Source organism: Streptomyces sp. NPDC054866 (genome assembly GCF_053610745.1).
Genome location: NZ_JBSGZA010000002.1, coordinates 948,567 through 1,063,909, shown reverse-complemented (window position 1 = coordinate 1,063,909; position 115,343 = coordinate 948,567). Strand labels below are relative to the sequence as shown.

Annotated in this window: 93 protein-coding genes, 4 tRNA genes and 1 pseudogene (1 of these 98 only partly in view); 71 read left to right on the top strand and 27 right to left on the bottom strand. The window is 70.2% G+C overall.

All coding sequences use genetic code 11. The features are described from left to right. On the top strand, window positions 1-60 hold the final stretch of the coding sequence (locus ACWGI2_RS13505; protein ID WP_453695355.1) for a hypothetical protein. Its footprint begins 678 nt before the window's first position; 60 of the gene's 738 nt are visible here — the last part of the coding sequence; its start codon lies beyond the left edge, outside the window; the stop codon is at window positions 58-60. Window positions 61-143: 83 nt separating this feature from the next. Here the strand turns inward: ACWGI2_RS13505 and ACWGI2_RS13500 are convergent, their stop codons facing one another. After that, on the bottom strand, window positions 144-3,434 hold the full coding sequence (locus ACWGI2_RS13500; protein WP_453695354.1) for a S8 family serine peptidase: 3,291 nt from the start codon (window positions 3,432-3,434) through the stop codon (window positions 144-146). 255 nt (window positions 3,435-3,689) lie between these two features. Between ACWGI2_RS13500 and ACWGI2_RS13495 the strand changes: the two genes are divergently transcribed. Together ACWGI2_RS13495 and ACWGI2_RS13490 are read left to right on the top strand one after the other, a co-directional pair. Beyond that, complete coding sequence (locus ACWGI2_RS13495) at window positions 3,690-4,931, top strand: ATP-grasp domain-containing protein (protein WP_453695353.1); 1,242 nt, start codon at window positions 3,690-3,692, stop codon at window positions 4,929-4,931. A gap of 40 nt (window positions 4,932-4,971) precedes the next feature. Next, window positions 4,972-6,996 (top strand): hypothetical protein, encoded by a 2,025-nt coding sequence (locus tag ACWGI2_RS13490; protein WP_453395570.1) that lies wholly within the window; start codon window positions 4,972-4,974, stop codon window positions 6,994-6,996. Here the strand turns inward: ACWGI2_RS13490 and ACWGI2_RS13485 are convergent. Then, window positions 6,993-7,565 (bottom strand): CGNR zinc finger domain-containing protein, encoded by a 573-nt coding sequence (locus tag ACWGI2_RS13485; protein ID WP_453695352.1) that lies wholly within the window; start codon window positions 7,563-7,565, stop codon window positions 6,993-6,995. The two genes, ACWGI2_RS13490 and ACWGI2_RS13485, sit on opposite strands and share 4 nt — an antisense overlap. Window positions 7,566-7,691: 126 nt before the next feature. On the opposite strand from ACWGI2_RS13485, the gene ACWGI2_RS13480 reads away from it, so the two are divergent. The 5 genes from ACWGI2_RS13480 to ACWGI2_RS13460 all read left to right on the top strand — a co-directional run bounded on the left by ACWGI2_RS13480 (window position 7,692) and on the right by ACWGI2_RS13460 (window position 12,882). Continuing rightward, window positions 7,692-8,150 (top strand): VOC family protein, encoded by a 459-nt coding sequence (locus tag ACWGI2_RS13480; protein WP_453695350.1) that lies wholly within the window; start codon window positions 7,692-7,694, stop codon window positions 8,148-8,150. 104 nt (window positions 8,151-8,254) lie between these two features. Beyond that, on the top strand, window positions 8,255-9,148 hold the full coding sequence (locus tag ACWGI2_RS13475; protein WP_453695348.1) for a pyridoxamine 5'-phosphate oxidase family protein: 894 nt from the start codon (window positions 8,255-8,257) through the stop codon (window positions 9,146-9,148). Window positions 9,149-9,157: 9 nt separating this feature from the next. Continuing rightward, window positions 9,158-9,613: an NUDIX hydrolase gene (locus tag ACWGI2_RS13470; protein WP_453395566.1), complete on the top strand. Its 456-nt coding sequence runs from the start codon at window positions 9,158-9,160 to the stop codon at window positions 9,611-9,613. Between the two features lie 248 nt (window positions 9,614-9,861). After that, a complete protein-coding gene (locus tag ACWGI2_RS13465) occupies window positions 9,862-11,643 on the top strand; it encodes a TIGR03767 family metallophosphoesterase (RefSeq protein ID WP_453695346.1) in 1,782 nt (593 codons plus the stop codon). 90 nt (window positions 11,644-11,733) lie between these two features. Continuing rightward, window positions 11,734-12,882: a serine hydrolase domain-containing protein gene (locus ACWGI2_RS13460; protein WP_453695344.1), complete on the top strand. Its 1,149-nt coding sequence runs from the start codon at window positions 11,734-11,736 to the stop codon at window positions 12,880-12,882. Window positions 12,883-12,926: 44 nt separating this feature from the next. Here ACWGI2_RS13460 and ACWGI2_RS13455 read toward each other — a convergent pair whose 3' ends face one another. Beyond that, complete coding sequence (locus ACWGI2_RS13455) at window positions 12,927-13,982, bottom strand: hypothetical protein (RefSeq protein ID WP_453695343.1); 1,056 nt, start codon at window positions 13,980-13,982, stop codon at window positions 12,927-12,929. Window positions 13,983-14,137: 155 nt separating this feature from the next. Further along, window positions 14,138-16,714 carry an aminopeptidase N gene (gene pepN, locus ACWGI2_RS13450; RefSeq protein WP_453695342.1) on the bottom strand — a complete coding sequence of 859 codons (2,577 nt, stop codon included), beginning with the start codon at window positions 16,712-16,714 and terminating at the stop codon, window positions 14,138-14,140. Between the two features lie 163 nt (window positions 16,715-16,877). Between pepN and ACWGI2_RS13445 the strand changes: the two genes are divergently transcribed. After that, a complete protein-coding gene (locus tag ACWGI2_RS13445) occupies window positions 16,878-17,525 on the top strand; it encodes a mycothiol-dependent nitroreductase Rv2466c family protein (protein WP_453695340.1) in 648 nt (215 codons plus the stop codon). 6 nt (window positions 17,526-17,531) lie between these two features. Here the strand turns inward: ACWGI2_RS13445 and ACWGI2_RS13440 are convergent, their stop codons facing one another. The 4 genes from ACWGI2_RS13440 to ACWGI2_RS13425 all read right to left on the bottom strand — a co-directional run bounded on the left by ACWGI2_RS13440 (window position 17,532) and on the right by ACWGI2_RS13425 (window position 21,742). Continuing rightward, window positions 17,532-17,720 carry a hypothetical protein gene (locus ACWGI2_RS13440; RefSeq protein ID WP_453695339.1) on the bottom strand — a complete coding sequence of 63 codons (189 nt, stop codon included), beginning with the start codon at window positions 17,718-17,720 and terminating at the stop codon, window positions 17,532-17,534. Between the two features lie 156 nt (window positions 17,721-17,876). Continuing rightward, window positions 17,877-18,527 carry a superoxide dismutase gene (locus tag ACWGI2_RS13435; RefSeq protein ID WP_160505044.1) on the bottom strand — a complete coding sequence of 217 codons (651 nt, stop codon included), beginning with the start codon at window positions 18,525-18,527 and terminating at the stop codon, window positions 17,877-17,879. Window positions 18,528-18,713: 186 nt separating this feature from the next. Next, window positions 18,714-20,150 carry an amino acid permease gene (locus ACWGI2_RS13430; RefSeq protein WP_453395559.1) on the bottom strand — a complete coding sequence of 479 codons (1,437 nt, stop codon included), beginning with the start codon at window positions 20,148-20,150 and terminating at the stop codon, window positions 18,714-18,716. Between the two features lie 206 nt (window positions 20,151-20,356). After that, a complete protein-coding gene (locus tag ACWGI2_RS13425; RefSeq protein WP_453695337.1) occupies window positions 20,357-21,742 on the bottom strand; it encodes an amino acid permease in 1,386 nt (461 codons plus the stop codon). A gap of 268 nt (window positions 21,743-22,010) precedes the next feature. Here ACWGI2_RS13425 and ACWGI2_RS13420 point away from each other — a divergent pair, with 268 nt between their 5' ends. Continuing rightward, on the top strand, window positions 22,011-22,589 hold the full coding sequence (locus ACWGI2_RS13420) for a biotin transporter BioY (protein WP_453395557.1): 579 nt from the start codon (window positions 22,011-22,013) through the stop codon (window positions 22,587-22,589). Between the two features lies 1 nt (window position 22,590). Here the strand turns inward: ACWGI2_RS13420 and ACWGI2_RS13415 are convergent, their stop codons facing one another. After that, window positions 22,591-23,946 carry an FAD-binding oxidoreductase gene (locus ACWGI2_RS13415; protein WP_453695335.1) on the bottom strand — a complete coding sequence of 452 codons (1,356 nt, stop codon included), beginning with the start codon at window positions 23,944-23,946 and terminating at the stop codon, window positions 22,591-22,593. Between the two features lie 121 nt (window positions 23,947-24,067). On the opposite strand from ACWGI2_RS13415, the gene ACWGI2_RS13410 reads away from it, so the two are divergent. Further along, window positions 24,068-25,114, top strand: a complete 1,047-nt coding sequence (locus ACWGI2_RS13410; RefSeq protein WP_453695333.1) for a serine/threonine-protein kinase — start codon at window positions 24,068-24,070, stop codon at window positions 25,112-25,114. On the opposite strand, the gene ACWGI2_RS13405 is transcribed toward ACWGI2_RS13410, so the two are convergent. Beyond that, the gene (locus ACWGI2_RS13405) at window positions 25,111-26,583 is read right to left on the bottom strand and encodes an amino acid permease (protein ID WP_453395554.1); all 1,473 of its coding nucleotides are present in this window, start codon (window positions 26,581-26,583) and stop codon (window positions 25,111-25,113) included. The two genes, ACWGI2_RS13410 and ACWGI2_RS13405, sit on opposite strands and share 4 nt — an antisense overlap. 174 nt (window positions 26,584-26,757) lie before the next feature. On the opposite strand from ACWGI2_RS13405, the gene ACWGI2_RS13400 reads away from it, so the two are divergent. After that, on the top strand, window positions 26,758-27,243 hold the full coding sequence (locus ACWGI2_RS13400; RefSeq protein WP_453395553.1) for a ribose-5-phosphate isomerase: 486 nt from the start codon (window positions 26,758-26,760) through the stop codon (window positions 27,241-27,243). A 157-nt stretch (window positions 27,244-27,400) separates the two neighbouring features. Continuing rightward, the gene (locus ACWGI2_RS13395) at window positions 27,401-28,249 is read left to right on the top strand and encodes an Fpg/Nei family DNA glycosylase (RefSeq protein WP_453695331.1); all 849 of its coding nucleotides are present in this window, start codon (window positions 27,401-27,403) and stop codon (window positions 28,247-28,249) included. Here the strand turns inward: ACWGI2_RS13395 and ACWGI2_RS13390 are convergent. Next, on the bottom strand, window positions 28,246-29,475 hold the full coding sequence (locus ACWGI2_RS13390) for a GNAT family N-acetyltransferase (RefSeq protein WP_453695329.1): 1,230 nt from the start codon (window positions 29,473-29,475) through the stop codon (window positions 28,246-28,248). The two genes, ACWGI2_RS13395 and ACWGI2_RS13390, sit on opposite strands and share 4 nt — an antisense overlap. 129 nt (window positions 29,476-29,604) lie before the next feature. On the opposite strand from ACWGI2_RS13390, the gene ACWGI2_RS13385 reads away from it, so the two are divergent. Next, window positions 29,605-30,765, top strand: a complete 1,161-nt coding sequence (locus tag ACWGI2_RS13385; protein WP_453395550.1) for a PP2C family protein-serine/threonine phosphatase — start codon at window positions 29,605-29,607, stop codon at window positions 30,763-30,765. Here the strand turns inward: ACWGI2_RS13385 and ACWGI2_RS13380 are convergent. Further along, a complete protein-coding gene (locus ACWGI2_RS13380; RefSeq protein WP_453395549.1) occupies window positions 30,751-31,932 on the bottom strand; it encodes a cation:proton antiporter in 1,182 nt (393 codons plus the stop codon). The genes ACWGI2_RS13385 and ACWGI2_RS13380 overlap by 15 nt on opposite strands. A 314-nt stretch (window positions 31,933-32,246) precedes the next feature. On the opposite strand from ACWGI2_RS13380, the gene ACWGI2_RS13375 reads away from it, so the two are divergent. The 3 genes from ACWGI2_RS13375 (at window position 32,247) to ACWGI2_RS13365 (ending at window position 36,091) form a co-directional block, all read left to right on the top strand. Beyond that, window positions 32,247-33,032: an ABC transporter ATP-binding protein gene (locus ACWGI2_RS13375; protein WP_237330627.1), complete on the top strand. Its 786-nt coding sequence runs from the start codon at window positions 32,247-32,249 to the stop codon at window positions 33,030-33,032. Next, window positions 33,032-35,506, top strand: a complete 2,475-nt coding sequence (locus ACWGI2_RS13370; RefSeq protein WP_453695328.1) for an FtsX-like permease family protein — start codon at window positions 33,032-33,034, stop codon at window positions 35,504-35,506. Before ACWGI2_RS13375 ends, ACWGI2_RS13370 begins: the two co-directional genes overlap by 1 nt. A gap of 117 nt (window positions 35,507-35,623) precedes the next feature. Next, a complete protein-coding gene (locus tag ACWGI2_RS13365; RefSeq protein WP_453695327.1) occupies window positions 35,624-36,091 on the top strand; it encodes an HD domain-containing protein in 468 nt (155 codons plus the stop codon). Here ACWGI2_RS13365 and ACWGI2_RS13360 read toward each other — a convergent pair. Beyond that, complete coding sequence (locus tag ACWGI2_RS13360) at window positions 36,088-37,350, bottom strand: acyltransferase family protein (protein ID WP_453395546.1); 1,263 nt, start codon at window positions 37,348-37,350, stop codon at window positions 36,088-36,090. The genes ACWGI2_RS13365 and ACWGI2_RS13360 overlap by 4 nt on opposite strands. Window positions 37,351-37,979: 629 nt before the next feature. On the opposite strand from ACWGI2_RS13360, the gene ACWGI2_RS13355 reads away from it, so the two are divergent. The 4 genes and pseudogenes from ACWGI2_RS13355 to ACWGI2_RS13340 all read left to right on the top strand — a co-directional run bounded on the left by ACWGI2_RS13355 (window position 37,980) and on the right by ACWGI2_RS13340 (window position 40,015). Further along, window positions 37,980-38,174: a hypothetical protein gene (locus ACWGI2_RS13355; protein WP_160505028.1), complete on the top strand. Its 195-nt coding sequence runs from the start codon at window positions 37,980-37,982 to the stop codon at window positions 38,172-38,174. Then, window positions 38,137-38,867, top strand: a pseudogene (locus ACWGI2_RS13350) (serine/threonine-protein kinase); the annotation flags it as partial. The gene ACWGI2_RS13355 and the pseudogene ACWGI2_RS13350, both read left to right, overlap by 38 nt. 292 nt (window positions 38,868-39,159) lie before the next feature. Further along, entirely contained in the window at window positions 39,160-39,420 is a 261-nt protein-coding gene (locus tag ACWGI2_RS13345) for a hypothetical protein (protein WP_453395934.1), read from the top strand. Continuing rightward, window positions 39,398-40,015: an outer membrane protein assembly factor BamB family protein gene (locus ACWGI2_RS13340; RefSeq protein ID WP_453695325.1), complete on the top strand. Its 618-nt coding sequence runs from the start codon at window positions 39,398-39,400 to the stop codon at window positions 40,013-40,015. The genes ACWGI2_RS13345 and ACWGI2_RS13340 overlap by 23 nt, the downstream gene beginning before the upstream one ends. Window positions 40,016-40,095: 80 nt before the next feature. Here the strand turns inward: ACWGI2_RS13340 and ACWGI2_RS13335 are convergent. Further along, window positions 40,096-40,166 (bottom strand) — tRNA-Gly (locus ACWGI2_RS13335). A gap of 150 nt (window positions 40,167-40,316) precedes the next feature. Here ACWGI2_RS13335 and ACWGI2_RS13330 point away from each other — a divergent pair. The 5 genes from ACWGI2_RS13330 (at window position 40,317) to clpX (ending at window position 45,120) form a co-directional block, all read left to right on the top strand. After that, window positions 40,317-40,393, top strand: a tRNA-Pro gene (locus tag ACWGI2_RS13330). A 138-nt stretch (window positions 40,394-40,531) separates the two neighbouring features. After that, a complete protein-coding gene (gene tig / locus ACWGI2_RS13325) occupies window positions 40,532-41,908 on the top strand; it encodes a trigger factor (protein ID WP_453695324.1) in 1,377 nt (458 codons plus the stop codon). 421 nt (window positions 41,909-42,329) lie between these two features. Then, window positions 42,330-42,935: an ATP-dependent Clp protease proteolytic subunit gene (locus ACWGI2_RS13320; RefSeq protein WP_202122057.1), complete on the top strand. Its 606-nt coding sequence runs from the start codon at window positions 42,330-42,332 to the stop codon at window positions 42,933-42,935. 62 nt (window positions 42,936-42,997) lie between these two features. Continuing rightward, entirely contained in the window at window positions 42,998-43,678 is a 681-nt protein-coding gene (locus ACWGI2_RS13315) for an ATP-dependent Clp protease proteolytic subunit (protein WP_453395544.1), read from the top strand. A gap of 155 nt (window positions 43,679-43,833) precedes the next feature. Beyond that, window positions 43,834-45,120 (top strand): ATP-dependent Clp protease ATP-binding subunit ClpX, encoded by a 1,287-nt coding sequence (clpX, locus tag ACWGI2_RS13310; protein ID WP_160505024.1) that lies wholly within the window; start codon window positions 43,834-43,836, stop codon window positions 45,118-45,120. Window positions 45,121-45,200: 80 nt separating this feature from the next. Here the strand turns inward: clpX and ACWGI2_RS13305 are convergent, their stop codons facing one another. The 3 genes from ACWGI2_RS13305 to ACWGI2_RS13295 all read right to left on the bottom strand — a co-directional run bounded on the left by ACWGI2_RS13305 (window position 45,201) and on the right by ACWGI2_RS13295 (window position 48,110). Beyond that, complete coding sequence (locus ACWGI2_RS13305; RefSeq protein WP_453695322.1) at window positions 45,201-46,052, bottom strand: hypothetical protein; 852 nt, start codon at window positions 46,050-46,052, stop codon at window positions 45,201-45,203. A 21-nt stretch (window positions 46,053-46,073) separates the two neighbouring features. After that, entirely contained in the window at window positions 46,074-47,045 is a 972-nt protein-coding gene (locus ACWGI2_RS13300) for a hypothetical protein (protein ID WP_453395542.1), read from the bottom strand. A 120-nt stretch (window positions 47,046-47,165) separates the two neighbouring features. Then, the gene (locus ACWGI2_RS13295; protein WP_453395541.1) at window positions 47,166-48,110 is read right to left on the bottom strand and encodes a hypothetical protein; all 945 of its coding nucleotides are present in this window, start codon (window positions 48,108-48,110) and stop codon (window positions 47,166-47,168) included. A gap of 137 nt (window positions 48,111-48,247) precedes the next feature. Between ACWGI2_RS13295 and ACWGI2_RS13290 the strand changes: the two genes are divergently transcribed. Continuing rightward, complete coding sequence (locus tag ACWGI2_RS13290; protein WP_453395540.1) at window positions 48,248-50,872, top strand: valine--tRNA ligase; 2,625 nt, start codon at window positions 48,248-48,250, stop codon at window positions 50,870-50,872. A gap of 30 nt (window positions 50,873-50,902) precedes the next feature. Here ACWGI2_RS13290 and ACWGI2_RS13285 read toward each other — a convergent pair whose 3' ends face one another. Beyond that, window positions 50,903-51,568, bottom strand: a complete 666-nt coding sequence (locus tag ACWGI2_RS13285; RefSeq protein ID WP_453395539.1) for a hypothetical protein — start codon at window positions 51,566-51,568, stop codon at window positions 50,903-50,905. A 120-nt stretch (window positions 51,569-51,688) separates the two neighbouring features. Between ACWGI2_RS13285 and ACWGI2_RS13280 the strand changes: the two genes are divergently transcribed. Beyond that, window positions 51,689-52,849: a sensor histidine kinase gene (locus ACWGI2_RS13280; protein ID WP_453695320.1), complete on the top strand. Its 1,161-nt coding sequence runs from the start codon at window positions 51,689-51,691 to the stop codon at window positions 52,847-52,849. Between the two features lie 278 nt (window positions 52,850-53,127). Here the strand turns inward: ACWGI2_RS13280 and ACWGI2_RS13275 are convergent, their stop codons facing one another. Further along, the gene (locus tag ACWGI2_RS13275) at window positions 53,128-54,135 is read right to left on the bottom strand and encodes a rod shape-determining protein (RefSeq protein ID WP_453395537.1); all 1,008 of its coding nucleotides are present in this window, start codon (window positions 54,133-54,135) and stop codon (window positions 53,128-53,130) included. Between the two features lie 132 nt (window positions 54,136-54,267). Here ACWGI2_RS13275 and folC point away from each other — a divergent pair, with 132 nt between their 5' ends. The 18 genes from folC (at window position 54,268) to obgE (ending at window position 77,639) form a co-directional block, all read left to right on the top strand. Beyond that, window positions 54,268-55,803 (top strand): bifunctional tetrahydrofolate synthase/dihydrofolate synthase, encoded by a 1,536-nt coding sequence (gene folC / locus ACWGI2_RS13270; protein WP_453395536.1) that lies wholly within the window; start codon window positions 54,268-54,270, stop codon window positions 55,801-55,803. A gap of 5 nt (window positions 55,804-55,808) precedes the next feature. Then, a complete protein-coding gene (locus ACWGI2_RS13265) occupies window positions 55,809-56,165 on the top strand; it encodes a DUF4233 domain-containing protein (RefSeq protein ID WP_453395535.1) in 357 nt (118 codons plus the stop codon). Between the two features lie 99 nt (window positions 56,166-56,264). After that, the gene (ndk, locus tag ACWGI2_RS13260) at window positions 56,265-56,678 is read left to right on the top strand and encodes a nucleoside-diphosphate kinase (RefSeq protein ID WP_160505015.1); all 414 of its coding nucleotides are present in this window, start codon (window positions 56,265-56,267) and stop codon (window positions 56,676-56,678) included. 340 nt (window positions 56,679-57,018) lie between these two features. Continuing rightward, window positions 57,019-58,038, top strand: a complete 1,020-nt coding sequence (locus ACWGI2_RS13255; RefSeq protein ID WP_160505014.1) for a rod shape-determining protein — start codon at window positions 57,019-57,021, stop codon at window positions 58,036-58,038. Window positions 58,039-58,268: 230 nt separating this feature from the next. Beyond that, the gene (gene mreC, locus ACWGI2_RS13250; RefSeq protein WP_453395534.1) at window positions 58,269-59,225 is read left to right on the top strand and encodes a rod shape-determining protein MreC; all 957 of its coding nucleotides are present in this window, start codon (window positions 58,269-58,271) and stop codon (window positions 59,223-59,225) included. Window positions 59,226-59,239: 14 nt separating this feature from the next. Next, the gene (gene mreD / locus ACWGI2_RS13245) at window positions 59,240-59,911 is read left to right on the top strand and encodes a rod shape-determining protein MreD (RefSeq protein ID WP_160505012.1); all 672 of its coding nucleotides are present in this window, start codon (window positions 59,240-59,242) and stop codon (window positions 59,909-59,911) included. Beyond that, window positions 59,908-62,082 (top strand): penicillin-binding protein 2, encoded by a 2,175-nt coding sequence (gene mrdA, locus ACWGI2_RS13240; RefSeq protein ID WP_453395533.1) that lies wholly within the window; start codon window positions 59,908-59,910, stop codon window positions 62,080-62,082. Before mreD ends, mrdA begins: the two co-directional genes overlap by 4 nt. Continuing rightward, window positions 62,082-63,284, top strand: a complete 1,203-nt coding sequence (gene rodA / locus ACWGI2_RS13235; RefSeq protein WP_453395532.1) for a rod shape-determining protein RodA — start codon at window positions 62,082-62,084, stop codon at window positions 63,282-63,284. The genes mrdA and rodA overlap by 1 nt, the downstream gene beginning before the upstream one ends. Window positions 63,285-63,344: 60 nt before the next feature. Further along, window positions 63,345-64,955: a CYTH and CHAD domain-containing protein gene (locus tag ACWGI2_RS13230; RefSeq protein WP_453395531.1), complete on the top strand. Its 1,611-nt coding sequence runs from the start codon at window positions 63,345-63,347 to the stop codon at window positions 64,953-64,955. 64 nt (window positions 64,956-65,019) lie between these two features. Then, the gene (locus ACWGI2_RS13225; RefSeq protein WP_453695319.1) at window positions 65,020-66,942 is read left to right on the top strand and encodes a TIGR03960 family B12-binding radical SAM protein; all 1,923 of its coding nucleotides are present in this window, start codon (window positions 65,020-65,022) and stop codon (window positions 66,940-66,942) included. Between the two features lie 18 nt (window positions 66,943-66,960). Then, window positions 66,961-67,512 carry a GNAT family N-acetyltransferase gene (locus tag ACWGI2_RS13220; protein ID WP_453395529.1) on the top strand — a complete coding sequence of 184 codons (552 nt, stop codon included), beginning with the start codon at window positions 66,961-66,963 and terminating at the stop codon, window positions 67,510-67,512. Between the two features lie 37 nt (window positions 67,513-67,549). Then, entirely contained in the window at window positions 67,550-68,818 is a 1,269-nt protein-coding gene (locus tag ACWGI2_RS13215; protein WP_453695317.1) for a hypothetical protein, read from the top strand. A 46-nt stretch (window positions 68,819-68,864) separates the two neighbouring features. Next, window positions 68,865-69,668 (top strand): TIGR03936 family radical SAM-associated protein, encoded by an 804-nt coding sequence (locus tag ACWGI2_RS13210; protein WP_453395527.1) that lies wholly within the window; start codon window positions 68,865-68,867, stop codon window positions 69,666-69,668. Window positions 69,669-69,904: 236 nt separating this feature from the next. Then, on the top strand, window positions 69,905-73,774 hold the full coding sequence (locus tag ACWGI2_RS13205; protein WP_453695315.1) for an Rne/Rng family ribonuclease: 3,870 nt from the start codon (window positions 69,905-69,907) through the stop codon (window positions 73,772-73,774). Between the two features lie 181 nt (window positions 73,775-73,955). Further along, window positions 73,956-75,305, top strand: a complete 1,350-nt coding sequence (locus ACWGI2_RS13200) for a phospholipase D-like domain-containing protein (protein ID WP_453695313.1) — start codon at window positions 73,956-73,958, stop codon at window positions 75,303-75,305. A 170-nt stretch (window positions 75,306-75,475) separates the two neighbouring features. After that, entirely contained in the window at window positions 75,476-75,796 is a 321-nt protein-coding gene (gene rplU / locus ACWGI2_RS13195; protein WP_055566950.1) for a 50S ribosomal protein L21, read from the top strand. Between the two features lie 14 nt (window positions 75,797-75,810). Next, entirely contained in the window at window positions 75,811-76,065 is a 255-nt protein-coding gene (gene rpmA, locus ACWGI2_RS13190; RefSeq protein ID WP_030564037.1) for a 50S ribosomal protein L27, read from the top strand. Window positions 76,066-76,199: 134 nt separating this feature from the next. Next, window positions 76,200-77,639 carry a GTPase ObgE gene (obgE, locus tag ACWGI2_RS13185; RefSeq protein ID WP_453695312.1) on the top strand — a complete coding sequence of 480 codons (1,440 nt, stop codon included), beginning with the start codon at window positions 76,200-76,202 and terminating at the stop codon, window positions 77,637-77,639. A 144-nt stretch (window positions 77,640-77,783) separates the two neighbouring features. On the opposite strand, the gene ACWGI2_RS13180 is transcribed toward obgE, so the two are convergent. Beyond that, window positions 77,784-79,880: a hypothetical protein gene (locus ACWGI2_RS13180; RefSeq protein ID WP_453695311.1), complete on the bottom strand. Its 2,097-nt coding sequence runs from the start codon at window positions 79,878-79,880 to the stop codon at window positions 77,784-77,786. A gap of 284 nt (window positions 79,881-80,164) precedes the next feature. Here ACWGI2_RS13180 and proB point away from each other — a divergent pair, with 284 nt between their 5' ends. The 5 genes from proB to ACWGI2_RS13155 all read left to right on the top strand — a co-directional run bounded on the left by proB (window position 80,165) and on the right by ACWGI2_RS13155 (window position 85,201). Beyond that, entirely contained in the window at window positions 80,165-81,292 is a 1,128-nt protein-coding gene (proB, locus tag ACWGI2_RS13175) for a glutamate 5-kinase (protein WP_453695309.1), read from the top strand. A 224-nt stretch (window positions 81,293-81,516) separates the two neighbouring features. Continuing rightward, a complete protein-coding gene (locus tag ACWGI2_RS13170) occupies window positions 81,517-81,999 on the top strand; it encodes a hypothetical protein (RefSeq protein WP_160505000.1) in 483 nt (160 codons plus the stop codon). Between the two features lie 91 nt (window positions 82,000-82,090). Further along, on the top strand, window positions 82,091-83,392 hold the full coding sequence (locus ACWGI2_RS13165; RefSeq protein WP_160504999.1) for a glutamate-5-semialdehyde dehydrogenase: 1,302 nt from the start codon (window positions 82,091-82,093) through the stop codon (window positions 83,390-83,392). Between the two features lie 76 nt (window positions 83,393-83,468). Beyond that, window positions 83,469-84,044 (top strand): SCO2584 family spore wall biosynthesis protein, encoded by a 576-nt coding sequence (locus tag ACWGI2_RS13160; RefSeq protein ID WP_453695307.1) that lies wholly within the window; start codon window positions 83,469-83,471, stop codon window positions 84,042-84,044. Between the two features lie 89 nt (window positions 84,045-84,133). After that, complete coding sequence (locus ACWGI2_RS13155) at window positions 84,134-85,201, top strand: SCO2583 family membrane protein (RefSeq protein ID WP_453695305.1); 1,068 nt, start codon at window positions 84,134-84,136, stop codon at window positions 85,199-85,201. A gap of 3 nt (window positions 85,202-85,204) precedes the next feature. Here ACWGI2_RS13155 and ACWGI2_RS13150 read toward each other — a convergent pair whose 3' ends face one another. Then, complete coding sequence (locus ACWGI2_RS13150) at window positions 85,205-86,284, bottom strand: M48 family metallopeptidase (protein ID WP_453395518.1); 1,080 nt, start codon at window positions 86,282-86,284, stop codon at window positions 85,205-85,207. A gap of 99 nt (window positions 86,285-86,383) precedes the next feature. On the opposite strand from ACWGI2_RS13150, the gene ACWGI2_RS13145 reads away from it, so the two are divergent. The 7 genes from ACWGI2_RS13145 to ACWGI2_RS13115 all read left to right on the top strand — a co-directional run bounded on the left by ACWGI2_RS13145 (window position 86,384) and on the right by ACWGI2_RS13115 (window position 90,809). Then, window positions 86,384-86,644: a hypothetical protein gene (locus ACWGI2_RS13145; protein WP_453695777.1), complete on the top strand. Its 261-nt coding sequence runs from the start codon at window positions 86,384-86,386 to the stop codon at window positions 86,642-86,644. Between the two features lie 84 nt (window positions 86,645-86,728). Beyond that, the gene (locus ACWGI2_RS13140) at window positions 86,729-86,890 is read left to right on the top strand and encodes a hypothetical protein (protein ID WP_202121161.1); all 162 of its coding nucleotides are present in this window, start codon (window positions 86,729-86,731) and stop codon (window positions 86,888-86,890) included. Between the two features lie 76 nt (window positions 86,891-86,966). Then, the gene (gene nadD, locus ACWGI2_RS13135) at window positions 86,967-87,605 is read left to right on the top strand and encodes a nicotinate-nucleotide adenylyltransferase (protein WP_160504995.1); all 639 of its coding nucleotides are present in this window, start codon (window positions 86,967-86,969) and stop codon (window positions 87,603-87,605) included. Window positions 87,606-87,621: 16 nt separating this feature from the next. Beyond that, entirely contained in the window at window positions 87,622-89,361 is a 1,740-nt protein-coding gene (locus ACWGI2_RS13130) for an LCP family protein (protein ID WP_453695304.1), read from the top strand. A 162-nt stretch (window positions 89,362-89,523) separates the two neighbouring features. Next, window positions 89,524-89,970: a ribosome silencing factor gene (rsfS, locus tag ACWGI2_RS13125; RefSeq protein WP_453695302.1), complete on the top strand. Its 447-nt coding sequence runs from the start codon at window positions 89,524-89,526 to the stop codon at window positions 89,968-89,970. Beyond that, window positions 89,967-90,608, top strand: a complete 642-nt coding sequence (locus ACWGI2_RS13120; RefSeq protein WP_453395516.1) for a histidine phosphatase family protein — start codon at window positions 89,967-89,969, stop codon at window positions 90,606-90,608. Before rsfS ends, ACWGI2_RS13120 begins: the two co-directional genes overlap by 4 nt. Before the next feature lie 128 nt (window positions 90,609-90,736). Then, window positions 90,737-90,809: transfer RNA gene (locus ACWGI2_RS13115), tRNA-Ala, on the top strand. Here ACWGI2_RS13115 and ACWGI2_RS13110 read toward each other — a convergent pair. Next, window positions 90,801-91,712, bottom strand: a complete 912-nt coding sequence (locus ACWGI2_RS13110; RefSeq protein WP_453695301.1) for a helix-turn-helix transcriptional regulator — start codon at window positions 91,710-91,712, stop codon at window positions 90,801-90,803. The genes ACWGI2_RS13115 and ACWGI2_RS13110 overlap by 9 nt on opposite strands. Before the next feature lie 112 nt (window positions 91,713-91,824). Here ACWGI2_RS13110 and ACWGI2_RS13105 point away from each other — a divergent pair, with 112 nt between their 5' ends. The 3 genes from ACWGI2_RS13105 to ACWGI2_RS13095 all read left to right on the top strand — a co-directional run bounded on the left by ACWGI2_RS13105 (window position 91,825) and on the right by ACWGI2_RS13095 (window position 93,815). Further along, window positions 91,825-93,300, top strand: coding sequence for an MFS transporter (locus ACWGI2_RS13105; RefSeq protein ID WP_453695299.1), 1,476 nt, complete (start codon window positions 91,825-91,827; stop codon window positions 93,298-93,300). A gap of 86 nt (window positions 93,301-93,386) precedes the next feature. Beyond that, entirely contained in the window at window positions 93,387-93,578 is a 192-nt protein-coding gene (locus ACWGI2_RS13100; RefSeq protein WP_453395513.1) for a hypothetical protein, read from the top strand. 3 nt (window positions 93,579-93,581) lie between these two features. Then, entirely contained in the window at window positions 93,582-93,815 is a 234-nt protein-coding gene (locus ACWGI2_RS13095; protein WP_016643127.1) for a hypothetical protein, read from the top strand. Here the strand turns inward: ACWGI2_RS13095 and ACWGI2_RS13090 are convergent. After that, a complete protein-coding gene (locus tag ACWGI2_RS13090) occupies window positions 93,794-95,059 on the bottom strand; it encodes a glycosyltransferase 87 family protein (RefSeq protein WP_453695298.1) in 1,266 nt (421 codons plus the stop codon). The two genes, ACWGI2_RS13095 and ACWGI2_RS13090, sit on opposite strands and share 22 nt — an antisense overlap. 111 nt (window positions 95,060-95,170) lie before the next feature. Between ACWGI2_RS13090 and ACWGI2_RS13085 the strand changes: the two genes are divergently transcribed. Continuing rightward, window positions 95,171-95,243 (top strand) — tRNA-Ala (locus ACWGI2_RS13085). A gap of 58 nt (window positions 95,244-95,301) precedes the next feature. On the opposite strand, the gene ACWGI2_RS13080 is transcribed toward ACWGI2_RS13085, so the two are convergent. Continuing rightward, window positions 95,302-96,897, bottom strand: coding sequence for an NADH-ubiquinone oxidoreductase-F iron-sulfur binding region domain-containing protein (locus tag ACWGI2_RS13080; protein ID WP_453695297.1), 1,596 nt, complete (start codon window positions 96,895-96,897; stop codon window positions 95,302-95,304). Continuing rightward, entirely contained in the window at window positions 96,894-98,060 is a 1,167-nt protein-coding gene (locus ACWGI2_RS13075; protein WP_453395510.1) for a hypothetical protein, read from the bottom strand. Before ACWGI2_RS13075 ends, ACWGI2_RS13080 begins: the two co-directional genes overlap by 4 nt. Before the next feature lie 414 nt (window positions 98,061-98,474). On the opposite strand from ACWGI2_RS13075, the gene leuS reads away from it, so the two are divergent. The 6 genes from leuS to ACWGI2_RS13045 all read left to right on the top strand — a co-directional run bounded on the left by leuS (window position 98,475) and on the right by ACWGI2_RS13045 (window position 109,014). Then, the gene (gene leuS / locus ACWGI2_RS13070; protein ID WP_453695296.1) at window positions 98,475-101,387 is read left to right on the top strand and encodes a leucine--tRNA ligase; all 2,913 of its coding nucleotides are present in this window, start codon (window positions 98,475-98,477) and stop codon (window positions 101,385-101,387) included. A 152-nt stretch (window positions 101,388-101,539) separates the two neighbouring features. Continuing rightward, window positions 101,540-102,307 carry a hypothetical protein gene (locus ACWGI2_RS13065; protein WP_453695295.1) on the top strand — a complete coding sequence of 256 codons (768 nt, stop codon included), beginning with the start codon at window positions 101,540-101,542 and terminating at the stop codon, window positions 102,305-102,307. Between the two features lie 123 nt (window positions 102,308-102,430). Continuing rightward, window positions 102,431-103,276 carry a DegV family protein gene (locus tag ACWGI2_RS13060; protein ID WP_453695294.1) on the top strand — a complete coding sequence of 282 codons (846 nt, stop codon included), beginning with the start codon at window positions 102,431-102,433 and terminating at the stop codon, window positions 103,274-103,276. 1,066 nt (window positions 103,277-104,342) lie between these two features. After that, the gene (locus ACWGI2_RS13055; protein ID WP_453695746.1) at window positions 104,343-105,182 is read left to right on the top strand and encodes a helix-hairpin-helix domain-containing protein; all 840 of its coding nucleotides are present in this window, start codon (window positions 104,343-104,345) and stop codon (window positions 105,180-105,182) included. Next, a complete protein-coding gene (locus ACWGI2_RS13050) occupies window positions 105,179-107,923 on the top strand; it encodes a ComEC/Rec2 family competence protein (RefSeq protein WP_453695292.1) in 2,745 nt (914 codons plus the stop codon). The genes ACWGI2_RS13055 and ACWGI2_RS13050 overlap by 4 nt, the downstream gene beginning before the upstream one ends. A gap of 89 nt (window positions 107,924-108,012) precedes the next feature. After that, window positions 108,013-109,014, top strand: a complete 1,002-nt coding sequence (locus ACWGI2_RS13045; protein ID WP_453395906.1) for a YceI family protein — start codon at window positions 108,013-108,015, stop codon at window positions 109,012-109,014. A gap of 27 nt (window positions 109,015-109,041) precedes the next feature. Here the strand turns inward: ACWGI2_RS13045 and ACWGI2_RS13040 are convergent, their stop codons facing one another. Further along, window positions 109,042-109,287 (bottom strand): hypothetical protein, encoded by a 246-nt coding sequence (locus ACWGI2_RS13040; RefSeq protein WP_361828166.1) that lies wholly within the window; start codon window positions 109,285-109,287, stop codon window positions 109,042-109,044. An 86-nt stretch (window positions 109,288-109,373) separates the two neighbouring features. Between ACWGI2_RS13040 and holA the strand changes: the two genes are divergently transcribed. Then, a complete protein-coding gene (gene holA / locus ACWGI2_RS13035) occupies window positions 109,374-110,357 on the top strand; it encodes a DNA polymerase III subunit delta (protein ID WP_453395504.1) in 984 nt (327 codons plus the stop codon). A gap of 332 nt (window positions 110,358-110,689) precedes the next feature. On the opposite strand, the gene rpsT is transcribed toward holA, so the two are convergent. Further along, window positions 110,690-110,956: a 30S ribosomal protein S20 gene (gene rpsT / locus ACWGI2_RS13030; protein ID WP_363273384.1), complete on the bottom strand. Its 267-nt coding sequence runs from the start codon at window positions 110,954-110,956 to the stop codon at window positions 110,690-110,692. A 249-nt stretch (window positions 110,957-111,205) separates the two neighbouring features. On the opposite strand from rpsT, the gene lepA reads away from it, so the two are divergent. Continuing rightward, the gene (gene lepA / locus ACWGI2_RS13025; RefSeq protein ID WP_453695290.1) at window positions 111,206-113,083 is read left to right on the top strand and encodes a translation elongation factor 4; all 1,878 of its coding nucleotides are present in this window, start codon (window positions 111,206-111,208) and stop codon (window positions 113,081-113,083) included. A gap of 249 nt (window positions 113,084-113,332) precedes the next feature. Continuing rightward, window positions 113,333-115,222, top strand: coding sequence for an AMP-dependent synthetase/ligase (locus tag ACWGI2_RS13020; protein ID WP_453695289.1), 1,890 nt, complete (start codon window positions 113,333-113,335; stop codon window positions 115,220-115,222). The last annotated feature ends 121 nt before the right edge of the window (window positions 115,223-115,343 follow it).

Sequence of the window (115,343 nt, the reverse complement as noted above, 5' to 3'; positions counted from 1 at the left end):
GCCAAGGACCGGGAGTGGATCGAGCGCGCGCTGCCGCGGGCGGAGGGGATGCGGTGCTGAGCGGCGCGGACACGCGCCGGGAGTAACGCACCGGCCGGGCTGGAGAACCAGCCCGGCCGGAGTCTTGCTCACAGGAGAGGCCCCTACGAGGCGACCTTCTCGATGATCACGCTGCCGGTACCGGCAACCGTGCCGCGCCCGTTCAGGAGCGACACCTCACCGAACAGCTGACGCCCCTCGGCCGCAGGCGCGTCCGCGGCGATCTCCGCCGAGACCTGGGCGGAAGCCCCGTTCGCCAGCTTCACCGGCGCCGACTCGTCCACCTTCACCGAGCCGAGCGCACCCGAGAAGAAGACATCCCGGTAGTCGTACGCGGTGATGCCGGACGGGATCGCGTAGCCCACGACGTCGATCTCGTACGTGCCCGCCGCCGGCTTGGTGAGGCTGACCGACTCCTCCGAGTCGCCGTCGGCCGAGGAGCCAACGACCACCCCGCCCTTCGAGACCGACAGGTCGAGGTCGGCCGCGGCGTCCGCCGTCGAGCCGATGGCCACGTCGAGCCGCTGCGCGCCCTCGGGCACGACCACGGTCGTCGTCTGCGTCTCACCCTGCTTGATCGACGGCTTCGCCGCCTTCGCGGAGCCGAGCGGGCCGCCCTTCAACTTGCCGTCCACCGCGGCGAAGTTGTTCGTCACCTTCCAGGAGACGGGCGCCGGGGTGCCGATCTTCGTCTCCGGGACCGTCTGCACGGCGGGGTCGAAGGCGACACCCAGCGCGGAGACGTCCAGCTTGTAGGGGTTGTCCAGGAGCGGCGACGTCCGGCGCGACTCGACCTCGATCTCCCACACGCCCGGCTGCGGTTCGGCGTACGAACGCAGGTCGGGGCGGCAGGTGTTGGCCGGGTTCTCGTAGTTCGCGTAGCAGACGAGCGAGGACGTCGAGTCGACCGGGACACCGTACGGGTGCACCGCGATGAACCGCGTCTGGCTCTTGTCCTTCAGGCCGCCGAGCGCCACCTCCAGGGACTTGGCGCCCTTCGGGACCGTCACGAAGTACGACTTGGTGCTGTTGCGCTGCACCGAACCGGACCCCGAGAACGTGAACGCGGGCTTGGCGAGCGGCGTCGAGACGACGACCGTCGACATGATCTGCTGGTCGATGCCCTCGGAGCGCTCGTCGTCGACCGTCAGGATCGCGCTGTGCACGCCCGCCGACTTGGCCTTCGCCTGCACCTTGACCGTGACCGGCTTGTTCAGGGGCAGCGTCACCGCGCCCTTGCCGAGCAGCTCGAAGGTGCGCTCGTGGTTGTTGACCAGGTCCAGCTCGTGGCGGATGCCGCGGTCCGGGCCCGATGTGCGGGTGATCGTGACGTCGTACGTCCGCTTCTGGCCGGTCTTCAGGCCGCCCTCACGGTCGTAGATGCCGGTGCCGGGCTTCTTCAGCTCCTGCTCCAGGGCGGTGTCGACCGGGGCCTTCACCGTGTACGTGTGCGCCTTCGCGTCGTCCTCGATGGCGTTCCACGCGTCGACCACGTTGATCAGGCCGGTGCCCTGCGCGTACGCCTGCTCGCCGGGGATACGGTCCGCCGTCGAGGTGAGCGCCGTGCGCAGCTTCGCCGGGGTCAGGTCGACGTCCTCGCGCTTCGCGGCGGAGAGCAGCAGCGCCGAGGCGCCCGCGGCCTGCGGGGACGCCATCGACGTACCCTGCAACATCGAGTAACCGGCGGGCAGTTGGTAGCCCGCCTCGGCGACCGGGGAGCCCGGCAGCCAGGTCTGCGTGGTGTTGATGGCCGCGCCGGGCGCGGAGATGACCGGCGCGAAGCCGCCGTCCTCGCGCGGGCCGCGCGAGGAGAAGTTCATCATCGCGTACTTCTTCTCCACGGCGGAGCCGTAGTTGGCGGCCCAGGTCTCCTTGGAGATGGACGCGCCGACCGAGATGACCTTGTCGGCGAGGCTCGGGTCGCCGATGGTGTTCGCGCCGGGGCCGGAGTTGCCCGCGGAGATCACCAGCTGGACGCCGTAGGTGTCGATGAGGCGGGTGTAGAGCTCGGCGCGCGCGTTGTTGCCGTCGTTGAGCGCAGGGAGACCGCCGATCGACATGTTCACGATGTCGACGCCGCGCTTCGTCACGAGGTCGATCATGCCCTCGGTGAGCGCGACGTTCGTGCAGCCGCCGGTCCAGGTGCAGGCGCGGGACGAGACCAGCTTGGCGCCGGGGGCGGCGCCGTTCATCTCGCCGCCGAACAGGCCGTTGGCCGCGGTGATGCCCGCGACGTGCGTGCCGTGCTCGGACTCGATGACGCCGATGTTGACGAAGTCGGCCTTCTTGCCGACCCAGTCGCCGCCGTACGGGTCGGTGGGCACGTCCTTGCGGATCTCGACGACGAAGGGGACGCGCTCGACGACGTCGGTCGCCGGGTCGTCCTTGCCGAAGTAGGCGACCTGGTGGCCGTCCTTGTACGGCTTCATCGTCTCGTCGTCGGTGAAGTCGTTGTTGTCGTTCAGGTCGACACGGACGGTGCCGGCGGCCGGGTCGTAGAGCACGCCCCAGCTGTCGGTGGTGTCGCCGTCGCGGTTGATGTCGCCCTTGGCGTCGCCGCCGGTGGTGGCCGACTCGCGGAAGCGGTTGACCTGGAAGGAGCCCGCCGGGGCCTTCCACGTCTCGCTGTCCCAGGTGAAGACGGGGCCCGTGACGGGGTTGGTCATCCGCCGCCAGGTGGCGTCCGCGTCCACGATCGGGTCGGTCGCGGTCACCCAGTCGGTGATCTTCCGCTCGCCCGTGGTGGTCTTCTGGAGCGCGGGGTGGCCCAGGTCGACACCGGAGTCGAGGATGCCGATGGTGGTGCCGCGGCCGTCCGCCTTCGGGTGCTTCTTCACGAAGTCGACGGCGCCCGTCTCGAAGGACGGGTTGTACGGGTTCTTCGCCGGGGTGTTCTTGCCGGGCCCGGCGAAGGTCCCCTCGGCCGCCGTCTTCGCGCCCTTGGCGCGGTCGGCTGCGGGCGTCGGGTCGTCGAGCTCGATCTCGTGCCGCAGGTCGATGCCGTGCACGGATGACAGCTTCCCGGCGGCCTCGATGGCGGCCTCGGCCTTGCCGGTGGGCACGGTGGCGCGTACGTAGCCGAGCTTGTCGTACGTACGGCCGACCGAACCGCCCTTGACGGCGTCGAGCTGGTCAGCGACCTGCTCGGTGGCGCCCGGTGCGGTGGCGACCATCATCGTGACGGTCTTCTCGCCGTCCGCCTTCGCGTCGGCGAGGAGGTCGGCGTCGGCCGAACCCAGCTTCTTCTCGGCGGACTTGGGGGTGGTCTGGCCCCCGGGGTCGCCGTCGGCCGCGAGGGCCATGGGTATGGGCCCGGCGGCGGAGAGCGCGGCGGTCAGACCGACGGCTATCGCGAGACGGGTCGTGCGTCTAGCACTGGATCTGTGCATCAGCATCCCTGTACGTAAAGGTCGAGAAGGTCCGGAATCCGGAACCGGATGACCGCTCAGCTTTACGTAAGGGACCGCTGTTTGGGGAGAGTTGTCGGATTACGATCGCGACGTGACGCAATCCCGCCATGCGCCATCGGCGACATAGCGGGTGATTTTCCTCGCCGGGACGGATGGTGGCTGGTGTTTGCGTGCCGGATGGGCGGGCACGGTTGCCAGCCACACCCTCGATGAGCGCACGCGCCGAAGGAGAAACCGTCTATGACAAAGGGCGAACCGGCCATCAGGAACCCCGACAAAGGCTATGTGGCTCTTCTTGGCTGGAGTCTCAACGCGGTGGAAGCCCTGGACCGGTTCGACCGGAGATACGTGGTTGTGGCGCCGGAGTGGGCCGAGGAATACTGCGTCGAGCACGACATCCCCTTCGTGCCGTGGAATTTCGAGCGGCTCAACGACCGCTCCGTGGAGATCGCCGAGACGCTGCAGAAGGAGGGCGTCGACGTAGCGATCCCGCTCTACGAGGAAACGGTCGAATGGGCGGGCGCGATCAACTCCGTCCTCCTCGACAACCCGCGTCTGTACGGTCAGGCCATGCTGCTGCGGGACAAGGCGCTGATGAAGCGCCGCGCGCAACTCGGCGGCATCCGGGTCGGAATCTTCGAGGAGGCCCACGACCGGGACGATGTGACCCGCTTCCTCAAGCGCGTCAACCAGACCCTGCTCAAGCTGGACGGCGACCCGAACGATCCGATCCACCTCAAGGCGTTCGACAAGGCGGGATGCCTCGGGCACCGCGTCATCCGCACCCCCGACGAGGTCGACACGATTCCGGACGAGGAGTTCCCGGTCCTCATGGAATCCCACCTCGACGGCTGGGAGTTCGCGGTCGAGGCGTGGGTGCACAACGGAAAGATCAAGTTCTGCAACATCTCCGAGTACGTCACGCTGGGATATTCGGTGTTCGTGCCGGCGACGCCGGAACTCGAGCGGTACCGACCGCAGATCACGGCGCAGATCGAGAAGCTCATCAAGACGTTCGACATCGAGTTCGGCTTCGTGCACCCGGAGTACTTCGTCACCAGTGACGGCGAGATGTACTTCGGCGAGGTCGCCTACCGGCCGCCGGGCTTCAAGGTGTTCGAACTGCTTGAGCGGGCGTACGGTTTCAATGCCTACCAGGGGCTGGTCCTGGCCTTCGACCCGAAGACGACCGAGGAGGAGATCGACGCCTTCTTCCCGCGCGAGGTCGTCGACGCGTCCGGGGTCGCGGGGTGCTTCGGCGTCTACCCGCGCCGCCGCGTGGTCAGCGAACTCGAAATCCCGGAGGAGACCGAGGACGACGACTACTACGAGTCGCACGACCTCTCCACACCGCTCGAGGAGACCGTCACCAAGAGGACCGCGTTCGGCACCCACTGGGGTCTGCTGTACTTCTTCGGTGAAGACCCGTACCGGATGCGTGACCTGCTGAAGAGGCAGGAAGAGCTCGACTTCTACGTCTGACGACACCGTGGACGCAGGAGGCCAACCCGAGGGAACCCCTTTGAAACCGACCGTCGACGTCAACGGCGGGGCCACGACGCTGGACAAGCGCGTGGCCTCGCTCGACGACGCCATCCAGGCCATGGCCGAAACCCGCGAGTTCGGCAAGCACACGAAGCTGCGGCGGGTCCTGGAAGCCTTGCGGCGGGTGCTCACGCAGCCGGGCGGCGCCGCGGCGGTCCAGGCAAGGGCGCAGGCCCTTGAGGAAGCCGGACTCTTCCTGGAGACGGACTGGGCGTCACCGGAGATCCTCGTCCCGGCGCTGGTCGGCGGGAGCCTGCGCAGCCCGGACGCGGACACCGTCGTCATGGAGGCGACCAGCGAGCTGCGCATGCTCGCGGTCGCCCGCGGCGACTTCGCGCACCCGACGGTGACCGCCGAGGACGCCCGCCAGTTCCTGTCCCAGGTCCTTGCGAAGAACCTGGAGCTGCTGTTCAGCGCGCCCGGCGAGGCGGAGCGGGCCCAGCAGGGCAGGACCGCACAGCTCGTCCGGGACCTGTTCCGCCGGCTCGGCGACGAGATCGGCTACGACAGCGTCCTGGATGATCTGGTCGACGAGATCTGGCGGATCCTGCGCCAGCGTCCGATCCAGGTGGAGCCGGTGCAGTCCCTGATCACCCGGATCGCGGTCTACCGCAACGACCCGGACGTCGCTCTGGGCGTGTCCTCGGGGCAGGGCATCGACCGGCTCATCACCAGCCTGTTCGGGACCACCGAGGCGTGCCGGGACGACCCCGGCGTCGACGTCTTCCGCTCCCGCCTCGAAGCGATGGACGCCGGCGCCCTCCAGTACGAGGCGACGGGGTTCGCGCGGGCGATGCACGACACCGGCCTGGTGTCGCCGTACCACGCGGAACTGCTCCGGTTCCTCCTGAGCGAGAGTGACTACCTCGTCGGCGAGGCGCTCGGCCTCTCCGACACCGGCCGCAACTGCCTGATGCGCTACAGCCAGTTGGTGCACCGGCTGATCGAGGTGGCGATCCACCCGCAGACCGCGCAGAGCATCTACGGTCTCGCGCTGCTGCTCGACCGCGGCATCCTCTACGAGCCGCCGGTGGTGCCCGCGCTCTGGCGCCAGCTGGCCCTCGTGCTCTCGCCGGTCGCGCGGGAGCGGCTGACGACGGTCTTCGGCGAGGAGCCGGAGCCGCGGGCGCGGCTGGTCGCCGGGGTGCTCTCGATGCTGGGCCAGCCGCTCGGTGTCGGGCAGGGCGACAACCCCACCTGCCAGTCGGCCCGCGCGCTGTCGATGTGGTCCTACAACGACCCCGACTACCTGCTGCAGATGGTGGTCTGGGCGGCCCGCGACGACGAGGTGCTCATGCACTTCGAGGGGCAGCCGATCTCGTCGAAGGACAGCGCGGGCGGAGTCGCCGGCACGCTGCCGATGGACCTGGACCCCGTGTCACTGCTCGTGGTGCCCCACCTGGACCGGATCTACGCCGAGATGGGGCGGCGCTGCGCCGGGCGGCCGGGGGACCCGCACCGGTGGATCAACCCCGAGTTCCACGGCTGGTGGACGGCCCGCGGGTTCCACATCAACGTCGACGTCGCGACCGGGAACCTGGTCGACCTCGACGCGTTCCTGCGGCAGTTCCACGCCGACTACCACCCGTCCTACAACGGCGAGCAGCCGCTGATCCATCCGCAGCCGGCCGGCGTCGCCGTCACCGACAGCGCGGCCCGCTACGTCGGCTGGCACGCGATCACGATCCTGCGGGTCGCGCCGGACCCCCAGGACGTCATGCGGGTGTACTTCTACAACCCGAACAACGACAGCGGCCAGGACTGGGGCGACGGCGTCGTCGTCTCCACCGCGGGCAACGGCGAGCGGTTCGGCGAGGCCTCACTGCCGTTCGACCAGTTCGCCTCGCGGCTCTACATCTTCCACGCCGACCCGCTCGAACACGGCGAACCGGAGCGGGTGCCCGCCGAGGACATCGCCGGGATCATCGGCTATATCGAGCGCAGTTGGGGCAACGACCGGCTGCCCGGGGGAACGCTGCAAGCGCTCGAACAGCGGGCCTAGGCCTCGCGGGCCCGTGCGTAGTGGCGCGAGGCCTTCGCGCGGTTCCCGCAGGCGGCCATGGAGCACCACCGCCGGGTGCCGTTGCGTGACGTGTCGAAGAAGTGCAGGACGCACGCCTCGTGGGCGCAGGACCTGATCCGGTCCGGCGCGGTGGCGAGCAGCGTCAGGTAGTCGCGCGCCGCGAGCCAGGCCGCGCCCCACGTCACGTCCTTGAACTCCGGCTCCTCGCCCGGCCCTTGAGGGGACAGGGTCGCCCGGATCCGCCCGTGCTCCAGGACCTTGTTGACGCGGGCGATCCCGGCGGCGGCATTGGGGGCGTCCATGTCGCCTCCGGCCACGACGGAGGCGATCGCGTCGCGCGCCCGCAGCACGTGCTCCAGCGTCGTCGCGTCCGCGCCGAACCGGTGGTCGAGCCCGTTGGCGCCGAGCCAGACGGCAAGACCCCCGACGTCGGTGAGCAGATCCTGGCGCACGCCGTCCGCCATCCACCGGGTGTTGAGCAGGTCGAGGGAGAGCGGCTCCCCGACGAGCGGGCGGGGGTCGGTGCGGTCGCGGGGTGCGGCGGCCATGGGGGCTCCCTTCGAGGCTAACCAGTAAAGGGTACGTGACTGGTTGACGCGCTCAAGTCTAACCGCTAACGTCATTTTTAACGGTTAGCCCGCGTGAGGCGGGCCGCCGTCGACAAGGGGAGAGTCATGACCGCGACCAGCACACTCCGCACCGGACACATCGGCCTGAACGTCACGGACATCGAGCGCTCGCTCGCCTTCTACCGCGACGTCATCGGCTACGACGTGATCGGCGAAGGCAAGGAAGAGGGCCGCAGATTCGCCTTCCTCGGACAGGACGGCACCCTCGCGCTCACCCTCTGGCAGCAGGCGGACGCGGCGTACGCACCCGGGAACGCGGGCCTCCACCACCTCGCGATCGAGGTCGACACCATCGACCAGGTCCGCACGTACGAGAGCGCCCTGCGCGCGTACGGGACGGAGTTCGCCTACGAGGGTGTCGTCCCGCACGGCGAGGGCGCCGCGTCCGGCGGGATCTTCTTCCACGACCCCGATGGCACGCGCCTGGAGATCTACGCGGCTTCTGGCGTGGACGCCTCGGACGTGGCTCCGGTGCCGGATGCTCCGACGTGCGGCTTCTTCTAGTCTCCGGCCCCGCGGCCCGATGCCGTCCGCGGGTCGTTCGTGGCCGGTCGCGCAGTTCCCCGCGCCCCTTCGGGGCGCTCCCCGCATGGCCCGGCAGGAGTGACATGACCCCGCAAGTCCCGTACCACCACGGCTCACGTGCCGTCCAGGATCTCGTCGGCGTGCGGGAGTTGGCCGACCACGTGGGGCGGTCCATAGGCCCGGGGATCCGCCCCGTCGCCGCCGCCTTCCTCGAACTGCAGCCCATGCTGGTGATCGGCGGGGCGGATCCGGCGGGCGCCGTCTGGGCCTCGCTGCTCACCGGTGAACCCGGGTTCGTGCGGGCCACGGGGCCGCGTCAGATATCGATCGCGGGCAGCCTGGGCGAGGGCGACCCCCTCGCGCCCGCCCTCGCCCAAGGTGCCGCCCCCGTGGGAACCATCGCCCTCGACCCCCGCACCCGCCGCCGCATGCGCCTGAACGGCCGGGCCCGTCCGACGCCCCGCGGGCTTGCGATCGAAGCCGACCAGGTCTTCTCGAACTGCCCCAAGTACATCCAGCGGCGCGAGCTGCTGCCCGGCGGGCGCTCCGGCGGCCCCTCCGCCCCCACGCGCGGGGCGGAACTCACCGCCGAGCAGAGCGCGCTCATCGCCGCCGCCGACACCTTCTTCCTCGCCACCGTCCACGCGCACGGCGCCGACGCCAGCCACCGGGGCGGCAACCCCGGCTTCGTACGCGTCGCGTCCCCCACCGAACTCACCTGGCGGGACTACCCCGGCAACTCCATGTTCCTGACCCTCGGCAACCTCGCCACCGACCCCCGCGCCGGCCTCCTCTTCCTCGACTGGACGACCGGCACCACCCTCCAGCTCACCGGAACGGCACGCACCACCCACGCCGACGACGGCTCCCGCACGCTCCGCTTCACCCTCGCCGAGGCGCTCCAGACGCACTCCGCGAGCCCCTGGCGGTGGTCCGCGCCCGACTACTCTCCTGCCAATCCCACCCAAGGGGACTAGCGTCACTCTGTGAACAAAGAGCTCCGGGTGGCGGCCTACGCCGTATGCGTGCAGGACGGGCAGCTGCTGCTCGCTCGCTGGGTGGCGGGCGACGGCAGCAAGCGCTGGACGCTGCCCGGCGGCGGGATGGACCACGGGGAGGACCCGTACGACACGGTGATCCGCGAGGCCGACGAGGAGACCGGGTACCTCATCGAGCCCGTCGTCCTGCTCGGCATCGACTCTCTGCGCCGCCGGTATCCGCGCAAGCTCGGCGCCGTCGCCGACTTCCACGGCCTGCGGATCGTCTACGAGGCGCGGATCACCGGCGGCGAACTGCGTCACGAGCGGGACGGTTCCACCGATCTCGCGGCGTGGCACGCGCTGGACGACGTCCCCGGACTCGACCGGGTCGGACTCGTCGACATCGGGCTCGACCTGTGGCGGACCCGCCCGGAGGACGGGCACCTCGCGGCGCCCTCCTGAGGGCCCGCAGCGCCTCCCCTTCCCTGAAAGATGAACGTGGAGTGACCGCTTCCTCTCGGCCCGGAGAGGGATGCGTGACCGCGGAGGGTGCCTGATGATCCACGTACGGTGATCGGCGTTGCCCGTTGCGGTCTCGTTAACGTGCAGGTCATCCCGGATGCCAACGATCCAGTACGAGCGGGAATTTCGCCTGGTGCGGAGCTGCCCGCGACCACTGCCGACGCGTTCGCAATCGGGGAGACCGCGCCATGTCGCGCATACGCATCGTCGCCACCGCCGCCCAGTCCGCCACTCACTCCGCCGTGTCCGCCGTGGACCGCCGGGCCTTCCTCGCGGCCACCGGAGCCGTCTCCCTCTCCGCGGGCATCGGCTATGCCATGCGGCCGGGCACGAGCCATGCCGCGCCCAGCAGACCCGCCCCCGTCGCGCTCTCCCGGCAGGCGCCCGCCGCGCCTCTGATGCCCTACCGGGGCGGCACCACGCTGGCTGCCGTCGCGGCGCCGCGCGGCGCCTCCGGCTACCGGCGGCTCGGCGACGGCCCCGCCTGGGAGCGGGTGGTCCGCGGTGATCTCGCCGCCGCCAAGAACGGCCGCGAGGGGCGGCGCACCCCGCTCGCCGCGTTCGTCCAGTTCACCGACCTGCACCTGGTCGACGTGCAGCATCCGCTGCGGTACGAGTACCTGCGCGCCCAGACCGCAAGCGCCTGGCGCCCGCAGGAGGCCCTCTCGGTGGCCGGCGCGGTCGCGCTCGTCGAGCGGGTCAACGCGCTGCGCGGCGCGCCCGCCACCGGCTCGCCCCTGCACTGCGTGGTGACGACGGGCGACAACACGGACAACAACTCCCGCTCCGAACTCGACTGGTTCCTCAAGACCATGAGCGGCGGGCGCATCAACCCCAACACCGGTGACCCGCGCCGCTACGAAGGCGTACAGGACAGCGGCCTGAAGCTGTACTGGCACCCGGACGACGACCTCCGCGACTCCGACAAGGCCCTCGGCTTCCCGCAGGTCGACGGCTTCCTGGAGGCGGCGCTCCGCGAGGTCAACAGCCCCGGCCTCGGGCTGCCCTGGTACTCGACCGTCGGCAACCACGACGCGCTGCCCGGCGGCTGCTGGGGGCCCGGCGACTCGTACTTCGCCGAATTCGCCGTCGGCGGGCGGAAGTTGATGTCCCTCGACGAGTCGCGTGGCGCCGCGCTGTGGAAGGCCGTCAAGAAGGGGCGCGACCCCAAGGGCGCGCACTTCAAGGAGCTCCTGAAGAGCGAGGCGCGGCGGATGCGCTCGGTCACTCCGGACGAGAGCCGCGCGCCCTTCACCCCCGCCGAGTACGTCCAGGCCCATCTCGACCCGGCGTACAAGGGCCACGGCCCCGCCGGCCACGGCTACACGCAGGAGAACCTCGACGCGGGGACTCAGTACTACTCCTTCCGCATCAGTGACGACGTACTCGGCATCAGCCTGGACTCGACCGACCCCGGCGGTCACTACGAAGGCTCGCTCGGCACGGCCCAGACGGACTGGCTGGAGCGGGAGTTGAAGGCCAACGAGCAGAAGGACGGCGGCGGTTCGTACGTCATCGTCTTCAGTCACCACACCAGCCGCACCATGCGCAATCTGCGCCAGGACCCGGACCGCCCGCGCGAGGGCAGGCACGGGGGCGACGAGATCGTCGCCCTGCTCGGCCGCCACCGTTCCGTCCTGGCCTGGGTCAACGGCCACAGCCACAAGAACAGGATCACCGCTCACCAGACCCCGCGCGGTGCGTTCTGGGAGGTCTCCACGGCCTCGCACATCGACTTCCCGCAGCTGGCCCGCGTGGTGGAGGTGAGCGACAACCACGACGGCACGATCTCCCTCTTCACCACCCTCATCGAATCGTCGGCCCCGCACCGCACGGATTACGCCGATCTCTCCCAGACCGGCCTCGCCGCGCTCTACCGCGAACTGTCCTTCAACGCCCCCGGTGCCAAGCCCGCGCTTGGCGGCGAGCCGGGCGACCGGAACACGGAGCTCATCCTCAAGAAGGGCTGAATCCCGCTCAACCCGCGCGGGGCGGTCAACCTCCGCAGCAGGCCCACGAGTCCCTCCCGCCGACAGCACGTGATGAGCGGAGGGGGAGACATGTCAGTGCGTAGAAGAGGCCTGATGGGCGTGGCCGCGGGGGTGGCCATCACGGTGACGGCGGGGGCGTTCGCGGCTCCCGCGACGGCCGCGCCGCCCGGTGACCGGCACGAGGCGACGCGGAAGGCGATGGAGGCCGCCCTCAACGAGAACGCTCCCGGCGTGACCGCACAGGCCAGGGACGAGCACGGGCCCTGGAACGCCGCCGCCGGCATCGGCGACCTCGAACGGCAGAGCCCGCGCGGCGCCCACGACCGGTACCGCGTCGGCAGCGTCACCAAGACCTTCGTCGCCACGGTGGTGCTCCAACTGGTGGCGGAGAAGAAGCTGAGCCTCGACGACAAGGTCGGGCGGTGGCTGCCGGGCGTCGTCGAGGGCCATGGCCACGACGGGGACAGGATCACGGTCCGCCAGCTCCTGAACCACACGAGCGGCGTCTTCAACGTGACGGCCGACGCGGGCTTCCGGGACAAGGTGTTCACGGAGAGGTTCCTCGCACACCGCTACGACACCTGGACGCCCGGGCAGCAGGTCGCCATCGCCATGCGTCACAAGCCGGACTTCGCACCCGGAACGGCCTGGAAGTACTCCAACACCAACTACGTCCTCGCCGGAATGATCATCGAGAAGGTGACGGGCGAGTCGTACGGGGACGAGATCCGGCGGCGCGTCATCAAACCGCTCGGTCTGCGCGCCACCAGTGTCCCCGGCACGAACCCGAAGATGCCGCAGCCGAGTTCGCGCGCCTATACGAAGCTGTCGGCCGGCCCCGACGCCAAGAACCACGACGTGACGGAGCTGAACCCGACCGTGGCGGGCGCGTCCGGCGGCATGATCTCCAGCTCGGCGGACCTGAACCGCTTCTACACCGCCCTGCTGCGCGGCAAGCTCCTGCCCAAGAAGCAGCTCGCCGAGATGAAGACCACCGTCCCGGAGGGCGAGGACGACCCCGGCGCGCGGTACGGGCTCGGCCTGGGGAGCCGCAAGATGTCCTGCGGGAAGGTCGTCTGGGGCCACGGCGGCGGCATCCACGGCTCGGCGACCCTGGCGATGACGACCGCCGACGGCAGCCACGCGCTGGCGCTCAACTTCAACGGTCCTGGCGGGGACGGGCCCTCAGTCATCGACGCGGAGTTCTGCGCGAAGTGACGTGAAAGGGGCGGGGCCCGTCGTGCGCGCCCCGCCCCAGGGTCTTACCTGGGGAGCACGACCACATACGCCGCCGGATCACGGTCGCCCGACGCCATCAACGCGGTCCGTACGACCGTCGCCTGCTGTTCGAGCGACTCGCGCAGCTTCCTGGGCGTCAGGTGGACGACGGTGATGCCGAGCCGCTCCAAGTGCTCCCGCTTGCGGGCGTATTCGGACCACAGCGCGTCGTCGTCCTGCCGGAACCCCTGCCGGGGCGCCCGCGTGTCCAGCTCGACCGCTACGGCCATATCGGGCCAGTAGGCGTCGACGCCCCCCAGGTGCGGGCCGCCGGGCAATCGCAGATCGACGTTCCACAGCGGATCGGGCAGGCCGTGCTCGGTGACCATCCGGTACAGCCGGTCCTCGGCGATGGCCCGCCCTTCGGCGAGCAGCGAGTCCACGGCGTCCACGACGTGCGGGCGGGTGAGCAGCTTCGCCTGGTTCAACTCCCGCACGATGGCCGCCGGTTCGCAGTGCCCGCCGCGCACCGCCTCGGTGAGCAGCCTGCGCACGGCGGACGCCTCGGTGAGCCCCGCCACGGCGTCGGCGAGCGCGCGCGGCACCGGGGCCACCGGAACTCCGGTGATCTGTACGGCGGTCGGCAGGGCCTGGGACCGCACGAGGCGGGCGAAGCCGGTGGAGCGCAGCCGCCGGGTGCGCGGGACCAGGACGTCGATGCGGTCCAGGGAGAGCAGCGGGGGAGCCGACGAGAAGCGGTGCAGGGCGAGCGCCGCGAGTCCCGTGATCAGGGCGTCGGCGTACGGGGCGTGGGGTGCGCCCGCGCCGGGCTGTGCGGGCACGGTCTTCGCGGCCTTGGCCGGCGGTCGCCCCGCGAACAACAGGGCGCCGTGCAGGCGCTCTTCGCTGGTCGGCGGCCCCGGGTGCAGCAGACAGACTCCGGGGAGCAGCTGCTGCCAGGGGCCTTCCGGGCGGCAGTGGGCGGCGACGTCGGCGGGGGAGATGCCGTGGGCGCGGAGCTGGGCGGTGCTCATGACGCGGCGCTGGACGTCGGCGAGGTGGCGGAGGGGGCGGGGGGAGAGCGGGGTGTTGTGGTTCATGACCGGGCCATTCCCGCTGTCGCTCCGCCCCCTAACCGCTGTTACAGGCCCGTCGACATAACCGGACAACCCTGCACTAAAGTGCAGACGTTCGACTGCCGAAAAGGTCCGTTTGCTCGCGGTACGTTCCGGCGGCCGCTCTCCCCCCCCTCGACCTAAGAAGCGGCAGCCGAGTCGCAGCCCTGCGCCCGCAGCGACCGGGCGAGGTCGTCCCGGGCCTCAAGGACGAGTCGGCGCAGGGCAGGCGCGGCCGACTCGTGCGAGGCGAGCCACAGGTCCGCCGCGTCCAAGGTCCCCTGATCGTCCTGGAGGAGGGGGAAGAGACCCTTCACCACGTCCATCCCGATCTGGATGGACCGCTCGGCCCACACCCGCTCGATGGCGGCGAAGTACAGGGGAGCGTACGGAGCGATCAGCTCCCGCTGCGACGACTGGGCGAAGCCCGAAATCGTCGCCGCCACCAGCGCGTTGGACAGGGAGTCGGACTCCACCACGGAGGCCCACGCCTGCGCCTTGACCGCCTCGGAGGGCCGCGCGGCCAGGCAGCGCACCTGATGCCGCTTGCCCGAAGCCGTGTCGTCCCGGGCCAGCTCGGCGGCGAGCACCCGCTCGTCGGCGACGCCGTGCGCGGCCAGCGGGCCCAGCAAGGACCAGCGCAGCTCCTGGTCGACGTCAAGGCCGTCGATCTTCGCCGTCCCTTCGAGCAGCCCCTGGAGCAGCTGGAGATCGGCTGCCGACGAGGCCACCGCGGCGAAGAACCTCGCCCACGTCAGCTGATGCTGGCTGCCGGGCTCCGCGATCCGCAGCTCCCGCAGCGCGCCCTCGGCGAGCGCGCGCCCGCCCTCCTCGCGCCATTCGGGGGCCGCGTAGAAGGTGAGGGCCGAGTCCGCCCAGGTGTGCAGCATCTGCAGCACACCGATGTCGCTCTCGCGCCCCGCGAACCGCAGCACGAGACCGATGAAGTCCCGCGCGGGCATGAGCGCGTCCCGTGTGAGGTTCCACAGCGCGGACCAGCACAGCGCGCGGGCCAGGGGATCGGTGAGGTCGCCGAGGTGGGCCCGCAGTGTGTCGAGGGAGGTCTCGTCGAAGCGGATCTTGCAGTACGTCAGGTCGTCGTCGTTGACCAGGACGAGATCGGGAGCCTCCTCGCCGGCCAGCTCGGACACGATGGTGCGCGGCCCTTCGACGTCCAGCTCCGCGCGCGCGTACCGCGTCAGCTCGCCCTCGGGCGTGCGGCGGTACAGGCCCACCGCCACGCGGTGCGGCCGCAGTTCGGGGTGTGACTCGGCGGCCTCCTGGACCACGGAGAGCTCGGTGATCCGGCCCTCCGCGTTCAGCAGGACCTGCGGCGTCAGGGAGTTGACGCCCGCCGTCTGGAGCCACGCCCGCGACCAGGACGCCATGTCGCGCCCGGAGGTCTCCTCCAGGACCGACAGGAGGTCACCGAGCCGGGTGTTCCCGTACGCGTGCCGCTTGAAGTAGCGCCGGGCGCCTTCGAGGAACGCGTCACGTCCGGCGTAGGCGACGAGCTGCTTCAGTACCGATGCGCCCTTCGCGTACGTGATCCCGTCGAAGTTGAGCTTGGCGTCCTCCAGGTCGCGGATGTCGGCCGTGACCGGGTGCGTGGAGGGCAGCTGGTCGGCGCGGTAGGCCCACGCCTTGCGGTTGTTGGCGAAGGTGATCCAGCCGTTGGTGAAGCGCGTCGCCTCGACCATCGAGAAGGAGCCCATGAAGTCGGCGAAGGACTCCTTGAGCCACAGGTCGTCCCACCAGCGCATGGTGACGAGGTCGCCGAACCACATGTGCGCCATCTCGTGCAGGATGACGTTGGCCCGGCGCTCGTACGACGCCTGGGTCACCTTGCCGCGGAAGATGAACTCCTCGCGGAACGTCACACAGCCGGGGTTCTCCATCGCGCCCAGGTTGTACTCGGGCACGAAGGCCTGGTCGTACTTCCCGAAGGGGTAGGGGTAGTCGAAGTTGTCGTGGAAGAAGTCGAGCCCCTGCTTGGTGACCAGGAAGACGTCGTCCGCGTCGAAGTGCTTCGCGAGGCCCTTCCTGCACATCGCGCCGAGCGGGATGTCCAGCGTCGTGCCGTCCTCGAAGGTGCGGCTGTAGGAGTCCGTCACATAGTGGTACGGACCCGCGACGATCGCCGTGATGTACGTCGAGATCGGCTTCGTCTCGGCGAACTTCCATACGCCGTCGACCAGTTCACCGGCGCCGTTCGACCAGGCGGTCCACCCCTCGGGGGCCTGCACCTCGAAACGGAAGGGTGCCTTCAGGTCGGGCTGCTCGAAGTTGGCGAAGACACGCCGTGAGTCCGCGGGCTCGTACTGCGTATAGAGATAGACCTCGCCGTCCTCCGGGTCGACGAAGCGGTGCATGCCCTCGCCGGTGCGGCTGTAGGCGCACTGGGCGTCCACCACCAGTTCGTTCTCCGCGGCCAGGTCCTCCAGCGTGATCCTGGTGCCGTCGAAGACCTCGGAGGGGTCCAGGTCCTTGCCGTTGAGGGAGAGCGCGGTGACGCTAGGGGCGATCAGGTCGGCGAAGCTCGTGGCACCCGGCTCGGCGGAGCGGAAGCGGAGGGTGGTGACGGAGCGGAACGTGCGCGGCTCCTGGTCGCTCTCGCCGATCGCGGAGCGCAGGTCGAGAAAGACCTCGTACCCGTCGACGGACAACAGCGCGGCCCTTTCCTGGGCCTCGTCGCGGGAAAGATTCTCACCGGGCACGGGCGGTACTCCCTTGTACTCGCAGGTGTAAGTCGTGGATCGCACGACCTGTACGAATGTCTACGATCCTCGCATGTGCCCCCAGCGCGCGGTATCCGGGAATGCCCGGGTAGATCACTGACGTTCCCCTGGCCAAGCGCGCACATATTCCCTAGGGAGAGACATGTCCGAGAACGGCAAGTCCGGCAAGACCCCTGTTGACTTCTGGTTCGACCCGCTGTGCCCGTGGGCCTGGATGACCTCGCGCTGGATGCTCGAGGTGGAGAAGGTCCGCGACGTCGAGGTCCGCTGGCATGTCATGAGCCTCGCCGTGCTGAACGAGGACAGGCTCGACGAGCTGCCCGAGGAGTACCGCGACATGATGGAGAACAAGGCCTGGGGGCCGGTCCGCGTGGTCATCGCCGCCCAGCAGAAGCACGGCGACGAGACCATCGGCAAGCTCTACACCGCCCTGGGCGCCCGCTTCCACAACCTCGGCGAGGGCCCGACCCGTGAGGCGGTCGTCTCCGCGCTCAAGGACGTCGGCCTGCCCGAGGACCTCGCGGACCACGCGGACTCGGACGAGTACGACACCCAGCTGCGCGCCTCCCACCAGGAGGGCATCGACAAGGTCGGCCAGGACGTGGGCACGCCCGTCATCGCGGTCCCGGGCGCGGACGGCGAGCAGGTCGCCTTCTTCGGCCCCGTCGTGACGCCCGCCCCCAAGGGCGAGGCGGCGGCGAAGCTGTGGGACGGCACGCTCCTCGTGGCGTCCACGCCGGGCTTCTACGAGATCAAGCGGACGCGTACGCAGGGGCCGATCTTCGACTGAGTTCCGCTATTTGAGCTTGCGGGGCAGATAGAAGGGCGACTTGTCGAAACCTGTACGCAGGGTTCCGCAGCCCGGTGCGTCGCAGGCCCAGTAGTTGCCGGTGTGCTTCAGGCCGGAGTCGTCCTTGAGCTGCTGCTGCTCGCCCTTGCTCAGCGGGTGGTGCGGCTCGTCCCGCTTGCAGGTGCTGCAGTACATGGTCCGTAGTGTCGGCATGTCGACACGGTCCTCCGGAATCCCGCATACCGAAAGGCCCCCGTGAGTCATGTCCTCACGGGGGCCTTTCGTCCATCCGCCTGCTTCAGTGAAGGTTGAGAAGACGATCACGAGGCAGGACGTTCTCAGGGGGCGGGCTCAGGGGGCCAGCAGCAGGCTGTTCACGCGCTGCTTCGCGGCGTCGTAACGCTTGGCCACGTCCTGCCAGTTGACGACGGCCCACATGGCGTCGATGAAGTCGACCTTCTGGTTCTTGTACTGCAGGTAGAAGGCGTGCTCCCAGGCGTCGAAGACCAGGATCGGCGTCGAGCCCTGGCCGACGTTGCCCTGGTGGTCGTAGACCTGCTCGACGATGAGGCGGTTGCTGAGCGGCTCGTAGGCGAGCACGCCCCAGCCCGAACCCTGCGTGGTCGCCGCGGCCTTGGTCAGCTGGGCCTTGAACTTGGCGAAGGAGCCGAAGGACTCGGTGATCGCGTCCGCGAGGTCGCCCACACCGTCCGCGGCCAGCGGCTCGCCGCCGCCACCGTCCTTCGGGCTGTTCATGTTGTGCCAGTAGATGCTGTGCAGGATGTGGCCGGAGAGGTGGAAGGCCAGGTTCTTCTCCAGGCCGTTGATGGCGCCCCAGGTCTCCTTGTCGCGCGCCTCCTCCAGCTGCTCAAGGGTGTCGTTCGCGCCCTTCACGTACGCCGCGTGGTGCTTGTCGTGGTGCAGCTCGACGATCTGGGGGTTGATGACCGGCTCGAGCGCCGCGTAGTCGTACGGAAGTTCTGGAAGCGTGTAAATGGCCATGATCCGAGCCCTCCGACTGCTGCTCTGCTGTGGTGCAACGCTTATTGCAACCTATATGCAAGTGCAGGCTAGCAGCAGGAGTGCCTCGGAGTTGATCAGCCCTTCGTCCTAGGTCCGGAGGCCGGGGGGGGGAACGCGAGAGGGCCCCGAGTCCGTCGACTCGGGGCCCTCTCGGGGAAGGTGTCGTTACTCGGCGGCGACAGTCGCCCGCTTCTCCGCCATCTTCTGCCGTACGAATCCGATGATCGCGAGCACCAGCGTCAGCGTGCCCGTCGCCAGGAGCTGCTTGCGCGTGTCCGGCTGTTCCGTCATCAGGTAGAAGATGTACGCCATCGCGGCCAGGGCGATCCACGTCAGGAACGGGTAGGCCCACATCTTCACGACCAGCTTCTCCGGCTCCTCGCGCTCTGTCCTGCGGCGCAGGATCAGCTGCGAGACGGCGATGAAGATCCAGACGACCAGGATCATCGCGCCGATCATGTTCAGGAGCCAGGGGAAGACGTCGTCCGGGCGCCAGTAGCTGAGCAGGACGCAGACGAAGCCGAAGACCGAGGAGGCGAGGACCGCGAGGCGCGGGACGCCGCTGTCGACGCGGCCGAGCACCTTGGGGCCCTGGCCGCGCGCGATCAGGGAGTACGACATGCGCGAAGCGCCGTAGATGTTGGCGTTCATCGCGGAGAGCAGGGCGATCAGGACGATGACGTTCATGATCTGGCCGGCGCCGGGGATGCCCAGGTGGTCGAGGGTGGCGACGTACGGGCCCTTCGCCACGACTTCCTTGTTGTCCCAGGGGAGCAGCGTGACGACGACGAGCATCGAGCCGACGTAGAAGAGGGCGATGCGCCACATCGCCGTGCGCACGGCCTTGGCGACGCTCTGGACCGGGTTCTTGGACTCCGCGGCCGCGATCGTGACGGTCTCCAGACCGCCGTACGCGAAGACGGACGCGAGGAGGCCGATGATCAGGCCGTCCGTGCCGTTCGGCATGAAGCCGCCCTCACCGGTGAGGTTGGCCGTGCCGGGGGCGGAGACGTCCGAGCCGGGCAGGAGCCCGAGGATCGCCAGGACGCCGATGCCCAGGAAGAGCGTGATCGCGCCGACCTTGAGGGCGGCGAACCAGAACTCGAACTCGCCGAAGTTCTTCACTGCCGTCAGGTTGGCCCCGCAGAACACCAGCATGAACAGCGCGACCCAGGCCCACTCGGGGCTGTCGGGGAACCAGCCCACCATGATCTTCGCGGCGCCGATGCCTTCGAGGCCGACGGCGACGCAGAGCAGGAACCAGAAGCCCCAGCCCGCGGTGAAGCCCGCCCACGGGCCGATCGCACGCTCGGCGTGGACCGAGAAGGAGCCGGACGCCGGGTTCGCCGCCGACATCTCACCGAGCATGCGCATCACGAGCATGACGAGCGCGCCGGATATCGCGTAGGCGAGGACGATCGAAGGTCCGGCCGCGGCGATGCCCGCTCCGGAGCCCACGAAGAGGCCCGCTCCGATGACGCCACCGAGGGCGATCATGGAGAGATGCCGCTGCTTGAGGCCGTGGACGAGCGGTGAATCGACCTTGGGGGCCTCGGGGGCCTCGTCGGTTGATGCGTCCTGGGGGGTGGACGTCCGAGACATGGGCGTGCCCTGTTCAGTAGCTGAGACGGGGGAGCGGAGACGGGAGCTGAGCGGGGTGAGAGAGCGGCCCACAGTCTGAAGTCCGGCACCGCTGACAGGGAACACCTGACCGCTATACGGACACGACGCTCACACGTTGTGAAGAAGCGGGCACGATTTGTTCACACCCGTTTCATGCGCGCCTCACGCCCCTCCCGACGCGCCACTCACGCAGCCCTGATGCGCCACTCCCGCAGCCCCGCGACCACGAGCACCAGGCCCGTCGCGCCCGCCGACCACAGCAGCTGAGGCCGCGCCCCGTCGTCGGTCAGCATCAGACCGAGCACGGCCGCCATCGCCGCGAGCGCCGCCCACGTCAGATACGGGAACGCCCACATCCGCAGCACGAGCCGCTCCGGGGCCTCACGCTCGATGCGCCGCCGCAGCCGCAGCTGGGAGACCGCGATCAGCGCCCACACGAAGAGCAGCACCGCGCCGACGGAGTTGAGCATGTAGAGGAAGACCGAGTCCGGCCACTTCAGATTCAGTACGACGGACACGAAGCCGAAGGCCACCGACGCGAGGACCGCGCGGCGCGGGACCCCGCCGCCCGACACCTTCAGCAGGGCCTTGGGTGCCTCGCCGCGCTCGGCCAGCGAGAAGACCATCCGGGACGAGCCGTAGAGGTTGGCGTTCAGCGCCGAGAGCAGCGCGACGAACACCACGATGTTCATGATCGTGCCCGCGGACGGCACCCCGATCGAGTCGAGGACCGTCACATACGGACTGACGCCTGCCTTCTCCGCCGTCCACGGCAGCACCGTCACGATGACCAGCATCGAACCGACGTAGAAGAAGAGGATGCGGTAGACGGCGCTGCGCACGGCGCGGGCGACCGAGCGCACCGGGTCGTCGGACTCGGCCGCGGCGATCGTCACGACCTCCAGGCCGCCGAAGGCGAAGACGACGGCGAGCACGCCGGACGTCACGCCCTCCCAGCCGTTGGGCAGGAAACCGCCGTGCCCGGTGAGGTTGGTGAACCCGACCGGGTCGGTGTCCGGCAGCACCCCGAAGATCGCGAGCAGCCCGAGCACCAGGAACGCGACGATCGCGAAGACCTTCAGGGCGGCGAACCAGAACTCGAACTCGCCGAAGTTCTTCACGGCGGCGAGGTTGGCCGCCGTGAACACCAGCATGAAGATGAGCACCCAGGCCCACTGCGGTACCGCAGGCGCCCAGCCGCCCGCGATCTGCGCGGCGCCGGTCGCCTCCACGGCGAGCACGACGACCAGCAGGAACCAGTAGAGCCACCCGACGCTGAACCCCGCCCAGCGGCCGAGGGCGCGCTCGGCGTGCACGGAGAAGGACCCGGATGCGGGCATCGCGGCCGACATCTCGCCGAGCATCCGCATGACGCACATCGCCAGCGCACCGGCGATGAGGTACGAGACGACGATCCCGGGCCCTGCGACGGCGATCCCGGCCCCGGAGCCGACGAAGAGCCCGGCCCCGATGACACCACCGAGCCCGAGCATGGTGAGATGCCGCTGCTTGAGGCCCCCGCCGAGCGGCTCGGGTTCTGTTGCCGTTGTGGCCAGGGGTGCGTCGTGCATGGTGCTCAGGCTGCTCTCGGGCTCACAGAAGGACTTGGCGGGAACCTACAGTCTCTCCGGGCGACAGCCCCCCGCGCAAAGCGGGCCCAAGTCGCCACCCGCCGAGGTGACGAGCGTCACGCCCCTCGCAGGGGTACCCCCCGCGCTTTGTGCGGAACCCACCACCGGGCCACCCGGCACCTTGTCGCCCACCGCCGGTGAAAGGCGCCCCCGCCTGAGATAGCGTCCTGGGGTCCCATCTGCCCGTCCCAGAACCCGCGGAGTCCCGATGAGCATCGCCGCCGTCTCTTCCCGTCCCGGCCAGGTCCTCGCGGACCTGCTGCCCGCGTCCCGCGCGAAGGACGCGGCCTTCGTCCTCGGCGGCGCCGCCCTCACCGGCATCGCGGCCCAGATCGCCGTGCCCGTCCCGGGCTCCCCCGTACCGGTGACCGGGCAGACCTTCGCCGCCCTCCTCGTCGGCACCGCCCTCGGCGCCCGCCGCGGCTTCCTCTCCCTCGCGGTGTACGCGCTCGTCGGCATGGCGGGCATGCCGTGGTTCGCGGAGGCGGGCTCCGGCGTCGCCGCGCCGTCCCTCGGCTACGTCCTCGGCATGCTGCTCGCCGCCACCGTGGCCGGCGCCCTCGCCCGCCGCGGCGGCGACCGTTCCGTCCTGCGTACCGCGGGCACGATGGTGCTCGGCTCGGCGATCATCTACGCGGTCGGCGTTCCGTACCTCGCCGCCGCGACCGGCATGTCGATGACCCAGGCCGTCGCCGCCGGGCTCACGCCCTTCCTGATCGGCGACGCCCTCAAGGCCGCGCTCGCGATGGGCGCGCTGCCCACGGCGTGGAAGCTGCTCGACCGCTAGCTCAACCGGCGTTCCCCACGCCGTAGTTCCGCCTGAAGAGGTTCGCCGGGTCGTACGTGGCCTTCAGCTCGGCGAGCCTCTTCCGCGTCTCCGCGTCGTACAGGCCCTCGGGACGGTCCCCGGCGGCGAAGGCGAAGTTGAGCAGCCGCCCCACAGCCCCCAGCCGCCCCACCGCCCCCGGCGCGAAGAGCCCGAATGCCCGGTCCTGCACGGCCCGCACCGCGCCGAGGCCGGACGCGTCCAGCGGCGAGAGCACCCGCACCAGCCACCCCGCGTCCCGGTAGGGCACGGCGTTTCCCGCGGGCTTCGCCAGCGCCCCGCCCAGCTGGTTGATCTGGACGACGTGCATCTTCTCGGCGGCCGGACCGGTCATCGACAACAGCTCACTCGCCGCCGCGAGATCCAGCTCGCCCACCACCACGCTGTCCCCGTAGTAGGAGTGCGGGAAGTCGGGGTCGCTGTGGATCGTGTGGCTGTCGGTGTACGGCATCTCCCGCAGCGAGTCCGACACCATGGGCCCGATCTCCCGCAGCGGCGCCACGAGCCGTTCGCCCTCCGCCTCCGAGCCCGTCCAGGCGACCCGGACCGTCACGAGATAGCGGCCCCGCAGATGGGGCGGCAGCTGCGGCATGTCCGGGTAGACGAGGGCCGCCACCGACGAGGTCACCTCGTCCGGCACCGTCCGCGTCCACGCCTCGTACGCCCGGAGCACACGGCCGGGGTCCACCTCACGGCCGTCGAACTCGATCGCCCCGCCGTACAGCCGCGCCACCGGCACGAGCCCGATCTCCAGGGCCGTCACCACCCCGAGGTTCGCGCCCCCGCCGAGCAGCCCCCAGAAGAGCTCGGGCTCGCTCTCCGCCGTGACGTGCCGCGGGGTGCCGTCCGCAGTGACGACGTCGAGCCACCGGACGTGGTCGGCCGCGTACCCGAACTCCCGCGCCAGGATGCCGAGTCCGCCGCCCAGCGTGTACGAGACGGCTCCCACGCCCGGCGCCGAACCGTTCAGCGGCGCGAGCCCGTGCGCCGCCGCGGCCTCGACGACCTGGCCCCAGCGGACGCCCGCGCCGACGGTGACCGTGCGCGCGCCGGCGTCGATCCGGACGGAGTCCATCCGCCGGGTGCTGATCAGTACGCCGCCCTCCGAGGACCCCGGAAGCCCGTGCCCGGTGGCCTGGACGCCGACGGGCAGCCCCGCGTCCGCGGCGTACGACACGGCGGCGACGACGTCATCGGCGCTCCCGGCCGCGAACACGATCGCGGGCCGCTGCGTGAAACCGGTCTGGAATCCGGCGATCTCCTCGTCGTACCCGTCGTCGCCGGGCCGGAACACGAGTCGCTGAGCGGTGAAGTCCACGGTGATCCTCCAAGAAGTGCTGCTGACGCGACAGAGCTTCCCCGCAAAACCTGACATCCGCCGTCAAGTTTTCCGGACCTCTGCCGAGGTGCTGTCATGAAAGGAGGTTGGGGGTGGACCCATGCCGGAGCTTCGCGTGGTGGCGGGCCGATACCGCCTGCTCGACGTCATCGGCCAGGGCGGCATGGGCCGCGTCTGGCGCGCGGCCGACGAACTCCTCGACCGCCGCGTGGCGGTGAAGGAGATGCGGGTCGAGGGAGCCTTCGAAGGCCCCGAGACGGAGGACGCGCGCGTCCGCAGAGAACGCGCGCTGCGCGAGGCGCGGGCCAGCGCGCGGATCGATCACCCCGGTGTCGTACGCGTCTATGACGTCGCCGAGGAGGACGGCCGCCTCTGGATCGTCATGGAACTGGTCGACGCCCGCTCGCTCGCCCGGTACGTCGACGACGAGGGGCCCCTGGACGAGCGCGCGGTGGCGCGCGTCGGCCTCGCCCTGGTGGCGGCGCTGCGGAGGGTGCACGCGGCGGGTGTCGTGCACCGTGACATCAAGCCGGAGAACGTCCTGCTCGGCCCGGGAGGGCCTGCCGGCCGGGTCGTCCTCACGGACTTCGGCATCGCGGCGCTCCAGGACACGGGCCGCCTCACGCAGACGGGGATGCTGGTGGGCTCGCCCGAGTACATGGCTCCCGAGCGGGTCTCCGGGGCCGAGCAGGGGCCGTCGTCCGACCTCTGGTCCCTGGGGGCGACGCTCTGCACTGCGCTGCGCGGCAGCTCGCCGTTCGCCCGCGCTTCGGCCCTGAACACGCTGGTCGCGGTCCTGCACGAGGCGCCCGAACTGCCGCAGGAACCAAGCGGGTTACGCCCGCTCCTCTCGGCGCTCCTGGCCAAGGACCCGGCGGCGCGGCCGGACCTGGACGCGGTGGAGGAGGCGCTGCGGGCGGTGCTCACGAGGCCCACGCCGTCATCGCGTGAGCTCGACGACCGCCCTCGGCCCGACTGGCGGCGGCACCTGCTGCCCGCCGTGGTGCTGCTGGTCGCGGCCGCCGTGGCGGCCGTCATGTTCTTCACGGCGCGCGATCCGGGCGGCGGCGGGCCGCCGGGACCGAGCACGCCTCCGCCGACGGTGGCGGGCACGTCGACCGCGCCACCGTCGGACGGGACGGGCTAGGCGTCGACGGTGTCGGTTTCGACACTCGCCTCCGCGGCGTCGCGGGGCCGGACCTTCTCACGTACGAGGGAGAAGACGACCACGAACGCCGCAGCGAGCAGCGAGAGAAGGACCTGCTTGCGCCCGGTCTCGTCGGTCAGCATGTAGACGAGCACGAACGAGATCATCGCGATCGTGACCCACGTCAGGTACGGGAAGAGCCACATCTTCACGACGAGCTTCTCCGGCTGCTCGCGCAGGATGATCCCGCGCATCCGCAGCTGCGTGAACGCGATCATCAGCCAGACGAACAGGGCCACCGCGCCCGACGAGTTCAGCAGGAAGTCGAAGACGGTGTCCTTCCACTGGTAGTTGAACCAGACGGCGAGGAAGCCGAAGACGACCGAGCCGAGGATCGCGGCGATCGGCACACCACGGGCGTTGGTCCGCGCGAAGGCCTTGGGCGCGTCACCGCGCTGGCCGAGCGAGAAGGCCATACGGGATGCGGTGTAGAGCCCGGAGTTGAGGCAGGAGAGGACGGCGGTCAGGACGATGACGTTCATGACCTGACCGGCGTGCGGAATGCCGATCGAGTTCAGCGCGGCGACGTACGAACCGTCCTTGAGGATCGACTTGTCGTCCCAGGGAAGCAGCGTGACGACGACGAAGATCGAGCCCAGGTAGAAGACACCGATACGCCAGATGACGCTGTTCGTCGCCTTGGTGACGGCGCGCTGCGGGTCCTCGGACTCACCTGCGGCCAGCGTGACGATCTCGGAGCCCATGAACGAGAAGACGACCATGAGTACACCGGTGAGGATGGCGCCCGCGCCGTTGGGCATGAATCCGCCCGCGTCGGTGAGGTGCGCGAATCCGGCGCCGGGGTTGTCGGAGCCGGGCAGCACGCCGAAGACGGCGAGCAGACCGATGATCACGAAGCCGCCGATGGCGACGACCTTGATGCCGGCGAACCAGAACTCGAACTCACCGTAGGAGCCGACCGAGACGAGGTTCGTCGCGGTGAGCACCACCATCACGATGAGCGCCCAGCCCCACTGCGGGACGGAGGGTATCCAGCCGTTGAGGATGACGGCTCCGGCGGTGGCCTCGACCGCGAGCACCACGACCCAGAAGAACCAGTAGAGCCAGCCGATGGAGAATCCGGCCCAGCGGCCGAGCGCCTGGTCCGCGTAGGTGGAGAAGGAGCCGGAGGTGGGCCGTGCGGCGGCCATCTCGCCCAGCATCCGCATCACGAGGACCACCATCGTGCCGACGAGGGCGTACGACACGAGGATGGCGGGGCCTGCGGCGGCGATGCCGGAGCTTGAGCCGACGAAAAGTCCCGCTCCGATGACGCCACCGATGGCGATCATGGAGAGGTGGCGGTTCTTCAGCCCGGCCTTGAGGCCGTCGCCGGTGTCTCCAGACTGCGAATCCCCAGGATCGACGGGGTTGCGGTCTGCCTTCGCAAGGGAGGGTTGCGAGGTCATGGACGAATCCTTAAGTTCTCGGGTCACGAGCCCCCGCATTCAAACTCAGGGGTGTACGTGACGGAAGTCCTGACTCCGGATCGTGATATTCCGGCCCATTGGCCCAGACCTTGGTGACCAAGGTCCTGCCCCCGGACGCCGCTACCCGCCCCGTGACGTGCCACACTCAGTCGCATGCGCGTGTACCTCGGCTCGGATCATGCCGGCTACGAACTGAAGAACCACCTGGTCGAGTGGCTCAAGAGCCACGGCCACGAGCCCGTCGACTGCGGGCCCCACATCTATGACGCCCAGGACGACTACCCCCCCTTCTGCCTCCGCGCCGCGGAGGGCACGGCAGGGGACCCGGGGTCCCTCGGCATCGTGATCGGGGGCTCCGGCAACGGAGAGCAGATCGCCGCGAACAAGGTGAAGGGGGTGCGGGCCGCCCTCGCCTGGAGCGAGCAGACGGCCGCGCTCGGGCGTGAGCACAACGACGCGAACGTGGTGTCGATCGGCGGCCGGATGCACACGCGGGAAGAGGCGACGAAGTTCGTCGAGATCTTCCTGGCGACGCCGTACTCGGGTGAAGAGCGTCACACTCGGCGGATCGACATGCTGTCCGCTTACGAAACCACGGGCGAGCTCCCCCCGATCCCGGCGGGCCACCCGCAGCAGTAGCGAGGCCCCGGGGCTCCGCCCCGGACCCCGCTCCTCAAACGCCGGAGGGGCTGTTCTTCCCGCCCACCCACCCGATTGCCCCGCAGTTTTCAGCCTGTCCGGCGTTTGAGGACGAGCCGTCAAGGCGATTTGCCCGCATCCACCCCCGGAGGGAACCGTGCCGGAGGGGCACACGATTCACCGCCTCGCGGAGGACCACCGCGCCTGCTTCGAGGGCCGAGGGCCCCTCCGCGTCACCAGCCCCCAGGGCAAGTTCTCCGACAGCGCGGCCCTCCTGGACGGGCAGGAGATGGACACCGCCGAAGCCCACGGCAAGCACCTCTTCCTAGGCTTCGCCGAAACCGGCTGGATCCACATCCACCTCGGCCTCTTCGGCAAGTACGCCCTCGGCGGGACCCCCGCCCCGCCCCCCACGGACACCGTCCGCCTGCGCCTCCTGAACGACGCGTACCACTCCGACCTCCGCGGCCCCACCACCTGCGCCCTCATCACGGACGAGGAGAAGCAGGCGATACACGCCCGCCTCGGTCCGGACCCCCTGCGGGAAGCGGACGACCCGGACAAGGCCTACCGCCGCATCGCCCGCAGCCGCACCACCATCGCCGCCCTCCTCATGGACCAGAAGGTCATCGCGGGCGTCGGCAACGTCTACCGCGCCGAGGTCCTCTTCCGGCACGGCATCGACCCGTACACCCAGGGCAAGGACATCAAGCCCGCCCTGTGGACTGCGATGTGGGAGGACCTGGTCGCCCTGATGCGCGAGGGCGTGCGACTCAACCGCATCGACACCGTCAGGCCCGAGCACACGCCCGAGGCGATGGGCCGCCCGCCGCGCGTGGACGACCACGGCGGCGAGGTGTACGTGTACCGCAGGGCCACGATGCCCTGCCACATCTGTGGCGGCGAGATCCGCACCGCCGATCTCGCCGCCCGCAACCTCTTCTGGTGCCCCAAGTGCCAGCGGCCCCGCCGGACCCGCCGCAAGAGCCCCGAAGCCCCCGGCTAGAACCCGTGCGGCAGCCACGGCGCGACGTCCGAGCCGAAGGCCGTTGTCGCCTCGGCCAGTGCGCCCGGCCGTAGTTCCCGTACCCGGCCCGCGGCCGCCAGTGACGTCAGGGACACGCCGCCGAGGTAGGCCGAGCCCAAGTCCCGTACGGACAGGGCGAGATCGGCGTCGTCGTCGGTGCGCTCGCAGGTCGCGCCCTTCAGGTCGCCCGTGAGCCGCCAACGGCCCGCGTTCCAGGGGCAGAAGGCGTCCTCGACGTCAAGGACCAGGTTCACCGGCGTCCGGTAGGTGCGCGCCTCCAGGGCGGCTCCCACCTCCACCAGGCGTACGTGGAGCGAGTCCCGCACCTGGATCCGGCAGCGCCGCACGTCCGAGACGAGGTGGAACACCCCGTCGTCCGCCGGGCGGTTGTGCGCCTCCACCGTCGACGTCAGGTCGATGCCGAAGAGGAATCGCCACAGCGCCGCGGACGCCACCGGGTCGTCGGCCTCCAGATCGCGCAGCCGGACCGTGCCCTTGGGGCCCGCCACGTCCCAGTCGGGCTTCACGTGGAAGCGCGCGTACCCCACGAGCTCACCGTCGCGCTCGGCGACCACGCACTGCAACGGCGACGCACCATGCCGCTCGCTCTCCGGGTCGAGCAGGCCGAGCCGCTCCCAGCCGGGCTGCCTGGCCAGCATTCCCGGCCGCTCGCTCACCCGTCGCGCGTACAGCGCCTCGCACGCCTCGTGGACGTCGGCGGGCTTGGCGTACCGAAGTATTACGTCATCCGTACCGGCCGGCACCGACAGGCGTACGCGGGACGTGTCGATCTCGGCCTTCAGCTGCTGCGTCGCCGCGCCGTACCCGAACCGTCCGTAGATGGCGGGTTCCGAGGCCGTGAGCACGGCAAGGAACTCGCCCTTCGCGCGTACGTCGTCGAGCTGGCGCCGCATCATCGACGTCAGGATTCCCCGCCGCCGGTGCGTCGCCGCGACGCTGACCATCGTCACGCCGGCCGCGTCCACCAAGGAGCCGCCCGGCACGGAGAGGCGGAAGCTGAACGCCCCCGTCGTGCCGACGCAGGTCCCGCCCACCCAGGTGCCGAAGAAGCGGTCGAACTCGGTCAGCGCGTTCCAGAGCTCGTGCTCCTCCTTCGCCTCGGCGACGCCACCGAAGGCGAGCTCCAGCGTGCCGTAGTACTCGTCCCAGTCTTCCTGTCGCAACTCCCGCAATTCCGTCGTCATATGCCATGCCTACCAGGACGAAGCGGGCGGAGCGACAGGATTTTCGCCGGCTGACAGCATGCCCCTGACGGGGGACAACCGGCACCTCCCGTGCGAAGTGCCTGACACGGTGGATAGGGTCCGGGAGCAATGGCAGGCAGGCGAGCGGAAGCCGAGACGTTCACAGCCCGGATGAAGAAGCGGATCCACCGGGCGCGCATAGGGCTGCGCAAATCCGGGGTCGACTACTTCAGAGGCGACGGATCGGACTGGATCGCGCTCGCGGGGCTGCTCGTCACCATCCCGGTGATCGCCTTCTGCACCATCGTCAACAACGTCTGGTGCTCGCCCTCCGCGCTCGTCCTGCCCATCGTGGCCGGCGGCCTGCTGCTTCGCCCCTCCAGCCTCCTCGGCCTGTACGCGACGGCCGCCGCCGCGCTCATCGTGGAGTCCGTCCAGCTCGGCCCGTACACGGAAGGGCCCTCACGGGTCACCCCCGGAGTGGTTCTCGTGGTCGCGGCCTGCGGATTCTTCGGGTTGATCATCGCGCAGTTCCGCAGCAGGGTCGGCGTGCCGTGGCGCGGCGGCGGAACGATGCTGTTCGACCTGCGCGAACGTATCCGCGTACAGAGCAAGTTGCCGAAGCTGCCCCGCGGCTGGCACCGCGAGATGGCCCTGCGGCCCGCCGGCGGCCAGTCCTTCTCGGGTGACTTCGTGGTCGCGGCCCGCACGAACGGCGGCCGCACCCTGGAGGTCGTCCTCACGGACGTCTCCGGCAAGGGCATGGACGCGGGCTCCCGCGCGCTGCTCCTGTCGGGCGCCTTCGGCGGTCTGCTCGGCTCGCTGCCGCCGCACGCGTTCCTCACCGCAGCCAACGGCTACCTCCTGCGCCAGGACTGGGACGAGGGCTTCGCGACCTCCACCCACCTGGTCCTCGACCTGGAGACCGGCGACTACGAACTCTTCACGGCGGGTCACCCGCCGGGCCTCCAGCTCAGCGCGGGCAGTGGCCGCTGGGAGGAGAAGGCCGCGGAGGGGCCGCTCCTGGGGGTCTACGACGGGGCGCAGTTCGACCCGGTGAAGGGCCTCCTGCGCCCCGGCGACGTCCTGATGCTGTTCACCGACGGCATCGTGGAGACCTCCGACCGCGACATCAGCGAGGGCATCGACCGCCTCACCGGGGAAGCCGACCGCTATGTGGCGGGCGGCTTCCACGGCGCCGCGTGGCATCTGATCGAGGCGGTCGCGAAGGACGTGAACGACGACCGGGCGCTGCTCCTTATCTGCCGGGAGCCGTCAGCGAGCGCCTGACAACTCGGGCTCCGCCTCCTGTACGCCGTCACGCCCGCCCGGCAGGATCCGGGCCAGCCACCGCGAGCGCCCCGCGGCCAGCGGCCCGAGCACCGCGAGCAGCAGCACGTACCCCGCGATGAAGGGGGAGAGCCGCTCGTCGAGTCCCGCGGTGGCCGCCATGGTCGCCAGGATCAGGGCGAACTCGCCGCGCGCGAGCAGGGTGGTGGAGATGTTCGCCGCGGGGCCCGCCCCGAACCCGTAGATACGCGCCGCCCCGAGTCCCGCGAGGACGTTCATGAGCAGCGTCACGGCCACGGCGGCGAGCACCGGCCAGAGCACCGTGGGCAGGTCACCCGGGTCGATGGAGAGGCCGAAGCCGAAGAAGAAGATCGCCCCGAAGGCGTCCCGCAAGGGGTGCACGAGCTTGCGGACGCGGTCGCCGGACGCCGTACTGCCCACCATCAGACCGACCATGAACGCGCCGATCGCGTCCGCGACCCCGAACCACTCCGAGACCCCGGCGACGAAGACCGCGGCGCCGAGGAAGGAGATGACGAGCAGTTCGTCGTCGCGGGTGTCCATGAGCCGCCCGACCACCTTCGTGCCGAAGCGCGCCACGAGGGCGAGCAGCAGCAGGAAGCCGAAGGCCTTGCCGCCGTCCATGACCGCCGCGGCGAGGCTGTCGGCGCCGGAGAGGACCGGTTGCAGCGCCGCCAGATAGAGCGCCAGGAAGATGTCCTCGACGACGATGATGCCGAGGATCGGCTTCGTCTCCGGATTGCCGAGCCGTCCCGTGTCGACGAGCACCTTGGTGACGATCGCCGACGACGAGATGCCGAGCACCCCGGCGAGGACCAGAGCCTCGGAGGTGCCCCAGCCGAGGGCGAATCCGAAGCCGAGGCCCGCGCCGACGTTCAGCGCGAGATACGTACCTCCGGCGAGGGCCATCTTGCGGCCGCCCGTCTTGAGGTCGTCCATGTGGAACTCGAGGCCCAGGTAGAAGAGCAGGAGCACCAGGCCGAGCGCCGAGAGCATCTCCAGGTCGTGCGGGTCGGAGAGCAGGACCACGCCGGGAGTGTGAGGGCCGAGGAGGATCCCGGCCAGGATGAAGAGCGGAATGGTGGGGAGTCCGATGCGGCCGCCCAGGCGGGCGAGCACGGCGGCGGCGAGAAAGGCGCCGCCCATGGCTATCAGGGTGTCTGCGTGTCCGATGGGCCCGTTCCTCCTGGTAGTCGGCGACGCACCCACCGCATACGAATGGCAAAGGGCGCGTCAAGAACGCGTCAATAGTTAGCTTACCAAACGATCGATGGAGCAACCTTTGGCGACCGGAGGTGGGGTTCTCCCTACCTCGCGTCCGCCGGGGACCCTCATGGTCCACAGCACCCCGAATCCGTACGTTCGAGGTATCGATCAGGACGTACGGACGGAAGGTGGACGAAGCCATGGGGCTGCGGCGCAAGAAGCGATCCGGCGAGGGCAGTTCAGCGGTGCAGCCGATGCCCCCGATGCCGGGCGAGGCGCCCCGCGGCGGCGACTGGGCCGTAGAACTGCACGGCGTGCGCCGCAGGTACGGCAGGGGATCCGGCGCCGTGCACGCCCTCAGCGGCATCGACCTCGCCCTGGAGCGCGGCAGCTACACCGCCGTCATGGGCCCGTCCGGCTCCGGAAAGTCCACCTTCCTCCAGTGCGCGGCCGGACTCGACAGGCCGAGCGAGGGCACGGTGCGGCTGGGCGGCACGGAGATCACGTCCATGAGCGAGAACAAGCTGACCGCCCTGCGCCGCACCCGCCTCGGCTTCGTCTTCCAGGCCTTCAACCTGCTGCCCTCGCTGACCGTCGAGCAGAACGTCGTCCTGCCGATGCGCCTCGCGGGACACCGCCCCGACCGCCGCAGGGCCGCCGACATGCTCCAGCGCGTCGGCCTCGGCGGCGACAAGCACAAGCGCCGCCCCGGCGAGCTCTCCGGCGGCCAGCAGCAGCGCGTCGCGATCGCCCGCGCCCTGGTCACCAACCCGGACGTGATCTTCGCGGACGAGCCGACCGGCGCCCTGGACACCACCACGGCCGCCGAGATCCTCACCCTGCTCCGCTCGGCGGTCGACGGCATGGGCGCCACGGTCGTCATGGTCACCCACGACCCGGCCGCGGCGGCGTACGCCGACCGGGTCCTCTTCCTCGCCGACGGGGCGATCGTGGACCGCCTGGAGCGGGCATCCGCGGCCGAGATCGCCGCCCGCATGACGACGCTGACCGCTCCGGCCTACGCGGGAGCGGCCGCGTAATGGCATCCATGCCCAACGGCCTCGCACGCGCCGCCATCCGCTTCAAACCCGCCGCCTTCGTGGGCACGTTCGTCGCGCTGATGATGGCCGCGCTGATCGTCTCCGCCTGCGGCATCCTCCTGGAGACGGGAGCGCGCGCATCGGTGCCGCCCACCCGGTACGCGAACGCCCCCGTGGTCGCCGCCGCCGACCAGCGCGCCCACTTCGTCACGGGCAGCGGTGACAGCCGCTCCGAGTCGGCCACACCGCTGCCCGACCGGGCCCGCGTCGACAACTCCCTCGTGGCCAAGGCGGGTTCGGTGCCCGGAGCGCGCACCGCGGTGCCGGACGTCACCTTCCCGGTCCAGTCCGGCGGCAAGGAAGTCACCGCGCACGGCTGGGGCTCCACGGCCTTCACCGGCGAGAAGCTGACCGCGGGCCGCGCCCCGCACCCCGGCGAGGTCGTCATCGCCGCGCCGGGCGCGTCCGTCGGCCAGCACACCACACTCACCACGGCGGACGGGCCGCGCGACTTCCGGATCTCCGGCACTGTGCGGCCCCAACAGGGCGCAACCACCGCCTGGTTCACCGACTCCGACGCCGTACGACTCTCCGGCCACCCCGACCGCATCGACGCCGTGGCCGTCCTGCCCAAGGACGGCGTCACGGACGACGCCCTCAAGTCCCAGGTGGCGCACGCCATCGGCAAGAAGGCCGACGTCCACACCGGCGACGACCGCAGCGAGGCCGAGGGCTCCGAGCTGGCCTACGCGCAGGAGATGCTCACCGGGATCGGCGGCTCCTTCGGCGGCGTCGCGGCCATGGTCGCCATGTTCACCGCGGCGGGCACCGTGGCGCTCTCCGTCGGCCAGCGAGCCCGTGAGTACGCGCTGCTGCGAGCCATCGGTACGACGCCCCGCCAGATCCGCCGCACCATCGCCACCGAGGCCCTGCTCGTCGCACCCCTCGCGGGAGCGGTCGGCGTGCTGCCCGGAATCGCCCTGGCCGGCTGGTGGTTCGGCCAGCTGAAGGACAAGGGCGCGATCCCCGAAGCCCTGGACCTGTCCATCTCGTTCATCCCCCTCGTATCGGCCGTCGGCGTGGCCGTGCTCACCGCCCTGGTCTCCGGCTACATGGCGGCCCGCCGCCCCTCCCGCATCAGGCCGGGCCAGGCCCTGAGCGAATCCTCCGTGGAACGCCTGCGCTTCGGCTGGATCCGTACGCCGCTGGGGATCGCGGCGGCCGTCGGCGGCTGCGTCCTCTCCGGGGTCGCCTCCTCCATGACGGGGGACGACGCGGCCAACGTGGCCCTCGGCATCGTCATGCTGTTCATGCTCGCCGTGGCCCTGCTCGGCCCGCTGGTCGCCCGCGGCTGCGCGGCCCTGTTCGGGCTCCCGCTGCGCGGCGCGGGCGCGTCCGCCTCGCTCGCCGCGGCCAACTCCCGTACGAACGCGCGCCGTCTGGCCTCGGCGATCACCCCGATCGTCCTGGCGATGGCGTTCTCGTCCACGCTCGTCTTCATGCACACCAGCGAGGACCGGGTGGCGGCCGACCAGCAGCGGGAGGGCATCACGGCGGACCACATCGTGACGGCGTCGGGGGCGGGCGTGACCCCGGCCGGGGTCACGAAGGCCGCGCAGGCCCCTGGAGTCACCTCGGCCGTGGGCCTCCTCAAGACCTCCGTCCTGGTGCCGGTGGGCTCGGGCGGCGACCGCTGGCTGGAGAGCGCGTCGGCCCAGGGCCTCACCGGCTCCCCCCGTGACCTGGCCAAGGTCCAGGACCTGGGCGTCAGGACGGGCACGATGGCCTCGCTCGGCAAGGGCGAGATCGCCGTCGACGCGAAGCTCGCGGACTCCGCGAAGGTGAAGACGGGCGAGCGCGTCGCCCTGCGGATGCCGGACGGTACGAAGACGACACGGAAGGTGGTCGCCACGTACGACCGAGGCCTGGGCCTCTCCCAAGTGACGCTCCCCGCCTCGGACTTGAAGCAGCACGTGACCTCGTCCTTCTCCTCGGAGATCTGGACGAAGGGCAAGGCGCCGCAGGCCCTCACGGCCCTCGGCACACTCCAGAACCGCGACGGCTACGCCACCGCGCAGTCCACGGACCGGGCGGTCAACGCCTGGGCGAACACGGTGATGGCGGCCGTACTTGGCGGGTTCGCGGCGATCGCCGCGGTCAACACCCTGGTGATGACGGTCCTGGACCGCCGCCGCGAACTCGGCACGCTGCGCCTGATCGGCTCGACCCGGCGCCAGGTGATGGTGATGGTGCGCTGGGAGGCGCTGCTTGTCGCGGGCGCGGGAATCGTGATCGGCACGGCGATCGCGATGGCGACACTGATCCCCATGATGAACGGCCTGACAGGGGAGTCCCCGTACATCCCGCCACTGCTGTACGGCTCGTTCGTGGCGGCAACGTTGGCGCTGGGCCTGGCGGCGACGGCCTTGCCGGCGAGGGCGGCGCTGAGGGATTCCAGCCCGTCCGGCGTTTGAGGACGAACTCGGCGGAGCCGGTGATGACGGCACGCAAGGCCCCCGCGCCAGAGCGGCCCGCGGCGGAGCCGCAAATGTCACAGTCGGGAAGGGGCGGGGTTGGGGAAAGATTCCCGGATGAACCCCAACCCCAGCCCCACCCTGACCCTCGCCGAGGTAGAGACCATCGCCCGCCAGGCCCACGCCACCCAGAAAGACAAAGCGGGCCGCCCCTACACAGAGCACCTGCAAGCCGTGGCGGACGGAGTCGAGGCCCGCGGTGGATCACCGGAACAGATCGCCGCGGCCTGGCTCCACGACGCCATCGAGGACAACGCCCTCACCGAGGAGTGGCTGCGGGACGCGCCTCTCACCCCACGTACGAAGGACATCGTGCGAGCCCTCACCAAGAGGGCGGGCGAACCCCCCGAGGCCTACGCCACCCGCATCCTCGAAACCCCCGGCGCCCGCCTGGTCAAGGAAGCGGACCTGACCCACAACGCGAATCCGGCCCGCCTAGCAGAGCTAGACGGGCCGACCCGAGATCGCCTCACGGAGAAATACGCGAACATGCGCGCCCTGCTGGGCGTCCGGTCGCAGCGCTAGGAAGAAGCCTTGGCCCGCTCCCGAGCCAACGCGGCAGCGTCCCGCTTGAACGCCCACTCCATCTTCGGCTCCATGGCGAAGCGGAACATCCGCTGCACCGGAGGCGTACAGAGAAGCGTCACCACCGCCGCGGCCACCAGCGACACGATCACCTGTCCAACAGGCGTGTGCATCCACTCGTAGTCGTCGAACCAGCCCCAGAAACGCGAGCCCTTGGCGAGGAAGCCGTGCAGCAGGTAGCCGTACAGCGTGCCCGCGCCGAGCACCGTGAACCACATCTTCCGGCGCGGAACCCACGCGAAGAAGCAGGCGGTCAGGATGGCGGAGCAGCCGAACAGCGCCAGCGTCATCACGACACCCGCCCACCACGGCGCACCCAACTCCTGCGCGCTGTCCCGGCGGTAGAACCAGGCCGACGTCATCCGCGGCCCCGCCCAGTACGCGAGGAGCAGCGCGCTCGCGAAGATCGGGATGGAGAGCAGCCGCACCTCGCGGCGCCGCACCAGCTGGAAGTACTCGGGCTTCATGAAGAGGCCGAGCACGAAGAAGGGCAGGAACTGCAGCACGCGCTGCAGGTCCAGGTCGTCGCCGATGTCCGGAGAGATCGTGGCGAGCACGGCGATGGCGAGCGCGAGCGGCACCGGCCAGCGGACCAGCTTCCACAGCGGGGTCGTCAGACGCCAGACGAAGAGCGCGACCAGGAACCAGGTGAGGTACCAGGGGTCGAGCAGACTGATCGGCTGCGTCGGATCGTCGTCCGCGTAGCGCTTGAAGAAGGTGTACGCGACTTCGAAGATGACGTACGGCACGGCGATGCCGGTCACCAGGCGCTTGAGGCGGTCGGACCGCATGTCGAAGCTGCGCGAGAAGTAGCCGGAGATGAGGATGAACGCCGGCATGTGGAACGTGTAGACGGTCATGTACAGCGCCTCTGCGGCGCGGCTGCCGTCCGTCAGCGGCTCCCAGGCGTGCGCCATCGCGACCAGGACGATCGCCAGGTACTTGGCGTTGTCGAAGAACGAGTCGCGCTGCTTGGCGGGTTGACCCGTGGATGCGGATCTGCCCGTGGAGCCGGGGTGGCCCGTGGAGCCGGAGTGGCCCGTCGGGGCGGGTCGAGCGGTGGTGCCGGCCGGGGCGTGGGGAACGGTCGCGGCCATGGTGGACTGGGGGACGCGGGGGCCTGGTACTCCGTCCGCGGGCACATGTGCCGGGGGGAGCGGCGCCCGGTGGCGGCCGTGCGGTTGAACCGAGTTCGTCACAGGCCCTCCCACCAAGAGCTCGGTGAGACGATCCTGGACCGCACTGCGCTTGCGGGGATGGTGGCAGCGTGGAACATCTGAGGCACCCTAGCGTCGCTCGTGTGTATTCGTAAAACCCCCAACTCGCCTGTCATCTCAATCACAGACGGATCAGGGCTATTGCGGTCCGAGTACCCGGAAATCATCGGAGCCGACAGGAAGATTCACCTTCTGTCACTGCCGATACACCCAACCGAATGTCCAGTACGTCACAACTCATCCCCCTTAAACGTCGCATAACGCCCGCAGGCGACTCTGGTGAAATGTCCGATTGATTGGGTCTTTGCGGAGCCTGCGGTGTGGGTCCGGCAACAATTCGAATTTCTGGCGAACGAGTTGTGTGGCAATGGAAACGATCAAGCCGAATTAGTGGCCGTGCGCGGGCTTCGAATTGCCGTGCGGGGGCGCGGTGTTCATACGCCCCAAGGGCGCCCCCGCGCGCCGCGTCCACGCAGGGCACGTGCGGCCTTGGCCGACGATGTGTCACCGGCCGCATACGGATGGCGCGTTGGTGGCACGATGGTCCTGGCGGGGGTGTGCGGGGTCGTACCCCCCGGGCCGGGGAGAGACCGACCTAGGGTGTGATCAGTGTGGCCATTTCGCTGTCAGTGGTGTTGCTGTTGGCGATCATCCTCATCGTGCTGATCCGCGGAGGATCGATCAAAGCGGGGCCCGCGATCGTCGCGGTGCTCTTCGGGTTCTTCCTCGCCTCGACCGGAATGGCCCCCTCCATAAATCGCTTCCTCAATGAGGTGGCCGAGACCATCAACTCGATCAGCTTCTGACCGGCGGATGGCTCTCCGCGACTCGGACCCGGCGGAGATCGGCGGTTATCCGATCGACGACCGGCTCGGCTCCGGCGGCATGGGCGTCGTCCATCTCGCCCGATCGGCCTCCGGACGGCGCCTCGCGCTGAAGGTCGTACACGGTCAGTACGCCGACGACCCCGAGTTCCGGACGCGCTTCAGCCGTGAGGTCGAGGCGGCGCGCCAGGTCAGCGGCGCCTTCACGGCCCCGGTCGTGGACGCCGACGCGGACGCCCCGAGCCCGTGGATGGCCACGCTCTACACCCCCGGCGAGAACTTGGGCACCCACGTGCGCCGCGAAGGCCCACTGCCCCTCGACCGGCTGCGTGAACTCACGGCGGGCCTGATCGAGGCGCTGCCCGACATCCACCGCGTCGGCGTGGTCCACCGCGATCTGAAACCGGCCAACGTGATGCTCGCGGAGGACGGCCCCCGCGTCATCGACTTCGGGGTCTCCCGCACGGCCGGGGCCCTCGTCGGGGACCCCCGGAGCAGCTCACCACGCCCCGCGAGGTGGGCCCCGCGTCCGACGTCTTCTCGCTGGGCGCGGTCCTGGTGCACGCGGCGACGGGACGCGGCCCCTTCGACAGCGACAGTCCGTACGAGACGGCCACCCGCGTCGTCGAGGGCGCGCCCGAACTCGAAGGCGTCCCCGAGGAGTTGCTCCCTCTCGTCGAGCAGTGCCTCGCCAAGGACCCCACGTCCCGCCCCACCCCCGACGAGCTCCTGGCCCTCCTCAGGGGCGAGCCCCTGCCCCCGCCGCCCCCGCCCGCCGACACCCCGCCGCCCACGCGCCCGCGCCGCCGCAGACGGGTGATCGTCGGGGCGGCCATGGGTGGGGCGCTGCTCGTGGCGCTGGGGACGGGCGTCGTCGTACGCCTCGCGGCGCCGGACGGGCCCGGACGCGGTGATCTGCCGGAGGGGTGGCGGGCCTGGCAGGCCAAGGACAGCTCCGGTGCGGCGGATGACAGGTACGGCCCGCGCGGGCAACGACGTCAAGGCCATGCGCTTCTCGCTGGCCACCGGCAAGGCCGCCTGGAGCCTGCCGGTCGACCCCGAGCCCGACTCCTGGTCACTCGACGAAGGCACCGTGATCGGCAGGTCCGGCCACCGTCTCTTCGTCTACCGCAACGACCAGACCCATCGACGCCCGCACCGGCCGCGAGCTCTGGACCAGGCCGACCCAGCGGGGCACCGGCGCCATGGCGCCGGAGACCGCGGCTGAGCTGAAGGACTCCGCCGGCCCCGCCACGGTGGCGACCACGAACGGTGGTGTCCTCACCGCCTACGGCGACGAGGGATCCTCGTACGCCCTCCTCGGTCCCGACGACGGCAAGCCCGTCTGGCAGCACCCGTTCCCGCGCCTCGCCTCGACGGGCGGGGAGTGCGACCTGCGGTCCGCGGCCGGCCACGGCTACCTCTTCTGCCCCACCGGCGACCCGGACGGCACCCGGATCATCCGGCTCGACCCGGCCACCGGAAAACCGAGCTGGACCGCCACGGCCCGCGACGAGCTCAACTTCCTCGGACAGAACGGAGGGCGCCTGCTCTTCACCGACCCCTCCGTGAAGACGCACCGCAGGATCATCGCGCTCGACCTGGAGACCCGCCGCCTGCACACGGTCTACCTTGCGTCCCCCAGCGGCCGCATCGCGGCGCTCGACCGGGACACGGGCGAGATCGGCTGGACCCGCGCGGGCCGGGGAGCGAGCGCGGCGATGACCGACGAGCCGGGCGCCCCCCTGACCCTCGTGGGCGACGCCCTCTATGTCCCCTACGGGACGCGCTCCGTCTTCTCGATCGACGTACGGAACCCTTGAGAAGCCCTGAGAACCCCTGCGTCCCCTGAACGAAGAAAAGCCTCGGGCCCGATTCCGAGGAACCGGGCCCGAGGCCACAGAGCGGGTGACGGGAATCGAACCCGCGTAGCTAGTTTGGAAGACTAGGGCTCTACCATTGAGCTACACCCGCACAGCTCGCGCCGCAGGACACTGCTGGTCAGCGACCGCGGCACGGCAAGCATCGTAGCGGGTCGGACGCCCTGTCCGCACACCCCGTACGTACTCGCGATTAAGCGGGCGCCGCACTGCCTGCGGGCATGTACCCTACGTGTCGCACCGACGGGGTGTGGCGCAGCTTGGTAGCGCGTCCGCTTTGGGAGCGGAAGGCCGTGGGTTCAAATCCCGCCACCCCGACCAGCTGGATCTCTTCCAGGATCTCCTTCGCAAGATCGCATTGTGGGTCGGCTCCCGCTTGCCGTTACTATGCAAGCTGTGTGCCCGTGTGTCTCTGAGCCGGGCTCAATCCCAAGAAGTCAGCCCCAAGGAGACCGAACCGTGAAGAGCGCCGTGGAGACCCTGAACCCGACCCGGGTTCGGCTCACTGTTGAGGTGCCCTTCGAGGAGCTCAAGGACAGCCTCGACGCGGCCTACAAGAAGATCAACCAGCAGGTCACGGTGAAGGGCTTCCGCAAGGGCAAGATCCCTGCCCGAGTCATCGACCAGCGGTTCGGCCGCGGCGCAGTCCTCGAAGAGGCCGTCAACGACGCGCTCCCGAAGTTCTACACCGAGGCCGTGAACGAGGCCGAGCTCAACGTCCTGGGCCAGCCCGAGGTGGACATCACCGAGCTGAAGGACAACGAGACCCTCAACTTCACCGCTGAGGTCGACATCCGTCCCGCGATCGAGATCCCGGACTACTCCGGCATCGAGGTCGAGGTCGACGCGGTCGAGGTCAGCGACGAGGACGTCGAGAAGGCCGTCGAGGAGCTCCGTGAGCGCTTCGCGTCCACCTCGCCGGTCGAGCGTGCCGCCGAGGACGGCGACGTCGTGACGATCGACCTGGAGGCCAAGGTCGAGGGCGAGGTCCTGGAGGACGGCGTCGCGTCCGGCGTCTCCTACACGATCGGCTCCGGCGAGCTCCTCGAGGGCATCGACGACGCCGTCAAGGGCCTGGAGGCCGGTGGCGAGGCCACCTTCACCTCCGAGCTCAAGGGCGGCTCGGCGGCCGGCAAGGAGTCCGAGGTGACCGTCAAGGTCACCCAGGTCGCCGCCCGTGAACTGCCCGCCCTGGACGACGACTTCGCGCAGCTCGCGTCGGAGTTCGACACCCTGGACGAGGTCAAGGCGGACAGCCGCAAGCGCCTCGAGAACATGAAGCAGTACGACCAGGCGACGCAGGCCCAGGAGCGCGTCCTGGAGAAGCTGCTCGAGCTGGTCGAGGTCCCCGTCCCCGAGAAGCTCCTCGCGGACGAGATCGAGACCCGCAAGCACAACCTGGTGAACCACCAGCTCGGCCAGATGGGCCTCGACCTCGCGAAGTACCTGGAGATCCAGGGCAAGACCGAGGAAGAGTTCGACGCCGAGACCAAGGAGCAGGCCGAGAAGGGCATCAAGACGCAGTTCGTCCTCGACGAGCTCGTCAACAAGGAGAAGCTGAACGTGAACCAGGAGGAGCTCACCGAGCACCTCATGCGTCGCGCGCAGTCCTCCGGCATGTCCCCCGACCAGTTCGCCCAGGCCGTCGTCGAAGGCGGCCAGGTCCCGATGCTGGTCGGCGAGGTCGCCCGCGGCAAGGCCCTCGCGGTTGTCGTGGAGGCCGCGACGGTCAAGGACACGAACGGCGAGGTCGTTGACCTCGACGACGAGGAAGAGGCTCCCGCCGAGGGTGAGCAGGCCTCCGAAGCCGCCGCCGAGGAGAAGACCGAAGCCTGAGCTTCGCTCTGACGCTCGTAAGACAGGCCCCCGGGATCTCGATCCCGGGGGCCTCGTCGTGCCCCGTCAGGGGCGCGGGGAACTGCGCGAGCAACCACGTACGAGCCGCACTCGCCGTGGGACCTGACGCGGCAGACGCGACTGCGGCCCTGCGGGGGCTGAGCGCGCAGTTCCCCGCGCCCCTGACGGGGCGCACCGGCAGCTGACAAGGCGCCCCCGCCAGAACCTGCGCTCACAGCGAACAGTCGCCTTTGCGGGATTCCCCGGACGGGGCTGAGCGTTAGGGTCCATGAATACGAGGGCAGGGGAGTCCCCGAAGCCGCCCCGGAGCGGCGAGCACGCGGGGTCCCAAGCCTCAGAAGAAGACGTGAGACGGCCCGGCGCCGTCGTAAGACGAGCAGGTGGATACGTGACGAATCTGATGCCCTCCGCCGCCGGCGACCCCTCCATCGGTGGTGGCCTCGGCGACCAGGTCTACAACCGGCTGCTCGGCGAGCGGATCATCTTCCTCGGCCAGGCCGTGGACGACGACATCGCCAACAAGATCACGGCGCAGCTGCTGCTCCTTGCCGCTGAGCCGGACAAGGACATCTTCCTTTACATCAACAGCCCTGGTGGATCCATCACGGCCGGCATGGCGATCTACGACACCATGCAGTACATCCAGAACGACGTGGTGACGATCGCGATGGGCATGGCGGCCTCCATGGGCCAGTTCCTGCTCAGCGCCGGCACCCCCGGCAAGCGCTTCGCGCTGCCGAACGCCGAGATCCTGATCCACCAGCCTTCCGCTGGACTCGCGGGCTCCGCGTCGGACATCAAGATCCACGCCGAGCGTCTCCTTCTCACCAAGAAGAAGATGGCCGATCTCACCGCGTTCCACACCGGGCAGACCGTCGAGCAGGTCACCCGCGACTCGGACCGAGACCGCTGGTTCGACCCGCAGGAGGCCAAGGAGTACGGCCTCATCGACGACATCATGCCCAACGCGGCCAGCATGCCGGGCGGCGGCGGCACCGGAGCCTGAGCCTGAACCGCTCAGCCCTTCCGAAGCCGACTCAGCCCACGCTCCTCAGGAGACCTACAGAGATGAAGAACTACCCCGGCAGCGGCCTGAACGACCGCACCCAGGCCGAGTACACCGGCCCCACCGCCGAGTCCCGCTACGTCATCCCGCGCTTCGTCGAGCGCACCTCGCAGGGCGTGCGTGAGTACGACCCGTACGCGAAGCTCTTCGAGGAGCGCGTGATCTTCCTCGGCGTGCAGATCGACGACGCGTCGGCCAACGACGTCATGGCGCAGCTCCTGTGCCTGGAGTCGATGGACCCCGACCGTGACATCTCGATCTACATCAACAGCCCCGGTGGCTCCTTCACGGCGCTCACGGCCATCTACGACACGATGCAGTTCGTGAAGCCCGACGTGCAGACGGTCTGCATGGGCCAGGCCGCGTCCGCCGCCGCCGTGCTCCTCGCAGCCGGTACGCCGGGCAAGCGCATGGCGCTCCCGAACGCGCGCGTCCTGATCCACCAGCCCTACAGCGAGACGGGCCGCGGTCAGGTCTCCGACCTGGAGATCGCCGCGAACGAGATCCTCCGGATGCGCTCGCAGCTGGAGGAGATGCTGGCCAAGCACTCCACGACGCCGATCGAGAAGATCCGCGACGACATCGAGCGCGACAAGATCCTCACTGCCGAGGACGCACTGGCGTACGGCCTCGTCGACCAGATCATCTCCACTCGGAAGATGAACAACGCCTCGGTCGTCTGACGCAGCGCTGTAGCATCTGCCGTTCCTTGGCACGGTTCACGTCAAAGCGAACCGTGCCAAGGGGGGCCCGAACGGGGGGCCGGGCAAGGTACCGTCAGATAGAGGCACCAGGAGTCGCTGAACGTGGCGTCTCCCAGGCGAAGGGGAAGCACCTCGTGGCACGCATCGGTGACGGCGGCGATCTGCTCAAGTGCTCGTTCTGCGGGAAGAGTCAGAAGCAGGTCAAGAAGCTCATCGCAGGTCCCGGTGTGTACATCTGCGATGAGTGCATCGACCTCTGCAACGAGATCATCGAGGAAGAGCTCGCGGAGACGAGCGAGGTGCGCTGGGAGGAACTCCCCAAGCCTCGCGAGATCTACGAATTCCTCGAGGGGTACGTCGTGGGCCAGGAGCCCGCGAAGAAAGCCCTCTCGGTAGCGGTCTACAACCACTACAAGCGGGTCCAGGCCGGGGAGACCGGCGGCGCGCAGGGCCGTGACGACGCGATCGAACTCGCCAAGTCCAACATCCTGTTGCTCGGCCCGACCGGCTCCGGCAAGACGCTGCTCGCGCAGACGCTCGCGCGCATGCTGAACGTCCCGTTCGCCATCGCGGACGCGACGGCGCTCACGGAGGCGGGCTATGTCGGCGAGGACGTCGAGAACATCCTCCTGAAGCTCATCCAGGCCGCTGACTACGACGTCAAGAAGGCCGAGACGGGCATCATCTACATCGACGAGATCGACAAGGTCGCCCGCAAGAGCGAGAACCCTTCGATCACGCGCGATGTCTCGGGCGAGGGCGTCCAGCAGGCCCTGCTCAAGATCCTGGAAGGCACGACGGCTTCGGTGCCCCCGCAGGGCGGCCGCAAGCATCCGCACCAGGAGTTCATCCAGATCGACACGACGAACGTGCTCTTCATCGTGGGCGGCGCCTTCGCCGGCCTCGAGAAGATCATCGAGTCGCGGGCGGGCGCGAAGGGCATCGGCTTCGGCGCCACGATCCACTCCAAGCGCGAGCTCCAGGAGAAGGACCGGTTCGAGGACATCATGCCGGAGGACCTGGTGAAGTTCGGGATGATCCCGGAGTTCATCGGCCGCCTCCCCGTGATCACCTCGGTCCACAACCTCGACCGCGAGGCCCTGCTCCAGATCCTGGTGGAGCCGCGCAACGCACTCGTGAAGCAGTACCAGCGCCTGTTCGAACTCGACGGCGTGGAGCTGGACTTCGAGCGCGAGGCGCTGGAGGCCATCGCCGACCAGGCGATCCTGCGCCAGACCGGCGCGCGAGGGCTGCGCGCCATCATGGAGGAGGTCCTCCAGTCGGTGATGTACGAGGTTCCGTCCCGCAAGGACGTGGCCCGCGTGGTCATCACGGCGGACGTCGTCCACTCGAACGTCAACCCGACCCTGGTGCCGCGCGACGCGCGGGGCCCGGGCGCGGGCGAGCAGAAGTCGGCGTAGTTTCCAGGACTACGTGACATACGCGAAAGGGGCGCCCGGCGATTCGTTCGCCGGGCGCCCCTTCGTCTGTTCCGTACCGCCTACTTGACCTCTACGCGCACGTCGTCACGCAGGTTGGTCACCAAGCTGGCGACGTTCTCCAGCTTGATGTCCGCGCCGCCGGCGGTCGCCGCGACGTCGGAGTAGGCCGCGGACGCGACCGTGCTGTGGTCGCCCCAGACGCATATCGGCGTCTTGAAGCTGTTCGGCACGCCCTCGTCGTCCGGGCCGACGTCACCCATCTTGAACTCGGCCTCCTGGCACTTCATGACGCCGTTCTCGAAGCCGTCCGGGGTGAACTCCTCGGGGCTGCCGATGAGGCTCAGGCTGCCGGGCTCCTCGGTGGACTTCCTCTTCATCTCGGCGAACATGGCGTCGACGACCTTCTCCGGGTCCTCGATCTCGCCGTACACACCTGAGTAGTTGAGGGACTTCATGGTCGCGCCCTCGCCGTAGTTGTACGCGGCGTGGGCGTCCTTGGGATTGCTGACGCCCTGCTCCTCCAGGTCCTTCAGGTCGCTCGACGACATACCGCCACCGCTGCCGCCCGACGTGTCCTTCTTGTACTGACCGCCGAGGACGCTCTCGGGCGCCGTCAGCTTGTACGTCTTGCCGTCATCGGCGACGGAACCGCTGTCCTTGCCGGCGGTGAACCACCAGACACCGGCGCCCACCGCGGCGACCGCGACGACGACACCGACGATGATCCCGGCCTTCTTGCCGCCACCGCCCGACGGGGGCTGCCCGTACGGGGGCTGCCCGTACGGAGCTTGCCCGTAAGGGCCCTGGGGCTGCTGCGGGTAGCCGTACCCGGGCTGCGGGGCGGGCGGCTGCTGGGGGCCGCCGTAGGGCGCCTGCTGGCCGCCGTACGGGCCAGGCTGGTTGTAGCTCATCGTGTGGATTCCCCTCCGGCGTCAGAGCTTGACGCGAACTTCCTTGCGGAACTTGGCCGTCTTGTCCGCCGCTTCGTCGAGGTCGACGCTCTTGCCGGCCATCGCGTTCGCCACGTCCGTAGTGATCACGATGCCCAGCGTGCTCTTGTCGCCCCAGATGCAGGTGGCCATCGACATCTCGCTGGGGCCCGACGTGCTGCCGGTCGACGACGAGCCGAAGTCGAGCTTCATCTCCTGGCACTTGAGCACCGCACCGTCGAGACCGGCGGGGCTGTACGACTTGGGGCTGCCGACCAGCGTCATCGACTCGCCGGAACTGCCGCTGCCGCCTTCCTGGGCGTTCTTCTCCGCCTCGCCGAACATCGCGTCGACGACCTTCTCCGGGTCCGCTATGTCGCCGTAGACGCCGTTGAACTGCAGAATCTTCTGCGACAGCGGGTTGTCCTTGTCGCCCGCCTGGTACTGCGCCGCGACGTCCTTGGCGTTCTTCACGCCGTGCTCCTCGGCCTTCTTGACGTCGCTGGAGGTCATGCCGCTCTCGCTGGCCCCCTCCTCGCCCTTCTTGTACTCGGAGAGCACCACCGCGGGCGTGATCAGCTTGTGCGGACCGTCGTCCTTGATGCCGGCCTCGTCGCCTCCGCCGCCTGCGACGTTCGAGGAGCCGCCGCCCTTGCCCTTGTCGTCGTCACCGCCCGCGAAGGCGAAGTAGCCACCCACGGCGACCGCGACGACCGCGACCACGGCGGCGATGACGATGCCGGTCTTCTTGCCGCCGCCGCCCTGGGGCGGAGGCGGCGGGACCTGCCCGTAGGGAGCCTGCTGGCCGTAAGGCGCCTGCGGCTGGCCGTACGGGCCCGGCTGCTGCGGAGGCACGCCCTGCGGGGCCTGCGGGGGGTAGCCGTAGCCGGGCTGCGGGGCCTGCGGCTGCTGGCCGTAGGGGCCGGGCTGTTGGGGCTGCTGGCCACCGTACGGGCCTGGCTGGTTGTAGCTCATGACGTGGGTTCCCCCGTGAGTGCGCTTATGTGATGCCGACATCCTGACGTAAGCAGCCCCGGCCGAATCGACCGGGGCTGCTGTGCGCGAGGTGACGCCGTCAGGACATCGGGCGAGAAATCAGGCCTTGACGCGGACTTCCTTGCGAAGCTTCGTCGTTGTGTCCGCGGCGTCCTCCAGCGAGGCGCCCTTGCCGGTCATGGCGCTCGCCATGTCGACCGGGATCACGATGCCGAGCGTGCTGTTGTCGCCCCAGATGCAGACGGGCATGCGGATCGACTTGGGTCCGGAGCCGCCGCCCTTGATCTCCGTCTCCTGGCACTTGAGCACCGCGCCATCGGCGTTGAAGCTCTTCGGGCTGCCGATCAGCTTGCCGGTGGAGGTGGAGGCGTCCTCCTTCTTCGACTCATCCTTCATCTTGTCGAACATCCCGTCGACGACCTTGGACGGGTTGTCGATCTCGCCGTAGACGCCCATGAACTTGATCATCTTCTGCGCCAACGGGTTGCTCTTGTCGCCCGACTGGTACTCGGCGTCGACGGGCTTGCCGTTCTTGACGCCGTCCTTCTCGGCCCGCTCCATGTCGTCGTCGTTGAACCCGCCGTCGGACGACGCCTGCTTCTTGTACTCGGAGAGCACCGTCTCGGGCGTCACCAGCTTGTGCGCGCCGTCGTCCGCCACCGCCGCGTTGCCCGCCGACGACGAGCTGTCGTCCTTGCCCGCCGTGAACCACCAGATGCCGCCGCCGATCGCGACGAGCGCCACGACCGCGCCGATGATGAGGCCGGTCTTCTTGCCGCTGCCGCCACCCGCGGGCGGGGGCGGCGGGACCTGGCCGTAGGGGCCGCCCTGCTGGTTGTGGTCGTACGGACCCGGCTGCTGCGGCTGGCTGTAGCCGCCCTGCTGCGGGGGGACTCCCTGCGGTGCCTGCTGCGGGTAGCCGTAGCCGGGCTGGGGTGCCTGCGGCTGCTGGCCGTAGGGGCCAGGCTGGCCCGGCTGCTGCCCGTAAGGACCGGGCTGCTGGGGCTGCTGCCCGCCGTACGGGCCAGGCTGGTTGTAGCTCATTGCGTGGGTTCCCCTCCGAACGCTTATGTGTTCCCGACATCCTGTACGAAGGCAGAGCCCCCGTGTGGCTCGCGGCCGCAACCGTTACTCAAGAATCCGGTTTCGGGACGGGTCTGTGACACCTCTAAACTGGCCCGGTGACCGAGAACACTCAGCAGCAGAATCCAGCGCCCATCACCGAACTGCCGACCCAGTACGCGCCGGCCGAGGTAGAGGGGACGCTGTACGAGCGCTGGGTAGAACGCGGCTACTTCTCCGCCGACGCGGCGAGCGAGAAGCCCCCGTACACCGTCGTCATCCCGCCGCCGAACGTCACCGGCTCCCTGCACCTCGGGCACGCCTTCGAGCACACGCTCATCGACGCCCTCACGCGCCGCAAGCGCATGCAGGGCTTCGAGACGCTGTGGCAGCCGGGCATGGACCACGCGGGCATCGCCACGCAGAACGTCGTGGAGCGCGAGCTCGCCAAGGAGGGCAAGTCCCGCCACGACCTGGGGCGCGAGGAGTTCATCGAGCGCGTCTGGAAGTGGAAGGGCGAGTCCGGCGGCCAGATCTCCGGGCAGATGCGCCGCCTCGGCGACGGCGTCGACTGGGACCGTGAGCGGTTCACCATGGACGAGGGGCTCTCGCAGTCCGTCCAGACCATCTTCAAGAAGCTCTACGACGACGAGCTGATCTACCGCGCCGAGCGCATCATCAACTGGTGCCCGCGCTGTCTGACCGCGATCTCGGACATCGAGGTCGAGTACCAGGACGACGACGGCGAGCTCGTCTCGCTGAAGTACGGCGAGGGGGACGAGACCGTCGTCGTCGCCACCACCCGCGCCGAGACGATGCTCGGTGACACGGCCATCGCCGTCCACCCCGACGACGAGCGGTACAAGCACCTCGTCGGCAAGCTGATCAAGCTGCCGCTGACCGACCGCTCGATCCCGGTCGTCGCGGACGAGCACGTCGACCCCGAGTTCGGCACCGGCTGCGTCAAGGTGACCCCGGCGCACGACCCGAACGACTTCGAGATCGGCCAGCGCCACGGCCTGCCCAACATCGCGGTCATGGACGAGCACGCCGTCATCACGGTCCCCGGCCCCTTCCAGGGCCTGGACCGCCTGGAGGCCCGCTCGGCCATCGTCGGCGCGCTGCGCGCCGAGGGCCGCATCGTCGCCGAGAAGCGCCCGTACACGCACTCGGTCGGCCACTGCTCGCGCTGCAAGACCACCATCGAGCCCCGCCTGTCGATGCAGTGGTGGGTCAAGGTCGGCCCGCTGGCGAAGGCCGCCGGTGACGCGGTCCGCGACGGAAAGGTCGCGATCCACCCGCAGGAGATGGAGAAGCGCTACTTCGACTGGGTCGACAACCTCCACGACTGGTGCATCTCGCGCCAGCTGTGGTGGGGCCACCGGATCCCGGTCTGGTACGGGCCCAACGGCGAGGTCGTCTGCGTCGGTCCCGACGACGAGGCGCCCACGGGTGAGGGCTGGACCCAGGACTCCGACGTCCTGGACACGTGGTTCTCCTCCGGCCTGTGGCCGTTCTCCACGCTCGGCTGGCCCGAGCAAACCGACAGCCTCGCGAAGTTCTATCCGAACTCCGTCCTGGTCACCGGCTACGACATCCTCTTCTTCTGGGTCGCCCGGATGATGATGTTCGGTCTGTACGCGATGGACGGCACCCCGCCGTTCCACACGATCGTGCTGCACGGCATGGTCCGCGACCAGTTCGGCAAGAAGATGTCGAAGTCCTTCGGCAACGCGGTCAACCCGCTCGACTGGATGGACAAGTACGGCTCGGACGCCGTCCGCTTCACGCTCGCCCGCGGCGCCAACCCCGGCGTCGACGTGCCGATCGGCGAGGACTGGGTCCAGGGCTCGCGCAACTTCGCCAACAAGATCTGGAACGCCACGCGCTTCGCGCTGATGAACGGCGCCACGATCGAGGGCGATCTGCCGCCCGTGGAGCAGCTCTCGGCGACGGACCGCTGGATCCTGTCCCGGCTGAACGCGACGGTCGCCGAGGTCGACGCGCTCTACGACGACTACCAGTTCGCCAAGCTGTCGGACGCCCTCTTCCACTTCGCGTGGGACGAGGTCTTCGACTGGTACGTCGAGCTGTCCAAGACCACGTTCATGGGCGGCGGCGACGCGGCGAAGGTCTCGGGCCGCGTCCTGGGCGAGGTCCTCGACGTGACCCTGCGCCTCCTGCACCCGATCGTCCCGTTCGTGACGGAGACGCTCTGGACGACCCTCACCGGCCGCGAGTCCCTCGTGATCGCCGAGTGGCCCAAGGACAGCGGCTTCCGCGACCGGGGCGCCGAGCAGGAGATCGAGACCCTCCAGCAGGTCATCACCGAGGTCCGCCGCTTCCGCGCCGACCAGGGCCTCCAGCCGGGCCAGAAGGTCCCGGCCCGCCTCACCCTGGACGGCACGGCGCTCGCCCCGCACGAGGCGGCCATCCGTCAGCTCCTGCGCCTCCAGCCGGAGGGCGAGGGCTTCGCGGCCACCGCCACGCTGCCGGTCTCGGGCGCCACGGTCGCGCTCGACCTGTCCGGCACGATCGACGTCGCGGCGGAGCGCAAGCGCCTCGCCAAGGACCTCGCGGCGGCCGAGAAGGAGAAGGCGCAGGCCACGGCGAAGCTCGGCAACGAAGCGTTCCTGGCGAAGGCGCCGGACAACGTGGTCGACAAGATCCGCGGCCGCCTCACCAAGGCGGACGCCGACATCGCCCGTCTTCAGGCCCAGCTGGACGGGCTGCCGCAGGCTTAGTCAGGCGGTGCTTGGTCAGGCGGTGCCTGGTCAGGCAGTGGTGACAGGGTCCATGGAACCGGAGGGTTCCATGGACCCTGTCCCGTGTTCGTGTCCCGTCTCCTGTACGGGGATGTACACCTGCTCGGGGATGTGCAGCCCGAGGCGCACCAGCTCCGCCTCGGCGAGCGCGTCGATGATGGCGGGGTCGCCGCCGCGCCAGCCCTCGGCGAGGCTGCCGGCGGTCGCGTCGGGGAGTTCGTACGCGGTCCGCGCGACCTCGTCCAGGGGACGCAGCAGGGCGCGCAGGGCGAGCAGTTCGCGGCCGTCGTCGCTGGCGGCGAGCTCGTGGGCGGCGGCTGCCTGCCGGATCCAGCGCAGGCGGCGGGGGAGCCAGCTGCTGAGCACGAGACCGACGGGTACGAGGAAGACGGCGACGGCGCCCACGATCACCGCCGCGCGTACGGTCACCGGGTCCCCGGCTCCGGCGGCGTCCGCGGCGGCCCGCAGCGCGGAGTCGACGCGATCACCGACCAGGGGCAGGCGTGAGGGGTCGCCGATGGGCGGGGGCGGTGCCTCCGGCGCGGGGCGGGTGAGCAGACAGGCCAGCCGGTAGGCGACGACGGCGGCGGCGCTCCACAGCGCGGTCCAGAGCAGGACCGCGCCGTCGCCGAGGAGCTGGCGGGTCCGTCGGCCGGGGTTCTGGGCATACCACATGGTCTGATTTGACCCCCGGGGGCGGCCTTTCCGGGACCGCCACGCCGACGTGTCACACTTCACGAAATAAAGGTCATAAGTCCGATGATTCGGGCAGAAAGACCTTGGATGATGGTGGACATGCACGACCTGCCCGTCGCCCAGGCGATTCGCGAGGCGGCGGCCCCGGGCCGTCGTCTCGCCGGGCGCTGGGCGCGAGCGCCCCGCGTGCAGGACGCTCTCACCGCGCTGAGCTGCCTGGCCCTGATGAGCCTGGACATCCCCGGCCTCGCCGAGGCGGACAACTCCCTCAACGGCCCGCTCGCGGCCCTGGTCCTCGCCTGCGGCGCCGCGTCGCTGCTGCTGCGCCGCCGCGCGCCCTGGGTGACGTACGCGGTGGCTCTCGCGCTCGTCGGCTGGCTGCACGAGCTGACCCTCGCTCAGTTCGCGCTGTACTCCCTGGGCAGGTACCGGGGGCGTCTCGCCGGTACGTTCGGCGTGCTCGGCTATGTGGCTTTCGCGTACGTGATGTTCACTCTGCCCGGCTGGCCGGTGCACCGCGGTGACACCCTGAGCTCCTTCCTCAGCCTGGTCGTGCCGATCGGTGTGCTCGCGGCGGGGGTCGGCGTCGCGGCCAACCGCCAGGACCTGGTGCGTGCGCTTCAGGCCCAGCGGGCCGAGACGGACGCGTTGCACGCGGTCCAGCGGGAGCGGGCCCGTATCGCACGGGACGTGCACGACTTCGTCGGCCGTGAGCTGACGCTGTTGAGCGTGCGCTCTCAGGTGCTTGCCCGGCGTGCGACGGGCGGGGCCTTCGAGGACGGCTTCGAGGAACTGTCGGAGACGGCGCGCTCGGCGCATCGCATGCTGAACGAGATCATCGTGCGGCGCGGTGTGGACGGCGCTCCGACTCCCGGGCTCGACGCGCTCCCTGAACTGGCCGAGCGCAGTGAGCGGGCGGGCACGCCGGTCGACCTCCTGATCGACGGGTCGGCCTACCGCCTGTCGCCGATCCGGCAGGCGGCGGTGCATCGGGTGGTGCAGGAGTGTCTGACGAACGCGGCGAAGCATGCGCCGGGGGAGCGGGTGGACGTACGGGTGCGGGTGGCCGACGGCCACCCGCACGTGAACGTCCGCAACGCCCTGCCCGCGGCCGGCCCGGCCCCGTCGCCGGTCTCCGCGGGGACCGGCACCGCGGGGATGGCCGAGCGGGTCCACACGGTGGGCGGCAGCTTCTCGGCGGGCCCCTGCCGGGGGGCTTACGAGGTCCTGGCGACGCTGCCCGCGGGGGACTTGGCCTGAGGGCCTTGTGGTTACCCCGCGGCGCCCCCTGCACGAACAAGCTTTCCCGCCCACCCGCCCGATTGCCCCGCAGCGAACCCGATTTCCGGAAGAGCGGGGGCGGCGGCCCGCAGTCGGCATCGAGACGCGAGGGGACGTGCCGGTATGTCTGCCCGGAGCACGGCTCGCGGCGCTCCGGTGTCGAAGCAGCCCAGCGGCCACCGGACGATAGCGAGGACGGACATACCGGCGCGGCCCCGCCCCACAGACAGACCCGCACCGCCCCGCCCGCCGCAGCCCTACGCCGCCGACATCACCCGCTCCAACCCGTCGAAGTCCTCCACGCACTTGCCGCAGCCCAGCGCCACACTGTCCAGTGGGTCATCCGCCACGAACACCGGGATCCCCGTGGCTGACGCCATGCGGAGGTCCAGGGCGGGCAGCAGCGCGCCGCCGCCCGTCAGGACGATGCCGTGTTCCATGACGTCCCCGGACAGCTCCGGCGGGCACTCCTCCAGCGTCGTACGCACCGCGGCGATCACCGCCTCCACCGGCTCGTCCAGCGCCGCCCGCACCTCACGTGCCGTCAGCTCCACCGTCTTCGGCAGCCCCCGCACCTTCTCCCGCCCCCGCACGGTGAACGTCCGCGACTCCAGCGCCTCGTCCTCCGGAACCGGCCACGCCGAGCCGATGGCGACCTTGATGTCCTCGGCGGTCCGCTCGCCGATGAGCAGCCCGTGCTCCTTGCGCACGAAGTTCGTGATCGCCTCGTCAAGGCGGTCCCCGCCCACCCGCAGCGACTGCGCCGTGACGATCCCCCCGAGGGAGATGACCGCGACCTCGGTCGTCCCGCCGCCGATGTCGACCACCATCGAGCCCCGCGGCTCCGCCACCGGAAGCCCCGCCCCGATCGCCGCGGCCATCGGCTCCTCCACCAGATGCACGGCACGGGCCCCCGCCCGCTGCGCCGCGTGCACGATGGCCCGGCGCTCGACCGGCGTGACACCGCTCGGCACGCACACCACCATCCGCGTACGGGGACGGCGCCCCGGCACGGCCTTGCGGACGAAGTGCCGGATCATCTCCTCGGCGGCTTCGTAGTCGCTGATCACGCCGTCACGGAGAGGACGGATCGCGGTGATGGAGCCCGGCGTTCGGCCGATCGTCTCCTTGGCCTCCGTACCGACGGCGAGGGCGGCCCGCGCGCCCACCTTGACGGCGACCACGGACGGCTCGTTGAGCACGATCCCCTGGCCGCGGACGTAGAGAAGGGTGTTCGCTGTGCCGAGGTCGATACCTATGTCCATGATCGCCAAGTTTGCCCGGCGATTCGCCGGATCGGCGGGACCTTGGTCCCGAATCGGGCAGGACCAAAGTCCCGAGAGAGCCTGAGCAGGTCCCGACGGCGGCTGTCACACCCCGTCCGTAGACTGGCGTACGTGAGTGACCTCCCCCCGCCTGACAGCGAGCACCCCGACCGCGACGACCACGACGGAAGCGACGACCGTTTCGCCGAGATCGTCGAAGCCGAGACCGACCGTGACCCCGACCTCGCCGTGATCGAGGCGGGCAGCCGCACCCTGCGCACCCAGGCGGGCCCGCCCCAGGGCGACATCCCCTCCCGCCCCACCGATCCGGAGGTGGACAAGGCGCTGCGCGAGGTCGAGACCGAGCTCGCGAGCCGCTGGGGAGAGACGAAGCTGGAGCCCTCCGTCAGCCGGATCGCCGCGCTGATGGACGTCCTGGGCGAGCCCCAGCGCGCGTACCCCTCGATCCACATCACGGGCACGAACGGCAAGACGTCCACGGCCCGCATGATCGAGGCACTCCTCTCCGCCTTCGAGCTGCGGACCGGGCGGTACACCTCCCCTCACGTCCAGTCGATCACCGAGCGGATCAGCCTGGACGGCGCCCCCATCGAGGCCGAGCGCTTCGTGGAGACGTACAACGACATCAAGCCGTACGTCGAGATGGTCGACGCCCAACAGGACTACAGGCTCTCCTTCTTCGAGGTGCTCACCGGCATGGCGTACGCGGCCTTCGCGGACGCCCCCGTGGACGTCGGCGTCGTCGAGGTCGGGATGGGCGGCAGCTGGGACGCGACGAACGTGATCGACGGCTCGGTCGCCGTCGTCACGCCCATCGACCTGGACCACACCGACCGCCTGGGCACGACGCCGGGCGCGATCGCCGCCGAGAAGGCCGGGATCATCAAGCCGGACGCGACGGTGATCCTCGCCCAGCAGCCCGTGGACGCGGCGCAGGTGCTCCTGAAGAAGGCCGTCGAGGTCGACGCGACGGTGGCCCGCGAGGGCCTGGAGTTCGGCATCGTCTCCCGCACGGTGGCGGTCGGCGGCCAGCTCCTGACCCTGCGCGGTCTCGGCGGGGAGTATGAGGAAGTCTTCCTGCCGCTCCACGGCGCCTATCAGGCGCACAACGCCGCCGTCGCGCTCGCCGCGGTGGAGGCGTTCTTCGGCATCGGCTCGCAGCACGCGCGCGTGCTCGACATCGACACCATCCGCAAGGCCTTCGCCTCGGTCTCGTCGCCGGGCCGCCTGGAGGTCGTGCGCACCTCGCCCACCGTCGTCCTGGACGCCGCGCACAATCCGGCGGGCGCCCGCGCCACCGCCGAGGCGGTCAGCGAGGTCTTCGACTTCAGCCGGCTGATCGGCGTGGTCGCGGCGAGCGACGGCAAGGACATGAAGGGGCTGCTCGAAGCCTTCGAGCCGATCTTCGCCGAGGTCGTCATCACGCAGAACTCCAGCCACCGCGCGATGGACGCGGACACGCTGGCCGGGCTCGCCGTCGAGGTCTTCGGCGACGACCGCGTCCAGGTCGAGCCGCGCCTGCCGGACGCGCTTGAGGCAGCGATCACCCTCGCCGAGGAAGAGGGCGAGTACGCGGGCGGTGGCGTCCTTGTCACCGGCTCCGTCATCACGGTCGGCGAGGCCCGACTGCTCCTGGGGAGGGGCTGACTCCTGTGCGTACGCTCTGTGCTTCGACGCTGATCGGCGAGTTCTTCGTCATCGGCTTCGCCGGTCTGGTGGCCATGAAGGACCCGGACCTGACGATGGGCACCGTCTGGACGGTCTGCGGCATCGCGATGCTGTTCTGCGTCCTGCTGTGCGGTGTGATCACCAGGCCCGGCGGGGTGCAGCTGGGCTGGGCGCTGCAGATCGCGCTCATCGCCAGCGGCTTCGTCGTACCGATCATGTTCTTCATGGGGGCGGTGTTCGCCGCGCTGTGGTGGGCCTCGATCCATTTCGGCCAGAAGATCGACGAGGCGAAGGCCAGGTTCGCGGCGCAGGCCGAGACAGAGGCCGGAGCCGAGGCCTAGCGAGACGGGCTTCCGGGGCCGGAGGTAACGCGGTGTAGTGGGTGCCGGTATCCTGCCGGGCAACCCACACGCTCGTAGAAAAACTGCTTGGAGCCGCACATGACCCAGCGCACTCTCGTCCTGCTCAAGCCCGACACCGTCCGTCGTGGCCTGATCGGCGAGATCATCGGCCGCATCGAGCGCAAGGCGGGCTGGACGATCTCCGCGCTCGAACTGCGTTCGCTCGACCAGGAGACGCTGGAGCAGCACTACGGCGAGCACAAGGGCAAGCCCTTCTACGAGCCGCTGGTCGACTTCATGTCCTCGGGTCCGGTCGTCGCGCTCGTCGTCGAGGGCGAGCGTGTCATCGAGGGCGTCCGCGCCCTCGCGGGTCCGACCGACCCGATCGCCGCCGCGCCCGGCTCCATCCGTGGCGACTTCGGCACCATCGTCCGGGAGAACCTCATCCACGCGTCGGACTCCGAGGAGTCCGCCGAGCGCGAGCTGAAGATCTTCTTCCCGGGTGTCGTCTGACCCGGGTGTCGTCCGGCGTCCGCATGCAGAGACGCGTGTAAAGAGTTCCGTAAAGACTTCTGACGCCTAGTCAGCAGGGCACCGCCCTGACCAGGGGTGGCCGAGAAAACCGGCCGCCCCTTGGCATATGCGCCCCAATTGGGGGAACCCGTGCCTCCGATGGCACGTCTCCAAGGGCGAGGCGGCGCATCATCTGCTGACAATGGCGAAGACCCTAGCGCCGTGTTCGTGCAGGCGAGACTACGATGGAAGCCTCCACGCCACACAGCACCCACCTCGCCTACCTAAAAAGCCATCAGAAGCTCCAGGGAAGGCCAGACGCATCCTCATGGGGAACAACATGTCGTTCATCGGCCGTGACATGGCTGTCGACCTCGGGACCGCCAACACGCTGGTGTACGTCAGGGGTCGCGGGATCGTTCTCAACGAACCGTCCGTTGTCGCGATCAACACCAACACCGGTGGCATCCTCGCTGTCGGCGCCGAAGCCAAGAAGATGATCGGTCGCACGCCGGGCAACATCGTCGCCGTGCGACCGCTGAAGGACGGCGTCATCGCCGACTTCGAGATCACCGAGCGGATGCTCCGCTACTTCATCCTGAAGATCCACAAGCGGCGGTACCTCGCTCGCCCGCGCGTCGTCGTCTGTGTGCCCTCCGGCATCACCGGAGTCGAGCGCCGCGCCGTCATCGAGGCCTCCTCGCAGGCCGGCGCCCGCCAGGTGCACATCATCGAGGAGCCCATGGCCGCGGCCATCGGTTCCGGCCTGCCGGTCCACGAGGCCACGGGCAACATGGTGGTCGACATCGGCGGCGGCACCACCGAGGTCGCCGTCATCTCGCTCGGCGGAATCGTCACGGCACAGTCGATCCGCGTCGCGGGCGACGAGCTGGACAACGCGATCATCCAGCACATCAAGAAGGAGTACTCCCTCCTCCTCGGTGAGCGCACGGCCGAGCAGATCAAGATCACCATCGGTTCGGCGTACGACATGGACGCCGACGAGCACACCGAGATCCGCGGCAGGGACCTGGTCTCCGGACTGCCCAAGACCGTCGTCATCTCCGCCGCCGAGGTCCGCAAGGCCATCGAGGAGCCGGTCAACGCGATCGTCGACGCGGTTAAGACGACCCTCGACAAGTGCCCGCCGGAGCTCTCCGGTGACGTGATGGACCGCGGCATCGTTCTCACCGGAGGCGGCGCCCTGCTGCGCGGCCTCGACGAGCGTCTGCGCCGCGAGACGGGCATGCCGATCCACATCGCCGAGGACCCGCTGGACAGCGTGGCGCTCGGCTCCGGCAAGTGCGTCGAGGAGTTCGAGGCGCTCCAGCAGGTCCTTGACGCATCGCCGCGCCGCTGAGAGTGGCGCGAACCCGCGATAAGGGTGTCCGCCGTACGAGTGCCTGTCACCTCGTGCGGCGGATCGTTGATATAGAGGGCTCAGAAGACAACGCACAACAAGGGCAAGGCATAACAATTCCGCGGCGCCCGCAGACGCCGCGGAATCGGATTGTTTAGATTTGCTCCTACATACGCACAGTTGCTCAGAATTCCAAGGATTTCCAACTGAGGAAGGCACGGCCGCCGCACGTGAGGGACACACGAGAGAGCCGGCTGCTCCTGGTGCTGCTGATCGCCATCGCGTTCGCTTTGATCACGGTGGACATCCGTGGTGGCGAGGACTCGCCGGTCGACGGTGCCCGCCAGGCCGCCGCCACGGTCTTCGGCCCGGTCGAGAACGGCGTGTCGTCCGCCGTCGACCCGATCGGCAACGCCATCGGCGCGGTACGGGACTCCGGCGACCGGCATGACCGGATCGCAGAACTCACGCGGCAGAACGCCGCGTTGAAGGCGAAGCTCGGCAGCGACGACCGCAACCGCAGTCGCGTCAGACAGCTGGACAGCATGCTCAAGAGCGCCGGTGCCGGTCAGTACGGCATCAAGGGCGCCGAAGTCATCGGCATAGGAGCGGCGCAGGGCTTCTCCTGGACCGTCACCATCGACGCGGGCGCCAACGACGGACTCAAGCGCGACATGACCGTACTGAACGGCGACGGCCTGGTCGGCCGCGTCACCACGGTCGGCCCCAGCACCGCGACCGTCCTGCTCGCCAACGACCCCGACTTCACCGTCGGCACCCGCATGGAGAAGACCGACGAACTCGGCTTCGCCACCGGACAGGGCGACCGCCCGCTCTCGGTGCAGATGCTCAACGGCAAGGCCGAGGTCAAGAAGGGCGACCGCCTGGTCACCTTCGGCTCGCAGGCCGACAAGCCGTTCGTGCCCGGTGTGCCGGTCGGCGAGGTCGTCCGCGTCGACCCGTCGGGCGGTGACCTGACGCGCAACATCTTCATCAAGCCGTACGTCGGCTTCACCAAGCTGGACATCGTCGGAGTCGTCGTCGAAGCGCCCCGCGAGGACCCGCGCGACACGGTCCTGCCGAAGAAGCCCGCCAAGCCGAAGCCGACCCCGACGGTGACCGTGACGGCCACTCCGTCAGGACAGCCCCCGGCCGACGGCGCCGACAACGGCAACGACGAGCAGTAGGAGCACCGGACCCCATGCGTTTCAACCGAATCCTGCTCTCCACCACCCTGATCGTCGTCGCACTGGTCATCCAGGTCAGCGTCCTGGCCCGGCTGCAACTGCCGGGCGCGGTCCCTGACCTGGTGCTGCTCACGGTGCTCGGCCTCGCCCTGGTCTACGGCCACGTGGGCGGCGCCCTCATCGGCTTCGGCGCCGGACTCCTCGCCGACCTGGCCCCGCCCGCCGACCACGCCGCCGGGCGGTACGCCCTGGTCCTGTGCGTCGTCGGCTACCTCGCGGGCCTGGCCAAGCCGGAGACCGGACGGCTCAGGTCGGCCACCGCGCCGCTCGTCGTGGTCGTCGGCGCCGCCATCGGATCGACCCTGCTCTACGCGGGCGTGGGCGCCCTCGTCGGGGACACCGCCGCCCGCCATGTGGGCCTGGGCGGGCTCCTCTTCACGGCCGCCCTGTACGACCTGCTGCTCGCGCCGTTCACGGTGCCGCTCATCATCGCGCTGGCCCGCAGAGCCGAGAACGACCCGCTGGGGGAGACCTCCCCGGCCAACAAGGCCACGGACGTCGCGTCCGGCTGGCTGTCCTCCGGCACCGGCCTGCGCATCGGAAACCAGCGCGGTGGCCTGCGGATGAAGGCAGCCAAGGCCCGCGTCGCGCGCGCCGGACGCATCAAGGGGGTCAAGCGCCTGTGACCAACATCCCCGAGACCGGACGGACCCCCCGGGTCCAGATCCGCCTCATCGTCATCCAGATCCTCGTGCTCTCCCTCCTCCTCACCCTCGGCGGCCGCCTCTGGTACCTCCAGATCCGCAACGGCGAGGAGTACGCCGAGGAAGCCTCCGGCAACCACGTCCAGCAGGTCGTCGACCCCGCCGTACGCGGCTCGATCCTCGACGCCCGCGGCGTGCCGATCGCCGACAACGAGACCCGCCTCGTCGTCTCCGCGTCCCGCACGGACCTGATGAAGATGAAGGACGACGGCAAGGCGGCCCTCGCCAAGCTCGCCGACGTCCTCGGCATGAGCACCAAAGAGGTCTCCGACAAGGTCCGCCTCTGCGACTCCAAGACCCCGCAGCCCTGCTGGAACGGCTCGCCCTACCAGCCGATCCCGATCACGGACGAGGCCTCGCCCAAGCAGGCCCTCCAGATCCGCGAGCGCGCCGAGGACTTCCCCGGCATCACCGCCGAGCCCACCGCCGTCCGCCGCTACGCCGCGCCCGGCAAGTCCAACACCGCCCAGGTCCTCGGCTATCTCTCGCCCGTCACCGACGAGGAGATCAAGAAGGCCGAGAACACCGAGTCGCCGTTCCTGCGCTCCGACCAGGTCGGCCGCTCCGGCCTCGAGCGGACCTACGACGCGCAACTGCGCGGCAAGGCAGGCGTCACCCGCTACGAGGTCGACAACCTCGGCCGCGTCATCGGCAAGGCGAAGGACGACCCGGCCGAGCCCGGCGCGAACGTCGTCACCAGCATCGACGCGCGCGTACAGGCCCTGTCCGAGTACTGGCTCAACGACGCGATGAAGAAGGCCCGCCAGGAGTTCGACAAGAACACCAACGAGAACTACAAGGCCGACGCGGGCGCCGTCGTCGTCATGGAGAACAAGACCGGACGCATCGTCTCCATGGCGTCCAACCCGACCTACGACCCGAACGCCTGGGTCGGCGGCATCTCCGGCAAGGACTACACGAAGCTCACCGGCAAGAAGTCCAACTACCCGCTCCTGAACCGCGCCATCCAGGGCCAGGCAGCCCCCGGCTCGATCTTCAAGGTCATCCCGACCACGGCGGCGGTCAACGCGGGCTACGACTTCAACGGGCGCTACCCCTGCCCCAGCTCATACTCCATCGGCGGCCAGACCTTCAAGAACTTCGAGTCCCAGGGCCACGGCAGCATCACCCTCGGCCAGGCACTCGAGGTCTCCTGCGACACCGTCTTCTACAAGCTCTCGCACGACCAGTGGGCCAAGGACGGCGGCAACAAGCCGAAGAAGGACGCCAAGGACTGGTTCTACAAGACCGCCCACCAGTTCGGCCTCGGCAAGGAGACCGGCATCGACCTGCCGAACGAGGTCACGGGCCGCGTCCCCGACCGCCAGTGGAAGAAGGACTACTGGAAGGCCAACAAGGACGGCTGGTGCAAGCAGGGCAAGAAGGGCGGTGACTACGTCGAGAAGATCGCGTACGAGAACTGCCTCGAAGGCATGAAGATGCGCGCCGGTGACTCCGTCAACTACTCCATCGGACAGGGCGACACCCTCGTCACGCCGATACAGATGGCGACGATCTACTCCGCCATCGCCAACGGCGGCACCATGTACAACCCCACGGTCGGCAAGGCGATCGTCAGCGCCGACGGCAAGCAGGTCCAGGAGATCAAGCCGAAGTCGCACGGCAAGCTGCCGATGAACGAGAAGACGCGCGCCGACATAGACGGTGCGCTCGCCGACGTGGCGACCAAGGGAACGGCCGCCTGGCGGTTCGGCGGCTGGCCGCAGGACAAGATCCCGATGCACGCCAAGACGGGTACGGCGGAGGTCCACGGCAAGCAGACCACCTCGTGGTTCGCGACGTACACCAAGGACTACTCGATCGTGATGACGATCTCCCAGGGTGGTACGGGTTCCGGTGCTTCGGGTCCCGCCGTCCGCAAGATCTACGACGGCATCTACGGCCTCGACGAGAACGGCAAGCAGGACCTCAAGAAGGCCCTCCTGCCCGAGCCGCAGAAGAACCTGCCGAAGATCGAGACAGACGGTTCGATCAAGTCCCCGAAGATCAAGCCGTACAAGCCTGAGGCCCCCAAGCCGCCGCAGGAGCCGCAGGAACTGGCGGGCGCGCCCGCGAACGGGAGGCGCGACTAGTGGCCGGCAACAATGGCTTCTCCGTCTCCGGCTACGGGCCCGAGCGCTCCTCGCTCTCGGCCCGCCTGTTCGCCCGCGACTCGCTGGTGCGCAGGATGGACTGGCCGATACTGCTCTCCGCGATCGTGCTCTCCGCGATCGGCTCCGCGCTCGTCTACTCGGCGACGCGCAACCGCACCGAGCTGGTCGGCGACGACCCGTACTCCTTCCTGTTCAAGCACGTCCTGAACACCGGCATCGGCATCGCCCTGATGGCGGGCACGGTGTGGCTCGGCCACCGGACGCTGCGGACGGCCGTGCCGATCCTCTACGGCATCTCCGTCTTCCTCGTCCTGCTCGTCCTCACCCCGCTCGGCGCGACGATCAACGGCGCGCACGCCTGGATCGTGCTCGGCGGCGGCTTCTCGCTCCAGCCCTCCGAGTTCGTGAAGATCACGATCATCCTGGGCATGGCGATGCTGCTCGCGGCGCGGGTGGACGCGGGCGACCGGGACCACCCCGACCACCGCACGGTCCTCCAGGCGCTCGGCCTGGCCGCCGTGCCGATAGTGATCGTGCTCCTCATGCCCGACCTCGGGTCGGTCATGGTGATGGCGATGATCGTGCTCGGCGTGCTGCTCGCGTCGGGCGCCTCCAACCGCTGGGTCTTCGGACTCCTCGGCACGGGCGCGGCCGGCGCGATCGCCGTCTGGCAGCTCGGCGTCCTGGACGACTACCAGATCGCCCGCTTCGCGGCCTTCGCCAACCCCGCGCTCGACCCGGCGGGCGTCGGCTACAACACCAACCAGGCGCGCATCGCGATCGGCTCCGGCGGTCTCTCGGGCACCGGCCTCTTCAAGGGCTCGCAGACGACGGGCCAGTTCGTGCCCGAGCAGCAGACGGACTTCGTGTTCACCGTCGCGGGCGAGGAGCTCGGCTTCGTGGGCGCGGGCCTCATCCTGGTGCTGCTCGGCGTCTTCCTCTGGCGCGCCTGCCGCATCGCGCGCGAGACGACCGAGCTGTACGGCACGATCGTCGCCGCCGGGATCATCGCCTGGTTCGCCTTCCAGTCCTTCGAGAACATCGGCATGACGCTCGGCATCATGCCGGTGGCCGGTCTGCCGCTGCCCTTCGTCTCGTACGGAGGGTCATCGATGTTCGCGGTCTGGGTGGCCGTCGGCCTGCTCCAGTCGATCAAGGTGCAGCGACCGATGTCGGCGTAGCTCAGCCCCGGGGCGTCTGGGGGACTGCCCAGCGCCCCGGATCCCGTCTAGATTCGGTTCATGGCGGAGACAAAGCGGGAGATCGAGCGGAAGTACGACGTCGAAGCGGCCGCGGAGCTGCCTGATCTGTCCGGTGTCGCAGGAGTGGCGAAGGTCGTCGACAAGGGTGTCGTCGAGCTGGACGCCGTCTATCACGACACGCCCGACCAACTCCTGCTCTCCGACTCGATCACGCTGCGCCGCCGCACCGGCGGCGACGACGAGGGCTGGCACCTGAAGCTGCCGGTGTCCCTCACGCAGGGCGTACGGGACGAGATCCAGGCCCCTCTCTCGGACTCCGTGCCGCCCGAGCTGTCCTCCCTGGTGCGCTCCCGGGTGCGCGACGCCGGACTTGTGCCCGTCATGCGCCTGTTGACCGCGCGGGACCTGCGCCACCTCCTCGACGGCGAGGGCGCCCTCCTTGCCGAGCTGAGCATCGACCGGGTCAGGGCCGAGCGGCTCACGGCGGGCGGCGGCACCGCCGAGTGGGCCGAGATCGAGGTGGAGCTCGCGGACGGCGCGGACCCCGCGCTGCTCGACCGGATCGAGAAGAAGCTCAAGAAGCTGGGCGTCGAACGGTCGACCGCCGCCTCGAAACTGGCCAAGGCCCAGGCAGGGACGGCTCTGCCCGCGACCCGGCAGCGGTTCGCGGAGAGCAGGCCGAAGTCTGCCGGGGCCAAGAAGGGGAAGAAGGGCGAGCACGCCGTTGTCGTCCATCTGAAGGACCCCGCCGTGCGACCCGACCCCGTCACCGCCGCCGACCACGTCCTCGCCTACATCCGCACCCAGCGCGACGCCATCGTCGCCCTCGACCCCGACGTCCGCCGTGACCTGCCGGACTCCGTGCACCAGATGCGGGTCGCCACGCGGCGCATGCGCAGCGCGTTCCGCTCGTACCGGAAGCTTCTCGACCGCTCCGTCACCGACCCGATCGGCGACGAACTGAAGTGGCTCGCGGGCGAGCTCGGCGTCGACCGCGACCAGGAGGTCCTTGCCGAGCGGCTCACGGACCGCATCGACGCCGTGCCGGGGACCCTGCTCCTCGGGCCGGTGCGGGCCCGGCTGCGCATCTGGAACGTAGTCGGCGCCGACGACGCCCGGAGCAGGACCGTCGCCACGCTCGAAGGAAAGCGGTACGTGCAGCTCCTGAACTCCGTCGACGCCCTGCTCGCCGATCCCCCGCTGCGCAAGGCCGCCACCGCGTCCCCCGCCAAGGCCCTGCCCAAGGCCGTCCGGAAGGACTACGCCCGCCTGGAGGCCCGCATCGAACACGCCCTCGCGCTTGCGCCGGGGGAGGAGCGCGACGTGGCGATGCATGGCGCCCGCAAGGCCGCCAAGCGTGCCCGGTACGCGGGCGAGGCGGCTAAGCCCGCGCTCGGCAAGCCCGCCAAGCGGTTCGCGAAGCGGATGAAGGCCGTCCAGAAAGTACTCGGCGATCACCAGGACAGCGTGGTCGCCCGCGACGCCCTGCGGACCCTCGCGATCCAGGCCCACGCGGCGGGCGAGACGGCCTTCACCTGGGGACTTCTGTACGGCCAGGAGGAGGCCGCCGCGGTGGACCGCGAGCGGGAGCTGCCGGAGGTGTGGGCCAAGGCGTCAAGGCCGAAACTGCGGTCGGCGTTGGGCGGCTGAGTACCGGGGTACGCTTGATGGTCACCCCTGCCAGATCATGAGAACCCTGCCGAAAGACGCTGTGATGCCTGTCGAGTCCGTCTTCCCACGCCTGGAAGCGCTTCTCCCGCACGTCCAGAAGCCCATCCAGTACGTCGGCGGAGAACTCAACTCCACCGTCAAGGACTGGGACGCGTGTGACGTCCGCTGGGCGCTCATGTACCCCGATGCCTACGAGGTCGGGCTGCCCAACCAGGGCGTCATGATCCTGTACGAGGTACTGAACGAGCGCGAGGGCGTCCTCGCCGAGCGCACGTACAGCGTCTGGCCGGACCTCGAAGAGCTGATGCGGGAGCACAAGGTCCCGCAGTTCACCGTGGACAGCCACCGCCCCGTCGGCGCCTTCGACGTGTTCGGGCTCAGCTTCTCCACCGAGCTCGGCTACACGAACATGCTCACGGCCCTCGACCTGGCCGGGATTCCCCTGGAGTCCAAGGACCGCACGGTCGACGACCCGATCGTCCTCGCCGGAGGCCACGCCGCCTTCAACCCCGAGCCGATCGCGGAGTTCATCGACTGCGCGGTCATCGGCGACGGCGAGCAGGCCGTGCTCGACATGACCGCGATCATCCGCGAGTGGAAGTCCGAGGGCCGCCCCGGCGGCCGCGAGGAAGTGCTCTTCCGCCTCGCCAGGACCGGCAACGTCTACGTCCCCGGGTTCTACGACGTCGAGTACCTCCCGGACGGGCGGATCGGCCGCGTCGTACCGAACAAGTCCGGTGTCCCGTGGCGCGTGTCCAAGCACACCGTCATGGACCTGGACGAGTGGCCCTACCCCAAGCAGCCCCTCGTGCCGCTGGCGGAGACCGTCCACGAGCGCATGTCCGTGGAGATCTTCCGCGGCTGCACCCGCGGCTGCCGCTTCTGCCAGGCCGGCATGATCACGCGCCCCGTGCGGGAGCGAAGCATCACCGGCATCGGCGACATGGTGGAGAAGGGCCTCAAGGCGACCGGCTTCGAAGAGGTCGGCCTGCTCTCGCTGTCCTCCGCGGACCACACGGAGATCGCGGACGTCGCCAAGGGCCTCGCGGACCGGTACGAGGAAGACAAGATCGGCCTCTCCCTGCCCTCGACCCGCGTCGACGCCTTCAACATCGACCTCGCGAACGAGCTGACGAGGAACGGCCGCCGGTCGGGCCTCACCTTCGCGCCCGAGGGCGGCAGCGAGCGGATGCGGAAGGTCATCAACAAGATGGTCTCCGAAGAGGACCTGATCCGCACCGTCGCGACCGCGTACGGCAACGGCTGGCGCCAGGTCAAGCTGTACTTCATGCTCGGCCTGCCCACCGAGACCGACGAGGACGTCCTGCAGATCGCGGACATGGCGGCGAACGTCATCGCCAAGGGCCGCGAGGTCGCGGGCAACGACATCCGCTGCACGGTCTCCATCGGCGGCTTCGTGCCCAAGCCGCACACGCCCTTCCAGTGGGCCCCGCAGCTGTCGGCGCAGGAGACGGACGCCCGCCTCGCGAAGCTGCGCGACAAGATCCGCGGCGACAAGAAGTACGGCCGCTCGATCGGCTTCCGCTACCACGACGGCAAGCCCGGCATCGTCGAGGGCCTGCTCTCGCGCGGCGACCGCCGCATCGGCTCGGTCATCCGCGCGGTGTACGAGGACGGCGGCCGCTTCGACGGCTGGCGCGAGCACTTCAGCTACGACCGCTGGATGGCGTGCGCCGAGAAGACGCTGCCCGACTTCGGCGTGGACGTCGACTGGTACACGACGCGTGAGCGCACGTACGAGGAGGTCCTGCCCTGGGACCACCTGGACTCCGGTCTCGACAAGGACTGGCTCTGGGACGACTGGCAGGACTCGCTCGACGAGACCGAGGTCGAGGACTGTCGCTGGACCCCCTGCTTCGACTGCGGCGTGTGCCCGCAGATGCAGACCGAGATCCAGATCGGCCCGACGGGCAAGAAGCTCCTTCCCCTGTCGGTAGTGAAGTAAGTGACGCAGGGGGAGCCGGTGGGTGGGACGAGTGCTCCGCGACTCGTCCCACCCACCGGCCTCGTGCACCTCTCCTTCGTCGCCGCGATGGAGGAGTTCCGCGCCGAGGGGCGCGGCGGCGATGACGACGACACGACGCTCGGCCGCACCCTGCGCGACTACGGCGACAAGTGGCACGACCCGGTGGTCTTCGAGCGCTACGTGACCGAGGTCCGCGCCGCCACGCACCCGGCCGAGCCGCTCTCCGTCCCCGTGACGACCCTCTGGTACGCGGACGGCGCCGACTACTTCGGCCGCCTCGCCATCCGGCACAACGTCAACACGCGCTTCCTGCGTGAGTACGGCGGCCACATCGGCTACGACGTACGGCCCACCGCCCGTCGCCGCGGCCACGCCACGGCGATGCTGATCGGCTCCCTGCCGCACGCCCGCGCGCTGGGCCTCGCACAGGTCCTGGTCACCTGCGACACCGACAACACCGGTTCGCGCAAGGTGATCGAGGCCGCGGGCGGCGTCTTCGAGGACGAACGCGGCGGAAAGCTCCGCTACTGGATCCCGACCGCCGTCTGACCGAACCAGCACCCACGACTGACGCGTCTAGGACGGCATGGACCTGGAAAAGCGGCCGCTCACCGCACCGCAACCCCAACCCGAACCGCAACCGCAGGCCGATGGCTGTCTGGCCGTCGCGATCCGCATCCCGGTGCGGATCGTGGTGCTCGTACTCGTCGTCCCGGTACGCCTGGTGTGGGACGCCCTCGCCGTGTGCGGCCGCTTTGTGTACTTCAGAGGGCTGCGGCCCGTGGGGCGGGCTCTGGCGTGGCTGGGGCGAACGCTGATCGTGACGCCGCTGTCCTGGCTGGTCGAGTACGTCATCACGCCGGTCGCGCTCGGCGTCACCAACGCCACGGTGTGGCTGCTCAAGGCTGTGTTCGTGTGGCCGTGGGTGGGGCTGTGGCGGTATGTGGTGGTGCCGGTCGGGCAGGGGCTCGGGTGGCTGGGGCGGGTGCTGTTCGTGATTCCGGCCATGTGGCTGTACGCGTCCGTCCTCACGCCCATCGGGCACGCGATCGCCTGGCTCGCGCGGGGCATCGCGGCGGGAGCATCGGTGGCCGGGCGCGGCATCGGGGCCGTACTGATGTGGCTGCTCAAGGCCGTGTTCGTGTGGCCGTGGGTGGGGCTGTGGCGGTATGTGGTGGTGCCCGTCGGGAAGGGTCTTGCGTGGCTGGGGCGGGTGCTGATCGTGGTGCCTGCAGTGTGGCTGTACGCGTCCGTGCTCACGCCCATCGGGCACGCGATCGCCTGGCTGGCCAGGGGAGTTGGGGCGGGCATCGCCTGGACGGTACGCGGGATCGGGACGGTGCTCGCCGCTCTGGGGCGCTGGATCTTCGTCGTGCCCGCCGTCGCCCTGTGGCGCTGGGTGCTCGCGCCCATCGGGCGGGGCATCGCCCTCGTCGGACGCGAGATCGGCGCCGCGTTCGGACACGCCTGGCGTATCGCCGGGTACATCTCGCTCGCCGTGGGCCGCTTCCTCGGCCGGCTCCTGCGGTGGCTGTTCGTCGACCCGGTGCGCTGGGTGTACCGCGTGGTCCTCACTCCGGTGGGGCACGCCGTACGCGACGCGATCTGGCGGCCGGCCGCGCGGGCGGTGAAGGAGGCGGGTCGCGCCACCCGGCAGGCCCTGGCCGCCGCCCGCCGCAGCGTGCGGGAGGCCCGTGCCGACGTACGGCGCATGCTGTTCGGGGCCCCGAAGGAACAGGTCCCCGTGGGGGCGGTCCCGAGGGAGCCGGTGCCGGTGCCGGTGGCCCGGCGGGAACCGGACACGGCCGAGGCACGTACTCTAGGTAGCAGTACGACCGCACTCACGAAGGACTAGAACACTGGGCAAGCGACAGCCCGAAGGCCCGCCGCCCGCTCCCGCGGTGCAGCGCATCCGCCTGCGCTACACCAAGCGCGGCCGCCTCCGGTTCACCAGCCACCGTGACTTCCAGCGCGCCTTCGAGCGGGCGCTGCGCCGCGCCGAGGTGCCCATGGCGTACTCGGCGGGGTTCACCCCGCACCCGAAGGTGTCGTACGCCAATGCCGCACCCACCGGCACGGGCAGTGAGGCCGAGTACCTGGAGATCGCGCTCACCGAGCCGCGTGACCCCGACAAGCTGCGCGAGCTGCTCGACGAGTCGATGCCCAGCGGGCTCGACATCATCGACGCGGTCGAGTCCCGCACCTCGGGACTCGCCGACCGGCTCACCGCGTCCATCTGGGAGCTGCGCCTCGACGGCGTCGAGCCCGCGGACGCGGAGCGTGCCGCCGAGGCCTTCCGGGCCGCGGAGAGCGTCGAGGTCCAGCGCCGCACGAAGAACGGCATGCGGACCTTCGACGCCCGCGAGGCCGTCGTGAGCCTTGAGGCGCTCGCCTCCGACGAGGCGATCAGTCACGACACTGATAGGCCGACCGACCAGCCCTGTGCGATACTGCGGCTGGTTGTTCGGCACGTGACACCTGCCGTACGACCCGACGACGTCCTGTCCGGTCTCCGAGCTGTGGCCGACCTGGCGCCGCCGGTCCCCGCAGCGGTGACCAGGCTGGCGCAGGGGCTTCTTGACGACGAGACCGGCACGGTGACCGACCCGCTCGCGCCCGACCGCGAGGCAGCCACGACCCCGCTTGAGAACCAAGGGGCCGACGCAGCCGCCGCGAAGGTGCCGGCGACGGAAGGTCCCGTGTAGGGACGAGCGTCGTAGCGCCGCCCTGGTACTCGGGAGCCACCTGGGTCGGGCAGCGCACTGACCGAGACTTTCGCCAGGCCGTCCGCATTTGGGCGTACGGAACCGGCGAGACAGACACATAGAGCTCCCGTGCGGCGCCCACGCCCCCGGATGGCGGCCCCGCGTAGGTGAGCGAGGGCCGCGGACATCACCGGACAAGGCGCGGCGCCCGGGAGCGTGACGGGAGAACCGCCCGCATGCATGAGCCGAACGAACCCACTGAGGGCTCGGACAACAACAGCCCCAGCGACACCCTGCCGCCGCGCCGCAGGCGCCGTGCGGCGTCGCGGCCCGCGGGCCCGCCCGTGGGCACGACCGAGGCCACCGAGGGCACAGCTCCGGCCATACCGGCCACCCCCGCCGCCGAAGCGCCCGCAGAGGCCGTGACTCCGGAGCCCGCAGCGGCCGAGGAAGCCGCTCCCGCCCCGCGTGCGCGCCGCCGTGCCACGCGCCGCGCCTCGGCTCCCGCCGGTGCGCCCCAGGGCGCTGAGACCCCCGCCGAGACGCCTGCCGAGACGCCGGTCAGCGAGCCCGTGGCCGCCGTGGCCCCGGCCGAGGCCGAGCCCGCCGAGGAAGCCGCTCCCGCCCCGCGACGCCGCCGTGCGACCCGCCGTGCCTCCGCTCCCGCCGGTGCGCCGCAGGGTGCCGAGGCCGCCGCCGAGACGCCCGCGGTCACCGAGCCCGTGGCCGAGGAGCCCGCCGCCGAGCCCGCCCCCGAGGCACAGCCGGAGTCCGGCGACGCGGCCCCGCGCCGTGCCCGCCGCCGCGCGACCCGCGGCTCGTCCGCGCCCGCCGCCGAGACCGCTGCCGCCGCCGAGCCCGCCGAGGCTCCCCAGGCCGCCGAGCCCGTGGCGAGCACGGAGACCCCCGAGGCCGAGTCCGCCGAGGACGACGCGCCCCGTGGCCGTCCGCGCCGCCGTGCCACCCGCAAGGCCGCCGCCGGCTTCTCGGCGCCCGCCCCGGCGCGGGCCCGCAAGGCGCGTGCCGGTGACGCCGACGACGACTCCGGGCAGAAGCCCGCGCGGCCCGCCGTCGCCGTCTTCCAGGCGCCGGTGTTCGCCGAGCCGATGTTCCAGACCCCGGAGCGCGCCGCCGCCGCGGCCGCCGCCGAAGCGGCCGACGAGCCCGCCGAAGAGGTCGAGGCGGAGCCCGTCGCCACCGCACCCGTGGTGGAGGAGGAGACCGGCCCGCGCCGTCGCCGCCGCCGTCGGGCCGCCGACGAGCAGCCCGCTGCCGCCGCCGAGCCCGCGAAGGCCGCTCCGCAGGCCGCGGAGGAGCCCGCCGAAGCCGAAGAGGCCGAGGACACCGCCGCGGACAGCGACAACGACCACGACGAGTCCGACGACTCCGGTGAGCGTCACGGCCGCCGTCGCCGTCGTGGTGGCCGTCGCCGCCGCCGCGGTGAGTCCGCCGACGACTCCGGCGACCAGCAGGACTCCGACACCGAGTCCGACACGGACGCCGCCGCCGAGCAGGAGGCGGAGGACACCGGCGAGCAGGCCGAGGACGACTCCGACGACAACGGCTCGGGCTCCGGTTCGAGCAGCAGCCGTCGCCGTCGCCGCCGTCGCCGTCGCGCCGGGGACTCCGGTGAGGGCGAGAGCGCCTCGGACGGCGACCCGGAGCGTACGGTCGTCAAGGTCCGTGAGCCGCGCAAGAAGGAAGAGCGCGAGCTGGGCACCGGCGTCGACGAGGTCACGTCCATCAAGGGCTCGACGCGCCTGGAGGCCAAGAAGCAGCGCCGCCGCGAGGGCCGCGAGCAGGGCCGCCGCCGCGTCCCGATCATCACCGAGGCCGAGTTCCTGGCCCGCCGTGAGGCCGTCGAGCGTGTGATGGTCGTCCGCCAGAACGGCGAGCGCACCCAGATCGGCGTCCTCGAGGACAACGTGCTCGTCGAGCACTACGTCAACAAGGAACAGGCCACCTCGTACGTCGGCAACGTCTACCTGGGCAAGGTCCAGAACGTGCTGCCGTCCATGGAGGCCGCCTTCATCGACATCGGCAAGGGCCGCAACGCCGTCCTGTACGCCGGTGAGGTCAACTTCGAGGCGCTCGGGATGGCCAACGGCCCCCGCCGCATCGAGTCCGCCCTCAAGTCGGGCCAGTCGGTCCTCGTGCAGGTCACGAAGGACCCGATCGGCCACAAGGGCGCGCGTCTGACCTCGCAGGTCTCGCTGCCGGGCCGCTACCTGGTCTACGTGCCCGAGGGCTCGATGACCGGCATCAGCCGCAAGCTGCCCGACACCGAGCGCGCGCGTCTGAAGACCATCCTCAAGAAGATCGTCCCCGAGGACGCGGGCGTCATCGTGCGCACCGCCGCCGAGGGCGCGAGCGAGGACGAGCTGCGCCGCGACGTCGAGCGTCTGCAGCAGCAGTGGGAAGAGATCCAGAAGAAGGCGAAGAACGGCGGCGCCGCGCCGACGCTTCTGTACGGCGAGCCGGACATGACCGTCCGTGTCGTCCGCGACATCTTCAACGAGGACTTCTCGAAGGTCATCGTCAGCGGTGACGACGCCTGGGAGACCATCCACGGATACGTCTCCCACGTCGCCCCCGACCTGGCCGACCGCCTGCAGCGCTGGACCTCCGAGGTCGACGTCTTCGCGACGTACCGCATCGACGAGCAGCTGATGAAGGCGCTCGACCGTAAGGTCTGGCTGCCCAGCGGCGGCTCGCTGGTGATCGACAAGACCGAGGCGATGATCGTCGTCGACGTCAACACCGGCAAGTTCACCGGTCAGGGCGGCAACCTCGAAGAGACCGTGACGAGGAACAACCTCGAAGCGGCCGAGGAGATCGTGCGCCAGCTGCGCCTGCGTGACCTCGGTGGCATCGTCGTCATCGACTTCATCGACATGGTGCTCGAGTCCAACAGGGACCTGGTCCTGCGCCGCCTGCTCGAATGCCTGGGCCGTGACCGTACGAAGCACCAGGTGGCCGAGGTCACCTCGCTGGGTCTCGTCCAGATGACCCGTAAGCGGGTCGGCCAGGGTCTGCTTGAGTCCTTCTCCGAGACCTGCGTCCACTGCAACGGCCGCGGCGTGATCGTGCACATGGAGCAGCCGACCTCCGCCGGTGGCGGCGGCAAGCGCAAGAAGCGCGGCCGCGGCGGCTCGGAGCAGGGTCAGGAGCACACGCACGAGCACGACCACGAGGCCACGGCCGAGGTCGAGACGGAGACCGAGACCGAGGCGGAGGTCGCCGCGGAGGCCGCTGCCCCGGTGGCGCTTCCCGAGCCCGAGTTCGTGCCGGACGAGGAGCTCTACAGCAGCGCGTCCGAGGCCGAGGCCGCGGCGTCCCGCGGTGGCCGTTCGCGCCGCAGGGCGACCCGTCGGGCCTCGGCTCCGGCCGGCGCCCCGAAGGCGGAGACCGCGCCGAAGTCGGAGCGGCGTTCCAGGTCCCGGAAGGCTGCCACGGCCGAGGACGAGGCTCCGGTGGTCGAGGCCCCCGTGGTCGAGACTCCGGCCGCCGCCGAGGACCCGGTCGTCGAGGTGGCCCCCGAGGCGCCGGTGGACGACGCGGCCCCCAAGGGGCGTACGCGCCGTCGTGCGACCCGCAAGGCGACGTCGCCCGCCGGTTCGCCGAAGTCCGCCGAGGGCGCCGAGCCCGAGGCCGCCGAGGTGATCGTGGCCGAGACGCCGAAGCCCGAGCCCGTGGCGGAACCGGTCGCCGAGCCCGTCGCCGCCGAGCCTGTGGCCGACGCCGCTCCGGCCCGTCCGCGCCGCCGTGCGGTCCGCAAGGCCACCGCGCCGACCACGTCCGAGGAGGCGGCCGTCCTGGTCGTCCCGTCGGCCGAGAAGGCCACGGAGGCCCCGGAGAAGGCCGCCGAGAAGGCATCGGAGAAGCCCGAGGCCGACGCCGAGGAAGCCGCTCCGGCCAAGAAGACGGCGCGTAAGACTGCCGCCAAGAAGGCGCCCGCGAAGAAGGCCGCCGCCAAGAAGACCGCGGCCAAGAAGACGGCCGCAAAGAAGACGACGGCCAAGAAGGCGTCGAAGACGACGAAGAAGACCGCCGCGGCGGAGCAGACACTCTCCGGTGTCAAGGCCTCCGCGGCCGACGAGGGCTGACCTGCCCCTTCGTAGTCCGTACAGATGACCGGGTGCCCCCGGTGTGGTGATTTGGCCACGCCGGGGGCACCTGTCTGTTGGCACGCGCTGAACTACCTGTAAAACTCATGCGGTTGGTGAAGGAGCACGCGCGCGTGGTGTTCGGGGAGACGTCGCGCTCGTGTCAGGGAGGGGACGCACGATGGCGCAGGGTCGCCTGAGAGGCACGGGACGTCACCGCGCCGCGAAGCAGATCAAGGGCGGACGCCAGGCCGTCGCGCTGGCCACGGTCCTGTCGGCGGCGGGCATCCAGACCGTCAGCGCCATGGGGACGGCGGTGGCCGACGGCGAGCCGCCCCTGGTGGAGGCGCCGCTCTTCAACGATCCGAAGGGCACCCCCGAGCAGCAGCACGCGATCCGGACCCGGCTCATCGAGCTGACGAACGCCGCGGTGCCCGGCTCGACCATCAAGGTCGCGGTCTACCACGTGTGGGAGGCCTCGGTCGTCGACGCGCTCCTGGCGGCCAGGAACCGCGGTGTGCACGTGCAGATGGTGCTCGACGAGTCCAGCAGGAGCGACCGCCCCGCGAACACCTCGTACGCCAGGCTCGCGGCCAAACTCGGCACCGACAAGAACAAGCCGTCCTTCGTGACGCTCTGCCCGACCGGCAAGTCCTGCCTGGGCGATCCCACGTACGGCAAGTCGATCATGCACAACAAGTTCTGGCTGTTCTCGCAGGTCGAGGGTGCACGGGACGTCGTCGTACAGACCACGTCGAACTCGACGCCCTCCGCCCACACGAAGTTCTACAACGACGCGCTGCAGCTCCCGAACAACCCGACGATGTACGAGGCGTACGCCGACTACTTCGCCGAGATGATCCGCAAGGACTGGCGGAACTGGGACTACCGCACGGTGAGCGACGGCCTCTACAAGGCGTACTTCTTCCCGCGCTCCGGCACGGTCAACGAGACCGACACGATGTACTCGGTCCTGAACAACGTGCAGTGCAACTACAAGGACGCGGCCGGGGTGCCCCGGCACACCAACGTCCGCGCCTCGATCTTCAAGATCACCCGGAAGCAGATCGCCGACAAGCTCGTCTCGCTCAAGAAGGCGGGCTGCACGGTCAGCATCGTCTACGCCGAGACCGACAGCGCCAAGAGCCAGGGCGGCACCCCGGGCACCTGGGAGGCCCTGCACAAGACCGGCGGGCCGACCATGCGCTGCTTCAACGACGACCGGGACCCCTTGCACCCCGGCACCAAGCTGGTCACGCCCTACATCATCCACTCGAAGTACCTACTCATCGACGGCAAGTACGACGGCAGGCAGAACAAGCTCTCCTTCACCGGCTCGCAGAACTACACGGCCCCGGCGCTGCGCGAGAACGACGAGGCGATCGTGAAGGTCGACGACGACTCCGTGCACGACGCGTACCGCGGCCACTTCGACCGCGTACGGGCCGTCGCCTGGCCGGGCAAGGCCGACGGCACCGACCTGTGCAAGGGTGTCAAGCCGCTGCCGCCGGACGGTGAGAAGCCGGTTTGACCCTTCCGGCCCAGCCCCGTAATCTTGGGCGTCGGCATGTCAGTAGGCATGTCCTACCCCTGTAAACCTGATTTCCTTCCGGCGCCCCCGGCGCTCGGGAGAGGCCGACCGTGCATCTGGACGGGCGGCTGGACTGCGGGGGTCCCGTTCCGAGCGAGAGAGAGATCCGCGTGTACGCCATCGTGCGCAGCGGTGGTCGCCAGCACAAGGTTGCTGTCGACGACATCGTTGAGGTTGACAAGATTTCCACTGCCAAGGTTGGCGACACGGTCGAGCTCTCGACCCTGCTCGTTGTCGACGGCGACGCCGTGACCAGCGACCCGTGGGTCCTTGCCGGCATCAAGGTCCAGGCCGAGGTCGTGGACCACCACAAGGGCGCGAAGATCGACATCCTTCGCTACAAGAACAAGACCGGCTACCGCCGTCGTCAGGGTCACCGTCAGCAGTACACGGCGATCAAGATCACCGGTATCCCCACGGCTGCGAAGTAAGGGACTGAGACAAGATGGCACACAAGAAGGGCGCATCGTCCACTCGGAACGGGCGCGATTCCAATGCTCAGCGGCTCGGTGTGAAGCGCTTCGGCGGTCAGACCGTCAACGCCGGTGAGATCCTGGTCCGCCAGCGTGGCACCCACTTCCACCCGGGCTCGGGCGTCGGCCGCGGCAAGGACGACACCTTGTTCGCGCTGGACGCCGGTGCGGTGGAGTTCGGTACCCACCGTGGCCGCAAGGTCGTGAACATCGTTCCGGTCGCCTGAATCAGGCTTCCGTAGAACAGTTCTTCGCGAGGGCGGACCTCACTTCCCTGTCGGGAAGCGGGTCCGCCCTTCGCGTGTTACACCTAGGGGCATTTCGCCCCTGACATTTCGTAACGTTTCTGGAGGCACATCCCATGACCACCTTCGTGGACCGCGTCGAGCTGCATGTCGCCGCGGGTAGCGGGGGCCACGGCTGTGCCTCCGTCCACCGTGAGAAGTTCAAGCCGCTCGGCGGCCCGGACGGCGGCAACGGCGGCCGTGGCGGTGACGTGATCCTGGTCGTCGACCAGTCGGTCACGACGCTGCTCGACTACCACCACTCCCCGCACCGCAAGGCCACCAACGGCGCTCCCGGCGCCGGTGACAACCGCTCAGGCAAGGACGGCCAGGACCTGGTCCTGCCCGTGCCGGACGGCACCGTCATCCTCGACAAGCAGGGCAACGTCCTCGCCGACCTGGTCGGCCAGGGCACCACGTACATCGCGGCCCAGGGCGGCCGCGGCGGCCTCGGCAACGCGGCGCTCGCCTCGGCCCGCCGCAAGGCGCCCGGCTTCGCGCTCCTCGGTGAGCCTGGCGACGCGGGCGATGTCGTCCTTGAGCTCAAGACGGTCGCGGACGTCGCGCTCGTGGGCTACCCGAGCGCCGGCAAGTCCTCGCTGATCTCGGTCCTGAGCGCGGCCAAGCCGAAGATCGCGGACTACCCGTTCACGACGCTGGTCCCCAACCTCGGTGTGGTGACGGCCGGTTCGACCGTCTACACCATCGCCGACGTACCGGGTCTGATCCCGGGCGCGAGCCAGGGCAAGGGCCTCGGGCTCGAGTTCCTGCGGCACGTCGAGCGGTGCAGCGTCCTGGTGCACGTCCTGGACACGGCGACCCTCGAGTCCGACCGTGACCCCGTCTCCGACCTCGACATCATCGAGGCCGAGCTGCGGGAGTACGGCGCGGGCCTGGAGAACCGGCCGCGTGTCGTCGTCCTCAACAAGATCGACGTACCGGACGGCCAGGACCTCGCCGACCTGGTCCGGCCCGATCTGGAGGCCCGCGGCTACCGCGTCTTCGAGGTGTCGGCCGTGGCGCACAAGGGGCTCAAGGAGCTCTCCTTCGCGCTCGCCGAGGTCGTGGCCGAGGCGCGTGCCGCGAAGCCGAAGGAGGAGGCGACCCGCATCGTCATCCGGCCCAAGGCCGTGGACGACGCGGGCTTCACCGTCAAGCTCGGCGACGACGGCATCTACCGCGTGCGCGGCGAGAAGCCGGAGCGCTGGGTGCGCCAGACCGACTTCAACAACGACGAGGCCGTCGGCTACCTCGCGGACCGCCTCAACCGTCTCGGCGTCGAGGAAGAGCTGATGAAGGCGGGCGCCCGCACGGGTGACGGCGTCGCCATCGGCCCCGAGGACAACGCGGTCGTCTTCGACTGGGAGCCCACGGTCATGGCCGGTGCGGAGATGCTGGGCCGCCGTGGCGAGGACCACCGCCTGGAGGCGCCCCGCCCCGCTGCTCAGCGCCGCCGGGACAGGGACGCGGAGCGGGACGAGGCGGAGAAGGCGTACGACGACTTCGAGCCGTTCTAGGCTTTTGCCTGGCGGGGGCGCCCTGGACTGCGCGAAGGCCCCCGGAGCTTCTGCTCCGGGGGCCTTCGCCTGTTCGTACACCGTGCTGGTGCGTCGTGGTTTCTCGCGCAGTTCCCCGCGCCCCTGACGGGGCGCTCCCTGCGGTCAAGCAGTGACGGAGTCTTCCGCGCCGTTCGGGTTCGGTTCCGTCGGGTCCGCTTCCATTTCCTCCGCCGCGTCCTGAGCCGCCCGCTGGCTGGGGATCTCCGCGTCGATGCGGGTGGCCATGCGCAGGCGGCGCTCATCGGCCTTGGCCGCGAGCGCGAGGGCCGCCTCGTTGAAGCGGACCAGGGAGGGCGGGTCCGAGGGGCCCAGGAGGTGCTCCTTGAGGGCCACGCGCGCCTCGGCGTGCGTGTCGAGCTCCGGGGAGCGGACGGCCTCCAGGAGGTCGGGGATGCCCTCGGCGGTCGGGGAGAGGATCGCCGCCGCGCTCACCGTCGGGAAGCCCGCGCGGAAGTCCGCCTCGGACATGCCGGACGTGTTGGCGACCGCGTACGGCTTCTCGCTCGTCAGCCAGTCGGAGACGACCGAGGAGACGTCGCTGATCAGCAGGTCCGCCTGGTTGAAGCAGGAGAAGATCGCGGGGCGCGCGGTGGTGATGATCTGGTGCTCCCACTCGGGGAACGACGCCCAGTACGCAGCCTCCCACGCCGCCGTCGCCTCGGCGACAGCCGCCTGCTGGTCGCCGTCGGGCGTGCCCTGGAGCATCATCCGCTCCATCTCGTCCACGCTCTTGCGGAACGCGGTCGAGGTCCGCTGGTCCAACTCGGCGGTGCGGCGCGCCAGTTCGGCGGCCGCCTCCGGCCCGGGACGCTCGCCCGTGCGCTTGGCGGCGGCCTCGCGGATCATCGCCTTGATGCGGTCGTTGGCGGCGCCGGCGCGCGGGTCCTGCGAGCCCGTCATCGGGTGCGGCTTGTAGATGAGCCGGACGCCGGGGTCGGCGAGGAGGTGCCGGACGATGTTCTCGCCCGCGAGGGTCACCGACGTGTTGCCGGGGTTGCCGTCCCAGCCCTCCCAGGTGGGGGCGTACAGAACGGTCGTGAACGCGCCCGTGGGGGCGCCCGTCGACGGCAGGATCGGGGACAGCTGGGGGCGGCCGACCTCGACCACGTCCTTGTCCTCGACACCGACGTCGGCGGCCTGGTAGCGGTCGCGTGCGGCGGGCCCGGCCACCCACACCTCGTCGTACGCCTTCGCGTACGGGTTGCAGGAGGACAGCTTGTCGCTCTCGCCGTGGTTGATGAAGGCGTGCTTGATCGTGGGGATGCGCAGGACCTGCGAGGTCTTCGCGGCGTTCGCCGGGTGCAGCATCATCTTCAGCGTCGACGTCTCCAGGGAGAACATCGTCGCGACCTTCGGGAAGCAGATGATCGGGACGTCCGTCGCGTCGATCTTCTGCACCATGAACCGCTCACGCAGCACGATCAGCGGCTTGCCGTCGAGCTTGGAGAGCGTGGAGAGCCACATGTTCGCCTGGTACGCGGACGTGGAGCCGCCCGAGAAGTACATCGCGACGGACGGCTGGTAGTCGGCCAGCCAGTTGTCCAGCCACTCCATGACCTTCTCGTCGTTCTTCGCCCGCTTCTTGGGGAGCAGCCACGTGGCGAGGTAGATCGCGCCCGCGCCCATCAGGGCGATGGAGATCCCGAGGCCGATGCCGCCCCAGTACGCGTCCGTGGTGGCCGCGGTGACCATGAGGCCCGCCGTGGTGGGGATCGAGAAGGTCAGCAGGCGGTGGGCCTGGCGGCGCGAGAGGATCCGCGGCGGGGCCGCGGTCAGGTGCAGCGCGGACGTGTCGATGTTGCGCGTGACGATCGGCAGCTGGCGGCGGCGGCGCACCAGTATGGCGGTGGCCTGGCAGCCGAAGTGCAGGAAGTAGAACGCCAGCAGCGAGATGGTCAGCGGCGACTGCTCGGCCAGCGGCTCGATGCCGTCGATGCGCAGCAGGCCGACCAGGATCAGCATGTCGCGCAGGAGCTGCCTGACGGTGACATCGAAGCGGATCTTGCCCAGGAGGGAGAGGAGGCCCGGCTGTTTGTACTGGAGATAGACATCGAGCGCGAGGTTCGCCGCCGACGCGGCGATGAACACCGGTACATACGGGACCAGCGCGCTGACGAGCTGGGCCGTGAAGAGCGCGAACATCGCGAACAGCGCGGAGAGCTGCACGATGCGGCGGGGTGCGAGTCCGGCAGAGGGCACGGGCTTGGGCTCCTGGCGGGGGATCGGGGGGATCGGATGGGGGGAAGTCGGGGAAGACGACCACTGACCGTATGACGTGCCGTGGCTCTGTAGCAATCTTCCGTGACGACAATCACCGGATAAAGGGGCAAAGGTACTGAACCCCGAGGCCCGGATCCGCCTCGGGGGGCCCTTCGGCCCCTGCCCGGTCCGCCCCTCGAAATGCGTGGGCACCTCACCGGCTCACTCGCGTAGATTGCTGGTCCGGCAGGGAATGGGATCTTCAGGATCAATTGGGGAAGCACGTGGCTGGGGCAAGGCAGGGCATCAAAGAGGCCCACAGGGTTGTCGTCAAGGTCGGGTCCTCGTCCCTGACCACCGCGGCGGGGGGCCTGGACGCCGATCGCGTTGACGCCCTCGTTGACGTGCTCGCCAAGAGCCGCAGCGGCGGCGAGCGCGAGATCGTGCTCGTCTCCTCCGGCTCCATCGCCGCCGGGCTCTCGCCGCTGGGGCTGCGCAGGCGCCCCAAGGACCTGGCGAGGCAGCAGGCGGCCGCCAGCGTCGGCCAAGGCCTTCTCATGGCCCGCTACACCGCTTCCTTCGCGCGCTACGGCGTACGCGTCGGGCAGGTGCTCCTCACCTCCGACGACATGGCACGCCGTGCCCACCACCGCAACGCCTCCCGCACCTTCGACCAGCTCCTGGCGATGGGCGCGCTGCCCGTCGTGAACGAGAACGACACCGTGGCGACGGACGAGATCCGCTTCGGCGACAACGACCGGCTCGCCGCCCTCGTCGCGCACCTCGTCCACGCCGACCTCCTGGTGCTGCTCTCGGACGTGGACGGCCTCTACGACGGCGACCCCGCGAAGCCCGGCACCTCACGGATCTCCGAGGTCACCGGCCCCGCCGACATAGAGCACGTCCAGATCGGCAGCGCGGGCAAGGCGGGCGTCGGCACCGGCGGCATGGTCACCAAGGTCGAGGCCGCGCGGATCGCCGCGGCCGCCGGTATCCCGGTGGTCCTGACCTCCGCGAGCCACGCCGCCGACGCCCTCGCGGGCCGCGACACCGGTACGTACTTCCACCGCACGGGCCGCCGCACCGGCGACCGGCTCCTGTGGCTCCAGCACGCCTCCGAGCCGCAGGGCGCGCTGACGCTCGACGACGGGGCGGTGCGCGCCGTCGTCGAGGGGCGCAAATCGCTGCTGCCCGCCGGGATCGCCGCGGTCGAGGGCGACTTCTCCGCGGGCGACCCGGTCGAGCTGCGGGACACCGCGGGGCGGGCCGTCGCGCGGGGTCTGGTGAACTTCGACGCCAAGGAGCTCCCGCAGCTCCTCGGTCGTTCCACGCGGGAGCTCGCGCGGGAGCTCGGACCGGCGTACGAGCGGGAAGTGGTGCACCGCGACGACCTGGCCCTGCTGCACGACTAGCCGTTCACGCCCCCCTGCGTCCGCGGTTCTGCCGTCACAGGAGTCACACAGGCCCCACCGCTCCCCGGCCGAAAACAGGCGCGAACGCCGTGCGCCGACCGGCCCCTGCGAGGTGAAACTCCCCAAAACCGCCCCGCGGGGGCGCTTGGCCTGCTCAACTTTGTTCCAGACACTTCCGCACGACCATTGCGTATCCGCACCACCATTGCGTAGAGGAGGCCGTCGTGAGACGAGTGCGCCCGGGAGCGTCGTCCCGCGCGCCGGCTGAGCGGTCCCTGACCAGCGTCGCCGCGGGGGCGACGTACACCGGTGACACGCAAGCGGCGGGCGAGACGGACGAGAGTCAGGAGGGCGAGACGGTGGACGCGCCCCGTCTGTGGCACGTCACCCTGAGCGTCTCGGGGGGCGAAGCCCCGCTGAAGGAGGTCAGGCGGGGGCTCGAACAGCTCGCCCACGACCATCCCTTTCTGCTGACCAGCAGGTATGCGCCCGACCACGCGGAGATCCGGTACTGGGAAGAGGCCCGCGACCTGCACGACGCCGCCGCGGTCGCGCTCCGGCTCTGGGGCGAGCACCGGCAGAGCGCGCAGCTCCCGCCCTGGGAGATCGTGGGTCTTGAGGTCATCGACCGCGACACCTACCACCAGCGCATCGCGGAGGGGTACGGCCCGCTGCCCGCGACCCCGGTGGGCGTGCACCCTTTTTGAGCCGTCCTGCTTTTCGAGCCGTCGTGAGCACCCTGGTCTCGGCTGCTGAAACACAGCGTGTACCGCGGCCGGTCCCTATTACGCTGCGGTCATGACGTCCCTCACGCCTCCGTTCTCGGGCTTGCCGTACGACAACCTCTCGCCCGTCGCCCAGGCCGCCTACCGCGCCCGTGGCGCCGCCGCGAAGCTCGCGCCGCTGCCGCGTGCCGCCAAGGACGACGCGCTCCTGGCGATCGCCGACGCCCTCGAGGTGCGCACCGCCGAGATCATCGAGGCCAACGGCAAGGACACCGCCCGCGCCCGCGAGGCCGGGACCAGCGAGTCCGTCGTCGACCGTCTGACGCTCACCCCGGAGCGGGTCCGCGCCATCGCCGCCGACGTGCGCGACGTGGCCGCCCTGCCCGACCCCGTCGGCGAGGTCGTCCGCGGCTCGACCCTGCCGAACGGCATCGACCTGCGCCAGGTCCGCGTCCCGCTCGGCGTCGTCGGGATCATCTACGAAGCCCGCCCGAACGTCACCGTGGACGCCGCCGCCCTCTGCCTGAAGTCCGGCAACGCGGTGCTCCTGCGGGGCTCGTCATCGGCGTACGAATCGAACACCGCGCTCGTCCGCGTGCTGCGCGACGCCGTCCACGGAGCGGGCCTGCCCGCCGACGCCGTCCAGCTCGTGCCCGGCGAGAACCGCGACTCCGTACGCGAGCTGATGCGCGCCCGCGGCCTCGTCGACGTCCTCATCCCGCGCGGCGGCGCCTCGCTGATCAAGACCGTCGTCGAGGAGTCCACCGTCCCGGTCATCGAGACCGGCACCGGCAACTGCCACGTGTACGTGGACGCCGACGCCGATCTGGACATGGCCGTCGACATCCTCATCAACTCCAAGGCCCAGCGGCCCAGCGTCTGCAACGCCGCCGAGACGCTCCTGGTGCACGCGGACATCGCCGAGGCCTTCCTGCCGCGCGCCCTGGACGCCCTGGCCGAGGCCGGGGTCACCGTGCACGCCGACGAGCGGGTGCTCCCGTACGCCGACGGGTCGAAGGCCACCGTCGTGCCCGCGACCACCGAGGACTGGGAGACCGAGTACCTCTCGTACGACATCGCGGCGGGCATCGTCGACTCCCTGGAGCAGGCGGTCGAGCACATCCGCCTGTGGACCTCCGGGCACACCGAGGCGATCGTCACCACCTCGCAGCAGGCCGCGCGCCGTTTCACCCAGCTCGTGGACTCCACGACGGTCGCCGTGAACGCCTCCACGCGCTTCACGGACGGCGGCCAGTTCGGCTTCGGCGCCGAGATCGGCATCTCCACACAGAAGCTGCACGCCCGAGGGCCGATGGGGCTTCCCGAGCTGACCTCGACGAAGTACATCGTCACCGGCGACGGCCACATCCGCTGAAGCCGCCCCCACGGAGCATCGGCTGAATTCCCGTACCGTCTGCCCAGATTGCCCCTTCCGGGGCTACGCTGGAAGGGTGCCGGAGGACGTGGGGGGCACGCCGTCGTTTCCTGACGGCTGGGAGCCCGACGACGACCGCGACCGCGGGGGTGCGGACGAAGAGTTCGCCTCCGTGGTCTTCGACGAGGCCTTCGTCAAGGCCGCCGAGGTTCATGAACCCACCGCTGTGGAGCGGCTGTTGGCCGCCGCCCAGGCGCGCGCCGAGGCCTCCGAGGCCGAGAGCCGCAGGGCCCGCACCCGGGGCCCCGGCCGCGACTCGCCGGAGGACGACCTCTACGACGAGGGATTCGGCCCCGACGACGGCGGCGAGTTCGGCCGCGACGCGGACCTCGACGACGTGTACGACCGGGAATTCACCGAGGACGGGTACGGCAGACAGGGCTATGGAAGCCACAACCGCTGGCACCGCCCCGTCGCCTGGATGCTCGCCCTCCTGATGGGCATCGGCATGGTCGCGCTCGCCTTCACCGCGGTCTACCGCGGCGCGTCGACGGGCCGCCAGGACCCGGCCCCGCCCCCGGCGTCCACGAAGCCGTCGGCCTCCGCGGAGTACGGCCAGCCCGCGGTGTCCGCGACGCCCCGCGTCCCGTGAGAAGCGGCGCCCGTACCCCGTGAGAAGTTGTCAGAACTTGTCGTGTACCAGGGCGTTTACCAGACCGCGCGGAGACCTACCCTGAAGGTATGGGCGGGCCAGGAGAACCACCTGAGGGGACCCCCGAGGGCGCTCCCGCCGGTGGTGAGGACGAGTACCGATCCGTCGTCTTCGACGAGTCGTTCGTCCGCGCCGCACGGCTCCAGGAGTACTCCGCGCAGGAGCGCATGAGTGACCACACGCACGCGGTGCGCCGCCTTCCCGCGCGCCGCCGGCGTCTCTCCAAACAGGCCGTGATCCTCGTCCTGCTGGTCGCCGTCGCCTTCGGCACCGCGATCTACATGGGCGTACGCCATCCGTACCAGAACCCCGTCGCCCAGCGCCCCGAGCCGCTGCGGATGACGGTCATACCGCTCGCCCCACAGGGACCCGTGCCCGGCGCCGAGAAGCCCGCCGACCTGTACGAACACAGCCCGGCCGCGCAGTTCCGGGTGGGCGCGTCGGGCATCAACCTCCCTGCGGCGCGGCGCACTTCACACTTCTCGGACGGTCAGGTGATGACCGCGCTGACCACCGCCAAGGACTATCTCGTCGAGTCCTCGCTCGACCCGGACGTCCTCACCGGCGGCGCCGTGCGCTCCGCGCGCATCCTGCTCGACCCCCGGCAGCTCGACCAGTTCGACAAGAGCTTCGCGCACCCGGCGGCGGACGGCCGGCACGCGCCCACCGGCTGGCTGGTGCGGTTCGACCCGACGAAGACCGCCCTCGCGTCGCCCGGCATCCGCGTCCACGGCACGCTGCACGCCACCGAGACGGACAAGAACACCCTGGAGGTGACCTCGGACCACACCTTCGTCTACGCGCTGCGCCCTGCCGGCAAGGGCGAGCACGTCAAGGCCTCGCTGTTCACCGTCCGCCGGGAGCTGCAGTTCCGCTTCGACCGCGACGACCTGCGGATGCGCCAGGCCGAGCTGCTCGTGTCGTACATGCAGGCGGGACCGCTCGCCTGCTCCGCCGACTCCGCCAACCAGCTGCGGCCGCTGCTCGCCGGGCAGAAGGCGAAGGCGGGCGGCCCCGCGGGCACCGACCCTTACGCGACGGGTGATGCCACGGCGCTGTGCGGCTCGCTCTCGGCCACCGCCCAGCCTTCGGTCTGAGGATTACTTCTCCTCGGTGGGGCCCTGTGTGCCCTGACCGCCGGTGAACTTCCCGCGCAGCTTGCCGCCCAGGTCGCCCGCGCCGCCCGCGATGTCGTTGACCAGCTTCATCAGCGGGTCCTTGCTGTGGCGTACGTCGTCGGCGTAGCTGGACGCCGACTGGCGGAAGGAGTCCGACACCGAGGTGTCCTTGTCCTCGTCGCGGCGGGGGTAGTGACCGTCCATGATCCGCTGGTAGTCGCGGGTCTCGGCCCACTTCTTCAGCTCGGCGGCGCGCACGGTGGTGAAGGGGTGCGTACGCGGCAGTACGTTCAGGATCTTCAGGACCGAGTCGCGCAGGTCGCCCCCGGCCTCGTACTCCGTGGCCTGCTCCAGGAACGCGTCCACGTTCATCTCGTGCAGGTGGTTGCCGCCCGCGATCTTCATCAGGCCGCGCATCGACGCCTTGAGGTCCTGGCCCACCAGGAGCCCGGCGCGGTCCGCCGACAGCTCGGACTTGCGGAACCACTCGCGCAGGGCGGTCACGATCGCCATGATCGCGACATTGCCGAGCGGGATCCAGGCGACCTTGAGCGCCAGGTTCGTGAGGAAGAGCAGTATCGTCCGGTACACCGAGTGGCCCGAGAGCGCGTGGCCCACCTCATGACCGACGACCGCCCGCATCTCCTCCTCGTCGAGCAGCTCGACGAGACCCGTGGTCACCACGATGATCGGCTCGTCGAGGCCGATGCACATCGCGTTCGGGTTCGGGTCCTGGTTCACGTACATCGGCGGGACCTTCTCCAGGTCCAGGATGTAACAGGCGTCCCGCAGCATGGTGTTGAGGTGCGCGAACTGCGCGTCGGAGACCCGTACGGAGTCCGAGAGGAACAGGAGCCGCAGGCTCCGCTCCGGGAGCAGCGCGCTGAGCGCCTTGAAGACGGTGTCGAAGCCGGTGAGCTTGCGCAGGGCCACCAGGGCCGAACGGTCCGCCGGGTGTTCGTACGCCCGTGACGAGATGCCGGGGAAGCGCCTGCGCTGCCTGCTCGGCACATTCTCGTGGCCGCCGTCTTTCGCGTGGCCGTGGTCGTTGTCGTCGGTCATGCCCCATCCCCCATGCTCGTCCAGTCATGCCCCCGAGGTGGGACCCAGCCTAGGCGGAGATACCGTGACAGGGCAGCACAGCGAATGGAGTCGCCCGTCATGGCCGTCATGGAGCAGAGCGCCGCAGCCCACCACTGGGTCACGGAGGCGGCCGCCCTGGCCGCGAAGGAGCAGGGGGCGGGCAATCTGCTCCGCGTCGTGCTGATCGTCATGGTCGTCGGCTGCGTGCTCGTGGCGTGGTTCCTGCTGCGCGGCTACCGCCAGGGCGCCGACGCCGACCGCCCCGGCGACACCGCCAAGGGCGGCGAGAGCCGTCCCGGCGGGGGCGAGGAGGACGACCGCGCGGACCACAACAGCTGAGTCGGCGTGAGCTCGGCCGGTGTCCCCGCATACGATGGCCCGGAAGTCTTTGTCCCGCCCACCTCCGGATAGGTCCTGCCGACGATGAGCCTCCACAGCACCGCCTCCCAGCTGGTCACCCTCGCCTCCGAGGGCAAGCACGTCGACGAGCACGCAAGCATCAGCCCTCTCGTCACCGGCGGTGGCGCGTTCGTCGCGCTGATGCTGCTCCTGTGGATCACCACGCGCTTCAACCGGGACCGCTGAGCCGAACCGCTGAGCGGTCTCACGGACCGGACGGCTGAAACAGAGCCCGTCGACCGGGCCGGTAGGGTCTGCACGCATGGGAGAGCAGGACATGCCTACCGGTCCCGGCACCGGCCCGGCCAGCAAGGGCAAGCGCCGCCTCGGCGTCATGGGCGGAACGTTTGACCCGATCCACCACGGACACCTGGTGGCGGCCCAGGAGGTCGCCGCGCAGTTCCACCTCGACGAGGTGGTGTTCGTGCCGACCGGGCAGCCGTGGCAGAAGAGCGACAAGGCGGTGTCCCCGGCCGAGGACCGTTATCTGATGACGGTCATCGCGACGGCCGAGAACCCACAGTTCTCGGTGAGCCGCATCGACATCGACCGCGGCGGTCCGACCTACACGACGGACACGCTGCGCGATCTGCGCACGCTCAATCCCGACACGGACCTCTTCTTCATCACGGGCGCCGACGCCCTGGGCCAGATCCTCACCTGGCGCTACACCGAAGAGCTGTTCTCCCTGGCGCACTTCATCGGGGTCACCCGGCCCGGCCATACGCTGGCCGACCCGGGCCTGCCGGCGGGCGGTGTCTCGCTGGTCGAGGTCCCGGCCCTCGCCATCTCGTCCACGGACTGCCGTGCGCGGGTCGCCAAGGGCGACCCCGTCTGGTATCTGGTGCCGGACGGTGTGGTGCGTTATATCGACAAGCGCGAGCTGTACCGCGGCGATTGAGCCGAGAGGGGCACCGGTGAACGACCGACAGTACGACCCGTATGCGGGCGGCGACCCGTACGCGGGCGAGTACGCGGGGGAGTATGCGGCTGATCAGTACCAGGTCGTCGGGTACGACGAGTATGGGCAGCCGGTGTACCAGCAGGTCCAGCAGCAGGCCTCGCAGTTCCAGCAGCAGGCCCCGCAGCCGCAGCAGGCCCAGCCACCGGCTTCGTACGACCAGTACGGGGCGCAGGCCCAGCAGCAGCCGTCGCAGCAACAGGCGTCCCAGCAGCAGCATTCGCAGGGCTACGGCTATGACCCGTATGCGACGTACGGCACGTACGACCAGCAGCAGACGCAGCATTCCCAGCAGACGCAGCAGCCCCAGCAGACGCAGACCGGCTGGATTCCGCAGCAGTCGCGGCAGCCGGAGCCTGAGCCGCAGATGGAGCCTGAGCCGGAACCGGCGCCCGAACCCGAGCCCCGGCGTGCGCCGGATCGTGATCCCGCGTACGAGACCCAGCAGTTCTCCTTCATCGAGGAGCCGGACGAAGAGTCCGAAGACGTCATCGACTGGCTGAAGTTCACCGAGAGCCGCACCGAGCGGCGCGAGGAGGCCAAGCGGCGCGGGCGTTCCCGGGTCGTCGCGCTCGTCGTGGTGCTCGCGCTCGTGATCGCGGGCGGCGTCGGCTACCTCTGGTACGCGGGCAAGCTGCCGGGCCTGTCGGACGACGCGTCCGGTGACGCCGCCGCGGCGGCAGGACCGCAGAACCGCGACGTGATCGTCGTACACCTGCACAACACCAAGGGGGGCGGCACCTCCACGGCGCTCCTGGTGAACAACACCACCACCAAGCGCGGCACCACCGTCCTGCTGCCCAACTCCCTCTCCGTGACGAACGACGAGGGCGCGGGGACGACGCTCGGCAAGTCGGTCGACGACGACGGTTCGACCGGCACCCGCGAGTCGATCGACAGCCTGCTCGGCACGCAGGTCGAGGGCACCTGGCGGCTCGACACCCCCTACCTGAACAACCTCGTCGAGCTGGTCGGCAACATCGACATCGACACGGACGCGAATGTGCCGGACCCCAAGGCCAAGAAGGGTCAGGCGCCTCTCGTGAAGAAGGGCGAGCAGCAGACCCTGAGCGGCCCGATGGCCGTCGCGTACGCCACCTACCGCGCGTCCGGCGAGCCCGAGACCGCGCAGCTCGACCGGTTCGGGCAGGTCATGCAGGGCGTCCTGCGGAAGCTGTCGTCCGACCCGCAGGCCGCGACGACCACCGTCCAGTCGCTGGCCCAGATCCTGGACCCGTCCCTCAAGGAGAACGACCTCGGCGCCTTCCTTGCCAAGCTCGCCGACCGTGCGAAGGGCGGCGACTACTCCACGCAGCTGCTCCCGGTGCAGCAGGACGGGACGCTCTCGCAGAAGGCCGGCGCGAGCGTCGTCAAGAACGTCCTGGGCGGCGCGGTCAAGAACCCGGACAAGGGAGCGGCCGTACGGGTCGGCGTGAAGAACGCCTCCGGCAGCCAGGGCGCGGGGCAGGAAGCGCGGATCTCGCTGGTCAACGGCGGCTACACCTTCGTGGACAGCGGCGCCGGTTCCGGGGCCCAGGCGGCATCGCAGGTCACGTACGCCGACGCGGACAAGAAGACGCAGGCCACCGAGGTCGCCAAGACCCTCGGCCTGCCGGACAGCGCGGTCCGCAAGGGCAAGACCGCGCCGAACGCCGATGTGTCGGTCGTCCTCGGTCAGGACTACAAGACGGGCTGACCTGCTCGTCCCCCGGCCGGTCCGCCGGCCGGGGCCTTCCTGGCCGGGGCTTTCCTGGCCGGGGTGACGCAGCAGACAGGGTGATCGAGTTATTGCCGGGAGTGCTGTCGGCGGTCCGTGAGACCCTTGGTATGTCTTGACCACCTGAAGGAAAGCTCACTAGTGACCGCCACGGACCGCTCCATCGAGCTCATCAAGGTCGCCGCACAGTCGGCCGCCGACAAGCTCGCGCACGACATCATCGCGTACGACGTCAGCGACGTGCTGTCGATCACGGACGCCTTCCTGCTCGCCTCCGCGCCCAACGACCGTCAGGTCAAGTCGATCGTCGACGAGATCGAGGAGCGGCTCAGCAAGGAGCTCGGCGTCAAGCCGGTGCGCCGCGAGGGCGACCGCGAAGCCCGCTGGGTCCTCCTGGACTACGTGGACATCGTGGTGCACGTCCAGCACAGCGAGGAGCGTGTTTTCTACGCCCTCGAGCGCTTGTGGAAGGACTGCCCCGAGATCGAGCTCCCCTCGGACGCCGTCGCCACTCGCGGCAAGGCCGCCGAGCACGCCGAGCAGCGCGCCGCGGAGGAGGCAGCCGACCTGGACGGTGAGCTTCGGTGACCAACCGCGGCTGCCGGATCATCCTGTGGCGGCATGGCCAGACGTCCTGGAACCTGGAGCGCCGCTTCCAGGGCTCCACGGACATCGAGCTGACCGACACGGGTGTCGGTCAGGCCAGGCGCGCCGCCCGGCTGCTCGCCTCGCTGAAGCCGGACGCCATCGTGGCGTCCGACCTGAAGCGGGCGGCGGCCACCGCGAACGAACTCGCCGCCCTCACCGGCCTCCCCGTCACGCACGAGCAGGGTCTCCAGGAGACGTACGCCGGTGAGTGGCAGGGCCTGACGCACGACGAGATCATCGCGCGCTTCGGCGACCAGTACGCCGCGTGGAAGCGCGGCGAAGCGGTGCGCCGCGGTGGTGGCGAGCTCGAGACCGAGGTCGCCGACCGTGCCGCGCCGATCGTGCTGCGCCATGCGGAGAAGCTGCCGGAGGACGGCACGCTCGTGGTGGTCAGCCACGGCGGCACGATCCGCACCACCATCGGCCGCCTCCTCGGCCTGGAGTCCCACCACTGGGAGGGCCTCGGCGGGCTCTCCAACTGCTGCTGGTCCGTGCTCGGCCAGGGCGCGCGGGGCTGGCGCCTCCTCGAGCACAACGCTGGCACGCTGCCGGAGCCGGTGCTCGGCGACGACGATTAGCCCTGGACCGGCCGGATGCGAGAGCCGCTGGTCACAGGGCCCGGGAGGGCCCGTCACCCGGATTTCACATTCCGGCTCGTCGCAGGCTAAAGTTCTTCTTGTTCGCCCGCCGAGCGGGAGGAACGCAAGGGGCTATAGCTCAGTTGGTAGAGCGCCTGCATGGCATGCAGGAGGTCAGGAGTTCAATTCTCCTTAGCTCCACAATCCGGATCCCGTCCTCATCAGAGGGCGGGATCCTTCCGTTTCCGGAGATCCCTCTGCTTCCGGGGGCCTGAGCGCGCGCAGCTCGGCCGCCCGCGCGCGGCTCTCCTCGTCGTCCGGGGTGTACGCGACGATCCTGCACTCCGGCATGCCGTTGATGGACAGCGAGACCGACGTCATCCGCAGCTCTCCGACCGCCTCGTGCCGGAACGTCTTCACACGCGGCCCCGGCGGCGCCACGTCGCCGCTCTCCCACAGCTCGGCGAAGTGCGCGCTGGCGGCGGACAGGCGGCGTATGAACTCCTCCCAGGCGGGCTCGCCCACATGCCGTCCGTACGAACTGCGCAGCGTCGCCACCATCACCGGCAGCTCCTCGTCGCGGAAGACCAGCGGACAGACGGGGTCGGGCGCGATGAACAGCGTCCACAGCACGTTCGGCGCCCCGAAGGCCTCGAGCTGCGGGACGAAGAACAGGTCCCGGTAGGCGGGGTTGGTGGCGAGGATGTCGTACCGCTCGTTGTAGACCACTGCCGGGTGGGGGTCGAGGGCGTCGATGATGCCCTGGATCTCCGGGCCGACCGCCGCGGGGGACGCGGCCTTGCGGTCCGGCTCGAACGGAACCTCGGCCAGGTGGTACAGATGCTCGCGCTCCGGCTTGTCGAGGCGGAGCGTGCGCGCCACGGCGTCCAGGACCTGCGCCGAGGCGTTGATCGGGCGGCCCTGCTCCAGCCACGTGTACCAGGTGACGCCGACTCCGGAGAGCTGGGCCACCTCCTCGCGGCGCAGGCCGGGCGTGCGGCGGCGCAGGCCCGGCGGCATGCCCACGTCGGCCGGTGTCACCCTGGCCCTGCGGCCGCGCAGGAAGGCGGCGAGCTCCGGCCTGCGTCGCTGAGTCGTCCCCATCGTCGTCACATCCCCCATCGTCGGCCCTCGCCCCGGGCCTTGCCAGGTGCTGCCAGTACCAGCATCAGTGGGCTCTCGTTACCCGTACCAACTCGCCGCCACGCTCGGTGCCATGACAACGACCACCCCGTCCACCACCCCGTCCGGCGCGTCGGACCCTGCATTCAGTAAAGCCCCCGGCACTGACAATCGCCCCGGGCGGCTGCTCGCGGTCCTCATCGCCGCGCAGTTCATGGCGCTGCTCGACGTCTTCATCGTCAACGTCGCGGCACCCACCATCCGCACCGAACTGGGCGCGTCCGGCGCCGGGTTGCAGATGGTGATCGCCGGATACACCATCACGTACGCCGTGCTCCTGATCACCGGCGCGCGGCTCGGTGACCGCCTCGGGCACCGTCGCGTCTATCTCTTGGGCCTCGTGGTCTTCACCGTGGCCTCGCTCGCCTGTGGACTCAGCCAGGGCACGGGCGAGTTGATCGCCTTCCGGCTGTTGCAGGGCGCGGGTTCTGCGCTGCTCATCCCGCAGGTGCTCAGTCTGATCCAGCGCAACTTCACCGGCGAGGCGCGGACGAAGGCGCTCGGCGCGTACTCGGCCGTGCTCGCCGTCGGGGCCGCCGCGGGGCAGGTGCTCGGCGGGGTTCTGGTCAGCGCCGATCTGTTCGGCACGGGATGGCGGCCGGTGTTCCTGGTGAACGTGCCGGTCGGCGTGGCCCTGCTGATCATGGCGGGGCGTGTGCTGCCGCGCGACGTCGCTCAGGTGCCGGGGCAGGGGCCACGCGCGCGTGGGCTCGATCTGCCGGGGCTCGTGCTGCTCGGTGCCGTCGTCTCGCTGCTCACCGTGCCGCTGGTGCTCGGGCAGCAGGAGGGCTGGCCCCTGTGGTCCTGGCTCTCGATGGGCTGCTCGGCGGTGCTCTTCGCCCTCTTTGGCGCGTACGAGTCCCGGCTCGCCCGCGGCGGCGGTGCGCCGCTGATCGCGCCGAGGGTCCTGCGCATCCCCGGCATGGGCCTCGCGGTCTTCCGGATCGCCGCGGTGATGGGGGTCAACGCGGGCTTCCTGTTCGTGCTCACGCTGCACGTCCAGGGCGGGCTCGGCTACAGCGCGCTGCGGGCGGGTCTGACGTTCGCGCCGACCGCGGTGGTCTTCGGCGTGGTCGGCCTGACGTGGCGCCACTGGCCGGCGGTGCTCCAACGGACACTGATTCCCGGCGGGTTCACGCTCACCGCGGTCTCGGCGGTCGCCGTGGGGCTGCTGCTTCGGGACGGCGGGGAGGGCGGACCGTGGCTGTATGCCGCCTTCGTGGGCATCGGCGCTGGTCTCTCCCTCGGGTTCAGCCCTACGCTGACCCGGGCACTCTCCACGGTGCGGCCCGAGGACGCCGCGGACGCCAGCGGACTCCTCTCGACGGTCGCGCAGCTCGGCCAGCTGATCGGCGTCGCGTGTTACGGCGCACTTTTCCTCAACCGGCTTGAGTCACAAGGGGCTCCGGGGGCGTATTCATCCGCGGACGCGCTTTTGGTGTGCGCGTACGCCTTGGCGGGGGTGGCCGCACTGGGCGCCGTGTCCGGACTGGTACGACGGCGTCGCTGACCGGGTCGCTCAGGCCGTGGCAGAATCGGACAGCCGGAAGGGGACCGCACCAGACCACCGAATGTGACCCGACGGGAGGGAGAGCGATGCCTTCGAGCATCCTCGATGGGGCCGAGGGCCCCGTCGCAGTGGCCGCGCCGCGACGCGCTGCCTCTCCCTTCGCAGCGATCGCCCTCCTCACCTGTCCGTCCTGCGGTTCGTCCCATGTCGCCCAAGTTCTCGGTGACAACGGCGGTGTCTCGTACGTGTGCACGGCCTGCGGCCGCAGCTGGAGCTGATTGATGGGTGCACACAGGCGGAAGTGCGACTGGTGCGGCAGTGGTACGCCGATCGTCCGCGACATGGAACCCGTCAACCCGGACTACCAGTACTGGTGCGAGGAGTGCGCGCGGGCGCTGATCATAAAGGGCGACCCCATCGAGACGTACCGCGAACTCGAAGGGGAGCCGATCTATGGCCGGCTGCTCGACGAACACTGCACACTCAAGCGCTTCTACTCCTTCGCCACGGCTTGATCTCGCTTGATCCACAGGCGGGTCCGGCGTCCGGCTCCTTGCAGCAGGAACGCGAAAGCGGTCCCTACGTAGAGGGCGGACAACGTCATCTCGCCATAATTCTGGCCGAGTTCAAGCCGCCCCACGCCGTGCGGAACCCACCACAGGGCGTACGAACAGAAGACGAGAACCACTGCGCCGGTGGCCGCCCACCGGGCCCGGCCGCCCCGGCGCACCGCCTCCGTCCACACGAGCAGGGCCATCGGCACGCACCACACCCAGTGGTGCGACCACGACACCGGGCTGACAAGGAGCGCCGTCGCCGCGCAGCTCACCGCCGCCCTCGCGCGCTCCCCGCGCAGCGCCTCGCGCACCGCGACCGCGAGCCCGAGCACGCCGGCCGCCGCCGCGGCCACCGCCCACCAGATACCGGGCTCCGTGGTGTGCAGGAGCCGTGCGAGGACCCCGCGCAGTGACTGGTTCGCGGTGTCCTCGGGAAGCCCGACCCGGCCCGCCTCGAAGACCATCCGGGTCCAGAAGCGCCGGGAGTCGTACGGCAGGGCGGCGGCCGCGAGCAGCGTCGCGCCGGCGAACGAGACGGCTGCCACGCACGCGCGGCGTACGGGTACGCGCCACCGCCCGCGCCGCACGGCCTCGGCGCCACCGGTGATCAGCAGGAACACCGCGAAGAGCGCGGGAGTGAGCTTGACCGCGGCCGCGATGCCGATGCCGAGGCCCGCCCAGCGGTGGCCGGGGCGCCGGGACAGATCCCACAGGACCAGGACGGCGAGCAGCAGATTGATCTGGCCGTACCGCAGGGTCGTCCACACCGGCTCGGCCCAGACCGCGAGCGCGGACACCCACAGGGCGGCCTCCATGCGCGGGACGCTCTCCACGCGCGCGTGCCCGATGTGCGGGACGGGTCCGACGAGACGGAGAGCGAGGTGCGCGAAGGTCACCAGGAGGAGCAGGTTCCCCAGCGTCGCCAGCGTGCGCATGTCCGCCGTGTCCAGGAGCGTCAGCGGCGTGAACAGCAGGGCGGCGAACGGCGGGTAGGTGGTGGGCAGATGGGCCTCGGTGGTGCGCAGCGCGTAGAGGTCGCCGCCCGCGCGCACGGTCTCGCCCTCGGCGCGGTAGACCATCAAGTCGATCATCGAGACGTCCGCGGCGCGCTGCGCGAACCAGAAGGCCGTGAAGGAGAGCAGGCAGACCCCGGCGGCGAGGGGCACGCGGTGGCGGGCGCCGACAAGCGCGATCACGGTCACGAAGGCTGACAGTACCGGCCGTATCCGTACAGACCGGAAACGATTTGGTGGAGCACGGGGAGGACCGTGTAATGTTGGCGGAGCCGCCGGGGAAACCGGGCGGACAGGCAAGGGGCTATAGCTCAGTTGGTAGAGCGCCTGCATGGCATGCAGGAGGTCAGGAGTTCAATTCTCCTTAGCTCCACAGCAGATGAGAGCGGGCCACCCGGATCGGGTGGCCCGCTTTCTTGTGTCTCGTCGGTTCACTGACGTCCGCTGCCGAGCGCCCTGCGGCCACGGCCTCTGCCCGGCGGCAGTGCGAGCGGCAGTGCCGTGCGCGGCGAGGGCACGGACGGGTCCTCCTCGATGCGCAGGGCGAGCGCGGGGCAGCGGCGTACGGCACGCTCGGCACGCGCTTCGGAGTACCGCGGTACGGACGCTTCCGCTACGCCCGGGAAGCCGTCGGGGCCCAGCTGGATCAGCTCGGGGACGATGTCCGCGCACAGCCCGTGGCCCTGGCAGAGCGTCCAGTCGACGGCCAGCCTGCGGCCACTGGGGGCCTCGCCCTGCGGGGTTTCCGCCTGGAGCGGCAGGACGCCCTCCACGGGGCGGCCGCAGCCGCCGCCCAGGACGTGCGCGGCGAGGTCGTCCGTGAACGCCGAGATCGTGGAGTCGATGAAGGCGGCCGTGCCGTCGGGGTGCTTGCAGGCGCCGCGTCGCTTCACGGCCCGCGTCACCTCGCGCAGCGCCTCCAGGGCGGTGGGGCCGCCGCCGTCCAGGACGTCCGCGAGGCCGCGGGCCGCGGCGGGAAGGCCCAGATAGCAGGGGCCGCACTGCCCTGCGCTCTCGGAGGCGAGCCAGTTCGCCACGTGCAGCGCCTCCCCGAGCGGGCAGGTGCCCGGGCCGATCGGCAGGATGGCGCCCGCGCCGAGCGCGCCGCCGCAGGCCTCCAGGGAGGCACGTGAGACGACCGCGTCATGAGCGGTGACCGCGTCGAGCCACTTGCCGTGATAGCCGCCCGTCAGGACGCCCTGGGGGAGCGGCGGGGCGCCGGCCAGTTGGAGGACGTACCGCAGGGGCACTCCCGTGGGGACCTCGACCACCATGGGTCTGGCGACGGCTCCGGAGACGGTGAGCAGCACCGTGCCCGGCTCGTCCCGCAGGCCGGTGCGGCAGTAGCGGTCGGGGCCGATCCGGGCGGCGACCGCGAGTTGGGCGAAGGTCTCCGCGTTGGACAGCAGCGTGGGCGCGCCGCCCACTCCGGAGTCGGAGGTGCGCACCTTGCGCCCCGGCGGCATGGGCGGGCCGCCGTCCGCCGAGCGCACCAACGCCGACGATTCGCCGGTCACCATGCGCACCGGATTGCGCTGCACGCGCGCGCGGATGCTCGATCCGCGCCGGTTGGTCAGGCCGCGCTCGGCGAGCGCCGCGAGCATCGAGGACTCGGTGGAATCCCGGGTCACGCCCACGACGAGCGTGCGGGCGCCCAGGGCCTCGGCGGCAAGGAGAGCGCCGTCGAGGATGAGGTGCGGGGCGCGGTTGATCAGGACGGTGTCCTTGCGGCAGGCGGGTTCGTCCTCGCTGCCGTTGATGACGACCACGGGGCGCACGCCGCGACGTATCGCCGCGTCGGCGACCGAGCGCAGCTTCTTGGCGAAGGGGAAGCCCGCGCCGCCCCTGCCACGCAGCGAGATGGCCTCGGAGAGGGTGGCGAGGGACTCACCGGCCATGGGTTCGAGCGGGCCGTGCACCTTCAGGTGCATCGCCAGATCGAGGCGCTCGACCAGATCGAAGCCCGAGGTCAGGAGCGGAAGCCCGACGACTCGGACTTCGGGGACGTCGGGCAGCGACGCGTTCACTTAGGGCCTCCGGTGGCGGCGTTCCAGGGCTCGCCCGAACTCGGCGCCTGGAAGGTGTGGGGCAGCGGTTCAGTGGCGGGGCCGCTGTCGTACGGGGCTTGGTACGGGGCCTCGTACGGGGGGTTGGGGGCCGCGCCGTACGGCGGGTCGTACGTGGTGCCGTAGTCGTACGCGGTGTCGTACGGGATGTGAGGGGCCTCGGCCGGGGGAGGCGGGGACGGGGACGGCCAGCGGGGCGGCGGGGGGTCGGTGAGCGGCAGGACCTCCGTGGGCTGGTTGCTGGAGGCGAGGACGCGGTAGGCCGCAGCGATGCCGACCACCGGGGTGGGGTCGGGCCCGGGTTCGGGGGCACGGCCGGGAGCGGCGGCCGTGCCGGGGAGCGGGGACTCGGTGGTGTCCCTGCGGACGGGCTCTCTGTTGCGGGCCCTGCCCTCCGGTTCGAGGAGGGCCAGGATCCGGGCGGCCACCTTCCGCTTGATCGGCAGCGGGGCGGCGCGCAACGCGACCGCGCCCGCGACGGCGACCAGGCAGAGGCAGTACAGGGCGGTCACCCACGCGCTGGGCGGGCGTCCCGCGTACAGGCCGTGGATCAGCGCCGAACACCAGGCCGGGTAGGCGAGCATGTGCAGCGCGCGCCAGCGCGAGGCGACCTGGGCCGGCGATGCGAAGGCGCTGCGCAGGGCCCCGGTGACGCCTGTGACCACCATGAGGAGCCCGGCGAGCGAGCCGAGGCCGATGAGCCCGTCGCTGCCGGAGAAGCCGAGCCCGAAGGGGATGAGGGCGCCGACCGGAGAGACGTGGTCGAGCGCGAGCTTGATGGTGACGTGGAGCAGGAGGAAACCGATGGAGGCGACGGCGGTGGCCCGGTGCACGGCCTGGGCGAGCAGTCGCTGACGGGAGTGCAGGAAGAGCCGGTCCGTGGCGACCAGGCCCCAGACGACGGCGGAGGTCAGGGAGACCAGGGACAGGACGCCGGTGGTGAAGTCGAGTGCGGCGCGGAAGGCGTCGCTCCCGATGACCACGAGCAGGGGTATGAGCAGCAGTGCGGCGGTGGTCAGGACTCCACGCGTGGCTCTGCTCGGTTCGGGGAATGCTGCGAACGAACGGTTCTTGCGGTCGGTGCGGCTTGCGCGGCTCTTGCGATGAGGATTCAGAGGGTTCATTGGGGCGACTCCGAAATGGCTCGATCGCCGCATGCTAAGTCGCCGCATACCAGTGAGTACGAGGTTTGAGTTATTGCGTTGTTATCTAAACGCGATGCGATCTTGGTGTTGCCCCGATAGCGGTCGGTACGCGGAGTAACCCTTGGCCAAAGGTGGAGCGCCGGGCCTCCCGTGGGCCTCCGGGCGGCGCGGAGTGGCCCGGGGGAACCTCGTCGCGGGCGGCGCGAGCGCTGCGGTACCCTGACGCCATGCGTGCCGTACGCCTTCTGCTTAGCGGGCCGCGCTGATCAGTCCCGACCGCCGGAAAATCGCGGTCGGCATCGGCGCGGCGTCCCCTCCTGTGTGAGGGGCTTTTTCATTTGGCCAGGACGGTCATTTCCGCAGGCAGAGACGATCGATGGAGCTTTGAGGATCATGAGCGAGACGAATTCTGCTGCCGCCTCCGAGGTGGCCGCACCGCACCGCTACACGGCCGCCCTGGCCGCCGACATCGAGGCACGCTGGCAGGACTTCTGGGACGCCGAGGGCACGTACGAGGCGCCGAACCCGAGCGGTGACCTGGCGCCGTCCGGCGAGGGGTCGGCCGCGCAGGCCGCGCTGGTCGCCAAGCCCAAGAAGTTCATCATGGACATGTTCCCGTACCCCTCCGGAGCGGGCCTGCACGTCGGCCACCCGCTGGGCTACATCGCCACGGACGTCTACGCGCGCTTCCAGCGCATGACGGGCCACAACGTCCTGCACACCCTGGGCTTCGACGCCTTCGGCCTGCCCGCCGAGCAGTACGCCGTGCAGACGGGCACGCACCCCCGGATCTCGACCGAGGCCAACATCGAGAACATGAAGACGCAGCTGCGCGGTCTGGGCCTGGGCCACGACAAGCGCCGCTCCTTCGCGACGATCGACCCGGACTACTACAAGTGGACCCAGTGGATCTTCGTACAGATCTTCAACTCCTGGTACGACGAGGAGGCGAAGAAGGCGCGTCCGATCGCCGACCTGGTCGCACAGTTCGACAGCGGTGAGCGTGCCGTACCGGGCACCACGCGCGCGTGGAGCGAGCTGAACGCCGTGGAGCGCGCCGAGGTGCTGGGCGAGTTCCGCCTGGCGTACGCGTCCGACGCGCCCGTCAACTGGTGCCCCGGCCTGGGCACCGTCCTGGCGAACGAGGAGGTCACCGCCGACGGCCGGTCCGAGCGCGGCAACTTCCCCGTCTTCAAGGCCAAGCTGCGCCAGTGGAACATGCGCATCACGGCGTACGCGGACCGCCTGCTGGACGACCTGGACGGTCTGGACTGGCCCGAGGCCATCAAGCTGCAGCAGCGCAACTGGATCGGCCGCTCCGAAGGCGCCCGCGTCGACTTCCCTGTCGGCTCCGAGGACGGCGACGCGATCACCGTCTTCACCACCCGCCAGGACACGCTGTTCGGCGCCACCTACATGGTCCTGGCGCCCGAGCACGAGCTGGTCGACAAGGTCGTCCCCGACGCCTGGCCCGAGGGCACCCACGAGACGTGGACCGGCGGGCACGCCACCCCGGCCGAGGCCGTCGCCAAGTACCGCGCGTTCGCCGCGTCCAAGTCCGACGTGGAGCGCCAGGCCGACGCCAAGGAGAAGACCGGCGTCTTCACCGGCGTCTACGCCACCAACCCGGTCAGCGGCGAGCAGGTCCCGGTCTTCATCGCCGACTACGTACTGATGGGCTACGGCACCGGCGCGATCATGGCCGTCCCGGCGCACGACAGCCGCGACTTCGCCTTCGCCCGCGCCTTCCACCTGCCGATGCACTGCGTCGTCGAGCCCTCGGACGGCCGCGGCACCGACACGGCGACGTGGGACGACGCCTTCTCCTCCTACGAGGCGAAGCTGGTCAACTCCTCGAACGAGGAGATCTCGCTGGACGGCCTGGACGTCGCGGGCGCCAAGGCACGGATCACCGGCTGGCTGGCCACGCGCGGCATCGGCGAGGGCACCGTCAACTTCCGCCTGCGCGACTGGCTGTTCAGCCGCCAGCGCTACTGGGGCGAGCCCTTCCCGATCGTCTACGACGAGGACGGCATCGCCCACTCGCTGCCCGAGTCGATGCTGCCCCTGGAGCTGCCGGAGGTCGACGACTACTCCCCGCGCACCTTCGACCCGGACGACGCGGACACCTCTCCGGAGACGCCGCTGTCCCGCAACGAGGACTGGGTCAACGTCACCCTGGACCTGGGCGACGGGCCCAAGAAGTACCGCCGCGAGACCAACACCATGCCCAACTGGGCCGGTTCGTGCTGGTACGAGCTGCGCTACCTGGACCCGCACAACGACCAGAAGCTGGTCGACCCGGCCGTCGAGCAGTACTGGATGGGCCCGCGCGAGGGGCAGCCGACCGGTGGCGTCGACCTGTACGTGGGCGGTGCCGAGCACGCGGTGCTGCACCTGCTGTACGCCCGCTTCTGGTCGAAGATGCTGTTCGACCTGGGGCACATCTCGTCCGCCGAGCCGTTCCACAAGCTGTTCAACCAGGGCATGATCCAGGCCTACGTGTACCGCGACAGCCGTGGTTTCCCGGTCCAGGCGACCGAGGTCGAGGAGCGCGACGGCAAGTACTTCTTCGAGGGCGAGCCGGTCAAGCGCGAGCTGGGCAAGATGGGCAAGTCCCTGAAGAACGCCGTCACTCCGGACGAGATCTGCGAGGAGTACGGCGCGGACACCCTGCGCCTGTACGAGATGGCGATGGGCCCGCTGGACGTCTCGCGCCCGTGGGACACGCGCGCGGTGGTCGGCCAGTACCGCCTGCTGCAGCGCATGTGGCGGCTGATCGTCGACGAGTCGACCGGTGAGGTCACGGTCGCCGACGTCGCGGAGTCCGACATCGCCGAGGGCACGCTGCGCGCCCTGCACAAGGCGATCGACGGCGTGCGCCAGGACCTGGACGGCATGCGGTTCAACACCGCCATCGCCAAGATCACCGAGCTGAACAACTACCTGACCAAGGAGGGCGGCACGCTGCCGCGCTCGGTCGCCGAGCGCCTGGTGCTGCTGATCGCTCCGCTGGCCCCGCACGTCGGCGAGGAGCTGTGGCGCAAGCTGGGCCACACCGACTCGGTCGTCCACCAGGACTTCCCCGTCGCCGATCCGGCGTACGTCGTGGACGAGACCGTGACCTGCGTCGTGCAGATCAAGGGCAAGGTCAAGGCGCGCCTGGAGGTCTCCCCGTCGATCTCGGACGAGGAGCTGGAGAAGGTGGCCCTGGGCGACGAGAGGGTGCTGGCCGCGCTGGACGGCGCCGGGATCCGCAAGGTCATCGTGCGGGCGCCGAAGCTGGTGAACATCGTTCCGGCGTAGCGCCGGGCGCGAGGCACGCGGAGCACGCGAGGGGGCATGAGGGTAGTCCCCTACGGGCAGGTTGGGGGTTCCGTTGGAACCCTCCGCCTGCCCTTTGCGTTTACCGTTGAAGAGTCGGTGCGGAACCCGCCGCAGGACCTGAGGGGAGCGTCATGGAAGCCGTGGGCGTGATCGTGGCGCTGCTCGTATTGCTGTTCGTGGTCTTTGGTGCGTACATGACGGTGAAGGCGGTCGGCGCCGCCAAGCGTGGCGTGGACCGCACGATCTCGCAGGCGCGCCGTTCGGTGGAGGACACGACGCTGCGCGCCAGGAGCTTCGCGCAGGTGGGCGCGGCCGGCGAAGTGGCCCAGCTGCGGCTCAAGTTGCGTACGTCCATGCGGGCCACGCAGGACGCCTTGCAGGCGGGCGTGGTCGAAGACGCCTCGCTGAAGGAGTCCCTGGGGCTCTTCGAGCGGCTCAGCACGCATGGGCACGAGCTGGACGACGAACTCCGGCGCCTGGAGCGCGACCCCGACAAGACGTCCCTGGCCACGCGGCTCCCGGCGCTGCGGGAGCGTACGGAGCAGATCACCAAGTCGGCGGACTCGCTGCGGTGGGCGGTGCGCGACCGGTCCCACCGGTTCGCCGACGACGACCTGGCCTCGCTGAGCTCGCAGATCGACCTGGAGACGGGCGCGCTGCGGCACTGGACGAAGGAGCCATCGCCCACGCAGACGCCTGCCGCGTGGCCCGAGCCGGAGCAGGCGGCGGACGCGGGCAAGGGGGCCGAGCAGACGTGGACGGAGCCGTCGGAGCAGGCGGAACAGGCGAAGCCGTCCTCATCACCGGGGGAGGAGTCGGCGCGGCCGGCCATCACGCCGCCGACGCCGCGGCCTGTCTACCCCTGGGAGAAGCAGACCAGGCCCGAGAGCACGACGTGACCGCGGGGGCGACTCCGTGGGCGACTCCTTGGGCGACCTGGCACGGCCGGGAGCGCGGCTGGCAGACTGGCCCGCGAGGGGTCGGGCTGCCGTCGTCGGGTCCAGGCAGGTAATCTCCACCGCATGTCCCGTCATGTCGCGATCGTCACGGATTCAACGGCCTATCTGCCGCAGCGGACGATGGAGCGGCACGGCATCACGTCGGTACCTCTGACCGTGGTCCTCGGCGACCAGGCGCTCGAAGAGGGCACCGAGATCTCCGCCCGCTCCCTGGCCCTGGCGCTGCAGAAACGGCGTTCCGTGACCACATCGCGGCCGAGCCCGGAAGTCTTCGCGGAGACGTATCGCAAGGTCGCCGAGTCGGGCGCGACGGCCATCGTCTCGCTGCATCTGTCCGCCGAGTTCTCTGGCACGTACGACGCGGCGGTCCTCGCCGCGAAGGACGCGCCGGTGCCGGTGCGGGTGGTGGACACCGGGATGGTCGCGATGGCCCTCGGCTTCTGCGCGCTCGCGGCGGCGGAGGCCGCGGAGTCGGGCGGCTCGGTGGACGAGGCGGTGACGGCGGCGGAGAAACGGGCCGCGAACACGTCCGCGTACTTCTACGTCGACACACTGGACTATCTGCGCCGCGGCGGCCGGATCGGCGCCGCACAGGCCCTGTTGGGCTCGGCGCTGGCCGTGAAGCCGCTGCTTCAGCTGGACGGCGGGCGCATCGAGATGCTGGAGAAGGTGCGGACGGCGTCCAAGGCGATCGCCCGGCTCGAGGAGATCGTGGTCGAGCGGGCCGGGTCGAATCGCGTCGACATCGCGGTGCATCACCTGGCGGCCCCGGAACGGGCATCCACCCTCGCGGACCGCCTCAGGGACCGGGTACCGGGCCTCGCGGAGCTGCATGTGAGCGAGGTTGGCGCGGTGATCGGGGCGCATACGGGGCCGGGGTTGTTGGGGGCTGTGGTTTCGCCCTGGTGAGGGGTGTTAGGCGGTTTGGGTGCGGGTGCGGGCGTGGCCTTGGGTGCGGATGTGGGTGACGGAGTTATCCACAACTTCCGGGTAATCCACGGGAATTGACCAAGATCAACTTAATTGTGCCGCGGTGCCTAGCGTCGTTGGCATGGCACTTCGATCACTTTCACGGAAACTTGCCGCGACGAGCGGACCGGGGCGAGCCCCCGCGTCCGACGGTCGCGCTGCTGATGACCGGGCCACTGATGGCCCCACTTCTGACGGCCGGGCGCGATACCGCCACGCCCGCAGGAGGGCGACCCGGCGCAGACATGCCTCGGCGGAGGCGCAGGCGTTGCGGCGGCGCGCGGAGTCACTCTTCACCGCTGGGCCTGAAGGGGCCGGTGATGGAGGGGGATTGAGGTCGGGCGCGCCGCCGGATGTACTGCCGGGGGCGGGGCCGGGGCCGCGGCCGGGACTGGGGCTTGGGCCGGTCCGGGAGCAGGGGCCGCGGGAGCGGGAGCGATCTGAGGCTGTGCGGCGGTCGCAGGCTGGGCCCGAGCCGGAGCCGGAGCCGAGGCGGGGACCGGGGGAGCAGGCGCTGCCGCAGGCGCAGAGGCAGGCCCTGCGGTGGCGTCAGCCGGAGCTGGAGGCCGCAGGGCAGCAGCCGGAGCCGGAGCCGGAGCCGCTGCCCCGGCCACGTGTTACGCGAAGCTCGGGGCCGGCACCGCAGGCAGGGCGGGAGCCTGGGTCGGGGGTGCGGCCGGAGGTTGAGACGGTGCCGCAGGGCGTGCGGCAGCCGCAGGCGGAGGTAGTGACGGTGCCGCAGTCGGAGCGGCAGGGTGTGCGAGGGCGTCAGCCAGTGCCGGACAGCGTGGGGCGAAGGCAGGCTGAGTCGGCACCGCAGGCAGGGCGGGAGCCGGGGTCGGGGGCGCGGCCGGAGGTTGAGAGGACGCCGCAGGGTATGCGGCCGTCTTGGTCAGGGTCGCGGCAGCCGGAGGCTGTGACGGTTCCGCAGGCCGTACGGCAGCCGCAGGCTCGGTCGGTGTCGCTGCCGGACGGGGTTGCCGTGCCGCAGGCTCGGGTGCAGGGGATGCGGTTGCGGGAGTCAGTGGCGGGGCCTCATGCTCCCCCGCAGCCGCAGCCGCAGCCGCAGCCGCAGCCGCAGCCGCAGCCGCAGTCTGTGGCTGGTGGGGGAGTGGGGGCGCCCTTGCGGGGGCGGGTGGGGCTTGTTGTGCGGGAGCGGTTGCCGTTGTGGCTGCAACTGCGCTGCGGCCTTGAGCGGCGGAGTCTGGTCGCGCTCCTGGTGGTCCTCGCCCTCGCGGCGGTCTTCGCCACCCAGCACTTCTGGGCAGGGCGGACACATCCGGTGCGGGCGCCGGATGTGGTCGGCGCGGCGCCCGATCGGAGCGCGGAGCCGTCTCCGTCGCCGGGAGCCGCGCCTGCTCCAGAGGGCGGGGATCGGCCGGCGGCCGGTGGGATCGTCGTGGACGTCAGTGGCAAGGTCCGCAGCCCCGGGATCCTGCGGATGCCCGCGGGTTCCAGAGTCGCCGACGCCCTGAAGGCCGCCGGTGGAGTCCGCCCCGGCACGGACACGGACGGCCTGAACCGTGCCCGTCTGCTCATCGACGGCGAACAGGTGGTGGTGGGTGCTCCGGCGACGGCAGCGCCAGCAGCACCGGCAGCTCCCGCCGGACCTGGCGCGGGGGCGGCCGCGGGGTCGATGGGAGCGACCCCAGCCGCCCCGGTCGGCCTCAACACAGCCACCGCCGAGCAGCTCGACGAACTGCCGGGCGTCGGCCCCGTGCTGGCCCAGCACATCATCGACTACCGCACGGAACACGGCGGTTTCCGCTCGGTGGACGAACTGCGCGAGGTCAATGGAATCGGCGACAAACGCTATGCCGACCTGCAGAATCTCGTGCGGCCATGAGGGCGGTGAGCCGGGCGGCCGCCGCGCCGGGGACCCGAGCAGCGCCGGGGACCCCAGCAGCGCCGGACCACCCCACCGTTCACGCCCCGCCCGGGCACCGGCCGGGGGACTCCCACCCTCGCCTTGAGAGCCCCCTGGATCTGCGCCTCGTGCCGCCCGCCCTCGCGGCGTGGGGGGCCGCAGCCGTGGCGCTGGATGCTCCGCCTCGGTGGGTGATCGCAGCCGTGGTGGTCTGCGTAGCGGTGGCGAGCGCCCTGTTGGTGGCCTGGACGGTGCGGGGGCGGCCGGAGGGTGAAGGACGGCAGAGTGGTGCGCAAGAGCCGGCCGACGGATCAAGGCGACGGCAGCCCTGGCGGCGGGTCTCGGTGGCGGCCGTCCTCCTCTGCGCCGCGGCGGGCGCTACCTCCGCGGCACTGCATGGGGCAGACCTGCACCGGGGCCCGGTCCCTGGCCTGGCGAGGCAATATGCCGAAGCGGAAGTCGAGTTGGAGGTCACATCCGACCCCCGGTTGACCCGGCCCCGTGTGACGGGGGCCCACGCCCTGCCGCCCTCCGTCATGGTGGACGCGGAGATCGTCCGGGTCACGTCGACGGAGGGCAATACCTCCGTGACCCGCACCCCAGTCCTGGTCTTCGCCGGGAGCGCCGGCGGGGATGAGGATGAGGGGGATTCCGCCGGTCCCTGGCCCAGGGCCCGCTGGCTCTCGCTCCTGCCCTCCACCAGGCTTCGTGTCCAGGCACGCCTCGCGCCACCCCTGCCGCGGGGCGACCGCGTCGCGGCGGTGCTTCGGGTGTCCGGAGAGCCGGCGCCGCAGGTGATCGAGGCGCCGTCAGGGCCGCAGCGCCTGGCGGGACGGTTGCGGGGCGGGTTGCGCGAGGCCACGGACGGCTTGCCGCCCGACGCCCGGGCGCTGTTGCCGGGGCTGGTGGTCGGGGACACCTCGCGCGTGCCGCCCGATTTGGAAGAGGCCTTCAAGGCGACCGACCTGACGCACCTCCTGGCGGTGAGCGGAGCCAACCTCACGATCGTCCTCGCCCTGCTCATCGGCCCGCCCGGCCTCGCCCAGCGTGCTGAACGTCGCGGAATCGCCCCACGGTTGGGGATCTCGCTGCGGGCGACGGCATTGATCGGCGGCGCCCTCACCCTCGGCTTCGTCATCGTCTGCCGACCGGACCCGAGCGTGCTGCGGGCCGCGGCCTGCGGGCTGATCGCCCTGCTGGCCATCGGCACCGGGCGGCGCCGGTCGCTGATCCCGGCCCTGGCCGCCGCCGTACTGCTGCTGGTCCTGTACGACCCGTGGCTGGCCCGTAGCCCCGGCTTTCTGCTTTCCGTCCTCGCCACCGGAGCCCTGCTCACCCTCGCCCCGAGGTGGAGTGCGGCCCTGCAAAGACGCCGGGTTCCTCCGCGCCTGGCCGAGGCGTTGGCCGCCGCGGCTGCCGCGCAGGCGGTGTGCGCGCCGGTCGTCGCCGTCATGGCGGCACGGGTGAGCCTGGTGGCGGTGCCCTGCAACCTCCTCGCTGAGGTGGCCGTCGCACCTGCCACGGTCCTCGGCTTCGCCACGCTGGCGACGGCGCCGTTGGCGATGCCGGTCGCCAAGGCTTTGGCGTGGTGCGCGAGTTGGCCAACCGGGTGGATCGCGGACATCGCCCGCACGGGCGCGGCTCTGCCCGGCAGCGGGGTCGACTGGCCCGGCGGTTGGCAAGGCGGTCTGCTGCTCGCCCTCGCCACGGTCGGCGTGGTGCTGGTCGGCCGCAGGCTCGTCAGGCACCCCTGGCTCAGCGTGGCCTGCGCCCTGCTGCTCCTCCTGGCGATCGTCCAACCTCCGCCCCTCACCCGGGTGATCGCGGGCTGGCCGCCGCCGGGCTGGCGGTTCGCGATGTGTGACGTGGGCCAGGGGGACGCGACCGTGCTCGCCGCCGGTGACGGGGCGGGGGTGGTCGTCGACGCGGGGCCCGACCCGGTGCTCGTGGACCGCTGTCTGCGTTCGCTCGGCGTGACCCGTGTGCCCCTGGTGCTGTTGACGCATTTCCACGCCGATCATGTGGCGGGCCTGCCGGGCGTGCTGCGGGGGCGTTCGGTCGGGGCGATCCAGACGACGGGGTATCAAGAGCCTTCCGAGCAGGCGCGGTTCGTACGGGGGCAGGCGGCCGCCCACGGGGTCCCGGTGAGCCAAGCCGTGGCGGGGGAGCGGCGGCGTGCGGGTGGCGGCGCCCTCGACTGGCGGGTGCTCTGGCCCACGGCGGACGGTCCGGGCCCGGCGCCGACTCCCGATGGTCCGAACGACGCCAGCGTGACCCTCCTCGTCCGGGCCAAGGGGGTGACCCTGCTCCTGCTCGGTGATCTCGAACCGCCCGCCCAGCGAGCCTTGGCGCGCACCTCCGCGGTGGCGGCGCTGCCACCCGTGGACGTGCTCAAGGTCGCCCACCACGGCTCGGCCTATCAGGACCCCGGGCTCCTGCGGCGGGCCGCGCCACGCCTCGCCCTCATCTCTTGTGGACGGGAAAACTCATACGGACACCCGGCACCCCGCACGGTCGCGGCGTTGAGGGCCGGGGGAGCGGAGGTGCTGCGGACGGATACGAACGGCGCGATCGCGGTCATCGGGCCGACCGGCGGTTCAGCGGCCGAGCCGTCCGACGGAGCGGCGCCGACTTTGGAGGTGGCCACCGCCAAAACGCCACTCGGGGTGACCAATTCGGCTACTCGCGACAGTTCAAGTGCTAACGCAGGATTCCAGTGAAGAGGGTTCGTGTTGCATCGAATGCCGCAACGGTGATCGAATGCCTCTTCGTGACAGGAGTTGTCAAGGTGCGCGGGGGTGTGTCGCATATGTTCGGCCGTTGGCTGGGAAACCGTACGAACCGAGCCGGCCGGACGAACCGAGCCGGACAGGCAGGACAAGCCGGACAGATAGGACCGGCGGGACGAGCCGGGCAGGCAGGGCCGACAGGACGGACAGGACGAGTGGGTCGGGCAGTACGAGCCGGGCGGGTCGGAGGACCCCTTTCCGCCGTGGCGGTTCCGCCCAGTGCGGGAGTACTCAGCTGCCGGGTGCTCGACCCCGTCAATGAGCCCGTGCGGCACGCGGAGTTCGCGGTCAGCGATGCCATGGGGCGCAAGGTCGTCGGTGGGGGACTTGATCCGTTCGGTTCGTTCGTCGCGACCGTTCCGGCCGGTGACTACCGCTTGGCGGTCTCGGCGGAAGGGTTCACTCCGTACCGGGCGAACGCCACGGTCGGGGAGAGCGCGCACGCCTCGCTCGGTGACGTCATGCTCCAGATAGCCACGCCCCCGGCGCTGCCCGAGCCCGGTGACTGGGAGATCGACCCCCTGCACTCCTCGGTCGCCTTCACCGCGCGGCACATCGGACTTGCCCGTATTCACGGGCGGTTCAACAGCTTCGCGGGCGCGATACGGCTGGGGGAGCGGATGGAGGACTCCGCGATGCACGTCGTGATCGACGCCGCCTCCATCGACACCGCGGTGAAGATGCGCGACGACCACCTGCGGTCCGGGGACTTCCTCGACGTGGAGCGTTTCCCGACGATGGAGTTCTACAGCGACCGCTTCGTGCACAAGGGCGGTAGCCGCTGGGCGATCACGGGCGGTCTGACGCTGCACGGGGTGACGCGCACGGTGACGCTGGAGACGGAGTACCTCGGGGTGGGCCGCGGCCTTGAGGGCGAGACCCGTGTGGCCTGCCGCGCCTCCACCGAGCTGCATCGCGACGACTTCACGATCAACTGGCAGACGATGCTCGCCCGGGGCATCGCGGCGATCGGACCCAGCATCTCGATCGACCTCGACATCCAGGTCCTGCCCAAGAGCTGACGCCGGACCCCCGGCGGCGGGAGGGGCCTAGGGAGCTTCGAGCCAGCCCTCGTGCTCGGCCGCCAGTTCGTCCAGCGCCGCACGGTCCAGGCGCCGCTCGGGGTCTTCGACCACGACCAGCCACTGGGCGTCCTCGGCGTCGTCCTCGCCGGCCAGGGCGTCACGGACGAGTTGGGGCTGCTCGCGCACGCCGAAACGGTCGGGGAGTTCTTCGGCCACTTCCTCCGCGGCGTCGCGGTCGGGCAGCACCAGGACATGTCGTACGTCGGTCACCCGGCCATTCTCCGGTACGGGGGGAGCCGCCCGGAAACCGGCCGTACGGGGTGGGCTGTCAGTGCCGCGTGGGATGCTTGACCGCGATGGCCAGGAAGACAGATACCGCCGACCCGCTCGCTCCCCTCACGCTCGCCGTGGGCCAGGAGGACCTCCTCCTCGACCGCGCCGTGCAGCAGGTGGTCGCCGCCGCCCGCGCCTCCGACGCGGACACGGACGTGCGCGACCTCACCTCCGACCAGTTGCAGCCCGGCACGCTCGCCGAGCTGACCAGTCCCTCGCTCTTCGCCGAGCGCAAGGTCGTGGTCGTACGCAACGCGCAGGATCTGTCGGCCGACACGATCAAGGACGTGAAGGCGTATCTCGCGTCGCCGGCCGAGGAGATCACCCTCGTCCTGCTGCACGCGGGCGGCGCCAAGGGCAAGGGTCTGCTGGACGCGGCCCGCAAGGCGGGGGCCCGTGAGGTCGCCTGCCCCAAGATGACCAAGGCCTCGGACCGGCTCTCGTTTGTACGGAGCGAGTTCCGTGGCCTGGGCCGTTCGGCCACGCCCGAGGCGTGCCAGGCCCTGGTCGACTCGATCGGCAGCGATCTGCGGGAGCTCGCTTCGGCGGTGTCCCAGCTGGTGGCGGACGTCGAGGGCACGATCGACGAGGCCGTCGTCGGCCGCTATTACACGGGCCGGGCCGAAGCCTCCAGTTTCACCGTGGCCGACCGTGCGGTGGAGGGGCGGGCCGCGGAGGCGCTCGAAGCGTTGCGGTGGTCTTTGTCGACCGGGGTCGCCCCCGTCCTGATCACCAGTGCGTTGGCACAGGCCGTGCGGGCCATCGGGAAGCTGTCCTCTGCGAGGGGCGGGCGGCCGGCGGATCTTGCCCGGGAGCTGGGTATGCCGCCCTGGAAGGTGGACCGGGTTCGCCAGCAGATGAGGGGGTGGACTCCCGACGGGGTGGCGGTGGCGCTGACCGCTGTCGCGGCGGCCGATGCCGGGGTCAAGGGCGGAGGCGACGACCCCGAGTACGCCCTGGAGAAGGCTGTCGTCGCCGTTGCCCGTGCGGCGAGGTCGCGGCGCTAGCTTGAGCCGTTCACCCTTGAGCCGTTCACCCGCGGTTCGTAATCCGCGGGTAGCCCGTGGCTGATCGCGCCGTTCCCCGCGCCCCTGAGGGAGCTTCCGCCGGTGCTCGTGTGCGGGTGCGCTGTGGTTGCTCGCGCCGTTCCCCGCGCCCCTTAAAGACTTACGCTCGCGCCCCTTTGCGATGCCCCCGGACACAGCAATGCCCCCGGAGTGGGCCGGGGGCATCGTCGCAGCGTGGCGTACTGCGTGGTCTGTCCGCGATTCGAGGTAGAGGGCTCGAATTACCCTCGCGGGAGGATTGATCAGCGCCCCGGCGAGCCGGGGCAAGGGTTTCAGCCCTGGAGGGACGCGACCTTCGAAGCAAGCGCCGACTTCTTGTTGGCGGCCTGGTTCTTGTGGATGACGCCCTTGGAGACGGCCTTGTCGAGCTGGCGCGAAGCCTCGCGCGTCGCCTCGACGGCCTTCTGGGTGTCACCAGCGGCAACGGCCTCGCGAGCCTTGCGGATCGCGGTCTTCAGGGAAGACTTGACCGCCTTGTTGCGCTGACGCGCCTTCTCGTTGGTCTTGATCCGCTTGATCTGGGACTTGATGTTCGCCACGAAAGAGCCTTTTCAGGTTCAGGTCCTGCAGAGGTACTGCAGATGAGTTTCTTTGACATGTGCCTCAGAACCGAGAGGGCAAGGAGACACAGCTGCCCAGATTACCAGCCGCCCTCCGAGCGGCCCAATCCGGGCCCGCCCCCCACCCGGACCGGCCCACACCAGGCCCAGTGCCTCACCCATGGGACCATGGAACCTACGTATAGATCCGACCCGAGGCGACAGGCGCCTCAAGAGACAGGACCCTGCGTGCCCGCGACCCCTAAAAATGTGCCCGAGCCGAGCCGTACCGACCCGGCTCTGATCCGTAATTTCTGCATCATCGCGCACATCGACCACGGCAAGTCCACGCTCGCCGACCGGATGCTCCAGCTGACCGGCGTGGTCGAGCAGCGCCAGATGCGTGCTCAGTACCTCGACCGGATGGACATCGAGCGTGAGCGCGGCATCACGATCAAGTCCCAGGCGGTGCGTCTGCCCTGGGCCCCCACGGAGGGCCCGGGCGCCGAGCAGAGCAAGACCCATATCCTCAACATGATCGACACCCCGGGTCACGTGGACTTCACGTACGAGGTGTCCCGCTCGCTCGCGGCCTGTGAGGGCACGGTCCTCCTCGTGGACGCGGCGCAGGGCATCGAGGCTCAGACTCTCGCCAACCTCTACCTGGCGATGGAGAACGACCTCAAGATCGTCCCGGTGCTCAACAAGATCGACCTGCCGGCCGCCCAGCCGGAGAAGTTCTCCGAGGAGCTCGCCAACCTCATCGGCTGCGAGCCCGACGACGTGCTGAAGGTCTCCGCGAAGACCGGCATGGGCGTCGAGGCGCTGCTCGACAAGGTCGTCGCCGAGGTCCCGCCGCCGGTCGGCGTCGCCGACGCGCCCGCGCGAGCGATGATCTTCGACTCGGTGTACGACTCCTACCGAGGCGTCGTGACGTACGTACGAGTCGTCGACGGCCAGCTCAACAAGCGTGAGCGGATCCGGATGATGTCCACCGGTGCCACGCACGAGCTGCTCGAGATCGGTGTCTCCTCGCCCGAGATGACGCCGGCCGACGGCATCGGCGTCGGCGAGGTGGGTTACATCATCACCGGCGTGAAGGACGTCCGTCAGTCCAAGGTCGGTGACACGATCACCTCCCTCCACAAGGGCGCGACCGAGGCCCTCGGCGGTTACAAGGACCCGAAGCCGATGGTCTTCTCGGGTCTCTATCCGCTGGACGGCTCGGAGTACCCGGACCTGCGCGAGGCCCTGGACAAGCTGCAGCTCAACGACGCCGCGCTCGTGTACGAGCCGGAGACCTCGGCCGCGCTCGGCTTCGGCTTCCGCGTCGGCTTCCTGGGGCTTCTGCACCTCGACGTGATCCGTGAGCGGCTCGAGCGCGAGTTCGGACTCGACCTCATCGCCACCGCTCCGAACGTGGTCTACCGCGTGAACATGGAGGACGGCACCGAGCACACCGTCACCAACCCGAGCGAATTTCCCGAGGGCAAGATCGACGAGGTCTACGAGCCCGTCGTACGCGCCACGATCCTCGCCCCGAGCGAGTTCATCGGCTCGATCATGGAGCTGTGCCAGAACCGGCGCGGCACCCTGCTCGGCATGGACTACCTCTCCGAGGACCGCGTGGAGATCCGCTACACGCTCCCGCTCGCCGAGATCGTCTTCGACTTCTTCGACCAGCTGAAGTCCAAGACGCGCGGTTACGCATCCCTGGACTACGAGCCCACGGGCGAGCAGTCCGCCCAGCTCGTCAAGGTCGACATCCTGCTGCACGGCGACAAGGTCGACGCCTTCTCCGCCGTCACGCACAAGGACCAGGCGTACGCGTACGGCGTGCGGCTCGTCGCCAAGCTGCGCGAGCTCATCCCGCGGCAGGCCTTCGAGGTGCCCGTGCAGGCCGCGATCGGCTCCCGGGTCATCGCCCGCGAGACCATCCGCGCGATCCGCAAGGACGTCCTCGCCAAGTGCTACGGCGGTGACATCTCCCGTAAGCGCAAGCTGCTCGAGAAGCAGAAGGAGGGCAAGAAGCGTATGAAGATGGTCGGCTCCGTCGAGGTGCCGCAGGAAGCCTTCATCGCGGTGCTCTCCAGCGACGACAGCGGTCCTGGCAAGGCGAAGAAGTAGTCACGGCCTCAGCTGCCGCCCCGTCCGGCGCGGGCGTCACACAGGCATCTCAGCGGGTCCGTCGCGCTTTGCGCGGCGGACCCGTTCTTGTATGAAGTGACAGGCAGAAGCCCCTTACGCGCCAGGCTTCCGCGCTCTACTCTGATCACTGCTCGTAGGTTACTCGCAAGTTAAACAAGACCCTCGCAAGTTCAACAAGCCCAGCAGCCGCCAGCCAGTCGCCGCATTGTCGCGGGTCCGGAGGATGTCGTGAGCGACACACAGACCTTGATCGAGAACCGTCCGCCGTCCGTGGCCCATCTCTTCCTGGAGCGCGTGGCGGCCACGCCCGACGCCGAGGCCTACCGCTACCCGGTGCCATCGGCCTCGGGCGAGGGCCCCGACGAGTGGAAGTCGCTGAGCTGGGGACAGGCCGCCGAGCGCGTCTACGCCATCGCGGCGGGCCTGATCGAGCTCGGCCTCGCGCCCGAGGACCGGGTGGCGCTCGCCTCGTCCACGCGCGTCGAGTGGATCATCGCCGACCTCGGCATCCTCTGCGCGGGCGCGGCCACCACCACGGTGTATCCGCAGACCAACGCCGAGGAGGCCACTTACATCCTGGCCGACTCCGACAGCCGGGTCCTGATCGCCGAGAACGCCGAGCAGCTCGCCAAGGCGCGCGAGAAGCGCGCCGAGCTGCCGAAGCTCCAGCACGTCGTGGTGATCGACGCCGAGGGCGCGGGCCCCGCCGCCGGCGACCCCGACGGCTGGGTGCTCACCCTCGCCGACCTGGAGGCGCGCGGCGCCGCCCATCTGGAGAAGAACCCGGAGGCGGTCAAGGAGCGCATCGCGGCGATCACCAAGGACCAGCTCGCCACGATCATCTACACCTCCGGCACCACCGGCCGCCCCAAGGGCGTGCGCCTGCCGCAGGACAACTGGTCGTACATGGCGAAGGCCATCGCGGCGACCGGTCTGCTCGGCCCGGACGACGTGCAGTACCTGTGGCTGCCGCTCGCGCACGTCTTCGGCAAGGTCCTGACCTCGGGCCAGATCGAGCTGGGGCACGTCACCGCGGTCGACGGCCGCGTCGACAAGATCATCGAGAACCTTCCGGTGGTCCAGCCGACGTACATGGCCGCCGTGCCGCGCATCTTCGAGAAGGTCTACAACGGGGTCGCGGCCAAGGCACGGGCCGGTGGCGGCGCCAAGTACAAGATCTTCCTGTGGGCCGCCGAGGTCTCCCGCGAGTACGCGAAGGTCAGCCAGGACAACTTCCGCAGGACCGGCTCGGCCTCGGTGCCCTTCGGGCTCGGCGCCAAGCACAAGGTCGCCGACGCGCTCGTCTACTCCAAGCTGCGGGAGGCCTTCGGCGGACGGCTGCGCGCCGCCGTCTCCGGTTCGGCCGCCCTCGCGCCCGAGATCGGCTACTTCTTCGCAGGCGCGGGCATCCACATCCTGGAGGGCTACGGTCTGACGGAGTCCTCCGCGGCCTCCTTCGTCAACCCCGGCGAGGCCTACCGCACCGGCACCGTCGGCAAGCCGCTGCCCGGCACCGAGGTCCGGATCGCGGACGACGGCGAGATCCTGCTGCGCGGCCCCGGCATCATGGAGGGCTACCACGGCCTCCCCGACAAGACGGCCGAGGTCCTGGAGTCCGACGGGTGGTTCCACACCGGGGATATCGGCGAGCTGTCCGCTGACGGCTATCTGCGGATCACCGACCGCAAGAAGGACCTGATCAAGACCTCCGGCGGCAAGTACATCGCGCCCGCCGAGGTCGAGGGCCAGTTCAAGGCCGTCTGCCCCTACGTCTCCAACATCCTGGTGCACGGCGCCGACAAGAACTTCTGCACCGCCCTGATCGCGCTCGACGAGCCGTCCATCCTGGCCTGGGCCAAGGACAACGGCCTCGACGGCAAGAGCTACGCCGACGTGGTCGCAGCCCCGGCGACGGTCGAGCTCGTCGAGGGCTATGTGAAGGAGCTCAACGAAGGCCTCCAGCGCTGGCAGACCGTCAAGAAGTTCAAGCTGCTGCCCCGCGATCTCGACATCGAGCACGGCGAACTGACGCCCAGTCTGAAGCTGAAGCGCCCGGTCGTCGAGCGCGAGTACCAGCACCTGATCGACGAGATGTACGCGGGATCGCGCGAGGCCTGAGCCTCGACTCCCGTGCGCGGGCGGGGTGATGCCTGACCCATGCCGACCCGCACAACACCCCCCCCGCCCGCCCAAAAGACCACCCACCACAACAGGCACTAAAAAACAAAAGACACACCCA

Excerpts from the sequence above, each read along its gene's own strand:
- ACWGI2_RS13150 (WP_453395518.1), bottom strand. The coding sequence starts at position 86,284 with ATGACCGACGACAACGACCACGGCCACGCGAAAGACGGCGGCCACGAG.
- ACWGI2_RS13380 (WP_453395549.1), bottom strand. The coding sequence starts at position 31,932 with ATGGGCGGCGCCTTTCTCGCCGCCGCCGTGCTCGCCCGCCTGGGCGGC.
- leuS (WP_453695296.1), top strand. The coding sequence starts at position 98,475 with ATGAGCGAGACGAATTCTGCTGCCGCCTCCGAGGTGGCCGCACCGCAC.
- ACWGI2_RS13435 (WP_160505044.1), bottom strand. The coding sequence starts at position 18,527 with ATGGCCATTTACACGCTTCCAGAACTTCCGTACGACTACGCGGCGCTC.
- holA (WP_453395504.1), top strand. The coding sequence starts at position 109,374 with ATGGCCAGGAAGACAGATACCGCCGACCCGCTCGCTCCCCTCACGCTC.
- ACWGI2_RS13100 (WP_453395513.1), top strand. The coding sequence starts at position 93,387 with ATGCCTTCGAGCATCCTCGATGGGGCCGAGGGCCCCGTCGCAGTGGCC.
- ACWGI2_RS13275 (WP_453395537.1), bottom strand. The coding sequence starts at position 54,135 with ATGGACATAGGTATCGACCTCGGCACAGCGAACACCCTTCTCTACGTC.
- ACWGI2_RS13320 (WP_202122057.1), top strand. The coding sequence starts at position 42,330 with ATGCCCTCCGCCGCCGGCGACCCCTCCATCGGTGGTGGCCTCGGCGAC.
- ACWGI2_RS13385 (WP_453395550.1), top strand. The coding sequence starts at position 29,605 with ATGGCAGGCAGGCGAGCGGAAGCCGAGACGTTCACAGCCCGGATGAAG.
- ACWGI2_RS13165 (WP_160504999.1), top strand. The coding sequence starts at position 82,091 with ATGACGTCCCTCACGCCTCCGTTCTCGGGCTTGCCGTACGACAACCTC.
- ACWGI2_RS13305 (WP_453695322.1), bottom strand. The coding sequence starts at position 46,052 with ATGAGCTACAACCAGCCTGGCCCGTACGGCGGCCAGCAGGCGCCCTAC.
- ACWGI2_RS13145 (WP_453695777.1), top strand. The coding sequence starts at position 86,384 with ATGGCCGTCATGGAGCAGAGCGCCGCAGCCCACCACTGGGTCACGGAG.
- ACWGI2_RS13050 (WP_453695292.1), top strand. The coding sequence starts at position 105,179 with ATGAGGGCGGTGAGCCGGGCGGCCGCCGCGCCGGGGACCCGAGCAGCG.
- ACWGI2_RS13500 (WP_453695354.1), bottom strand. The coding sequence starts at position 3,434 with ATGCTGATGCACAGATCCAGTGCTAGACGCACGACCCGTCTCGCGATA.
- ndk (WP_160505015.1), top strand. The coding sequence starts at position 56,265 with ATGACCCAGCGCACTCTCGTCCTGCTCAAGCCCGACACCGTCCGTCGT.
- ACWGI2_RS13095 (WP_016643127.1), top strand. The coding sequence starts at position 93,582 with ATGGGTGCACACAGGCGGAAGTGCGACTGGTGCGGCAGTGGTACGCCG.
- ACWGI2_RS13225 (WP_453695319.1), top strand. The coding sequence starts at position 65,020 with ATGCCTGTCGAGTCCGTCTTCCCACGCCTGGAAGCGCTTCTCCCGCAC.
- ACWGI2_RS13340 (WP_453695325.1), top strand. The coding sequence starts at position 39,398 with ATGGCGCCGGAGACCGCGGCTGAGCTGAAGGACTCCGCCGGCCCCGCC.
- ACWGI2_RS13480 (WP_453695350.1), top strand. The coding sequence starts at position 7,692 with ATGACCGCGACCAGCACACTCCGCACCGGACACATCGGCCTGAACGTC.
- ACWGI2_RS13200 (WP_453695313.1), top strand. The coding sequence starts at position 73,956 with ATGGCGCAGGGTCGCCTGAGAGGCACGGGACGTCACCGCGCCGCGAAG.
- ACWGI2_RS13375 (WP_237330627.1), top strand. The coding sequence starts at position 32,247 with ATGCCCCCGATGCCGGGCGAGGCGCCCCGCGGCGGCGACTGGGCCGTA.
- ACWGI2_RS13300 (WP_453395542.1), bottom strand. The coding sequence starts at position 47,045 with ATGAGCTACAACCAGCCAGGCCCGTACGGTGGCCAGCAGCCCCAACAG.
- ACWGI2_RS13460 (WP_453695344.1), top strand. The coding sequence starts at position 11,734 with ATGTCAGTGCGTAGAAGAGGCCTGATGGGCGTGGCCGCGGGGGTGGCC.
- ACWGI2_RS13420 (WP_453395557.1), top strand. The coding sequence starts at position 22,011 with ATGAGCATCGCCGCCGTCTCTTCCCGTCCCGGCCAGGTCCTCGCGGAC.
- ACWGI2_RS13215 (WP_453695317.1), top strand. The coding sequence starts at position 67,550 with ATGGACCTGGAAAAGCGGCCGCTCACCGCACCGCAACCCCAACCCGAA.
- ACWGI2_RS13155 (WP_453695305.1), top strand. The coding sequence starts at position 84,134 with ATGGGCGGGCCAGGAGAACCACCTGAGGGGACCCCCGAGGGCGCTCCC.
- ACWGI2_RS13370 (WP_453695328.1), top strand. The coding sequence starts at position 33,032 with ATGGCATCCATGCCCAACGGCCTCGCACGCGCCGCCATCCGCTTCAAA.
- ACWGI2_RS13065 (WP_453695295.1), top strand. The coding sequence starts at position 101,540 with ATGGAAGCCGTGGGCGTGATCGTGGCGCTGCTCGTATTGCTGTTCGTG.
- nadD (WP_160504995.1), top strand. The coding sequence starts at position 86,967 with ATGGGAGAGCAGGACATGCCTACCGGTCCCGGCACCGGCCCGGCCAGC.
- obgE (WP_453695312.1), top strand. The coding sequence starts at position 76,200 with ATGACCACCTTCGTGGACCGCGTCGAGCTGCATGTCGCCGCGGGTAGC.
- ACWGI2_RS13425 (WP_453695337.1), bottom strand. The coding sequence starts at position 21,742 with ATGCACGACGCACCCCTGGCCACAACGGCAACAGAACCCGAGCCGCTC.
- ACWGI2_RS13475 (WP_453695348.1), top strand. The coding sequence starts at position 8,255 with ATGACCCCGCAAGTCCCGTACCACCACGGCTCACGTGCCGTCCAGGAT.
- ACWGI2_RS13140 (WP_202121161.1), top strand. The coding sequence starts at position 86,729 with ATGAGCCTCCACAGCACCGCCTCCCAGCTGGTCACCCTCGCCTCCGAG.
- ACWGI2_RS13455 (WP_453695343.1), bottom strand. The coding sequence starts at position 13,982 with ATGAACCACAACACCCCGCTCTCCCCCCGCCCCCTCCGCCACCTCGCC.
- ACWGI2_RS13075 (WP_453395510.1), bottom strand. The coding sequence starts at position 98,060 with ATGAACCCTCTGAATCCTCATCGCAAGAGCCGCGCAAGCCGCACCGAC.
- ACWGI2_RS13280 (WP_453695320.1), top strand. The coding sequence starts at position 51,689 with ATGCACGACCTGCCCGTCGCCCAGGCGATTCGCGAGGCGGCGGCCCCG.
- ACWGI2_RS13255 (WP_160505014.1), top strand. The coding sequence starts at position 57,019 with ATGTCGTTCATCGGCCGTGACATGGCTGTCGACCTCGGGACCGCCAAC.
- ACWGI2_RS13365 (WP_453695327.1), top strand. The coding sequence starts at position 35,624 with ATGAACCCCAACCCCAGCCCCACCCTGACCCTCGCCGAGGTAGAGACC.
- ACWGI2_RS13060 (WP_453695294.1), top strand. The coding sequence starts at position 102,431 with ATGTCCCGTCATGTCGCGATCGTCACGGATTCAACGGCCTATCTGCCG.
- ACWGI2_RS13205 (WP_453695315.1), top strand. The coding sequence starts at position 69,905 with ATGCATGAGCCGAACGAACCCACTGAGGGCTCGGACAACAACAGCCCC.
- ACWGI2_RS13405 (WP_453395554.1), bottom strand. The coding sequence starts at position 26,583 with ATGACCTCGCAACCCTCCCTTGCGAAGGCAGACCGCAACCCCGTCGAT.
- ACWGI2_RS13045 (WP_453395906.1), top strand. The coding sequence starts at position 108,013 with ATGTTCGGCCGTTGGCTGGGAAACCGTACGAACCGAGCCGGCCGGACG.
- ACWGI2_RS13445 (WP_453695340.1), top strand. The coding sequence starts at position 16,878 with ATGTCCGAGAACGGCAAGTCCGGCAAGACCCCTGTTGACTTCTGGTTC.
- ACWGI2_RS13230 (WP_453395531.1), top strand. The coding sequence starts at position 63,345 with ATGGCGGAGACAAAGCGGGAGATCGAGCGGAAGTACGACGTCGAAGCG.
- ACWGI2_RS13105 (WP_453695299.1), top strand. The coding sequence starts at position 91,825 with ATGACAACGACCACCCCGTCCACCACCCCGTCCGGCGCGTCGGACCCT.
- rpmA (WP_030564037.1), top strand. The coding sequence starts at position 75,811 with ATGGCACACAAGAAGGGCGCATCGTCCACTCGGAACGGGCGCGATTCC.
- mreD (WP_160505012.1), top strand. The coding sequence starts at position 59,240 with ATGCGTTTCAACCGAATCCTGCTCTCCACCACCCTGATCGTCGTCGCA.
- ACWGI2_RS13285 (WP_453395539.1), bottom strand. The coding sequence starts at position 51,568 with ATGTGGTATGCCCAGAACCCCGGCCGACGGACCCGCCAGCTCCTCGGC.
- ACWGI2_RS13440 (WP_453695339.1), bottom strand. The coding sequence starts at position 17,720 with ATGTACTGCAGCACCTGCAAGCGGGACGAGCCGCACCACCCGCTGAGC.
- ACWGI2_RS13315 (WP_453395544.1), top strand. The coding sequence starts at position 42,998 with ATGAAGAACTACCCCGGCAGCGGCCTGAACGACCGCACCCAGGCCGAG.
- ACWGI2_RS13110 (WP_453695301.1), bottom strand. The coding sequence starts at position 91,712 with ATGGGGACGACTCAGCGACGCAGGCCGGAGCTCGCCGCCTTCCTGCGC.
- ACWGI2_RS13295 (WP_453395541.1), bottom strand. The coding sequence starts at position 48,110 with ATGAGCTACAACCAGCCTGGCCCGTACGGCGGGCAGCAGCCCCAGCAG.
- ACWGI2_RS13410 (WP_453695333.1), top strand. The coding sequence starts at position 24,068 with ATGCCGGAGCTTCGCGTGGTGGCGGGCCGATACCGCCTGCTCGACGTC.
- ACWGI2_RS13055 (WP_453695746.1), top strand. The coding sequence starts at position 104,343 with ATGCGGTTGCGGGAGTCAGTGGCGGGGCCTCATGCTCCCCCGCAGCCG.
- ACWGI2_RS13430 (WP_453395559.1), bottom strand. The coding sequence starts at position 20,150 with ATGTCTCGGACGTCCACCCCCCAGGACGCATCAACCGACGAGGCCCCC.
- ACWGI2_RS13400 (WP_453395553.1), top strand. The coding sequence starts at position 26,758 with ATGCGCGTGTACCTCGGCTCGGATCATGCCGGCTACGAACTGAAGAAC.
- ACWGI2_RS13390 (WP_453695329.1), bottom strand. The coding sequence starts at position 29,475 with ATGACGACGGAATTGCGGGAGTTGCGACAGGAAGACTGGGACGAGTAC.
- ACWGI2_RS13465 (WP_453695346.1), top strand. The coding sequence starts at position 9,862 with ATGTCGCGCATACGCATCGTCGCCACCGCCGCCCAGTCCGCCACTCAC.
- ACWGI2_RS13485 (WP_453695352.1), bottom strand. The coding sequence starts at position 7,565 with ATGGCCGCCGCACCCCGCGACCGCACCGACCCCCGCCCGCTCGTCGGG.
- ACWGI2_RS13345 (WP_453395934.1), top strand. The coding sequence starts at position 39,160 with ATGACAGGTACGGCCCGCGCGGGCAACGACGTCAAGGCCATGCGCTTC.
- ACWGI2_RS13495 (WP_453695353.1), top strand. The coding sequence starts at position 3,690 with ATGACAAAGGGCGAACCGGCCATCAGGAACCCCGACAAAGGCTATGTG.